104 protein-coding genes, 1 pseudogene and 3 riboswitches (2 of these 108 only partly in view) are annotated in these 113,906 nt (G+C 65.2%); of the genes and pseudogenes, 27 read left to right on the top strand and 78 right to left on the bottom strand.

Annotated features, from left to right (window positions below; genetic code table 11):
• The 8 genes from IVB07_RS24850 to hydA all read right to left on the bottom strand — a co-directional run.
• On the bottom strand, positions 1-1,427 hold the 5' portion of the coding sequence (locus IVB07_RS24850; RefSeq protein ID WP_018458690.1) for an ABC transporter ATP-binding protein. The gene continues 244 nt to the left of window position 1, outside the view; 1,427 of the gene's 1,671 nt are visible here — the first part of the coding sequence; it begins with the start codon at positions 1,425-1,427; the stop codon falls past the left edge of the window.
• Positions 1,424-2,272 (bottom strand): ABC transporter permease, encoded by an 849-nt coding sequence (locus IVB07_RS24855; RefSeq protein WP_018458689.1) that lies wholly within the window; start codon positions 2,270-2,272, stop codon positions 1,424-1,426. The genes IVB07_RS24850 and IVB07_RS24855 overlap by 4 nt, the downstream gene beginning before the upstream one ends.
• Positions 2,269-3,303, bottom strand: coding sequence for an ABC transporter permease (locus IVB07_RS24860; protein WP_007593101.1), 1,035 nt, complete (start codon positions 3,301-3,303; stop codon positions 2,269-2,271). The genes IVB07_RS24855 and IVB07_RS24860 overlap by 4 nt, the downstream gene beginning before the upstream one ends.
• A 54-nt stretch (positions 3,304-3,357) precedes the next feature.
• Complete coding sequence (locus IVB07_RS24865) at positions 3,358-4,977, bottom strand: ABC transporter substrate-binding protein (protein ID WP_026233638.1); 1,620 nt, start codon at positions 4,975-4,977, stop codon at positions 3,358-3,360.
• Between the two features lie 119 nt (positions 4,978-5,096).
• Positions 5,097-6,533: an NAD(P)/FAD-dependent oxidoreductase gene (locus tag IVB07_RS24870; protein WP_247766722.1), complete on the bottom strand. Its 1,437-nt coding sequence runs from the start codon at positions 6,531-6,533 to the stop codon at positions 5,097-5,099.
• The gene (locus tag IVB07_RS24875) at positions 6,530-7,279 is read right to left on the bottom strand and encodes an SDR family oxidoreductase (RefSeq protein ID WP_018458685.1); all 750 of its coding nucleotides are present in this window, start codon (positions 7,277-7,279) and stop codon (positions 6,530-6,532) included. The genes IVB07_RS24870 and IVB07_RS24875 overlap by 4 nt, the downstream gene beginning before the upstream one ends.
• A 1-nt stretch (position 7,280) precedes the next feature.
• Positions 7,281-8,255, bottom strand: a complete 975-nt coding sequence (locus IVB07_RS24880; protein ID WP_018458684.1) for an NAD(P)-dependent oxidoreductase — start codon at positions 8,253-8,255, stop codon at positions 7,281-7,283.
• 16 nt (positions 8,256-8,271) lie between these two features.
• Positions 8,272-9,741: a dihydropyrimidinase gene (hydA, locus tag IVB07_RS24885; RefSeq protein ID WP_026233637.1), complete on the bottom strand. Its 1,470-nt coding sequence runs from the start codon at positions 9,739-9,741 to the stop codon at positions 8,272-8,274.
• A gap of 56 nt (positions 9,742-9,797) precedes the next feature.
• On the opposite strand from hydA, the gene IVB07_RS24890 reads away from it, so the two are divergent.
• On the top strand, positions 9,798-10,460 hold the full coding sequence (locus tag IVB07_RS24890; RefSeq protein ID WP_094183570.1) for an aspartate/glutamate racemase family protein: 663 nt from the start codon (positions 9,798-9,800) through the stop codon (positions 10,458-10,460).
• Here the strand turns inward: IVB07_RS24890 and IVB07_RS24895 are convergent.
• The 7 genes and pseudogenes from IVB07_RS24895 to IVB07_RS24930 all read right to left on the bottom strand — a co-directional run bounded on the left by IVB07_RS24895 (position 10,457) and on the right by IVB07_RS24930 (position 21,366).
• On the bottom strand, positions 10,457-11,125 hold the full coding sequence (locus tag IVB07_RS24895; RefSeq protein WP_026233636.1) for a flavin reductase family protein: 669 nt from the start codon (positions 11,123-11,125) through the stop codon (positions 10,457-10,459). The two genes, IVB07_RS24890 and IVB07_RS24895, sit on opposite strands and share 4 nt — an antisense overlap.
• Positions 11,126-11,130: 5 nt before the next feature.
• The gene (locus tag IVB07_RS24900) at positions 11,131-12,063 is read right to left on the bottom strand and encodes an N-carbamoyl-D-amino-acid hydrolase (protein ID WP_018458680.1); all 933 of its coding nucleotides are present in this window, start codon (positions 12,061-12,063) and stop codon (positions 11,131-11,133) included.
• Positions 12,064-12,200: 137 nt separating this feature from the next.
• A complete protein-coding gene (locus IVB07_RS24905) occupies positions 12,201-13,496 on the bottom strand; it encodes an aminotransferase class III-fold pyridoxal phosphate-dependent enzyme (RefSeq protein WP_018458679.1) in 1,296 nt (431 codons plus the stop codon).
• A 10-nt stretch (positions 13,497-13,506) separates the two neighbouring features.
• Positions 13,507-15,087, bottom strand: a complete 1,581-nt coding sequence (locus IVB07_RS24910) for a hydantoinase B/oxoprolinase family protein (protein ID WP_018458678.1) — start codon at positions 15,085-15,087, stop codon at positions 13,507-13,509.
• A pseudogene (locus IVB07_RS24915) lies at positions 15,084-17,092 on the bottom strand (hydantoinase/oxoprolinase family protein). Before IVB07_RS24915 ends, IVB07_RS24910 begins: the two are co-directional and overlap by 4 nt.
• 468 nt (positions 17,093-17,560) lie before the next feature.
• On the bottom strand, positions 17,561-18,997 hold the full coding sequence (locus tag IVB07_RS24925) for a PepSY domain-containing protein (protein ID WP_018458676.1): 1,437 nt from the start codon (positions 18,995-18,997) through the stop codon (positions 17,561-17,563).
• Between the two features lie 11 nt (positions 18,998-19,008).
• Positions 19,009-21,366: a TonB-dependent receptor gene (locus tag IVB07_RS24930; protein WP_026233635.1), complete on the bottom strand. Its 2,358-nt coding sequence runs from the start codon at positions 21,364-21,366 to the stop codon at positions 19,009-19,011.
• Positions 21,367-21,481: 115 nt separating this feature from the next.
• Positions 21,482-21,684: riboswitch (cobalamin riboswitch) on the bottom strand.
• Positions 21,685-21,756: 72 nt separating this feature from the next.
• On the opposite strand from IVB07_RS24930, the gene IVB07_RS24935 reads away from it, so the two are divergent.
• On the top strand, positions 21,757-22,329 hold the full coding sequence (locus tag IVB07_RS24935; protein WP_247363398.1) for a histidine phosphatase family protein: 573 nt from the start codon (positions 21,757-21,759) through the stop codon (positions 22,327-22,329).
• Here IVB07_RS24935 and cobT read toward each other — a convergent pair whose 3' ends face one another.
• The 8 genes from cobT to IVB07_RS24975 all read right to left on the bottom strand — a co-directional run bounded on the left by cobT (position 22,330) and on the right by IVB07_RS24975 (position 29,536).
• Positions 22,330-23,382 (bottom strand): nicotinate-nucleotide--dimethylbenzimidazole phosphoribosyltransferase, encoded by a 1,053-nt coding sequence (gene cobT, locus IVB07_RS24940; RefSeq protein ID WP_247300151.1) that lies wholly within the window; start codon positions 23,380-23,382, stop codon positions 22,330-22,332.
• 15 nt (positions 23,383-23,397) lie between these two features.
• Positions 23,398-24,147, bottom strand: coding sequence for a precorrin-6A synthase (deacetylating) (cobF, locus tag IVB07_RS24945; RefSeq protein WP_018458672.1), 750 nt, complete (start codon positions 24,145-24,147; stop codon positions 23,398-23,400).
• 45 nt (positions 24,148-24,192) lie between these two features.
• Positions 24,193-24,870, bottom strand: coding sequence for an energy-coupling factor ABC transporter permease (locus tag IVB07_RS24950; RefSeq protein ID WP_018458671.1), 678 nt, complete (start codon positions 24,868-24,870; stop codon positions 24,193-24,195).
• A gap of 36 nt (positions 24,871-24,906) precedes the next feature.
• A riboswitch (cobalamin riboswitch) is annotated at positions 24,907-25,127 on the bottom strand.
• Between the two features lie 45 nt (positions 25,128-25,172).
• On the bottom strand, positions 25,173-25,904 hold the full coding sequence (cobA, locus tag IVB07_RS24955) for a uroporphyrinogen-III C-methyltransferase (RefSeq protein ID WP_018458670.1): 732 nt from the start codon (positions 25,902-25,904) through the stop codon (positions 25,173-25,175).
• Positions 25,901-27,211, bottom strand: a complete 1,311-nt coding sequence (locus IVB07_RS24960) for a cobyrinate a,c-diamide synthase (RefSeq protein ID WP_018458669.1) — start codon at positions 27,209-27,211, stop codon at positions 25,901-25,903. The genes cobA and IVB07_RS24960 overlap by 4 nt, the downstream gene beginning before the upstream one ends.
• Positions 27,211-27,993 carry a precorrin-4 C(11)-methyltransferase gene (gene cobM, locus IVB07_RS24965; RefSeq protein ID WP_018458668.1) on the bottom strand — a complete coding sequence of 261 codons (783 nt, stop codon included), beginning with the start codon at positions 27,991-27,993 and terminating at the stop codon, positions 27,211-27,213. Before cobM ends, IVB07_RS24960 begins: the two co-directional genes overlap by 1 nt.
• Positions 27,990-28,358 (bottom strand): cobalamin biosynthesis protein, encoded by a 369-nt coding sequence (locus IVB07_RS24970; RefSeq protein WP_018458667.1) that lies wholly within the window; start codon positions 28,356-28,358, stop codon positions 27,990-27,992. Before IVB07_RS24970 ends, cobM begins: the two co-directional genes overlap by 4 nt.
• Positions 28,355-29,536: a bifunctional cobalt-precorrin-7 (C(5))-methyltransferase/cobalt-precorrin-6B (C(15))-methyltransferase gene (locus IVB07_RS24975; RefSeq protein WP_018458666.1), complete on the bottom strand. Its 1,182-nt coding sequence runs from the start codon at positions 29,534-29,536 to the stop codon at positions 28,355-28,357. Before IVB07_RS24975 ends, IVB07_RS24970 begins: the two co-directional genes overlap by 4 nt.
• On the opposite strand from IVB07_RS24975, the gene IVB07_RS24980 reads away from it, so the two are divergent.
• The gene (locus IVB07_RS24980; protein WP_018458665.1) at positions 29,535-30,281 is read left to right on the top strand and encodes a cobalt-precorrin-6A reductase; all 747 of its coding nucleotides are present in this window, start codon (positions 29,535-29,537) and stop codon (positions 30,279-30,281) included. The genes IVB07_RS24975 and IVB07_RS24980 overlap by 2 nt on opposite strands.
• Here IVB07_RS24980 and cobJ read toward each other — a convergent pair.
• Genes cobJ through IVB07_RS25015 form a run of 7 tightly spaced genes read right to left on the bottom strand, consistent with a single transcriptional unit; the run spans position 30,257 to position 38,188 of the window.
• Complete coding sequence (gene cobJ / locus IVB07_RS24985) at positions 30,257-30,991, bottom strand: precorrin-3B C(17)-methyltransferase (RefSeq protein ID WP_018458664.1); 735 nt, start codon at positions 30,989-30,991, stop codon at positions 30,257-30,259. The two genes, IVB07_RS24980 and cobJ, sit on opposite strands and share 25 nt — an antisense overlap.
• Complete coding sequence (locus IVB07_RS24990) at positions 30,988-31,719, bottom strand: precorrin-2 C(20)-methyltransferase (protein WP_026233633.1); 732 nt, start codon at positions 31,717-31,719, stop codon at positions 30,988-30,990. Before IVB07_RS24990 ends, cobJ begins: the two co-directional genes overlap by 4 nt.
• Before the next feature lie 2 nt (positions 31,720-31,721).
• Positions 31,722-32,351 (bottom strand): precorrin-8X methylmutase, encoded by a 630-nt coding sequence (locus IVB07_RS24995; protein WP_018458662.1) that lies wholly within the window; start codon positions 32,349-32,351, stop codon positions 31,722-31,724.
• Positions 32,351-33,514, bottom strand: a complete 1,164-nt coding sequence (cobG, locus tag IVB07_RS25000; RefSeq protein WP_018458661.1) for a precorrin-3B synthase — start codon at positions 33,512-33,514, stop codon at positions 32,351-32,353. The genes IVB07_RS24995 and cobG overlap by 1 nt, the downstream gene beginning before the upstream one ends.
• The gene (gene cobN / locus IVB07_RS25005; protein WP_018458660.1) at positions 33,511-36,759 is read right to left on the bottom strand and encodes a cobaltochelatase subunit CobN; all 3,249 of its coding nucleotides are present in this window, start codon (positions 36,757-36,759) and stop codon (positions 33,511-33,513) included. The genes cobG and cobN overlap by 4 nt, the downstream gene beginning before the upstream one ends.
• Positions 36,759-37,808 (bottom strand): cobalamin biosynthesis protein CobW, encoded by a 1,050-nt coding sequence (gene cobW, locus IVB07_RS25010; protein ID WP_018458659.1) that lies wholly within the window; start codon positions 37,806-37,808, stop codon positions 36,759-36,761. Before cobW ends, cobN begins: the two co-directional genes overlap by 1 nt.
• Positions 37,805-38,188 carry a DUF1636 domain-containing protein gene (locus IVB07_RS25015; RefSeq protein ID WP_018458658.1) on the bottom strand — a complete coding sequence of 128 codons (384 nt, stop codon included), beginning with the start codon at positions 38,186-38,188 and terminating at the stop codon, positions 37,805-37,807. The genes cobW and IVB07_RS25015 overlap by 4 nt, the downstream gene beginning before the upstream one ends.
• Before the next feature lie 94 nt (positions 38,189-38,282).
• Positions 38,283-38,501: riboswitch (cobalamin riboswitch) on the bottom strand.
• 40 nt (positions 38,502-38,541) lie between these two features.
• On the opposite strand from IVB07_RS25015, the gene cobO reads away from it, so the two are divergent.
• Positions 38,542-39,177 carry a cob(I)yrinic acid a,c-diamide adenosyltransferase gene (gene cobO, locus IVB07_RS25020; protein ID WP_026233632.1) on the top strand — a complete coding sequence of 212 codons (636 nt, stop codon included), beginning with the start codon at positions 38,542-38,544 and terminating at the stop codon, positions 39,175-39,177.
• Between the two features lie 10 nt (positions 39,178-39,187).
• Entirely contained in the window at positions 39,188-40,636 is a 1,449-nt protein-coding gene (locus IVB07_RS25025) for a cobyric acid synthase (RefSeq protein ID WP_018458656.1), read from the top strand.
• Here IVB07_RS25025 and cobD read toward each other — a convergent pair.
• Positions 40,625-41,587, bottom strand: a complete 963-nt coding sequence (cobD, locus tag IVB07_RS25030; protein WP_018458655.1) for a threonine-phosphate decarboxylase CobD — start codon at positions 41,585-41,587, stop codon at positions 40,625-40,627. The two genes, IVB07_RS25025 and cobD, sit on opposite strands and share 12 nt — an antisense overlap.
• Before the next feature lie 11 nt (positions 41,588-41,598).
• Positions 41,599-42,540: an adenosylcobinamide-phosphate synthase CbiB gene (gene cbiB / locus IVB07_RS25035; RefSeq protein WP_026233631.1), complete on the bottom strand. Its 942-nt coding sequence runs from the start codon at positions 42,538-42,540 to the stop codon at positions 41,599-41,601.
• 121 nt (positions 42,541-42,661) lie between these two features.
• On the opposite strand from cbiB, the gene cobU reads away from it, so the two are divergent.
• From cobU to IVB07_RS25065, 6 genes are all read left to right on the top strand, one after another.
• Positions 42,662-43,165 carry a bifunctional adenosylcobinamide kinase/adenosylcobinamide-phosphate guanylyltransferase gene (gene cobU / locus IVB07_RS25040; protein WP_018458653.1) on the top strand — a complete coding sequence of 168 codons (504 nt, stop codon included), beginning with the start codon at positions 42,662-42,664 and terminating at the stop codon, positions 43,163-43,165.
• On the top strand, positions 43,162-43,944 hold the full coding sequence (gene cobS, locus IVB07_RS25045; protein WP_018458652.1) for an adenosylcobinamide-GDP ribazoletransferase: 783 nt from the start codon (positions 43,162-43,164) through the stop codon (positions 43,942-43,944). The genes cobU and cobS overlap by 4 nt, the downstream gene beginning before the upstream one ends.
• Before the next feature lie 4 nt (positions 43,945-43,948).
• Positions 43,949-44,581 carry a 5,6-dimethylbenzimidazole synthase gene (bluB, locus tag IVB07_RS25050; protein ID WP_026233630.1) on the top strand — a complete coding sequence of 211 codons (633 nt, stop codon included), beginning with the start codon at positions 43,949-43,951 and terminating at the stop codon, positions 44,579-44,581.
• Positions 44,582-44,758: 177 nt separating this feature from the next.
• A complete protein-coding gene (locus IVB07_RS25055; protein ID WP_018458650.1) occupies positions 44,759-45,790 on the top strand; it encodes an ABC transporter substrate-binding protein in 1,032 nt (343 codons plus the stop codon).
• On the top strand, positions 45,787-48,462 hold the full coding sequence (locus IVB07_RS25060) for a hybrid sensor histidine kinase/response regulator (protein WP_018458649.1): 2,676 nt from the start codon (positions 45,787-45,789) through the stop codon (positions 48,460-48,462). The genes IVB07_RS25055 and IVB07_RS25060 overlap by 4 nt, the downstream gene beginning before the upstream one ends.
• 46 nt (positions 48,463-48,508) lie before the next feature.
• Positions 48,509-49,420 carry an alpha/beta hydrolase gene (locus IVB07_RS25065; RefSeq protein ID WP_245288510.1) on the top strand — a complete coding sequence of 304 codons (912 nt, stop codon included), beginning with the start codon at positions 48,509-48,511 and terminating at the stop codon, positions 49,418-49,420.
• Positions 49,421-49,472: 52 nt separating this feature from the next.
• Here the strand turns inward: IVB07_RS25065 and IVB07_RS25070 are convergent, their stop codons facing one another.
• On the bottom strand, positions 49,473-50,384 hold the full coding sequence (locus IVB07_RS25070) for a LysR family transcriptional regulator (RefSeq protein ID WP_018458647.1): 912 nt from the start codon (positions 50,382-50,384) through the stop codon (positions 49,473-49,475).
• A 130-nt stretch (positions 50,385-50,514) separates the two neighbouring features.
• Between IVB07_RS25070 and IVB07_RS25075 the strand changes: the two genes are divergently transcribed.
• The gene (locus tag IVB07_RS25075) at positions 50,515-51,453 is read left to right on the top strand and encodes a ring-cleaving dioxygenase (protein WP_018458646.1); all 939 of its coding nucleotides are present in this window, start codon (positions 50,515-50,517) and stop codon (positions 51,451-51,453) included.
• The gene (locus IVB07_RS25080) at positions 51,450-52,076 is read left to right on the top strand and encodes an alpha/beta hydrolase (RefSeq protein WP_018458645.1); all 627 of its coding nucleotides are present in this window, start codon (positions 51,450-51,452) and stop codon (positions 52,074-52,076) included. The genes IVB07_RS25075 and IVB07_RS25080 overlap by 4 nt, the downstream gene beginning before the upstream one ends.
• 42 nt (positions 52,077-52,118) lie before the next feature.
• Here IVB07_RS25080 and IVB07_RS25085 read toward each other — a convergent pair whose 3' ends face one another.
• The 7 genes from IVB07_RS25085 to IVB07_RS25115 all read right to left on the bottom strand — a co-directional run bounded on the left by IVB07_RS25085 (position 52,119) and on the right by IVB07_RS25115 (position 60,378).
• On the bottom strand, positions 52,119-53,093 hold the full coding sequence (locus tag IVB07_RS25085) for a magnesium transporter CorA family protein (RefSeq protein WP_018458644.1): 975 nt from the start codon (positions 53,091-53,093) through the stop codon (positions 52,119-52,121).
• A 354-nt stretch (positions 53,094-53,447) separates the two neighbouring features.
• The gene (locus IVB07_RS25090) at positions 53,448-54,944 is read right to left on the bottom strand and encodes an ABC transporter substrate-binding protein (RefSeq protein WP_018458643.1); all 1,497 of its coding nucleotides are present in this window, start codon (positions 54,942-54,944) and stop codon (positions 53,448-53,450) included.
• Between the two features lie 55 nt (positions 54,945-54,999).
• The gene (locus IVB07_RS25095) at positions 55,000-56,004 is read right to left on the bottom strand and encodes an oligopeptide/dipeptide ABC transporter ATP-binding protein (RefSeq protein ID WP_018458642.1); all 1,005 of its coding nucleotides are present in this window, start codon (positions 56,002-56,004) and stop codon (positions 55,000-55,002) included.
• The gene (locus tag IVB07_RS25100; RefSeq protein ID WP_026233629.1) at positions 56,001-57,014 is read right to left on the bottom strand and encodes an ABC transporter ATP-binding protein; all 1,014 of its coding nucleotides are present in this window, start codon (positions 57,012-57,014) and stop codon (positions 56,001-56,003) included. The genes IVB07_RS25095 and IVB07_RS25100 overlap by 4 nt, the downstream gene beginning before the upstream one ends.
• A 2-nt stretch (positions 57,015-57,016) precedes the next feature.
• Positions 57,017-57,910 (bottom strand): ABC transporter permease, encoded by an 894-nt coding sequence (locus IVB07_RS25105; protein ID WP_018458640.1) that lies wholly within the window; start codon positions 57,908-57,910, stop codon positions 57,017-57,019.
• Positions 57,907-58,857, bottom strand: a complete 951-nt coding sequence (locus IVB07_RS25110; RefSeq protein WP_026233628.1) for an ABC transporter permease — start codon at positions 58,855-58,857, stop codon at positions 57,907-57,909. The genes IVB07_RS25105 and IVB07_RS25110 overlap by 4 nt, the downstream gene beginning before the upstream one ends.
• A 99-nt stretch (positions 58,858-58,956) precedes the next feature.
• Complete coding sequence (locus tag IVB07_RS25115; protein ID WP_026233627.1) at positions 58,957-60,378, bottom strand: amidase; 1,422 nt, start codon at positions 60,376-60,378, stop codon at positions 58,957-58,959.
• Positions 60,379-60,499: 121 nt separating this feature from the next.
• Between IVB07_RS25115 and IVB07_RS25120 the strand changes: the two genes are divergently transcribed.
• Entirely contained in the window at positions 60,500-61,387 is an 888-nt protein-coding gene (locus IVB07_RS25120; protein WP_018458637.1) for a LysR substrate-binding domain-containing protein, read from the top strand.
• A 7-nt stretch (positions 61,388-61,394) separates the two neighbouring features.
• Here the strand turns inward: IVB07_RS25120 and IVB07_RS25125 are convergent, their stop codons facing one another.
• From IVB07_RS25125 to IVB07_RS25245, 25 genes are all read right to left on the bottom strand, one after another.
• On the bottom strand, positions 61,395-62,330 hold the full coding sequence (locus IVB07_RS25125) for a carbohydrate kinase (protein ID WP_018458636.1): 936 nt from the start codon (positions 62,328-62,330) through the stop codon (positions 61,395-61,397).
• Positions 62,331-62,335: 5 nt separating this feature from the next.
• Entirely contained in the window at positions 62,336-63,982 is a 1,647-nt protein-coding gene (locus tag IVB07_RS25130) for an FGGY-family carbohydrate kinase (RefSeq protein WP_026233626.1), read from the bottom strand.
• 38 nt (positions 63,983-64,020) lie between these two features.
• A complete protein-coding gene (locus IVB07_RS25135; protein ID WP_018458634.1) occupies positions 64,021-64,794 on the bottom strand; it encodes an SDR family oxidoreductase in 774 nt (257 codons plus the stop codon).
• 30 nt (positions 64,795-64,824) lie between these two features.
• Positions 64,825-65,832, bottom strand: coding sequence for an ABC transporter ATP-binding protein (locus IVB07_RS25140; protein WP_018458633.1), 1,008 nt, complete (start codon positions 65,830-65,832; stop codon positions 64,825-64,827).
• A 16-nt stretch (positions 65,833-65,848) separates the two neighbouring features.
• The gene (locus tag IVB07_RS25145; RefSeq protein ID WP_026233625.1) at positions 65,849-66,679 is read right to left on the bottom strand and encodes a carbohydrate ABC transporter permease; all 831 of its coding nucleotides are present in this window, start codon (positions 66,677-66,679) and stop codon (positions 65,849-65,851) included.
• Between the two features lie 3 nt (positions 66,680-66,682).
• Positions 66,683-67,555 (bottom strand): sugar ABC transporter permease, encoded by an 873-nt coding sequence (locus IVB07_RS25150; protein WP_026233624.1) that lies wholly within the window; start codon positions 67,553-67,555, stop codon positions 66,683-66,685.
• 90 nt (positions 67,556-67,645) lie between these two features.
• Positions 67,646-68,956, bottom strand: coding sequence for a sugar ABC transporter substrate-binding protein (locus IVB07_RS25155; protein WP_026233623.1), 1,311 nt, complete (start codon positions 68,954-68,956; stop codon positions 67,646-67,648).
• Between the two features lie 371 nt (positions 68,957-69,327).
• Complete coding sequence (locus IVB07_RS25160) at positions 69,328-70,278, bottom strand: sugar-binding domain-containing protein (RefSeq protein WP_247300158.1); 951 nt, start codon at positions 70,276-70,278, stop codon at positions 69,328-69,330.
• 8 nt (positions 70,279-70,286) lie between these two features.
• Positions 70,287-70,946: an HAD family hydrolase gene (locus IVB07_RS25165; protein WP_018458628.1), complete on the bottom strand. Its 660-nt coding sequence runs from the start codon at positions 70,944-70,946 to the stop codon at positions 70,287-70,289.
• Positions 70,947-71,013: 67 nt separating this feature from the next.
• Positions 71,014-72,204: a multiple monosaccharide ABC transporter permease gene (gene mmsB, locus IVB07_RS25170; RefSeq protein WP_018458627.1), complete on the bottom strand. Its 1,191-nt coding sequence runs from the start codon at positions 72,202-72,204 to the stop codon at positions 71,014-71,016.
• Positions 72,201-73,778, bottom strand: coding sequence for a multiple monosaccharide ABC transporter ATP-binding protein (gene mmsA, locus IVB07_RS25175; RefSeq protein ID WP_018458626.1), 1,578 nt, complete (start codon positions 73,776-73,778; stop codon positions 72,201-72,203). Before mmsA ends, mmsB begins: the two co-directional genes overlap by 4 nt.
• Positions 73,779-73,963: 185 nt before the next feature.
• Positions 73,964-75,037, bottom strand: a complete 1,074-nt coding sequence (chvE, locus tag IVB07_RS25180) for a multiple monosaccharide ABC transporter substrate-binding protein (protein WP_018458625.1) — start codon at positions 75,035-75,037, stop codon at positions 73,964-73,966.
• A 70-nt stretch (positions 75,038-75,107) separates the two neighbouring features.
• The gene (locus IVB07_RS25185) at positions 75,108-75,986 is read right to left on the bottom strand and encodes an SMP-30/gluconolactonase/LRE family protein (RefSeq protein WP_018458624.1); all 879 of its coding nucleotides are present in this window, start codon (positions 75,984-75,986) and stop codon (positions 75,108-75,110) included.
• Positions 75,986-77,062: an aldose epimerase family protein gene (locus tag IVB07_RS25190; RefSeq protein ID WP_026233622.1), complete on the bottom strand. Its 1,077-nt coding sequence runs from the start codon at positions 77,060-77,062 to the stop codon at positions 75,986-75,988. The genes IVB07_RS25185 and IVB07_RS25190 overlap by 1 nt, the downstream gene beginning before the upstream one ends.
• Positions 77,063-77,064: 2 nt before the next feature.
• The gene (locus tag IVB07_RS25195) at positions 77,065-77,991 is read right to left on the bottom strand and encodes a Gfo/Idh/MocA family oxidoreductase (protein ID WP_018458622.1); all 927 of its coding nucleotides are present in this window, start codon (positions 77,989-77,991) and stop codon (positions 77,065-77,067) included.
• Positions 77,988-78,767, bottom strand: coding sequence for a FadR/GntR family transcriptional regulator (locus IVB07_RS25200; protein WP_018458621.1), 780 nt, complete (start codon positions 78,765-78,767; stop codon positions 77,988-77,990). Before IVB07_RS25200 ends, IVB07_RS25195 begins: the two co-directional genes overlap by 4 nt.
• Positions 78,764-79,744 carry a galactofuranose ABC transporter, permease protein YjfF gene (yjfF, locus tag IVB07_RS25205; protein WP_247300160.1) on the bottom strand — a complete coding sequence of 327 codons (981 nt, stop codon included), beginning with the start codon at positions 79,742-79,744 and terminating at the stop codon, positions 78,764-78,766. Before yjfF ends, IVB07_RS25200 begins: the two co-directional genes overlap by 4 nt.
• On the bottom strand, positions 79,741-80,733 hold the full coding sequence (locus IVB07_RS25210; RefSeq protein ID WP_247766724.1) for an ABC transporter permease: 993 nt from the start codon (positions 80,731-80,733) through the stop codon (positions 79,741-79,743). Before IVB07_RS25210 ends, yjfF begins: the two co-directional genes overlap by 4 nt.
• Positions 80,730-82,274, bottom strand: coding sequence for a sugar ABC transporter ATP-binding protein (locus IVB07_RS25215; protein WP_018458618.1), 1,545 nt, complete (start codon positions 82,272-82,274; stop codon positions 80,730-80,732). The genes IVB07_RS25210 and IVB07_RS25215 overlap by 4 nt, the downstream gene beginning before the upstream one ends.
• 119 nt (positions 82,275-82,393) lie before the next feature.
• On the bottom strand, positions 82,394-83,359 hold the full coding sequence (gene ytfQ, locus IVB07_RS25220; protein ID WP_018458617.1) for a galactofuranose ABC transporter, galactofuranose-binding protein YtfQ: 966 nt from the start codon (positions 83,357-83,359) through the stop codon (positions 82,394-82,396).
• A 445-nt stretch (positions 83,360-83,804) separates the two neighbouring features.
• On the bottom strand, positions 83,805-84,977 hold the full coding sequence (locus IVB07_RS25225; RefSeq protein WP_026233621.1) for a fumarylacetoacetate hydrolase family protein: 1,173 nt from the start codon (positions 84,975-84,977) through the stop codon (positions 83,805-83,807).
• Between the two features lie 111 nt (positions 84,978-85,088).
• A complete protein-coding gene (locus IVB07_RS25230) occupies positions 85,089-86,066 on the bottom strand; it encodes a HEAT repeat domain-containing protein (RefSeq protein WP_085352336.1) in 978 nt (325 codons plus the stop codon).
• A 2-nt stretch (positions 86,067-86,068) separates the two neighbouring features.
• Entirely contained in the window at positions 86,069-86,302 is a 234-nt protein-coding gene (locus IVB07_RS25235; protein ID WP_007593252.1) for a ferredoxin family protein, read from the bottom strand.
• Positions 86,303-86,330: 28 nt separating this feature from the next.
• Positions 86,331-88,073, bottom strand: coding sequence for a fumarate reductase/succinate dehydrogenase flavoprotein subunit (locus IVB07_RS25240; RefSeq protein ID WP_247766725.1), 1,743 nt, complete (start codon positions 88,071-88,073; stop codon positions 86,331-86,333).
• 104 nt (positions 88,074-88,177) lie between these two features.
• Positions 88,178-88,951 carry a ferredoxin--NADP reductase gene (locus IVB07_RS25245; protein ID WP_018458612.1) on the bottom strand — a complete coding sequence of 258 codons (774 nt, stop codon included), beginning with the start codon at positions 88,949-88,951 and terminating at the stop codon, positions 88,178-88,180.
• A 209-nt stretch (positions 88,952-89,160) separates the two neighbouring features.
• On the opposite strand from IVB07_RS25245, the gene IVB07_RS25250 reads away from it, so the two are divergent.
• The 5 genes from IVB07_RS25250 to IVB07_RS25270 all read left to right on the top strand — a co-directional run bounded on the left by IVB07_RS25250 (position 89,161) and on the right by IVB07_RS25270 (position 93,806).
• Positions 89,161-89,457 carry a gamma-butyrobetaine hydroxylase-like domain-containing protein gene (locus IVB07_RS25250; protein WP_018458611.1) on the top strand — a complete coding sequence of 99 codons (297 nt, stop codon included), beginning with the start codon at positions 89,161-89,163 and terminating at the stop codon, positions 89,455-89,457.
• Positions 89,458-89,652: 195 nt separating this feature from the next.
• A complete protein-coding gene (locus tag IVB07_RS25255) occupies positions 89,653-90,429 on the top strand; it encodes a Crp/Fnr family transcriptional regulator (RefSeq protein WP_198293387.1) in 777 nt (258 codons plus the stop codon).
• A gap of 181 nt (positions 90,430-90,610) precedes the next feature.
• Positions 90,611-92,032, top strand: coding sequence for an ABC transporter substrate-binding protein (locus IVB07_RS25260; protein WP_018458609.1), 1,422 nt, complete (start codon positions 90,611-90,613; stop codon positions 92,030-92,032).
• Positions 92,033-92,100: 68 nt separating this feature from the next.
• On the top strand, positions 92,101-92,937 hold the full coding sequence (locus IVB07_RS25265; protein ID WP_039800458.1) for an ABC transporter permease: 837 nt from the start codon (positions 92,101-92,103) through the stop codon (positions 92,935-92,937).
• Complete coding sequence (locus tag IVB07_RS25270) at positions 92,934-93,806, top strand: ABC transporter ATP-binding protein (RefSeq protein ID WP_026233618.1); 873 nt, start codon at positions 92,934-92,936, stop codon at positions 93,804-93,806. Before IVB07_RS25265 ends, IVB07_RS25270 begins: the two co-directional genes overlap by 4 nt.
• A 74-nt stretch (positions 93,807-93,880) precedes the next feature.
• On the opposite strand, the gene IVB07_RS25275 is transcribed toward IVB07_RS25270, so the two are convergent.
• Positions 93,881-94,939 carry a putative sulfate exporter family transporter gene (locus IVB07_RS25275; protein ID WP_018458606.1) on the bottom strand — a complete coding sequence of 353 codons (1,059 nt, stop codon included), beginning with the start codon at positions 94,937-94,939 and terminating at the stop codon, positions 93,881-93,883.
• A gap of 149 nt (positions 94,940-95,088) precedes the next feature.
• Positions 95,089-95,307, bottom strand: a complete 219-nt coding sequence (locus IVB07_RS25280; protein WP_007593267.1) for a hypothetical protein — start codon at positions 95,305-95,307, stop codon at positions 95,089-95,091.
• A gap of 201 nt (positions 95,308-95,508) precedes the next feature.
• Here IVB07_RS25280 and IVB07_RS25285 point away from each other — a divergent pair, with 201 nt between their 5' ends.
• The gene (locus IVB07_RS25285) at positions 95,509-96,144 is read left to right on the top strand and encodes a DsbA family protein (RefSeq protein ID WP_018458605.1); all 636 of its coding nucleotides are present in this window, start codon (positions 95,509-95,511) and stop codon (positions 96,142-96,144) included.
• A 9-nt stretch (positions 96,145-96,153) separates the two neighbouring features.
• Here the strand turns inward: IVB07_RS25285 and ald are convergent, their stop codons facing one another.
• Positions 96,154-97,269, bottom strand: a complete 1,116-nt coding sequence (gene ald, locus IVB07_RS25290; protein WP_018458604.1) for an alanine dehydrogenase — start codon at positions 97,267-97,269, stop codon at positions 96,154-96,156.
• 134 nt (positions 97,270-97,403) lie between these two features.
• Between ald and IVB07_RS25295 the strand changes: the two genes are divergently transcribed.
• From IVB07_RS25295 to IVB07_RS25310, 4 genes are all read left to right on the top strand, one after another.
• Positions 97,404-97,883, top strand: coding sequence for an Lrp/AsnC family transcriptional regulator (locus IVB07_RS25295; protein ID WP_018458603.1), 480 nt, complete (start codon positions 97,404-97,406; stop codon positions 97,881-97,883).
• Positions 97,884-98,022: 139 nt separating this feature from the next.
• Positions 98,023-98,514, top strand: coding sequence for a (2Fe-2S)-binding protein (locus IVB07_RS25300; protein WP_018458602.1), 492 nt, complete (start codon positions 98,023-98,025; stop codon positions 98,512-98,514).
• Positions 98,511-99,527, top strand: coding sequence for a xanthine dehydrogenase family protein subunit M (locus IVB07_RS25305; protein WP_247766726.1), 1,017 nt, complete (start codon positions 98,511-98,513; stop codon positions 99,525-99,527). The genes IVB07_RS25300 and IVB07_RS25305 overlap by 4 nt, the downstream gene beginning before the upstream one ends.
• A gap of 7 nt (positions 99,528-99,534) precedes the next feature.
• On the top strand, positions 99,535-101,739 hold the full coding sequence (locus IVB07_RS25310; protein ID WP_018458600.1) for a xanthine dehydrogenase family protein molybdopterin-binding subunit: 2,205 nt from the start codon (positions 99,535-99,537) through the stop codon (positions 101,737-101,739).
• A gap of 60 nt (positions 101,740-101,799) precedes the next feature.
• On the opposite strand, the gene IVB07_RS25315 is transcribed toward IVB07_RS25310, so the two are convergent.
• Both IVB07_RS25315 and IVB07_RS25320 read right to left on the bottom strand, forming a co-directional pair.
• Positions 101,800-102,012 (bottom strand): hypothetical protein, encoded by a 213-nt coding sequence (locus IVB07_RS25315; RefSeq protein ID WP_007608382.1) that lies wholly within the window; start codon positions 102,010-102,012, stop codon positions 101,800-101,802.
• 185 nt (positions 102,013-102,197) lie between these two features.
• A complete protein-coding gene (locus IVB07_RS25320) occupies positions 102,198-103,247 on the bottom strand; it encodes a hydroxyacid dehydrogenase (RefSeq protein ID WP_018458598.1) in 1,050 nt (349 codons plus the stop codon).
• A 278-nt stretch (positions 103,248-103,525) separates the two neighbouring features.
• Between IVB07_RS25320 and IVB07_RS25325 the strand changes: the two genes are divergently transcribed.
• From IVB07_RS25325 to IVB07_RS25335, 3 genes are all read left to right on the top strand, one after another.
• Positions 103,526-104,092: a thiamine pyrophosphate-binding protein gene (locus IVB07_RS25325; protein ID WP_026233617.1), complete on the top strand. Its 567-nt coding sequence runs from the start codon at positions 103,526-103,528 to the stop codon at positions 104,090-104,092.
• Positions 104,093-104,103: 11 nt separating this feature from the next.
• Positions 104,104-104,706 carry a thiamine pyrophosphate-dependent enzyme gene (locus tag IVB07_RS25330; protein ID WP_247766728.1) on the top strand — a complete coding sequence of 201 codons (603 nt, stop codon included), beginning with the start codon at positions 104,104-104,106 and terminating at the stop codon, positions 104,704-104,706.
• Between the two features lie 76 nt (positions 104,707-104,782).
• The gene (locus IVB07_RS25335; protein WP_018458595.1) at positions 104,783-105,160 is read left to right on the top strand and encodes an antibiotic resistance protein VanZ; all 378 of its coding nucleotides are present in this window, start codon (positions 104,783-104,785) and stop codon (positions 105,158-105,160) included.
• Between the two features lie 43 nt (positions 105,161-105,203).
• On the opposite strand, the gene IVB07_RS25340 is transcribed toward IVB07_RS25335, so the two are convergent.
• The 8 genes from IVB07_RS25340 to IVB07_RS25375 form a co-directional block, all read right to left on the bottom strand.
• Positions 105,204-105,587, bottom strand: coding sequence for a DUF1236 domain-containing protein (locus IVB07_RS25340; RefSeq protein WP_018458594.1), 384 nt, complete (start codon positions 105,585-105,587; stop codon positions 105,204-105,206).
• A 115-nt stretch (positions 105,588-105,702) separates the two neighbouring features.
• Entirely contained in the window at positions 105,703-106,590 is an 888-nt protein-coding gene (locus IVB07_RS25345; protein WP_018458593.1) for a 2-hydroxy-3-oxopropionate reductase, read from the bottom strand.
• A gap of 12 nt (positions 106,591-106,602) precedes the next feature.
• The gene (hyi, locus tag IVB07_RS25350) at positions 106,603-107,388 is read right to left on the bottom strand and encodes a hydroxypyruvate isomerase (protein ID WP_018458592.1); all 786 of its coding nucleotides are present in this window, start codon (positions 107,386-107,388) and stop codon (positions 106,603-106,605) included.
• Between the two features lie 12 nt (positions 107,389-107,400).
• On the bottom strand, positions 107,401-109,191 hold the full coding sequence (gcl, locus tag IVB07_RS25355) for a glyoxylate carboligase (RefSeq protein ID WP_018458591.1): 1,791 nt from the start codon (positions 109,189-109,191) through the stop codon (positions 107,401-107,403).
• Positions 109,192-109,344: 153 nt separating this feature from the next.
• Positions 109,345-111,147, bottom strand: a complete 1,803-nt coding sequence (locus IVB07_RS25360; RefSeq protein ID WP_018458590.1) for an adenine deaminase C-terminal domain-containing protein — start codon at positions 111,145-111,147, stop codon at positions 109,345-109,347.
• Between the two features lie 85 nt (positions 111,148-111,232).
• The gene (locus IVB07_RS25365) at positions 111,233-112,033 is read right to left on the bottom strand and encodes an NYN domain-containing protein (RefSeq protein WP_018458589.1); all 801 of its coding nucleotides are present in this window, start codon (positions 112,031-112,033) and stop codon (positions 111,233-111,235) included.
• Between the two features lie 52 nt (positions 112,034-112,085).
• Positions 112,086-113,585: a tripartite tricarboxylate transporter permease gene (locus IVB07_RS25370; RefSeq protein ID WP_018458588.1), complete on the bottom strand. Its 1,500-nt coding sequence runs from the start codon at positions 113,583-113,585 to the stop codon at positions 112,086-112,088.
• Positions 113,585-113,906, bottom strand: the 3' portion of a protein-coding gene (locus tag IVB07_RS25375; protein WP_018458587.1) for a tripartite tricarboxylate transporter TctB family protein. It continues 164 nt past the right edge of the window; the window shows 322 of its 486 coding nt (coding positions 165-486); the start codon falls outside the window, past its right edge; its stop codon occupies positions 113,585-113,587. Before IVB07_RS25375 ends, IVB07_RS25370 begins: the two co-directional genes overlap by 1 nt.

The raw sequence follows: 113,906 nt of genomic DNA on the forward strand, positions 1-113,906 counted from the left end.
GCCTGAACGGAGACGTCGAGCGCAGCGGTCGGCTCGTCCAGCACCAGAAGGCGCGGCCGGCAGGCGATGGCACGGGCGATGCCGACGCGCGCCTTCTGGCCGCCGGAGAGCTGATGCGGAAAGCGCGGCAACAGATCCAGCGGCAGCCCCACGCGATCGGCGCAGTCTTCCACCCGCTTGCGCAGCGCATCGCCCCCACGCATACGATCGAGCCGCATCAGGGGATGGGCGATGCAGTCGAAGGCGGTGAAGCGCGGATTGAGGCTCTCGTTCGGGTCCTGGAACACCATCTGGATATCTTTGCGGAACTGCGAGCGGTGAAAGTCGCGCGACGCCACATGGCCGATCGCCTGGCCGTCGAACACGATCTCGCCCTCGCTCGGGTCGATCAGGCGGCAGATCATGCGCGACGTCGTGCTCTTGCCGGAGCCGGATTCACCGACGAGGCCGACGCTCTCGCCGCCCGCCATCGTCATCGAGAAGTCCGCCACCGCCGCAGCGCCCTCGTCGAAGCGTTTTGCGAGCTTGCGCACCTCCAGCAGCGGCGGAGTCCCGTGGACGGGCTCCCGTCTGGGCCTGCCGATGACAGCCGCGTAGCCTTCCCGCTCCTCTTCCGTCACGAGGTCCGCGATCCCGGAGGTCGCGGTTGGCGACGCCGCCACCAGCCGCCTGGTATAGGCGTGCTGCGGCGCGCCGAAGAGCGTCCTGGGGCTTGCCTCTTCGACGATGCGGCCGCGTTCCATCACCGCGATACGGCGGCAATATCGCGCCGCTAACCCGAGATCGTGCGTGATCAGGATCGTCGCCATGCCGCGCGCGGCGGCAATCTCCGCCAGGAGGTCCATCACCACCTTCTGCGTGGTGACATCGAGTCCGGTCGTTGGCTCATCGGCGATCAAGAGCGCGGGATTGCAGGAAATCGCGATCGCGATCATGACGCGCTGGCACATGCCGCCGGAAAGTTCGTGCGGATAGGCGTTCATCCGCGTCTCGGGGTCGCGGATCTGGACGGCGCGCAACAGCTCCAGCGCTTCGGCGCGGGCGGCATCCTTCGATATCCGCTTGTGCGTGAGGATCGCGTCCGCGATCTGCAAACCGATCGCGCGGATCGGATTGAGCGCCGCCCGCGGGTTCTGGAAGATCATCGACATCGCGGCGCCCTGGAGCTGCCGGAGATCGTCACCCCTGAGTTTTGTGACGTCCTGCCCGCGAAACAGTATCTTGCCTGCGGTGACGCGGCCGGCCGCATCGAGCAGCCGCGTCGTGGCAAAACCGGTGACCGACTTACCAGAGCCGCTTTCGCCGACGAGGCCAAGCATCTCGCCGGCTTCGACCGTGAGCGTCACACCGCGCACGGCCTCGACCATCCCTCGTCGCGTCGAGAATTCGACGTGGAGGTCGTCGATCCTGAGCAATTCCTCGCTCATGTGCGCATGCGCGGATCGAGAATGTCCCGCATCCCGTCACCGAGGAGGTTGAAGCACAGCACGGCCATCATCAACGCGAGGCCCGGAAAGGCCACCAGCCACCACCGCCCCGTCGAAATGAAGCGCGCGCCCTCCGCGACCATGATGCCCCATTCCGGCGTCGGCGGCTTGATGCCAAGGCCGATGAAGGACAGGCCGGCGGCGTTCAGGATCGCCCAGCCGAGGTTGAGCGAGATCTGCACCGCCATCGCCGGCAGGATGTTCGGCAACAGGAAGCGCAGCACCACCGAGAAATGGCTCTCGCCGCAGGAACGCGCCGCCTCCACCCAGCCGACATTGCGCCGGACGTTGACCTCGGCACGGGCGAAGCGGATGTAGAAGGGCAGATTGATGATCGCGGTCGCAATCACGATGTTCTCGATCCGGTTGCCGAGCGCCGCAACCATCGCCATCGCCAGCACAAACAGCGGAAAGGCCATCATGACATCGACGAAGCGGCCGACCGAGCGGTCGAGCCTGCCGCCGGCATAGCCGCAGAACGAGCCCACGACGGCGCCGATGACGAAGGAGATGCCGACCGCCGAGACCGCGATGGCGAGGTCGAGCCGTGCCGCAACGACGAGGCGGCTGAACACGTCGCGCCCGAGCTGGTCGGTGCCGGCAAGGTGCGCCGCGCTCGGCGGCTGCAAGGCCTCCGAGACATTGGAGACGATGGGATCATAGGGCACGAGCCACGGTCCGAAGATCGCGACCAGGACGAACAGCAGGACACCGGCCGCGGCGACGCCGGTCAGCGGGTTGCCGCGCAAAATCCAGACCGAATGGCGGAGGGTTGCGCTGATCATCCGATCGACACCCTGGGATCGGCGATGCCGTAGCAGATATCGACGACCAGATTGACCAGCACGAAGATGCCAGCCATCAGCAGCACAAAACCCTGCACCGGCGCATAGTCGGACGACAGCAGCGCATCGAGCGCGTAGGAGGCGACGCCCGGCCAGGAGAACACCTTCTCCACCAGGACATTCGCGCCAAGCATGGTCGAGAACACGATGCCTGCAATGGTGATGACGGGAAGGATCGCATTGCGCAGCGCATAGGTGACGACGACCTTCTGCCAGGACAATCCGACGGAGCGCGCGGTGCGCACGAAATCGCTACCGAGCGAGACCAGCATCGAGGCACGTGTGATCCGCGCCAGCGGCGCGATGACGAACAGGGCCATGCTCAGCGCCGGCAGGATCAACTGCTTGCAGGCCGCCCACCAGCCTTCGATGTCCCCCGCGAGCAGGAAATCGATCGACAGGAACCCAGTGCGCTGCGGCGGCAGTGAGGTGAAGACGTCGATCCGCCCGGTCGGATCAGGCGCAAGACCGAGCAGATAGTAGAACACATAGATCAGCAGCAGGCCCGAGACGAAGGTCGGCACGCAGACGCCGAGCGCACAGAACAGCCGCACGCCGTGATCGACCAGCGATCCCGGTTTCAAGGCTGCGACCACGCCGAGCGGGACCGCCGCGATCAGCGCGATCAGCAGCGCCGTGAAGGTGAGCTCCAGCGAGGCCGGCAGCCGTTCGCGAAGGTCCTTCAGGACCGGCTGGCCGGTCATCATGGAGCGGCCGAGATTGCCGCGCCCGATATCGGACAGATAGAACACGAGCTGCTCCGGTACCGACTTGTCGAGCCCCATCTGCTTGCGGATCTGCTCGATCTCTTCCTTGCCGGCATTGGGCCCCGAGGCGAAGAACACCGCGGGATCTCCGGGGAGGACCCGCATCAGTAGAAAGGTGAAGACCAGCACGCCGAACAACGCCGGCAGCGACGACAGAAGCCGCCTCCCCGCCCGCGCCACCGTCGCACCAAGACCTGTCATCACCTTCAGAGCCTCTGGTTTGCAGACATGATTTCTTGCTCAAGTTACTTTTTGAAGTCACTTGCGGCTGACGTCGCGATAGTCGACCTGACGATGGAATTCATAGGTGTAGCCCTCGATCGACGAGGCCATCACGGCGTCCTGGTTGGGCTGCCACAGCGGGATCTGCGGCATCTCGCTGAAATGGATCGCGTTGAGCTTGCGGCCGGCTTCCTCGTACTTGGCCTTGTCGGGCTCGAAGCGCGCTTCCTGCGCGATCGTCGCCAGCTCCGGATTGTTGATCGAGCTGTAGTTCCAGCGCTGATTGCCGGTGTAGAAATTGCGGTAGAAGTAATCGGTCGAGGGCAGCCAGGCGACGATGCCTTCCGTGAACAAGGGCAGCTTCTTCTCGTTGATTTGCGTGGACATCTGCGCATCCGGCAGCTTCTGGATGTCGACCTTGATCCCGATCTTGGCAAGCGATTCCTTCACGAGGGCCGCCATCGGCTCGGCGGTCGAGGCCTGGCCGACGTTGAAGCTGAAGGTGGTCGAAAAACCCTCCGGGAGTCCAGCAGCTTTCAGATACTCCCTCGCCTTGTCGAGATCGGTCTTCACCGGCGCCTGGAACGGATAGATGCCGTTCAACGGCTTGCCATCCGGCCAAGTCGCACCGAACAGCGGGGCTCCGCGACCGAACAGGGCAGCCTTGAACATGTCCTCATAGGGCAGCGCGAAGGCGACGGCGCGGCGGACGTTGACGTTGTCGAAAGGCGGGATCTGGTTGTTCATCGAGACGAAGGTGATCGAATTGTATTGCGGCGTCGAGATCACCTTGAGCTTGCCCTTGACTTCGAGCGACTGCACGTCGCTGGCCTGGAGATCAACGACGAGATCGGCATCGCCACGCTCGACCAGATTGGCCCGGGTCGCGGGCTCCGGCACGGACTGCACGATCACGCGCTTGAAAAAGGCTGGCTTGTCGGGCGAGCCGCGGTTCCAGGCCTCGTTGCGCTTGATGATCACCTGCTCGCCGGGCTTGAAGCTCTCGATCACATAAGCACCGCTGCCGGCGGTGTGCTCCTTCAGCCAGGCCGTGGCCCATGGATCCTCTGGTGTCGCATGCTCCTTTGCGACTTTCGAGTTGATGATCAGCGGGTAGACGGTCGCGAGATTCGGCAGCGCGAGCTTGTCGGGTTTCGGCAGCGTCACTTCGATTGTGAGGGGATCGATCACCTTGAACTGGTCGGCCGACGTCAGCGATCCCGTCAGCAATTGCGCCTTGCCGAGGATCGGCGCGGTGACGCAGCGATCGAGCGACCATTTCACATCTTCGGCGGTCACGGGCGAGCCGTCCTGGAACTTGGCGTCCTTGCGCAGACGGAATGTCAGCTTCAGTCCGTCCGGACTGACGTCGTAGGATTCGGCGAGCTCGCCGGCGATCTTGTCGAGATCGAACACCCATTTGCCGTTGAGCTGCTTGCGGCCGAACGCCACAAGGCGGTCGTAAGTGCTCATGCTCAGTGCGAAGGATTCCCGCGTCGAGCCCGGGATGTTGGGATCGAGCGTGTTGACCGATGCACCGGTGACATAGCGCAGCGTCTCCACCCTGGTTTGCGCTTGCGCAGGCGCAGCGGCGACAAGCAGAAGCGCAGTGGTGGCGAGCACGGAGGATGCCATCCTGAAAGACACAAAACGCATTCGTTTTCCCCAAAATTTTCGACAAGAACGCCGACAGGACAGGTTAAGAAAGAAGCAAGTTGCGCGCCAGTCTCTTGATGCGCTCTTGTGGACGCTTTGTCGCGGCGGCGCATGGACGATCATCGCGATTCCTCCAAGTTTCGCGCTGCCCGCGTCACCACGGCCTGCGGCACGTCATAGGCGCGAAGCGAGGCCCAATGCCGTTCGACATCGGCACGAAACAGGCCGCGCGTCAGGCCATTCACCAGCTTCGGCGCCGCGGTCGTCATCGCGTTGATCGACGATCCCGACGGACCGAAACTCATGGTGGAGGCGATGGCGAAGAGATGGATATTCGAGATCCACGGCGTATCGCCCGCGACACGCTCGGTGAAGGCATAATCGTCTGCGAGATAGGGAAAGCGACCGAGCCGCGCGCTGCGCTCGCTCTCCGGGGGCTGGTAGCGGTCGGCCCAGGTTGCGATATTGCCGGCAAATGCGCGCAACTCGCCCCGGCCGGAAAAATCCATGTCGATGCCGGTGCCGCAGATGACGAAATCCGCAGGTATGGCGCCGCGCGGCGTCTGCAATTCCACACCACGATCGGTCTCGCGGGCCGCCTTGATCGGCGCGCCCTCGTGCAATGTGAAATTGGCGTGATTTGCGCAGCGATCGTAAGTTGCCTGCGGAAAGCCCTCGCGCATCTCGAGGATGGTGCGCATGAAGCGCCAGCGCCAGGCATCGTCGAGATCGCTGAAATGGCGCAGGAAGCCGCGGAAGGTCAGCCAGCGATAGGGCTGGATCAGCTGGATCTGCGCACGACGACACAGCAGGTGCACCTCCGCCGCGCCAGCCTCCAGCGCGGTTGCCGCATTGTCGAAGGCGGATGCGCCGGCGCCGATCACGGCGACGCGCTTGCCGCGAAGGTTTTCGAAGTCGATGTCGTCGGCGACGGTTGCGACCGAGCTCATGGGCAGATGGCTCAGCGGCTCGGGGATCATCCAGTTCCCCATCCCCTCCTGCCCCGTCGCAAGCACGATCTTGCGCGCATGGAGTGTCTCGACGCCATCGCCACGTTTCACGCGTGCGGCCAGCAAACCATCCCGCGCCGGCCGGATTTCCAGAAGCTCGCTCCCGTTGCGCACCGGCAAGCCGACTGTGCGCCGCAGCCAGAGCAGATACTCAGCCCAGTGGCAGCGCGGGATCAGGTCGAGTGTCTGCCAGCTCTCCGTGCCGAAGCGGGCCTCATGCCAGGATTGATAGGTCAGGCTGGGGATGTCGAGGTCAGGTCCCGTATAGTCCTTCGGGCTGCGCAGCGTCGGCATGCGGGCATAGGCGAGCCATGGCCCCTCCTTCCCCTCCTCGGCCTTGTCCAGCAGCAGGATGTTGCTGACGCGGGAGCGCAGCAGGCCGAAGCCGATGGCGATGCCGGATTGGCCGGCGCCGATCACGAGCACATCCAGCGCCGGCTTGCCATCCGGTCCCGTCTTCGGTTCGAGCCAGGCGGCACCGGGATGCGCGATCCGCGCGAGATCGGCGCGAACGTTCGCTTCCAGTTCTGTCAGCGCATCACTCATGCCGCGAGCCAGCCTCCGTCGACCACCATCACGGTGCCGGTCGTAAACGAGGAGGCATCGCTTGCGAGGTGGAGCGCGGCCTGCGCGATCTCATCGGCCTGGCCGAACCGCTTCATGGCATGGCGGTCGCGGGAGGCTTCGCGCACCTCGTCCGCATTGGCGTGGCGCGCAAAGCTGCGGCGAAGCATCGGCGTGTCGATCGCACCGGGCGCGATGGCGTTGACGCGAATGCCGTCCGCCGCGAAATCCACCGCCATCGTCCGGGTCAGGCTGACAATCGCGCCCTTGGCGGCGATATAGGCACTGTTGCCCTTGCCGCCGGCAATCGCAAGCTGCGACGCCAGCGTGATGATCGAACCGCTGTTCTGCCGCTGCATCTGCGGCACGGCTGCCCTCGCCCACAGCCAGGTGCCGCCGACATTGGTGCGGAACACCGCATCCCAATCGGCGGGGTCCGTTGTCAACACGGTGCCGCCACAGGAGAAGCCAGCGGCAGTCATCAGGATATCGAGCTGGCCGTGCCGTGCTACCACATCATTTGCCACCGCCTCGGCGAAATCGGCATCGCCGACGTCGCCAATATGCGTCATGGCCTCGCCGACCAAGCTCAACGTTTCCTGAAGTCCGGCTGGATCGCGATCGACCAGAGCAAGACGTGCGCCCTCTTCCGCGAACAGCTTTGCACTGGCGCGGCCGATGCCGGAGCCTGCGCCCGTGATGATGGCCGTGCGCCCCTGCAGCCGCATCTCAGATCCACTCCTTATGCTGCGTCAACCAGGCGCTCATCGCGGCCGCCGACTCGGCGCAGCCGAACTGCGCGCGCCAGCCGAATTCATCCGCCATCCGGTTCACCGACAGCGGCGCGCGATAGGGCCCATGCAGCTTGATGACGGTTTTCTCGCCGGGCGCCGCGACCCGGCACTCCAGGCCGGGATGCAACGCCGCAAAGGCCTCGCCCCATTGCAGCGCAGGCCAAAGTTCTCCGCGGGAGATGTTGTAGAGCCGGTGGCGCGGCCGCTCGGCTTCGATCAGCAGTGCGACGGCCTCGGCCGCATCCGGCGCGTAGATCCAGTCCCGCATGCCCGCTTCAGGCATGATCGCCGGCTCGCCGCGCGCGAACGCGGCCAAGATCTGGAACTGGAGGCTTGGCGTGTCGCGCACGGAACTCGGTCGCTCCCACGGTCCGAATAGCGCGCTCAGCCGCACATTTAGGAAATCACCGCCGAAGAGCTCGGCGTGACGCGCAACCGATCGCTCCGATGTGAACTTGCTGATCGCGTAGAACGAGACCGGATCGCAAGGCGTGTCCTCGTCCAGAATCTCGACCCGCGCGCCCGCGGCGCCATAGGCCGATGCCGAGGAGAGATTGACGACCCGGCGCACGCCATGCCGGATCGCGGAGAGCAGGATCGGGATCTGCGCCATCACGTTGATCTCGAGAACGCGCGCGGTCGATGCCCTCTCCAGTTCATCACCGGCGGTGATGGCCGCGCCGAGCACGATCGCATCAACTCCTTCGGCGATGAGGGCATCGATGGCATCTGCGTCGGTGATATCGCCCTGCACCGCTTTGAGCCGTGCGCCGTAGTCGGCAAGAGACCGCCGCGCGGATGGCGGCAACTCTGCACGGTCGTACAGCGTCACGTCATGGCCGCGCGCGAGCAGCGCCTCCGCAACATTGAGCCCGACAAAGCCGGTGCCGCCGAAGATGACGATCTTCATCGCGCGCGATCCACCGTCACAGTAGCTTCGCTCCGAAATTGCGCTCGGGATCCATGTCGGCCACGAGCCGCCCCGTCGGCATGGCCGCCTCGCCGCCGCTGCGTGCCAGGAACTGGCCGCTGCCTGCGCTCGCGAGGCACTTGTTGCCATCGATGATCACTCGGCCACGCGACAGCACCGACACCGGCCAGCCCTTCAGCTTGCGGCCTGCAAACGGCGTGTAGCCGGCAAGGTCGTGCATCATCTCATCGGCGATCTCGACCTCGCGATTAGGATCCCAGATTGCAATATCGGCATCGGCGCCGACCGCGATCGAGCCCTTGCGCGGATGCAGATTGTAAATCTTGGCCGGCGCCGTCGACGTCAGTTCGACGAACTTTTCCAGGCCCAGCCGCCCGTTCGACACCATCGCGTCGAACAGCAGCGGCAGGCGCAGCTCCAATCCCGGCAGGCCATTCGCGACCTGCTTGAAGTTCGGATTGGGGCCGGCGCGCAGCTTGCCGGTCTCGTCATAGCGATACGGCGCGTGATCCGACGAGATGGTCTGGAGATCGCCGAGCGACAGCGCCTGCCACAGCGCCTCCTGGTCTGAATGCGTCCGCGGCGGCGGGCTGCACATCCACTTGGCTCCTTCCACCTCGGGCTTGTCGAGATCGGCTGCGGTGAAGAACAGGTATTGCGGACAGGTCTCGGCAAACACCTTCAACCCCTGCCCGCGCGAATCGCGGATCACCTTGGCGCCTTCGGCGGTGGAGACGTGGAAGATCATGATGGGCTGGTCGATCAGCGCAGCCATGCCGATCAACCGGGTAAAGGCTTCCGCCTCCGACACGCGGGCGTGGCTGACGGCGTGATATTTCGGCATTGTGTAGCCGCGCGCGAGCAGGCGCTTCACCATCCAGGCGATGATGCCGTGGTTTTCGGCATGGGCGCACAACATCGCGCCGGACTGGCGCGCGGCAAGAAGGATGTCCAGCAGCGGCTCATCATCCACCTTGAGCCGGTCGTAGGTCATGAAAATCTTGATCGAGGCGTGGCCCTGCTTCACCAGCGCCGGAATGTGCTCCTCGACCGTTTCCCGGGTCGCATCCGCAATGATCATGTGAAAGGCGTAGTCGATCACTGCGCCCTTCTTGGCGAGGGCGTGATAATCCTCCACCACCTGCGGCAGCTTCATGCCGACATGCTGGGCCGCAAACGGGATCACCGTGGTCGTGCCGCCGAAGGCCGCCGAGACGGTCGCGCTCTCGAAGGTGTCGGCGTTCATGATGCCGGCAGCGGACAATTGCTCGATATGGGCGTGGCTGTCGACGCCGCCGGGTAGAACGAGTTTCCCGCGCGCGTCGATCTCGCGCTTCGCAGCCGGAAGCCCGCGGCCGATAGCGGCGATGGTCTCACCGGAGATGGCGACATCGGCTTCAAAGACGTCGGTCGTCGTCGCGACGCGCCCACCGCGAATGATCAGGTCGTAAGCGGGTTCAGTCATGAGGCACTCCATGATAGGCTCAAGTTAAGTGATCGAAATTTTGCAGGAAGACCAGCATGTCCCGACCGCGCATTCTCGTCATCAATCCAAATTCCAACCCTGCGGTCACGCGAGGGCTGGAGGACGCGCTGAAGCCGCTCGGTTTCGAGGGCGGGCCGGAACTGGTCTGCCAGACGCTGGCCGAGGGTCCCTTCGGCATCGAAAGCCAGGCCGATGTCGATGGCGTCGCCATGCCGCTGCGCCGGCTGGTCGAGGGCGACAACAGCTCGGCGGCCTTTGTCATCGCCTGCTACAGCGATCCCGGGCTTCAGGTCTGTCGCGAAGGCACCGACCGGCCCGTGTTCGGCATTGCCGAGTGCGGCGTGCTGACCGCGATGGCCCGCGCCGAGACCTTTGGCGTCATCGCGATCGCCCAGCGCTCGATCCCGCGTCACATGCGCTATCTCAGGCAGATGGGACTGACCGAACGTCTTGCCGGCGAGCGGCCGCTCAACATGAGCGTCGCGGAAACCGCCTCGGGCGAAGGCACGCTGGCCAAAATGATCGAAATCGGCCGCGCGCTGCGCGACGAGGACGGCGCCCGTGCCATCGTGATGGGCTGCGCCGGCATGGCACGGCACCGCCGCCCGCTGGAAGAGGCGCTCGGCATTGCCGTGATCGACCCGACACAGGCGGCCGTCACCATGGCGCTGGGTACGGTGCAGTTCTCGAACCACTAGGCGTCCTTCAGCTCTTTGGCGTCCTGCCGCGCGAGCCATTGCGCGTGGCTCTCCCGGACAAGCGCGAACGTATCCCGCTGCGTCGTGTAGAGATTGCCGAACATGCGGCCGATCGGCCGGTAGGCGTCGAGATCGACATACATGTTGGCCTCGTCGACGAGGCCCTCGCGGGCGTGAACCCGGAGCACCTCGCCGACCAGCAGTTCGCGATCGGGCGAAAAATTTAGGGCGACATGGCGCCGGCATTCGAGCGCAAAGGGTGCCGCGGCGAGGCGCGGCACCTTCACGTCTACAGAGGGAAGCGTCGCCAGCCCTGCCGCGGCGACCTCGCTGTCACCGGACGGGAAATCGACCGCGCAGTCATTCATCGCCGCGGAGAGCGCCTCATCAACCATGTGAACGACGAACTCGCCGTCGCGATGGATGTTGCGGGTGGTGTCCTTCGGGCTGTGATCCGGCTTGTGCTGAAGCCCGAGCACGATCAGCGCCGGAGTCTCCGAAAACACGTTGAAGAAGCTGAACGGCGCGGCGTTGACCGCCCCGTTGGCATCGAGCGTCGTCACCAGCGCAATCGGCCGCGGCACCACCACGCCGCAGAGCAGCTTGTAGCGGTCGCGCGGATCGAGCTCGCGCAAGGATATGCCGGATGTGCTCTGGCCAGTCATCGACGTCACGTCTCCGGCGGCGGCACCGCGCCGGTACGGCTGGTGATCAGGCCGTAATGCTCGATGCGGCGGTGCTGCGCGAAATTGAAGATCGTGGTCTTGCCGAAGGTGGTGGCATCGAGGTCGCAAGGATGGACCAGCAGTTCGTCCTCCTCCGTCTTCGCTTCGGCGACGATCTCGCCGTTGGGATCGACGATCAGGCTGCCGCCGAACAGCGGGTGTCCGTCCTCGTTACCGGCCTTGGCCACCGCGACAACCCAGGTCGCGTTCTGATAGGCGCCGGCCTGCGCCGAGAGGCGGTTATGGAACAACCGTTTCTCGACGCCTTCATCGCTCCTCTCCGCATTCACCGACGGCGTGTTGTAGCCGATCAGCACCATCTCGACGCCCTGCAGGCCCATCACGCGATAGGTCTCGGGCCAGCGCCGGTCGTTGCAGATGGCCATGCCGATGATGCCGCCCAGCTCGCGCCAGACATTGAAGCCGAGATCGCCCGGCTCGAAATAGCGCTTCTCCAGATGCTGGTGCGAGCGCTTGGTGTCGTATTCCACATGGCCCGGCAGATGGATCTTGCGATATTTGCCGACGATCTTGCCGGATTTGTCGGTGAGAACAGCAGTGTTGAAATGATGCCCGTCCGGCGTCAGCTCCGCATAGCCGAAATTCATCGCCATCTGGTGCTGCGCCGCGCGCTCGAACAACGGTTTCGTCGCCGCGTTCGGCATCTCGCGCTCGAACCAATTGTCGAACTCGGCCCGGTCCTCCACGTACCAACGCGGAAAGAAGGTCGTGAGCGCCAGTTCCGGATAGACGATTAGGTCGGCGCCCTTGCTCTTGGCCTCATCCATCAGCGCGATCATGCGCTTGACCACGGCCTCGCGGCTGTCCGCTTTCTGGATCGGGCCCATCTGGGCGGCGGCAACATTGACGATACGCATCAGCGATTTCCTGGTGATGTCTTTGAGCTAAGCTACAGTTTCAAGCACGTGCCGGCGCGCGCAGCATAACGCAGCATCGCCCGGACTTGCCAGCCGGCGCCTGCACATCGGCATCGTGTGCGCTGCACGCTCCATCCTCATGTCTGCTCCTCATCCGCAATATCGAGACCGTGGTCCAGCGCGTCCAGAAGCTGCCCGGCCTCATGCTCGGAAATCACGAGTGGCGGCGCGAGGAACAGGGAAGTCTGCTCGCCGCTGGTCCCGATCACGGCGCCCGCCTCCAGCGCCCGCTCCGCGACGCGCGAGGCAATCGGCACCTCGGTGGTGTCGGCATGCCAGGAGCGCCAGTCCGGCCCGTGCAACTCCACGGTCCAGTGCAGCCCCTGCCCCGCCAGGCGCTGCACGCTTGGATGTTTCTGCGCGATGGCCAGAAGGCGGCGGGTGAACAGCTTTTCGAGACCCCTGACGTGCTCCAAAATCTCGTCATCGCTGATGACTTTCAGATAGGCGCTGACGGCAGCCATGCTGATGGGATGCCCGCGCAACGTGCCGTAATTCTGCCAGCTCGTGCCCTTGAGCCGCTCGACGATGTCTTTCGACACCACGACCGCGGCAACCGCCGCCGCGCCACCGCCGAGCGATTTTCCGAGCGTCACGATATCGGGACGACTTTCGGCTCCCTGGAACGCGAACCAGCGCCCGGCACGGCCCGCACCAGTCACCACTTCGTCGGCGATCCAGTAGGAGCCGGCCTGCCGCGCGCACCGCGCCACCTCGTCCTGATAGGCGCCATCGTAGTAGATGCCGCCTTGCGTGTAGTCGATGATCGTCGCTGCCGTATCCGAAAGCAGGCGCGTGGCATCGGCCAGATATTCGCTGGGGGGAACATTGTTGGCCGGCGCGCCGTAGATCGCGCCCTGCGGCGCCGGCAATATCCGCACCGGCGCCATCGGCGCCGGCAGCTTCGAGCCGCCTGAGTGCACCGCGAGGCCGCCATGCCATTGCGGCTGCACGGTCATGCTGCGCGACAGGCCCGTAATGCCGTGATAGGCGCGTTCGCGCGTCGCCAGCGCGGACCGCTGCGTCAGGGCCTGACAGAGCGACAGCGCCATGTCATTGGCCTCGCTGCCGCTGATGCAGAAGCGCACCGCACCGACCCAATCGTCTTCGCCCTTGAACGCGGTGGCCATCAAGTCGTCAGCCGCCTGCTCGCGGCCGACCCAGGTCCAGCCCTCGTTCACGACGGGCGTATCCGCGGCGCGGCGGATCGCCTCCACCATCGCGGGATGACGATGTCCGAGACCGCCGCCGGTGTTGCTGCCGTCGATGAGCTTGCGACCATCCGAGAGATGAAAATAGACGCCCTCGCCGCCGACCACGTCCATGGGCGCGCTGTCGCCGGCATTCAGCCCGGTTCGCAACAATCTGCTCATTGCAATCCCCTCATTCCGCAGCCTCGGCGCCGTAGCCACCGCCACCACAGGTCTCGATCGTGACGAGATCGCCTTGCTGCAGCACCAGGTTCGACTTGCCGTCGATCGCGACGTTCGCGCCCTGCCGGATCAGCGAGATGCGGCAGGCCTTGCCGGGCTTACCGCCCTGCATGCCGAACGGCGCCATCACCATGCGCTCGATGCAGGTGGTCAGATGGATTGAGGGTGCCAGGATGCGATAGCTACGAATGACGCCGTCCCCGCCGCGATGGGCGCCCGCGCCGCCGGACTGCCAGCGAATGGCCTGCTGCTCGATTTGGATCGCGTAATTCGCCTCGATCACCTCGACCGGCGTGTTTGAGGTGTTGGACAGATGCACCCGCGTCGCCGAGATGCCGTCGCGATCATGCCGCGCGCCCTCGCCACCGCCGTGCACCTCGTAAAGCATCTTCCACGAACCGTTCTGCCGCGGTTCGGCGAAGAAGAGGACGCCCGCCGTGGTCGCCCCGCCCGCAGACAGGCGCTCCGGAATAGTGTCCTGCATTGCCCGAAAAATCGCATCGACGATGCGCATCGAGGTCTCATGATTGCCGGCAGCAACCGAGGCATTCCAGCCCGGCTCCAGGATCGAGCCAGGGCGCGTGATGATGGTCAGCGGCCGCAACGCGCCCGCGTTCTGGTTCATGTCGCGCCCGCTCATGATGCGCGCGGCATAGGCCACCGCCGAGCGCGCCATGAACGGCGTCGTGTTGCAGAAATTCGAGACGCGGTCGCAGCTTCCTGAAAGATCGAAGGTCGCTTCGTCGCCGGCGATGGTGATCTTGACATGAATGCGCGCGGGCGCGTCGTCGACGCCGCCGTCGTCCAGATAGTCCTCACCCTCGTAGACGCCATCAGGCAGATCGCGCAACGCCTCGCGCATCTCGATTTCGGAGAGATCGTGCAGGCGCGACTGCGCCGCCGTGAAGACCGCCTTGCCGTGCTCGCGGCAGAGCTCGACGATGCGCTTCTCGCCGGCTTTCGTTGCGGCGATCTGTGCGAGAAGATCGCCCTCGCAGGATTCGGGATCGCGAACATTGGCCTTGAGCAGCTGCACGATCGACGTATTGACGCCGCTTGCCGTGGCGATCAGAACCGGCGGAATGCGCATCGCCTCCTGGAAGGTGTCGATGGCTTTCGCAAAATAGCTGCCGGGCCAGGTGCCGCCGATATCGGGCCAGTGTGCGAGGCTGACCGCGAACGCGACGATCTCGCCATCGACGAAGACGGGCCGCACGACCTTGACGTCGTTGAGATGATTGCCGCCGAGCGGGCCGACATTGTAGATCAATGCGTCGCCGTCGTTCAGGCTGTCGCGCGGCACCACTTTCAGCAATTCGAGGACCGTGTAGGCCATCGCGCCGAGATGGATCGGGATGTCGCGGCCCTGCCCGACCAGGTCGCCGCGGGCGTCCGTGATCGCCGACGACAGGTCGCCGGCCTCGCGCAGCAGCGGCGAGCGCGCCGAGCGCGTCATCACCAGGCTCATTTCCTCGGCGGCGGCCGAAAGCCCGTGCCGGATGACTTCGACGACGAACGGATCGAGCTTCATGCGGCCCCCCGCGTCAGGAACAGATTGCCTGAAACATCAGGCCTCGCCTGCCAGCCGGGCGGGACCACCACGGTCGACCATGCGTCTTCAATGATGGCCGGGCCGCTGACGATTTCGGTCAGCGAGGCACGGTTGATGATGCTTGTGGCGATGTCGTGAAAGCCATCGAACGAGCAGATGCGCTCGCCTTTGGAGACCGTTCTGACCGCGATGGCCGGCCGGCTCACGACGGTCGTCGATGGACGGCGCGCCTGCACCCGCACGGACTCGATGACGCAGCTCTCGCCCGTCGCATAGCCGAACAGCTCGTGGTGCCGGGCCAGAAAATCCTTCTTCAGCGTGATGACGTCGAGCGGTCGCGCGAACGGCACCGGAATGGCGTCGTTCTGCGCCGCGTAGCGCATCAAGGCCACCAGCTCGATCTGAATCTCGGTCGCGGCAACCCCGTTGGCGATCAGCGGCGCCGAGGCATCGTCGATCAGCACCCCGATCCGCTCCGACACACGGGCGAGGTCGATGCCATCGAGCGCAGCGCGCAGAGTTTGCTGCTGGAGGAAGCTGAAATCGGCAGTGAGACAGCCCAGTGCCGAAAACGCACTCGACGCGCTGGGAACGACGACCTCGGCAATCCCGTAGAGATCTGCAAGGCCCGCGGCATGCATCGGGCCACCACCGCCAAAGGCGAGCAGCGTGCAGTCGCGCCCGTCGATGCCGCGCTCGACGGTGACGCGGCGGAGCGCGCGCGCCATTGTCGCGTTCGCGACCTTGATGATGCCGAGCGCGGTTTCGGTCAGGCTCAGCCCCAGAGTGCGCGCGATCGGCGCGATGACATCACTGGCTGCCTTGATGTCAATTCCGATCCGGTCGCCGAGTTTGGCGTCCGGATTGAGATAGCCGAGCACGGCGTTGGCATCGGTGATGGTCGGCTCGGTACCGCCGCGGCCGTAGCAGGCCGGTCCAGGCTCGGAGCCGGCGCTTTCCGGTCCGACCGTCAGGCCACCGGAGCCGTTGCGCACGATCGAGCCGCCGCCCGCCCCGATCGAGTGCACCGCGAGCATCGGCTGGCGCAGCGGCTTGTCGCCGAGCATGCGGCCGTCGGTCATCTCGGCCTGACCGTCGACGATCAGGCACACGTCGGTCGTGGTGCCGCCCATATCGAACGTCAGCATCCGGGACGTGCCGAGCTGGCGCGCGATGCTGACCGATGCGGAGACGCCGGCCGCGGGGCCCGACATCGCCATCACCAGCGGCCGCCGCTTCACGGCCGAGATCGGCACCATGGCGCCGGCCGAATGAAACACCTGCAGGCCGGGACCGATCGGCAGCCGCAGCTCCAGTTCGCTGAGATATTCCACCGCAATCGGCATCGCCGCGGCGTTGAACACGGTCGCCGAAGTCCGCTCGTATTCGCGCGCCTCGGGATTGACCTCGTGCGACAGCGAGACGTGGGCAACGACGCCCTTGAGCCGCTCGCCGAGCATCTTCTCGTGCACCGGATTGGCATAGGCATGCAGCAGCGCGACCGCGACACTCTGCACGCCGGTCCCCTTCAGCCAGGCCACCAGACGCTCGATCTCCGCGTCATCCAGCGCCTTCAGCACCCGGCCCTCGTGATCGAGGCGCTCAGCAAGCCCGAAGCATCGTTCCGGCGGCACCAGCGGCAGCGATTTTGGCGGGACGTCGAGACGATAGAGATCGCGGCGGCGATAGCGCGCGATCTCCAGCACGTCGGCAAAGCCTTCGGTCGCCACCAGTGCCACTTTCGGCAGCCGTCCTTCGACGATGGCGTTGGTCACGCGCGTGGTGCCGTGGACGAAGCGCTTGACCTCGCTCTTGCGCAGGCCGACCGCCTCGTCGCCTCCAGCATCGCCTGAACCGGAGCTTGAGGTCGCGACGGCACCTTCGCGATCCGTGCCTCCGCGGGGGAGTGTCGGATCGCGATGATGTCGGTGAAGGTGCCGCCGATATCGGTGCCAACTTCCCAGTGATTTTCGTCAGTGCTCATGTGTGGGTCAGCTGCGGACGACATTCGAACCGGACGCCGGGTGGTTCCCGTCCTTCGCGAGGTTCAATCGCAAACCGAGAGCGCTCATCATCATCCCCTGTCATGCCACCGCTTGCGAGCGTGGGACAGAGCGATGGCCTCGGGATAGGGCCAGAGTTGTCGCAATGCACTGGACCAGCCCGCGACCGGCGCGGCGCGGCGAGGCACATTTTAGTGCAGCCCTGCCCGCATGGAGAGCACGTCGGTGTGGATCGTTCGACGCGACATAAGTGCGGCGCACCACGAATTTTCCCGGACGAAACACCACATCCGCTGCAGCGCAATCCACGCGCCCCGCACGCCTGTCTAATTTGCAGGCGATCGACCGGCCCTACGGACCATGCGATTGCTTATGAGCTATGCATGGCAGTCGGCTCAGCCTCTCTTTATTGTACGATCAGTAAGCGGTGGTTTTGCCCGCTCCGGCTCTCAGGCCGCGAAGGACGGACGCAGGCGGCGCCAGCCGATGATGATGCCCGTGATGGAGAACAGAAAGCCAAGGGAGCAGAGCCCGACGACCAAGCCGTCGCGCAGCAACGGATGCGCGACGAGAACCGGAAAATCCAACGTATGCAGCGCGCCGTAGAACCAGCGATAAGCTCGCCGCGATGAATCCAGCCTTTGCAGCAAATTGCCGTCGGCGCCGTCGATGTCGAACCAGAGGTCACCGCAATACGAGCGGTAGACCGGGGCGCCCGGGACAGTGGACCGCGCGGGATAGTTGTCGTCCTCGGCAAGTACAGACGGACCGCCGCAGCCGGCCGCGAGGCGCGCGGTCAGCCCCTGGACCTCGTGCACATCCAGAGATCTCGTTGGTCCATCGCGGGGCGCATCCCCTGCCTCGATCAAGGTCTGACCGGCAAGGGCGATCCGATCCCGCCGATAGAGATTGCCGTTGAAGGCAAACCATTCGATCTCACGGGCCGACGGCGATACAGGCTGCCGATCGAACGATGGAGCCGTCGTCCAGTTCGGTGAGGCGTTCATCACGCGTGATTCAGCGGAGATCAATTGCCCACGCGAGAACAGCCGCCCGTGATCCATGGAGAGCCAGCCGCTGAAAATCCAGGTCAGCACGAACACCATCGCCGCGAGGCCGATGAGATGATGCAGCGCATGCCAGCCGCGACAGGGCGAGCCGATCAGACCGCTTCGAGGTTTGATCCGCGCAAGGCCGAGCACAGCGCCCAGCAAGGCCGCGATCAGGGCCAGCAGCGACAAGGTCCAGACCACGCGATCCCACAGCGACCAATTGCTTCGCAGGATCGTTGGATAGATCCAGTGCAGCACGCTGCCGACGAGATTCCAGGTCCGCTCGCTGCGCGTCGTATCCAGGACGATCTCGCCGGTGAGCGAGGAGACATAGACCTCCGTTCCAGCGGCGTCGCCCAGGGCAACCCGAAACAAGGGCCGGTGGCGGTCAAAGCCGTTCGGCACGCTCCATTGGTCATAGTCCGCGCGCGCAAGGATTGCGGCCCGCGCGGCATCCAGCCCGCGGCTGCGCGCGTGGTCTCGCGCGATGGCCAGCGCGACGTCGGAAGATGCGACCGAGGCGCCGGCTCCGTCGGAGGCACGCACTGCGCCCGCGCGCGACGGCCCCGAGACGACATAGACCGGTCCGTCACTGCGCTGGATCAGGCGAACGCGAGTCGCATCAGCAATGCCGCTCGCGGCCACGGCATCGGCGACCGCAAGCTGCCTCGTCTCGGCGCCATCCAGCGGCCCAAGCCCGGCGAAGCGTTCCGCTTCCGTCAGAGACGGAAACGGAACGAAGTGCATCACGATTCCCGTCGCGAACCACATCGCGAACAGCAGGCAGAACGCGATCCCGAGCCATCGATGCAGCAGGACGATCGCGCGCATCATCGATCAGCATCCTACCATTTGAATGCGGCCGAGAGTTCATAGGTGCGCGGTGCACCCAAGAGGATCTGGTCGGGATAGAACGGATCGCCCCAGATCGCATAGCGCTTGTCGGCGATGTTGCGCACCCGGAAAGTCAGGCGAGCCTGGTCGACCGCGTTGAACACCGTCTTCGGGATGTCGACGAAGGCATAGACGTCCGCGACAGTGTAGGCCTTCATCGTCACGACATTCGCATCGGTGTTGTAGCGGTCGCCGACGTGACGGCCGGTGACGCCGACTTCCACGGGCCACGGCGTGAAGAACCGATACGACGCTCCGGCATTCGCCACGACGCGCGGCACGTTCGGCGGCGTGTTGCCGGAGAACGAGCCGCCGACAAAATTAAAGTCGGCGTAGCGCGCATCGACATAGGCGATGTTGCCCCAGAGACGCAGGGGACCGATCGGACGCACGGACGCGGCAAGCTCGACGCCCTTCGATTCCTGCCGTCCGGCAAGGTTGAGCTGCATGCCGCCGGCCGCGGCATAGACGTTCTTGCGCAGGATGTCGTAGGCCGAGAACGACCACTCCGCCCGGTTGTCCCAGAACAGGTGCTTGACGCCGGTCTCGTAGGTGCGCGCGGTGGTCAGGTTCAGCGGATCGGTCGGATTGAGCAGGAAGATGTTGTTGGCCGAGATGTCTGCGCCGGTGGCGTATTGGCTGAAAAAGGTCAGGCCCGGTACGGCTTCCCAGGTGTAGCCGATACGGCCCGTGGTCGGGACCCAGGATTGCGAGAACGGGAAGTTCGCCTTCTCCAGACCGAACTTGTCGGTCGAATTGCGGTCGAGCCCGATATGCTCGACGCGCAGGCCGCCGACCAGCGCAAAGGTCCGTGTCAACTTCAACCGGTCCTCGAACGACAGCGCCTCATTGTCGATGCGCGCGGTCTGCTGCTGAATGGTGAGCAGGCCGTAATAGCCGCGAGGCGGATCGACCAGCGGAACGGAATCGCCGGGGAAATTTGCGGCGCCCGGCCTCACGAAATCAAGGTAGCTTGAGGAAAGCGTCGTGACCAAACGGTTGTCAAAGCCGGCGATATTCGCATCCCAGATCAAATCGGTGACGTTGCCGACCAAGCGTTGGCTGTGCGCGACATAGAAGCGCTCACGATCGACCATGTTGGTCCCGGAATTGAACGCCTCTATCTCATTGTTGAACCATGTGCGCTCAGCTCCGTAAGCATAGGCTTGACTTTTCAGCGTCAGGTCGGGCGCCAGATTCAGCTCGAAACCGCCGCGCAGCCACACCTCCTTCGCTACGTTCCTGTTGTCGAGGACGTTGTAGTTAGTATTGAAGGTGCGGTCGTCGATCGTGACGGCACCGAGATCGGTTTTGTTGTAGTTCGAGACGTAATTGCCGGAAACGATCCCCGTCGTCGCATGCGAGCCGCTGAAGGCAATCGGCACCAGCGGCGCACCCCAATAGGCTTTCGAGCGATCTTCCCGATACTCGATCGCGCCCCAGACCTTGAGGCTGTCGGAGATGCGGTAGTTGAGCTGGCCGGAGACATTGAGCGTCTTGGTGTTGGTGTCGTCGGCAAAGCCGTTGAGCGAGGAACGGCTGACGTCGAAGCGGTAGTCCAGCCCCTGCACATTGGTGCTGCCGCCCGAGCCGTAATGCGCCCGGAACGAGTTCAGCGAGTCCCAGGAGAAATCCGCCTCGTTCCGGATCGGACCGGTGTGCGGCTGCTTGGTGACGAAGTTGATCGCGCCGCCGGCGGCGCCCTCGCCTGACATCAGTGATGCCGGACCCTTCAGGAATTCGACAGCCTCCAGATTGGCCGTGTCCATGATCCGCGAGGTCATGTTCTGCGGACCGATCTTGATGCCGTTGTAGAGCGTGTTGATCTGGCTGTTGGTGAAGCCGCGCATGGAGAAAGCCGAAGGCTCGGCCGGATTGTCGCCGGCTGTGACGCCCACCGCTCCGTGCGCGACGTCGGAGACTGTGCGGTAGCCCTGCTCGCGCATGGTTGCGGCCGAGATCACCTCCACGGTCGCGGGTGTTTCTCGCACGGTCAGGCCGAGGCGCGAAGCGCTTTCGGCGACGGCATTGGTGTTGAGCGGCGTCTGTGCCGCCGTGGTCGGCACGACGGGCTTGGGCACTGCGGATGCAGTCCCCGGCCGGCGCGCTGCTGCGCGGCGTGAGCTCTGCGCGTCCCGTCCGGCCGGGCTGGACTGCCTGCGGGATTGTGGCGCCGACACCTCGACGGGCGGCAGTGGCTCGCGGGCCTGCTGCGCCAAGGCCGCTGGCATGTCGATGGCGACGAAAGATGTGAGAGCGGCGGATGCCAGTAGGAAACGGCGTGGTCGTACGATACGAAGGGAATACACGGTCTTGGACCTCGGAGTGACGTCAGTGGCACGTCACCGCGAACCAGGGTCCCATCGTCCGGCTTGCAGCCTTCCGATGAAGCCGAATGTCTGTACTCCCCGACCGACATCTTCGCGTGTGACCACGGCTGACGGCAGGTCTCCTGGCTCGCGGGTCAGTACCTTGCATCGCCTTCCCGGGACCGAGATACCCAGTGGCTCGTGACGCAAGATTCGCCGCTTACAGTTGCGGGGGCAGCCACGGCATTGGGGACAAACTCCCCGCACCGCATTCCCTTTTCATCCCCTCTCGGGGAAACCGTCGCGAGCATCTAGGATTACGATCCAGACAGAGTCAATGTGCCAGTTGCGGCGTTATTGCCACAACGACCAGTTTCCTTGGAGATAAGCATGGGAGGCGAGACCTTCCTCTGGCTGATACGGCACGCGCCCGTCGATGGCGTCGCGGGGACGATCCATGCGGCCGACGCACCGGCCGATCTCGGCGCTCGGGCGCAGCTGGAGGCACTGCGGCAGCGCCTGCCACAGGACGCCGCGAGCTATGCGAGCCCGTCGCGGCGCACCGTCGAAACGGCCCGCGCGCTGGGGCTCGAGCCGCTGCAGCTGGACGAATTCAGCGAGCAAGACTTTGGCGACTGGACCGGCCGTCGGCATGACGAACTCGCCGCGACCGGTGGCGAGGCCTATGCACGGTTCTGGAGCGATCCGGCGCGCGGACGGCCGTCCGGCGGCGAAAGCTTTGAGGAACAGGTCGCGCGGGTCCGCCTGGGTTTGTCGAAGATCGGCACCGGGGCCGCAACGCTCGTCGTGCATTCCGGCACGATCCGGGCGGCGCTGTGCATCGCGCTCGACCTGACGCCACAAGCGGCCCTGCGCTTCGTGATCGATCCGCTGTCGCTGACCAGGATTGACCGGCTCGCGACCGGCTGGCGCGTCGTCTCCGTCAATCAGCGGACGATTTGATCAGGCCGGACGATCAGGCACATTGGCCTGCGCAAAGGTCGCCATGCCGTTGTGGAGCGCGCAGGCCGACCGCACAAGCGGCAGCGCGATGGCCGCGCCCGATCCTTCGCCGAGCCTGAGATCCAGGCTGATCAGCGGCTGCACGTTCAGCGCGCGGAGCACCAGCCGATGCCCCTGCTCCGCCGACTGGTGCGAGGCCAGCAGGAACAGCTGGCACGAAGGGTTGAGCCGCACCGCCGCCAGCGCCGCGACCGACACGATGAAGCCGTCGATCAACACGGGGATGCGGTGCTGTGCAGCCGCGATAACGGCACCGCAGATGGCGGCGATCTCGAGACCGCCGACGGCGCACAGGATCTTTTCGGGCGCAGCGCCCGCAATGTCATGGCGTGCGATTGCAGCGTCGATCACCCGCGCCTTGTGCGCACGGCCGGCCGCGTCGATGCCGGTACCGCTGCCCGCGATCTCCGCGGCGCTCACGCCGAGCAAGCCGGCCGCGATCGCCGCCGATGTCGTGGTGTTGCCGATGCCCATCTCGCCGAAGATCAGAAGATCGGGCTGCCCGGCCTGTGCGCGCGTCACCGCACGTCGGCCGGCTTCGAACGCAAATGCCAGCTCCGTGGGGGTGAGCGCAGCTTCGACGCTGAAATCGCGCGTACCGCTGCGCGGCTTGTCGGTCACGATTCCAGCCATCTCCTCCTGCGCCAGCGTGCCGGCGTCGACGACCTCCAGGCTGGAGCCCAGCTCACGCGCCAGCACCGAGATTGCGGCACCGCCGGAGGCGAAGTTCGCCAGCATCGCGATCGTCACTTCCTGCGGATAGGCCGAGACGCCCTGCGCGACGATGCCGTGATCGCCGGCGAAGATGATGATCGGCACCCGCGCCGCGCGCGGCTGCTCGGTTGCTTGCAGGCCCGCAAGCTCGATCGCGAGCTGCTCGAGCCGGCCGAGCGCGCCGGTCGGTTTCGTCAGTTGCGCCTGCCGCGCCACCGCCGCCCCGCGATGGACTGCGGAGATATCGGGGCATTGTTGGGTGACCCATTCGGGGAGCATGCTGCCTCGCTTGCCTCACAGCCTGCGCTTGAGGATGTAACTGTCCATGATCCAGCCGTGCCGTTCGCGCGCCTCTTGCCGCACGGCGACGATGCGCGGGCCGATCTCGGCCAGCGCGCCGGACATCACGATCTGATCGGGCATGCCGAGATAGGCCCCCCACCAGATGTGCAGGCCCGCCGGATCAAGCGACTGGAACGCCGTGCCGCCGTCGAGCATCACCACCACGGTATCGACACCTGCCGGCCAACCGCCATCGCGCAAGCGGCGTCCGGTCGAAACTAGAAAGGGCTCGCCGATGTCGTTGAGCGGCAACGCATGCGCCGCACACAGCGCCTGGATCGAGGTGATGCCGGGCACGACCTCGATCTTTGGCGAGGGATTGAGCCGCCGCGCAATGCGCAGCGAGGAATCATAAAGCGAGGGATCGCCCCAGATCAGCAGCGCGACCTTGCCCTCTCCTTCGAGATGATCCCCGATCGTCTGCGACCAGACGGCGGCCACGGCATCATGCCAATCGTCCACGCCCTTGCGATAGTCCGCTTCAGCGGCGTCCCGCACGGGCAGATCGAACTCGGCAATGCGGGTCGTGTCGCTGGTGAGCAGATCGGCGCAGATCGTCCGCCTGAGATCGGCGAGGTCGGACTTGGCCGTCCCCTTGCGGGGGATCAGGACGAGATCGGCCGCGTTGATGGCAGTAATCGCGGCACGCGTGAGCTGCTCGGGATCGCCGCAACCGATGCCTATCAGAGAGAGCGTGAGCATGGTGGCTGCGAAGGGCGGCCATCATGGCCGCCCGTTCGCTTGTCTCTAGGCCGCGCTGTGCAAACGCGGCGTGACGAGGCCGGGCGCGGTGACGCCGCGCAGCGACTTTGCCAGCGCGAGCACGCCGAGATCGGCGAGCGGCTCAATCACGATGACCAGCGCATAGGACGCCGCGAAGGTCGCGATGTTGGCGAGGTTGGTCGCGCCGAAGCCGGAGCCATAAATCGCCCAGAACGCCACCCAGGCGATGACGCCCGCCTGATAGGTCGTCGAAAGCGCCAGCGCCTGGCGGTACTTCAGATCGACATAGGCCGTGTTGCTCGAAATGATCCGCGTGGCGATCGCCTGGATTCCGAACAGCGGCACCAATAGCGTGGTGACGTTCATGCCATATTGCGGCAAGTCGGGCGGCTCGAAGAAGATGCCCTGGAACAGCAGGCCAAACGCGAGGCCGAAGGCCGCAGGCGCCGCGCCAAACAGCAGGAACAAGGTCGAGCCGAGGATGAAGTGCACTTCGGAGACGCCGACCGGGAAGTGCGGCAGGATCTCGAAGAAGATAAACACAAGTCCCGTGGTGGCGAGCGTCCGCGCCGCGAACGACGTGATGCCCTGCTCGCGCACGGTCTCAACCGCGAGCTTCAAGGCAACGCCGCCGACGGCAATGCCGGTTGCATAACTCAGCACGAGCTTGGCGTCCGAGACTAGTCCGGGTTCGATATGCATGGCTCAGATCCTTCTTGCCGTCACACCCGACGGCCTTGGCCTCAAAACATGCACGGCCGGTCTCCTGGCTCGCGGTTCACTGGGAGTCTCCGGCCTTCCCGGGCCTCGCGGCCCAGTGGCTGATCGAAGTCCCTCACCGCTTACAGTCGCGGGGGCGGCTGGGGTTTTGGGCGCCGCAACTGGGTCCGCCCATCCCCATTCCCGATTATGCTCCGGCGCTTTGCGCCGCATCGAGCACCATGCGTCTCCTGTGTGCCTCTTTCGCCGGCCGGGCGTCAAGGGGCGACGGGCGGACGAGGCGGTCATGACGGATAATTCCCCGCCAGCGCGCCGAACAGGATGACGGCCGCCGTGGAGGCCGCTCCGCCCCGCGCAAGCTGCTCTGCAAGTTCCGAAATGGTGGTGCGGACCAGCCGCTCATCGGGACGGCCGAGCGATTCGGCAAACAACGCCGGCGTGGTTGGGGCGAGCCCGTGCTCGATCAATTTGACGACCAACGCCGGAAACGTCCGCCGGCCCATATAGACCACGGTCGTCGCCTCCGGATCGGCCAGCGCCGCCCAATTGAGATCTGGCGGCAGCTCGCCGGTGACGTCCGCCCCGGTCACGAACTGCACGCGGCGCGAGGTGTGACGCCGGGTCAGCGGAATGCCGGCTTGCGCGGCGGCGACACAGGCCGAGGTGACGCCGGGAATGATCTCGTAGCCGATGCCCGCTTCACGCAGCGTCTCGAGCTCCTCCTCGAGCCGGCCAAAGATGCCGGCATCGCCCGACTTCAACCGGACCACGCGCGCGCCTGTCACGGCATAGTCGACCAGCAGGCGGTTGACATGGTGCTGCTTGGTCGAGGCCCGCCCTGCCCGCTTTCCCACCGCGACGAGATTGGCGCCGGGCCGGGCCAGATCGAGGATCGCGCCTGAAGCAAGATCGTCATAGAGCACAACGTCGGCCTCGCGCAGCCGCGCTGCACCCTTGAGCGTGAGCAGCTCGGGATCGCCGGGCCCGGCGGAGACAAAGGAGACAAAACCGCTCACCGGTCCTCCGCGATCAGATGGAAGAACGTGCCGGTGGCTTGTCCCCGCCGCGAGCCGGTCTCGGCAATGACCGCACCTGTCGCGTCGTGCACGACCGCCAGCGCCGTGTCGGGCTGCGCGACTATGGTCGAATAGTGGAATTCATGGCCACGCAGGCGTGCACCCGCCTGATGACCCGGCATCGGCGCGGCGAGCTCGGCCAGACGATAGCCCAGATGCATGCGGCGCTTGGCAAAGCTCGTCTCCAGGCCGAGCAGGCCCGTCATCTCGTGGCTGATGCCATCGGCGTCGGTCAAAGCGGTGCCCAGCACCATATAGCCCCCGCATTCGCCGTGCACCGGGCGCGTCTCGGCGAAGGCGCGCAATCCGCTGCGGAAGCGCGCATTGGCAGCGATCCTGCCGGCCTGCAGCTCGGGATAGCCGCCAGGCAGCCAGCACACATCGGCGACCGGATCAGGGGCTTCATCGGCGAGCGGCGAGAATGTCGAGATCTCCGCACCCGCCGCGCGCCACGCTTCCAGCATGTGCGGATAGACGAAGGAGAACGCGGCATCACGGGCAAGCGCAATGCGCTGGCCGGGCGGCGTCACGTTGACGCCGCTTGCGGCAGGTTGCGGCGACCAGGTGGCCGCCGAACGCAGCACCGCGTCGAGATCGACATGCTCGGCAACGAAGCGCGCGGCCTCGTCGATCAGCTTGCCGATTTCCGCCTGCTCCTCGGCCTGCACCAGTCCGAGATGCCGCTTCGGCAGGCTGATCTCGGCATGGCGCGGCAGCGCGCCGAATACGGCGATGCCGGCATCCAGCAGCGCGCGCCGCACGAGGGCTTCGTGGCGCGGGCTGGCAACGCGATTGAGCACGACGCCTGCAAGGCGCACACCGGGGCGGTAGTCGCGAAGGCCCGCCGCGATCGCGGCCGCCGTTTGTGCCTGTCCTGAGGGATCGATCACCAGCAGCACCGGCCAGTCCAGCATCTCCGCGATGTCGGCGGTCGCCCCGGTGCCGCAGACGCCACGCGCGGCGACGCCGTCGAACAGACCCATCGAGCCTTCGGCCAGCACGACATCGGCGTCAATGCCGCGACTGACGAGATGCGAGATTGTCCCGCGATCCATCGCCCAACTGTCGACATTGACCGAGGCGCGTCCCGTCGCGGCGGCATGAAACGCGGGATCGATGTAATCGGGGCCGCTCTTGAAGCACTGCACCCGCAATCCGCTGTTGCGCCAGGCGCGAGCAAGCGCCAGCGTCAGTGTGGTCTTGCCGACGCCGGAGGCCGGCGCGGAGATAACGAGCCCTGCCGCCATCACGACACCTCCGGAAAGCGCGGCTCGGCGCCGACCGGCCGATAGCGGCGGTCATAGTCGGCAGCATAGAGACGGCTCTCGGAAAAATCCGCCGAGCCCAGCGTCTTGCCGACCAGGATCAACGCGGTGCGCTCCATCTCGCCCCCGACCGCAGCGTCGAGTGTTGCGAGTGTGGCGCGGATGATGCGCTGCTCGGGCCAGCTCGCACGCCAGACGATCGCGACCGGGCAATCCGCGCCATAATGCGGCGTCAGCTCAGCGACGACCTTGTCGAGCAGATGAATCGACAGATGGATCGCGAGCACCGCGCCGGTGGCGGCGAAGGCGGCAAGCTTCTCGCCTTCGGGCATCGCGCTGGCGCGGCCCGGCGTGCGCGTCAGCACCACGGTCTGGGCAAGGCCGGGCAGCGTCAGCTCGGCCTCCAGCGCAGCCGCGGCGGCCGAGAAAGAGGGAACGCCGGGCGTGACCGTGTAGGGAATGTCGAGCGTGCGCAGGCGGCGGAGCTGTTCGCCCATCGCCGACCAGATCGAGAGATCACCGGAATGCAGCCGCGCAACGTCCTTGCCATCGGCATGGGCGGCGGCGATCTCCGCGACGATCTCATCGAGCGACAGCGGCGCGGTGTTGACGATCCGCGCCCCGGGCGGGCAATGCGCCAAGACGCCCTCGGGCACAAGTGAGCCAGCATAGAGGCAGACCGGACAGGCGGCGATGAGATCGCGGCCGCGCAACGTCAGCAAGTCAGGAGCGCCTGGCCCTGCCCCGATGAAATGCACCGTCATGCGCCGTCTCCTTCCGCGATCGCCGCGGTCGCGGTGCGATCCTGCGAGACCACCCGCGTCGCAATCAATCGCGCGCGAGGTCCGGCCGCTGCGAGCGCCGCCGCCTCGGCAACCGATCCCGTCCCGAACTTTTCCACGACGAGCTTTGACTGCGTCGGCGTGTCGATGCCAACAAGCATTTCGGCGGCAACCGCCTTGATCGGCAAGCCGCATTCGCGCGCGAGCTGCTTCAACACCTCCTCGTCGGCCTTATCGCTGACCGTCGCCACTGCTGCGAGGCCTTCGGGACCACCGGCCGCCAGAAGCGCCTCACGCAGCGAGGCCAGCGTGACGTCCCGCTTGAATCCGAGCCCGGCGACCTTCATCGGACCGCGCTCCATTGCACCACGGGCCGCACGGCCTCCCAGGACCGGTAGCGGCCGAGCGAAGCGGCATGCGCAATCTCGACCCGCATCAATTCGCCGCCCTGGCGCTGGTGCAGCTCACCGAGCAACGCTTCCGTCTCCAACGTTACTGAATGCGCGACCAGCCGCGTACCGGGCGAGAGCCGCGGCCAGATGGCGTCGAACATCGCGATGTCGAGACCGCCGCCGATGAACACGGCGTCAGGCCCGTCCAGCGTAGCAAGGGTTTCAGGCGCTTTTCCCGCGATGACTGTGATCCGATGTGCCAACCCGAACGCCGTCGCATTGCTGCGAATGTTCGCTGCGCGATCCTCGCGCGCCTCGACGGCGATCGCGGTGCCCCCGCACAGCGTCCACTCGACCGAGATCGAGCCCGAGCCCGCACCGATGTCCCATAGCCGTTCACCGGGACGCGGCGCCAGCGCCGAAAGCGCGAGCGCACGGACCGGACGCTTGGTGATCTGGCCGTCATGGACGAAGAGTTCGTCCGATAGTCCCGAGCTGTGGGGGATGCCCTGCGCGCCCGCCGCCTCAACGGCTACCGCGACCAGATTTCCGGCAAGATCGCCTGCGAAGCTGTCGGCGCGATGCGCGTTGATCCTTTCGCGCGGCCCGCCAAGCGCAGCGAGTGTCCAGAATGCCGAGGCACCCCATCCGCGCGCCGTCAGCCATTTCGCGAGATCGCCTGCCGCCTTTGCGTCGCGCACGAGACAAATGATGCGTGCCCCTCGCGCCAGGTGTGGCACGAGACGCTCGAATGGCGCGGCGTGGAGACCGAGACAGGCAACGGATTCCAGACGCCAGCCAAGCCGCGCAGCAACGAGCGAGAATGTCGAGGGAGCCGCATACGCGATCCATTCGTCGCCATGGAGCTTCTCGGCGAGGCTCGCGCCGGCCCCGTGCCAGAACGGATCGCCGGAGGCGAGCACCGCCGTCGGGCGACCACGGCAGCTCAACACGATTTCTGCATCGAACGGCACCGGCCATGGACGGCCGCGCCCGGTTATGCCGGCGAGTGCAAGATGCCGTTCACCGCCAAAGACAGTTTCGGCATCATCGAGCGCCTTTCGGCTTGCCTCGGACAGCCCGGCAAGGCCATCTTCGCCGATACCGATGATGGTCAGCCAGGGATCAGCCATGACGCGCGCCCTCATTCTGGGCGGAACGGCCGACGCGAGCCTGCTCGCGGCGGAGATCGCGCGCGCCGGCGTCGATGCCGTGTATTCCTATGGCGGCCGCACCCGCGCGCCCGCCGGTCAGCCGTTGCCGACGCGGATCGGCGGTTTTGGCGGCGCAAGCGGACTTGTCGATTACATTGGTCGGGAACACATCACGCATGTAATCGACGCGACGCATCCCTTTGCCGCCGAGATGAGCCGCAATGCGGTCGCGGCATGTGCGGAAACCGGCACGCCGCTGATCGCTCTCGAGCGAGCGCCGTGGACCAAAGCGCCCGGCGACAACTGGATCGAAATACCTGATGTCGACGCCGCGGTCACCGCACTGCCTGAAGTGCCGGCAAATGTGTTCCTCGCCATCGGCCGCCAGCACATCGCGCCGTTCGCGACCAAGCCGCAGCACGCCTACACGCTGAGATTCGTCGATCCGCCCGATGCGCCGCTGCCCTTCGCCGCGGACGTCATCGTGTCGCGTGGGCCGTTTACGCTTGAGGGCGAACTGGAGATGCTGCGCGCGCGAGGCATCACCCGGATCGTCGCCCGCAATTCCGGCGGCGACGGCGCGCGCGCCAAGATCGACGCCGCCCGCAGGCTCGGCCTGCCCGTGATCATGATCTCGCGGCCGCAACTGCCGGAACGCTTGCGGGTCGAGAGCGTGGCCGAGATCATGCAGTGGCTCGGTCATCGGGCCTGCCTCGGCGCATAGACCCAGCGGCCGACGCGGCGTGTCTGCGAGTTGCCGACGATCACCAGCGTGCGCATGTCGGCCATCTCGGGCCGGGCTTCGTTCAGCCTGACGGTCTCGATCTTTTCGTCGGCGGCGCTGATCGCGCGCGCGAAAATCACAAGACGGTCGCCACAGCCGGCCTCGTTCAGCACCGCGAGCGCACGGCCAAATCCTTCCGGCCGGCTCGCCGAGCGCGGATTGTACATCGCGATGGCAAAATCGGCTTCCGCGGCGAGCCGCAGGCGCTTCTCGATCACCGCCCACGGCTTGAGATTATCGGAGAGATTGATCGCGCAGAAATCATGGCCGAGCGGTGCGCCGGCGCGCGCGGCAGCCGCCAGCATCGCAGTGACGCCGGGCAGCACGCGGATCGGCAGCTCCTGCCATTGCGGCGCCTGTTCGAGCGCCTCGAACACGGCGGACGCCATCGCGAAGACGCCGGGGTCGCCGGAGGACACGATGACGACTTGGCCGCCTTCGGCGGCGAGCCGCAGCGCCTCGCTCGCGCGCTGCAGCTCTTCGCGATTGTCGGAAGGATGCAAAGTGAGCCCTGCCCGCGCTGGCACGCGCGCGACATAGGGCGCGTAGCCCAGAATGTCGGTCGCGGCGGCAAGCGCGGCGGAGACCTCGGGCGTCACCAGCGCAGCGCTGCCCGGGCCGAGGCCAGCGATGGTCAGCGTGCCCGTCATTCGGCGGCGTCCGGATGCCGGCCCTTGCCGTGCACGAGCACGATCGCAAAATAGGGGCAGTCGGCGGCGTCGATCTCCGCAAGCCGCACCACGCGCTCGCCCGGCATGGTGCCGCGCTCGACCAGCCACGCATCGTCCAGCCGTCCGGCGGCAGCGAGCGCGCGGCGCACTTTCGCGAGATTGCGCCCAGTCTTCATGATCACGAGCGCATCGGAATCGCGCATGCGGCGTTCGAGCTCGTCCTCGGCGAGCGTGCCCATGAGCACCGTCGTCACGTCGTCGCCGAGCGCAATCGGCTGTCCCACGCCATTCCAGCAGCCGACCATGCCGGGAATGCCGGCGATCACCTCGATCTCGACGCGGCCCTGCAGGCGCATGTGCAGATGCATGAAGGAGCCGTAGAAGTAAGGATCGCCCTCGCAGAGCACGACGACGTCGACCGCGCGCGCCAGCCGCGCCAGTCGCTCCGCCCATTCGTCGTAGAAGCCGGCAAGCAACTGGACATATTCAGGCGTGTCGAAGGCGATCTCGGTCGTAACAGGATATTCCATCGGATATTCGGTGACGTCGGCAGCCAGCATGCCCTCGACGATGCGGCGCGCCTGGCCGGGCCGGCCCTTTTTGCGGAAATAGGCGACATGCCTCGCGCCGCGCACCGTGCGATCGGCGCGCACGCTCATCATATCAGGGTCACCGGGGCCGAGACCGCAGCAGATGATGCGTCCCATCGCTATTCGCTCCGGCTCGCCAGCGCGTTCACGGCGGCGACCGTGATCGCGGAACCGCCAAGGCGGCCCTCGACCGTCAGCGCCGGCACCGGGGAAACGGCCATCAGCGCAGCCTTGGATTCGGCCGCGCCGACGAAGCCGACCGGACAGCCGATGATTGCCGCGGGCCGTGGGCAGTCCCGGTCCTCCAGCATGTTGAGGAGATGGAACAGCGCGGTCGGCGCATTGCCGATCGCCACGATCGCGCCGTCGAGATGCGGCCGCCACAGCTCCAGGGCCGCGGCCGAACGGGTGTTGCGCATGGACTGCGCGAGCGCGGGAACGGTCTCGTCGCCCAGCGTGCAGATGACGGCGTTGGCGGCGGGAAGCCGCGCCCGCGTAATTCCTTCAGAGACCATGCGCGCGTCGCACAGGATCGGTGCGCCCTTCTGCAAGGCCGCGCGTGCGGCGACCGCCATGCCTGATGTGAAGCGGATATGCGCTTCGAGGCCCACCATGCCGGCGGCATGGATCATCCGCACCACCACCTGCTCCTCGTCCGGCGTGAAGCGCGCAAGATCGGCTTCGGCCCGGATGGTGGCAAAGGACTGCCGGTAGATCGCAGCGCCGTCGGTCTCGTACGTGTGCGGCATCAGTGCCCTCCCATCAGGATGGAGGGATCTTTGACGATGTCGTCGCGATTCAGCCCGCGCAGGATGGGCTCATCGCGCGTCGACCCGGCGCGCACGAGATCGAAGCCTGCGCCGGTCGCGACCAGAGTGATGGCGGCGGGACCAGAATGGGCGCAGCCCTTGGCACAGCCGGAGACGTGTAGCCGTGCGGCCGCGCCGATGTTCGGCGCCAGGGCCGCGGCAAGGCCACGGGTATCGGCATGCGCCTCGCGACAGCGTGGCGCACCGCTACAGGCGATGACGCGCAGCGCAGGGTCGTAGGCCTCGGTGATCAGGCCGGTCGCGTTCGGCATCACGCGCTTGGCTTCGCTCAAAACCATCCGCCACGGCGTCATGCGCAGCGCATGTCCGCAACCGGCGAACTGGTTGAGCGTTGCATGCGCCATCTGTCCGAAGGCGACCCCGACCATCGCACCTTGCGCATAGAGGCCGGGACGCGCCGCGGCCATGATCGGCGCCGGCTCGGCCTCGCCGCGCAATGCCGCCGGCAAGATTGCACCGGCTGCAAGATGCGCCGCCATCCGCCCTCGCCCGCCTCTCGCGCCGCCGGAGGTCACGAACCAGCCGGCGAATGCGAGCGCGGTGGTCACGGCCTCGCCACGTGGGACCGAGCGGCCGAGTTTGTCGCCATCAGCCCGTACCAGCAGTCCGCCGGAACCATCGCGCTCGATCCGCACGTCGGCGGAATCGCCCGCAAGCACGCGTGAGGTGCCGTCGTCGATGGCGAAGCCGAACTTGGTTGGAAGTTCGAGCTGGCTGTCGGCGAGCGCCTCCTCGAGCTCGGCGGCGAGCGATTGGGTCTCGTCCCCGCTACGCCAGAACGGCGTCACAAGAATGTTGCGACGGGATTCGGTCTCCGCATCCGGGTCGAGCAGCGCCAGTTGGGAAAGGCCATCGAGCAGCAGCCTGTGGCTGGTCTCGTTGACGCCCCTGATCTGGAGATTGGCCCGGCTGGTCACGTCGATCAGGCCATTGCCATGGCGTTCGGCGAGATGAGCCAGTCCGGAGATCTGCGCCGCGTCGAGCCGTCCGCCGAACGGACGCACGCGGGCCACCAGCCCGTCGCCCGATTGCATCGGGCGCAGCGCGCCGGGACACCAGCCCTTGACCACGGAAGCACTCATGAGGCCTCCCGCAGCGCAGCCGCAATCGAGTTGCGGCGCGTTCGCCAGAGCGAGGCTTCATGCAGGCGCGTGAAACACGTTTCCATCGCGGCGAGTGCCGCCGGATTTTCGCGGGCCATGAAGGCGTGGACGTCGTCATGGCCGAGCGTCGCATCGTAGTAGAGGTCGAACAGATGCGGCGGCACGGCGCCGGCCAGATGCGCGAAGGCGGCCATGTGCTCGAGCGTCGCGGTGATCTCGGCCGCCCCGCGAAAACCGTGGCGCATCATGCCCGCGATCCAGGCCGGGTTGGCCGCGCGCGCGCGGACGACACGGGAGATTTCCTCGGTCAGCGTACGCGCATGCGGCTGCTCGGGGCGCGTCGCATCGAGATGATAGAGCGATGGTCCCGCCGCGCCGAGATGGGCCGCGGCAGCCGCAATGCCGGCCTCATGCGCGGCATAGTCGGCCGCGAGCAGAAGATCGGTTTCCGGCAAATCCTGCATGTGAACAAAAGCATCGGCCGATACGATCCGCTTCTCGATACCGGCACGATCGAGCTTGATTTCGCCATCGGCCGAGAACGCCCATGACGATGCCGAGAGCCACGCTTCGCCGGCGGCTTCGCGCGTCTCGGGCGTGAAGGCGTCCGGGATTGCCGAGAGACCCACGCCGTATTGTCCGGGACGCGGCGCGAACACGCGCGATGTGCGATGGCGATATGGATTTTCGTCGCCCTCGTCCTCGCGGACCGACAGCGCCGCGGCTGCCGCCTCGAACAATTGCGCAAGGCCTGAGAAGACGTCGCGGAACAGGCCCGAGACGCGCAGCGTGACGTCGATGCGGGGCCGGCCAAGCTCCGCAGGCGCGATGATGTCGTAGCCGGTCACACGGCCGGAAGCATGATCCCAGCGCGGTGCGAGGCCAGCCAGATGCAGCGCCATGGCAAACTCTTCGCCCGCGGTGCGCATCGTCGCCGAGCCCCAGAGATCGACGACAAGGCCCTTTGGCCAGTCGCCATGATCCTGCAAATGACGACGTAGCAGTTCTTCGGCGAGCTTGATGCCTTGCACGTGCGCCGACGGCGTCGGCACCGCGCGTGGATCGACGGCAAAGAGATTGCGACCCGTCGGCAGCACGTCCTGACGGCCGCGATAGGGTGAGCCTGACGGCCCCGGCGCGACGCGCCGGCCCGCAAGCGCGGCCCGCAAAGCGTCGCGTTCCGCGTCGCCGCAGGCGCCGCGGCCGAACACGTGCAGGCCGTCGCCGAACTGGCTTTCCTTGAGATCGCAAACGAAACGGTCGATCCGCGGGATCGCTTCGGCCGGCGCGGCCGCTGCATCGAGGCCAAGATCGTCTTCGAGGCCGGCCGCGCGTGCCTCATCGCGGATCGCGGCGATCAGACGCTGGCGGCGGGCGGGATCGAGGCCATCGGCCGTCGAGTACTCGTCGAGGAGCTGTTCGAGCCTGCGCAGCCCGTCCGGCACCGCTGATGCGGCGAGTTGCGGCGGCAGATGGCCGATCGTGACGGCACCCAGGCGCCGCTTGGCCTGCGCGGCCTCGCCGGGATCGTTGACGATGAAGGGATAGATGACGGGCAAATCGCCGACCAGGGCTTCCGGCCAGCACGCCTGCGACAGCGCCACGGATTTTCCGGGCAGCCATTCCAGCGTGCCGTGCGCGCCCATGTGCACGACGGCATCACAGCCCTGCTCGCGGAGCCAGAGATAGAACGCGACATAGGCATGGCGCGGCGTGCGGGCGAGATCGTGATAGTCGGCATCGCGCGCGGTCGCATCGCCACGCTCCGGCTGAACCGCGATGATCGACCGGCCGCATTGAATCGCAGCGAAATGGAACGCGCCGTCGCGACAACCCGGATCGGTCTCCAGCGCGCCCCAGGCTTGCGCGAGATCATCCTGCAACACTTGCGGAAGGCGCGACAGTGCAGCACGGTAATCGGCGACGCTCCAGCTCAAGGTCTGCTTGAGCAGCGTCTCACCGAGCGCATGGACCGGATCGAGATCGAAGCCGGCCTCCGCGAGATCGGACACCAGGGCCTCGACCGACGCCAGCGCATCGAGACCCACCGCGTGCGCGATCTGATGCGGACGGCCCGGATAGTTGGAGAGCACGAGTGCCATCCGCTTGTCAGCGGCCGGCGTCTCCGCAAGACGCCGCCAGGCCGCAACGCGCGCGGCCACGGCCTTCACGCGCTCCTCGTCGGGCTTGTGTGCCAGATGCGAAAATTGCAAATCGGGATCGCGCATCGCGGCAGACTTGAAGCTCACCACGCCCGCGAACAGGCGGCCGTCGACCTCGGGCAGCACCACATGCATCGCGAGGTCGCCGGGCGACAGGCCGCGGAGCGAGCTCGCCCAGTCCTCGCGGCGGGCCGTGGAGAGCGCGACCTGGAACACGGGGCAGGATGCGGCATCGAACGGCGTCGTGCCGTCGTCGCCCATCGCCGAGAACGCCGTCGCATTGACGATCGCGGCCGGAGGATTTTGCGCAAGATGCACCCGCAACCAATCCGCGACCCCCGCGGCTTTCAGCGAGGTGACGAACACACCAAACACGTCGAATCCCTTCTCGCGCAATGCGGCGATCAGGGCATCGACCGGGCCGGTGTCGGCAGCGGTGAGATAGGAGCGATAGAAGGTCACGAGCGCGCGCGGCCTGCCCTCACCCGACGTCGGCGCGGCGACGACGCCGCGCGCGGGGTCGTAAAAGCCCATCTCGGGCACTGTCATCTCGCCGATAACTGGCCCCGCATAGAGTCCGGAGGCCAGCGCAAGCTGCGCGATCGCGGCTTGCGCCGCGACGGGGCCGCCGGTGTCGCAGAGCACCTTGAGCCGCCGCAACGTCGAGACCGGCAGGGTCGAATACGCGTCCAGCCGCGTATCGTCGCGGCCGTCGGCCGGCAGCACGGCCAGCACGATGCCGCGCTCCTTCGCCAGCTGCTGCAGGGCCGCGAGCCCATACGGCCAATAGGATTCCCCGCCGATCAAACGCACGAGAATGCCGCGCGCGTGCGCAAGCGTGCGTTCGACATAGGTGTCGACCGAGAGCGGATGACGAAGTTCTGCGAGATTGACGAGCCGCAGCGACGGCAGGCTGTCGCGGCCACGGCGCCAGCCGGCCGCGAACGCGGCAAGATCGGAATCCGAATACGAGAGCACCACGAGATCGGCCGGGTCCTGGCCAATGTCCCTTGGTATCGCGGTCTCCTCGAGACCGCGGCTCTCGCGGAAGACGACGTGCATCAGATACCGGATCCTGAAAGACCGAGTCCCGCCTTGATCGCGGCCTCGTCGATATCGCCGTGCTCGCCGATCACGACCAGCTTTGACTGCCTCGCGCCCGCGCCCCAGGGCTTGTCGAACTGGTGGCGCACGCGCTCGCCCACCGCTTGCAGCAAGAGGCGCATCGGCTTGCCTTGCACCGCGATGTAACCCTTGACGCGCAGCACATTCTGCTCGCGCGCCAGACGCTGAACGGATGCAACCAGCGCTTCGATATCGGTGACCTCAGGAAGATCGATCACGACGGACGCAAAATCGTCGTGCTCGTGATCCTCTTCGCCGTCGTGATGCGAGGGACGCGCGGCGAGATCGTTCTCGGCGGCAGCACCGAGGCCGAGGATGAGGCGCGCGTCGATCGCGCCGTCGGTGATCGCCAGCATCGGCACGCGGCGCGACATCTCGGCGGTGATCGCCGCCTTGGCTGCTTCGAGGCCTGCCGCGCCCGCAAGATCGGCCTTGGTCAGCAGCACGATGTCGGCGCAGGCGATCTGGTCTTCGAACACTTCGGACAGCGGCGTCTCATGGTCGAGATTGCCGTCCGCCGCGCGCTGCGCTTCGACGGCGTCAGGGTCGGGCGCAAAACGGCCGGCGGCGACAGCTTCGGCGTCGGCCAGCGCGATCACGCCGTCGACCGTGATGCGCGAACGGATCTCCGGCCAATCGAACGCCTTGAGCAACGGCTTGGGCAGCGCCAGGCCCGAGGTCTCGATCAGGATGTGATCGGGCTTGACGGCCCGCGACAGCAGCTTCTCCATGGTCGGAATAAAATCGTCGGCGACGGTGCAGCAGATGCAGCCATTGGCGAGCTCGATGATGTTCTCTTCCGGGCAATTCGCATCGGCGCAGGATTTCAGAATCTCGCCATCGACGCCCTCGCTGCCGAACTCGTTGACGAGCACCGCGAGCTTCTTGCCATTGGCATTGGCAAGCAGATGCTGGATCAGCGTGGTCTTGCCGGAGCCGAGAAAGCCCGTGACGACCGTGACCGGGACTTTTGCGAGCGAATTCATTCGGCGGCCTCCGGCACGACGGCCAAGGGGGAAATGGGGGGAATGCGGGCAAGCGATTGCTTGCGGAATATCTCCGGGCGGCTGCGCCAGGGCACGAGGCCGTCGGGCGCGGCCGCATAGGCCGCGGCGCCCGCGACCACATCGCTCGCATTCGCATCCGACAGACGGCCATAGACATAGGACCAGCGGCCGGGCGCGCTGAGCGCGACGGAGCAACCCTGGTTGCATGCAGACAGGCATTCGACGGGAACCACGCTGACGCCGTCGGGCACGCCGGCCTCGAGGATCGCGCCATGCAGGCGCTTGCCGGGCGTCGTCTCGCCTTCGCCAAGTGTCTCGCCGGCGCGGCAGGTAATGCAGACATGAAGTGTGACGGTCATCGCTTCTTCCAGAATAAACAGCGGGAAGCGATGAGGCCCACGAACCGTTCTTGCGAAGGCCCGTTTCCCCGTCGCGGAACACCCCGTCCGCCGGTCCAAAATCGTCCGCGTTGGCAGGTCTCCCGGCTTGCGGAGCAGGGTTTCCCCTTCGATCCCCGCCTTCCCGATCCCCAGGGGATCAGTGGCTTCGGGCATCTCTCCGGTCACGGTCGCGGGGGCGGCTGCATTTTGGAACCAAATCTTGCCGATTCGGACCCTATCGCATTCCCTCTTCGCCTGTCGTAGGACAGGAACCAACGCCGGGCCACCATTTGCCCCCGACCGCCTCTTGTCAAGCCGAAGGACCCCGTCCGATGACGTCAGAACCGGATACCCAGACGGCCGACGAAACCGACGCCCGCCACGCCTCAAAAATGGCGAAGAAGAAGGTCGCCCGCGACAAGATCATGGCGACCAAGAGCGGCGAAAAGGGCCTGATCATCATCCACACCGGGGCCGGCAAGGGCAAGTCCTCTTCGGCCTTCGGCATGATCGTCCGCTGCGTCGCCCATGGCTTCCCCTGCGCGGTCGTGCAGTTCATCAAGGGCGCCTGGGACACCGGCGAGCGCCGCATGCTGACCGGCCATTTCGGCGACCTCTGCCAATTCCACGCCATGGGCGAGGGTTTTACCTGGGAGACGCAGGACCGCGCCCGCGACATCGCCGCCGCGCGCGCCGGCTGGGAGAAGGCCAAGGAGCTGATCCTCGACCAGAATCTCCGCATGGTCGTGCTCGACGAGATCAACATCGCGCTGCGCTACGACTATCTTGACATCGCGGAGGTCGTCGAATTCCTCACGACGCAGAAGCCGCCGATGACGCATGTCGTGCTCACCGGCCGCAACGCCAAGGACGAGCTGATCGAGATCGCCGATCTCGTCACCGAGATGACGCTGGTCAAGCATCCCTTCCGCTCGGGCATCAAGGCGCAAGCCGGCGTCGAGTTCTAAGAAACTCGCGATGGCGCGCGCATTGATGATCCAGGGAGCCGGCTCGGACGTGGGCAAGTCGCTCATCGTTGCCGGCCTCGCACGCGCCTTTGTGCGACGCGGCCTGCGCGTGGTCCCGTTCAAGCCGCAGAACATGTCGAACAATGCAGCCGTCACCGTTGACGGCGGCGAGATCGGCCGCGCCCAGGCACTCCAGGCGCTCGCCGCCGGCGTCGAGCCGCACACCGACATGAACCCGGTGCTGCTCAAGCCCGAGACCGATGTCGGCGCGCAGGTGATCGTGCAAGGAAAACGCATCGCGACCGCGCGCGCGCGTGAATATGCGGCGATGAAACCGTCATTGATGGGCGCCGTGCTGGAGAGCTTCGAGCGGCTGAAGGCGCGCGCCGATCTCGTTCTGGTGGAGGGTGCCGGCAGTCCGGCCGAAGTGAACCTGCGCAAGGCCGACATCGCCAATATGGGTTTTGCGCGCAAGGCCGATGTGCCGGTCGTGCTGGTTGGCGACATCGACCGCGGCGGGGTCATCGCGCAACTCGTCGGCATCAAGACGGTGATCGACCCGGACGATGCCGCGATGATCCAGGGATTTGTCATCAACAAGTTCCGCGGCGATCCCACATTGTTCGACGACGGCTACAGACTGATCGAAGAAAAGACCGCCTGGCGCGGCCTCGGCGTGCTGCCCTGGTTCGCGCGCGCCGGCGAGCTGCCGGCCGAGGATGCGCTGGGCCTGAGCGATGCGCGCAAACCGGGCCAATGCAAGATCGCCTGTCTCGCGCTGTCGCGAATCGCCAATTTCGACGATCTCGATCCGCTCAAGCTCGAGCCTGGCGTCGATCTCGTGATGGTGCGGCCGGGCGAGGCCATTCCCGGCGACGTGCGCCTCGTCATCATTCCCGGCTCGAAATCCACCCGCGGCGACCTCGCCTTTCTGCGCGCGCAGGGCTGGGACATCGATCTCCTGGCGCATTACCGCAGAGGCGGCCATGTGCTCGGCCTCTGCGGCGGCTATCAGATGCTCGGACGCAGCGTCGCTGATCCCGAGGGGATCGAGGGCCCCGCCGGCGACACACCGGGTCTCGGACTTCTGGATGTGGAAACGGTGATGAGCTCGGAGAAGACGTTGACACGCGTCGCGGCGCTGCATGCCGCCACCAATCAGCCGATCGAGGCTTATGAAATCCACATCGGCCGCACTGATGGGCCGGATCGCGCGCGGCCATTCGCAAGGCTGAATGGCGAACCGGAAGGCGCGATCTCGCGCGACGGACGCGTGCAGGGCAGCTATCTGCACGGCCTGTTCACGTCGGATGATTTCCGCAAGGCCTTTTTGGCGAAGCTCGACATTCCCGCCGGCGACGAGCCCTATCACGCCAGGGTCGAGAGTGCGCTCGACGCGCTCGCCGATCACATCGAGCGACATCTCGACGTCGGCGGCCTGCTCGCGCTAGCGCGCTAGAGCCTCGGCCAGGCGCGACCATTCGGGTTCGCCGCCCGGAAGCCCGAGGCGCAGCCATGTCGGCTCCCGCGCGAATACGCGCGACCAGATATGGCGACGCGCCAGCTTCTCCTGCGCGGCAAGGGCGTCGGGCGTCTCGTAGAGACGAAACAGCTGCGTCCCGCCAACGAGCGTCCAGCCTTGCGACTGAACAATGCGATCGAGGCGACCGCAGTCTCGCGCGAGCCGCGCGGAGGTGGCCTCGGCCCAGGCATCGTCACCCAAAGCGCGGCAACCGATCGCGATTGCCGCTCCCGAGACGGGCCAAGGTCCCGACATCGCCGCAAGCCTAGCGATATCGGACGAATTGCCGAGCGCGAAACCGAGCCGCAGGCCGGCAAGGCCGTAAAACTTTCCGAAGGAGCGCAGGATCAGCAGCCCCGGCCGATCCTCGGATGCAAGCGATAGCTGCGGGGCCACATCGGCAAAACTCTCGTCGACGACGAGACGGCCGACGCGCGGCAGCAGCGCCAGCAAATCCTTTGGCGTATGACATCGGCCGTCGGGATTGTTGGGATTGACGACAATGGCGAGGTCGGCGCCCGCGAGCGCGTCGAGCGCGCTGACCTCTTCCACCTCCCAGCCCGCGGCCGAGAGCACACCCGCATATTCGTTGTAGGTCGGCGCGAGGATGCGCGCGCGGCCGGGCGGCGCAAGTTGCGGCAGCAGTTGAATCGCCGCCTGTGCGCCGCCAAGCGCGACAACCGCCGCGCTCGTGCGGTAAGCGTGCCGCGCCGCCTGATGCAGCGCCTCGATCTCGGCGCGCGACGGCAACGCGCTCCACGCGCGCGAACTCACCTCGCCCACGGGATAAGGCAGGCGGTTGATACCGGTCGACAGATCGATCCAGTCCTCCGCGCGACCGCCGAAGCGCTGCTGGGCCTGATCGAGATTTCCACCGTGCTCGCGCATGCGCTGTTCTTTCACGCGAAGGCCAGGATCGCAAGGATGCCGGCGAGCAGCAGCATGGTGCGGCGGTAAACCGTCAAGCCTCGATCGATGTCGGCGGCAAGCGGATCGCGCGCAGCTTCATTCAGCCATGGCTCGTTCGTGATGCTGCCGTGATAGATCCGCGGACCGCTGAGCCGCACACTAAGCGCGCCCGCCATGGCCGCTTCCGGCCAGCCGGCATTGGGCGAACGGTGACGGCGTGCATCCCGCGTCATGCACGACAGCGCCTCTGATCGCCGTGGCGCCAGCAGCACGAACAGAAGTCCGGTCAGCCGCGCCGGAATGAAATTGGCGACATCGTCGATGCGCGCCGCGGCCCAGCCGAAGGCTTCGTGGCGTTCAGAGCGATGGCCGATCATGGAGTCCAGCGTGTTGATCGCCTTGTAGCCCAAAATGCCGGGCAGACCGAACAGCGCGCCCCAGAACACCGGTGCGACGATGCCGTCGGACGCATTCTCGGCGAGGCTCTCGATCGCAGCGCGCGCGATCCCGGCCTCGTCAAGCGCGGCGGGATCGCGGCCGACGATGCGCGAGACCGCCTCGCGTGCGGCGGCGATATCACCGGCCCGCATGGGATTTGCGACGGCAGCAACGTGGTCGTGCAACGAGCGCAAGGCGATCAGCGGCCAGGCCAGAACCCCGACCAGCACGAGCTGGATCAATCCCAAGGGAAGCAGAGACTGCAGCACCCAGCCGAGCGCGACAGCGAGCGCGATCACGACGAGTGCTCCGGCAAGACCCGCGGCGCGGCGAAATGCCGGCGGATCGGACGGTCGATTCCACGAGGTGTCGATGGCAGAGATCAGCCCGCCCAGCCAGGTGACGGGATGGCCGATCCGCGCGAACAACCACAACGGCCAGCCCAACAGGGCATCCACCACCATCGCCACCGCCATCGCACCCGCAAAACCCACACCCGCCTCCTGTCCCGCCCCTGTTGCGCAAACGACGGCCGGAGCGCAAGCCCCCGGCTGGCGGATTTCGGCTTTGTTTTTGGCCGCGTTTGGTGATTAGTCAGACCCACAGGAGATTTTTATGGCCGTCATCTTGATCACGGGCGGAGCGCGATCGGGCAAGAGCGCCCATGCGGAAAAACGCGCACGCAGCTTTCCGGGCCGACCCGTCTACATCGCTACGGCCGAGGCGCTCGACGCGGAAATGGAAGCACGCATCGAAAAGCATCGCAGACGCCGCTCAACCGATTGGATCGAGCGGGAGGTACCGCTCGATCTTCTGCAGGCGCTGATCGAGACCGATGGCGGCGGGCCTAGACTGGTGGACTGCCTGACCCTGTGGCTCTCCAACATGATGCTTGCGCAGCGCAACTGGGATCACGAAGTCATGAAGCTCGCTCTCTTCCTGCGCGGCCAGAAGAGCCCCGTCGTCTTCGTCACCAACGAAGTCGGCCTCGGCATCGTCCCCGACAATGCGCTGGCGCGGAGCTTCCGCGACGCCGCCGGCTTCATGAACCAGGCCATCGCCGCCGTTGCGGACGAGGCCGAGTTCGTCGTCGCCGGCCTGCCGATGAAACTGAAATGATGCCGCGCGACCAATTTTTGCGAGACGTCATCGCCGATCTCAGGATGGCGGCATCGTTCGTGACAATCCTCCCCGTCGCATTGTCGAAGCCCGCAGCTGACGGCGCCGTCGCACGCGCGACCTGGGCTCTTCCAGTCGCGGGACTGCTGGTCGGCCTTGCCGGCGCCTTGGTCTACAAGGTCGCGAGCCTGTTGGGTCTGTCGCCGAACCTTGCCGCCCTGCTCGCGCTGGCCGCGACCGCCCTCGTCACCGGCGCGCTGCACGAGGACGGCCTTGCCGATACCGCCGACGGGCTCGGCGGCGGCCGCACCCGCGAGCGCAAGCTCGAGATCATGCGCGACAGCCGGATCGGCACCTATGGCGTCTGCGCGCTGATCCTGTCGTTCGGCCTGCGCTGGAGCGCGCTCGCGACGATCGCCAATCCGTGGGCCGTCGCGCTCGCACTGTGCGCTGCGCACACTGCGGCCCGCGCGGGCTTGCCGGCCTTCATGTCGCAGGTCGCGCCTGCGCGACCTGACGGCCTGTCGGCGAGCGCCGGATCACCGCCGAGTCGAAGCGTTGCGATCGCATTCGCTGTTGGAATCCTCGCGCTCGTGCTCGCGCTTGGGCCGGGCAAGGCGCTGGTGAGCCTGATCCTGCTCGCCCTCTCCGGCCTGATGCTGGCGCGACTTGCCATCCGCCAGATCGGCGGGCAGACCGGCGACATCCTTGGCGCGTTCGAGCAGACCGGCGAGATCCTGATCCTGCTGGTTGCCGCAGCTGTCCAGATCGGAGGCTGACGTGATGGTCGAGTTCGACGACACCTTTCGCCAGCACTTGCGCGAGCTGTTCGTGTGGCGCCGCGACGTGCGCCGCTTTCGCGCCGATCCGTTGCCGGACGGCGCCATCGATCGCCTGATCGAGACGGCCTGTCTCTCGCCCTCGGTCGGCCTCAGCCAGCCCTGGCGCTTCGTCATCGTCGATGACGCCGCACGGCGTCGCGCCGTGATCGACGACTTCAAAGCGTGCAACGCGGACGCGCTGAATTCCTATGCCGGTGAGCGCGCAGCACGCTATGCCACGCTGAAACTGTCGGGTCTCGAACAGGCCCCCGGCCACCTCGCCGTGTTCGCGGACAAGGCCAGCGACACCGGTCACGGCCTCGGCCGCGCGACGATGCCGGAGACGACGGAATATTCCGTGGTTGCGGCGATCACCGCGATGTGGCTGGCCGCGCGCGCCGAGGGCATCGGGCTTGGCTGGGTATCGATCCTCCATCCGGATCGCATCCACGCCATTCTCGACGTGCCCGACACCTGGAAATTCATCGCCTATCTCTGTATCGGCTATCCGGAAGTCGAATGCGACCGGCCCGAGCTGGAACAGGCGAAGTGGGAGCAGCGGCGGGGGGCAGAGGAATTCACGCTGCAGCGTTAATCAGGCCACGCCGGAGATCCATCTTCTGTGTTGCGAGCGACTGCCGACGTAGGAATACGGTATCGGACTGCCAAACGCTGCGAATGAGCAGTCACAAACGCATTTTTTCGTCAATTGTGGATGCCGGCCGTTCGCGCTAAGCATGCGCCTGGGGCTAGCCACCATGCAAAGAATGTCATGACCGAACGGCCTTCCGCTCTCGCGGTCGATCGCCGCGGGTTCATTCGCCTTGCCAGCACGACCGCCGCGGGGTGGCTGGCGCTCGGCGCAACATCTGATCGCGTACGGGTCGTGGGATCGCTGACGGCATTGCCGCTCGACGACGAACTGACCAGAAGGAGCATGATCGACAGCCCGACCTCCCGCCTGGGTGGCCTCATCGTGGGCTTGAGGCAGCGAGGCTGGGTCGAAGGCGTCAATTTCCGCCTTGAGCTCCGTTCGACCTTCGGCGCGCCGGATAGACTGAAGACCGCGGTTCAGGAATTGCTGGCGCTCAAGCCGGATGTGATCCTGACCGGCTCGACGATAGAAACCGCAGCAGTCCTGGAAGCCACCAAAACCATTCCGATCGTATTCGCGACGGCCAACGATCCCGTCGGCAATGGCTTCGTCGAAAGCCTCGCCCATCCCGGCGGCAACGTGACCGGCTTCACCAACAGCAGCGCCGAGATGGGCGGCAAATGGCTTCAGCTCATCCGCGAGGCCGTGCCGGATCTTGCGCGCGTCGGTATCCTGTACAACCCGGCGACCACTCCTCGCGGCGGCCGTTTCTTCCTCGATTCCATCGAGCAAGAGGCAGCACTGGCCGGCGTGTCCGTGATCCCCGCCCCCGTCAGCGCGCCAACGGAGATCGACGAAGCCGTCAGGCCCTTTTCCGCTCCCCCCAAGGCGGCAATGATTGCGCTGGTCGACAGCTTCCTGGTGGTCCACCGGCAGGCGGCGGTGGCGGCGGCGGCCAAATATCGCGTCCCTGCGATTTACCCGTTCTATTATTTCATGGATGCGGGCGGGCTGATGAGCTACGGGCCGACGCTCGAAGTGCGCTCGGCCGACTATGTCGATCTCATCCTGCGCGGCACCAAGGCCGGCGATCTGCCGGTGCAATCGCCACGGAAATACGAACTCCTGATCAACCGCACGGTCGCCCGCACGCTGGATTTGACGATACCATTCACGCTGCTGGCGCGCGCCGACGAGATCCGCGAGTGAACGAGACGATCGACCAGGGAGATTTGCGGCCACCTCCCGGCCGGCTGTTCCGCAAATACCTCTACTCGATCGTCGCGCTCGCTTTCGCCGCGCTCGCCATCAACACCGGCTTCGACGTCTGGTTCTCCTATCGCGAGCAGAAGCAACTCCTGGCGGCGACCCAGCGCGAGCAGGCAGCAAGCGCCGCCGTCCAGATCGGCCAGTTCATTGGCCAGATCGAAAACCAGATCAGATGGCTCTCGCGCCTGCCCCCGGAGCTGTCCACGAACGAGGACCAGCGCCTGAACGCCATCCGCCTCCTGCGCCTCTCGCCTGCGATTGCGGACATCGCCGAGCTCGACGCCCAAGGCCGCGAGCAGGTGCGCGTGTCGCGCCGTGTCGCGGACAGGATCGGCAGCAAGACCGACCTCTCCGCCTCGCAGGCCTTCCGCGGCGCCAACGAAAGCCGCGCATATTACGGGCCGGTCTACTTCCTCGGCGACACCGAGCCGTTCATGACACTCGCCACGCGCGGAACGGGCCTGGCGCCGGATGTGATTGTCGCCGAGGTCAATCTTCGCTTCATCTGGGACCTCGTCGCCGGAATCAGGGTCGGCAACACCGGGAAGGCCTATGTGGTCGATCGCATGGGTATCCTGATCGCGCATCCCGATTTGTGGCGGGCGCTGCGCCGCAGCGATCTCTCCGGCCATCCCGACGTCCGGGCCGCGCTCGATGGCATCGGGCCGCCCTCCGGCGGCCTGGTCAAGGAGGATCTGTCCGGTCAACGCGTGCTGTCGACCTATGCGACGGTCCCCTCGTTGGGCTGGCTGGTGTTCGTCGAGCTGCCGCTCACCGAGGCCTATGCGCCGATCTATGCGTCGATCGGGCGCTCGACTTTTCTCCTGGTCATCCTGCTGGCATGTGCGGTGCTGGTCTCTCTCTTTCTGAGCCGGCGCATGACCGTGCCGATCCAGATCCTGACGCAGGGCGCGCGGCGGATCGGCAGCGGCGACCTCAGCCTGCGGCTCGCGATCAAGACCGGCGACGAGCTGGAGGCGCTCGGCGATCAATTCAACCGGATGGCCGCTCACTTGCGCGAATCCTATGCGACGCTCGAGCGCAAGGTGATCGAGCGCACCTCCGAACTGGAAAAGACCCGCGACCAGACCCTTGCCGAGCACGATGCCGCCGAGCGTGCGCGCAGCGCGGCGGTCGCGGCCAACGAGACCAAATCGCGCTTTCTCGCGGTCGTCAGCCACGAGCTGCGCACGCCGCTGAACGGCGTCATGGGCGTGCTGCAACTGCTCGACGACGGCAGTCTCGGCGAAGCGCAGCGGCGCCACCTCACGACCGCGGCCGCGTCGGGCGAAACGCTGATCGCGCTGGTCGACGGCATCCTCGAATATGCGCGCCTGGAGGCCAGCGCCGAGACTCTGGAGACCCGCGATTTCCGCCTCGACCAGCTCATCGAGACGGCCGCCGATCTGATGCGTCCGCAGGCCTCTGACAAGGGCCTGACTTTCGATCTCGCCTGCGATGCGACGGTCAATACCTCCGTGCACGGCGATCCGGTGCGGCTCAATCGCATCCTGCTCAATCTGATCGGCAACGCGATCAAGTTCACCCCGCGCGGCGGCATCGGCTTGAGCGCGGCCGCCGAGAGACATGACGATCATGTCCTGCTGCGCATCACCGTGCGCGATACCGGCATCGGCATCGCGCCCGACATGCACGAGCGGATTTTCGAGGATTTCGTCCAGGCTGACGACAGTATCGCGCGGCGGTTCGGCGGCACCGGCCTTGGACTGGCGATCGCGCGGCGCCTCACCCGCCTGATGCGCGGCGAGCTGACGGTGGCGAGCACGCCGGGTACGGGCAGCTCCTTCATGCTTGAGGTACCGCTTGGCCTCGCCACCACCGACATCGCGCAAGGCGCGGTTCAGCCGCCATCGCGGCAGCTTCGCGTGCTGCTGGTCGACGACGACCCCGTCAATTGCGAGGTCGGTGAAGCGATGTTGAAGAGGCTCGGCCACCGCGCCACCATCGCCACGAACGGCGCGTCGGCCGTCGCGCTCCCCCGCGATCAGGCGTTCGACATCATCCTGATGGATCTGCACATGCCCGACATGGACGGCGTCGAGGCGGCATCGCGGATCCGCAAGCTCGGTCTGCCGACCATGCCGCGCATCATCGCGGTAACCGCGGACATGTCGGGCCGCGCCCGCGAGCGGCTCGCGGGGGCAGGCATTGCCAGGATCGTCAGCAAGCCGATCCTGATCAATGCGCTGCGCGAGGCGATCGAGGACGATGCCCAGAACCAGCCGGCCGCGCCGCAACTCGCCGCAGGCGCATTGATCGACCGGCATTTCCTTGATGACCAGAAGGAGCTGCTGGGCGCGGCGCAGATCGCAAAACTCCACGACCTGCTGGAACTGACGAGCGAAAAGCTGGTCGAGGAGATTGCCAAGGCTGCGGCGACTGACGATCCCGCGCAGCTCGCGCGCTGCGCGCACCAGCTCGGCAGCGGCGCGAGTGCGCTCGGCCTCGTCCGCCTTTTCGAATTCTGCCGTGAGGTCGAGCTGGCGGCAGTCACGATGTCCCGGCCCGAATGCGAGAGAGCCGCCCGCGAACTCGCCGCGCTTCGAGAGGCCTCGATGAGCGCGCTGGACGATCTGCTCCGGCCGGCCTAACAGCGTTCGGTCACTGGACTGAAATACAAGATGATCGGAGGCGCCGGTGCGCGCAAGATGTCTCGCCATTCTTCTCATGCTGCTCGCCCCTGCCGCGCGCGCCGAGGTCGAACAGTTTCCGTCCGGCTTCAAGACCAAAACCATCGCGGCCAACGGCACGCAGATTCATGTTCGCGTCGGCGGTCAGGGGCCTGTCGTGATCCTGATCCACGGTTTTGGTGATACCGGCGACATGTGGGTCAAGCTCGCCGCTGATATCGCGCGCGACCACACCGTTGTCGTGCCCGATCTTCGCGGTATGGGCCTCTCGAGCAAGCCCGACAATGGCTACGACAAATGGACCCAGGCTGCCGACATGCGGGCCGTTCTCGCAGCGCTCGGCATCGAAAAGGCCGTCGTCGTCGGCCACGACATCGGAACCATGGTGGCCTATGCCTACGCGGCCCGTTATCGCGACCTGGCCGAGAAGCTGATCGTGATGGATGCCCCGGTGCCTGGGGTGCCGCCATGGGACGAGGTGGTTCGCAGCCCGCAGCTTTGGCATTTTGATCTCGGAGGCCCGGACATGGAGCGGCTGGTCAAGGGCCGCGAGCGCATCTACCTCGACCGCTTCTGGAATGACTTCGCGGGGACGCCTTCCAGGATCGCGGACGCAACACGCCGTCATTACGCAGCGCTCTATGCGCGGCCGGGCGCCATGCGTGCTGCGTTCGCCCAGTTCAGGTCGATCCGAACCGACGCCGAGGACAACAAGAAGGCGATCGCGACCAAGTTGACCATTCCCGTGCTGGCTGTCGGGGGCGAAAAATCCTTCGGTGCGACAGAGGCCGTCGTGATGCGAAACGCCGCGACTGACGTCACCGAATTGGTCATTCCGGACGCCGGTCATTGGCTGATGGAAGAGCAACCGGCGGTGACCGTGAAGGCGTTACGCCAATTCCTCGATACCAAAAAATAGAGCAGCGAGCCGCGCGGAGCCGACATATCTCGGCTCAGCCCTTCCGCGCGGGTCATTTTGATCGGGTTGACGCCTCGCCCTCCCGGCCAAAGCGCTCGACTAGGAAATCAATGAACAGCCGCACTTTCACCGACAGATGTCGGGTCGGCGGATACACCGCATAGAGCGCAAGCGGCGGCGCAGAATACTTGTCCAGCACCGTCCGCAGCTCGCCTGTCCTCAAGGCGTCGGCGGCGATGAACTCCGGGAGCAGCGCGAGCCCCCTGCCCTTGATCGCGACATCGCGCAGCACCTCGGCATTGTTGACGCAGAGCGACCAGGCCGGCTGGATCCAGTGGTCGCCGCCCGCTCCCGTGAGCTTCCACTGATTGCCAGTGAGCAGGAAGCCGTAGGTCAGCGAGACATGTTCGCGCAGATCCTGCGGATGTTTTGGGGTGCCGTGACGCGCCAGATAATCGGGCGAAGCGCAGATCATGCGCGCCACCGGGATGATCTTTCGCGCGATCAAACTCGACGATTCCAATTCCGCGATGCGCAAGGTCACGTCAAAACCGTCCTGCACGGGATCGAGCAGGTCGTCGCTGAGCACGAGCTGGAGCTGCAGCTCCGGATATCGCGCCATGAAATCGGCAAGCACCGGCCCGAGCCGCAGGGTGCCGAACGACATCGGCGCGTTGACGCGCAACAGGCCGCGCGGCGCCGATTGCGCTTGCGCCACGGCCTGGTCGGCCGCCTCGATCTCCGACAGGATCACGACCGCGCGCTCGAAATAGCGCTGGCCGTTCTCGGTCGGGCTCGCATGGCGCGTGGTCCGGTTCAGGAGCTGCACGCCGAGGCTTTCTTCGAGGTCGGCGATGTATTTGCTGATCGCCGAGCGTGACAGCCGCAACTGCCGGCCCGCCTCGGCAAAACTGCCGCTTTCGACCACCTTTACGAAGGCTCGCAGGCTGGCGACCTTATCCACGGGCTGGCGCCGGCGATTGTTTCCAAATCGTAGACATAGCCGTCATATTTGCATGGATTGTCTCCAATCCAAAGCGGAACGATATTTCCCTGCAGAGCAAGACCGCTCCCCGAGCTTTGGAGGACCGACAATGTCTGGACTGCACCATGTGACCGCGATCGCGGGCGACCCCATCAGGAATTTCGGCTTTTACACCCGTGATCTCGGTCTGCGCTTCGTCAAGAAGACGGTCAATTTCGACGATCCCGGCACCTATCACTTCTATTATGGCGACGAGACCGGCCGCCCCGGCACCATCCTGACGTTCTTTCCTTGGGCCGGCGTGCCGGCCGGGCGCCGCGGCGTCGGCGAGACGCACCAGACCGCCTTCCGCGTGCCGCAAAGCTCGCTCGGCTATTGGACGCAACGCTTCGTCGAGAAGGGCATCGCTTATGAGGCGCTGGAGAAGCGTTTTGGCGAGTCCGTGCTGCCGTTCACAGACCCTGATGGCATGGCGCTCGCGCTCGTCGGTATCCCCGGCGCCGAGAGCGAGCCCGGCTGGAGCAATGGCGAGGTGCCGGCCGAGCATGCGATCCGCGGCTTCCATGGCGTGACCTTGCTGCTCGACAGCGCGGCAAAAACGGCTGCCGTCCTCACCGACGTGTTCGGCTTCAAGGAGACGGCGCGCGAAGGCTCGGTGATCCGCTTCAAGGCACCGGGCGATGCCGAAGGCAGCGTCGTCGACATCTACGAAGCCAAGGGCTTCCTGCGCGGACACCAAGGTGGCGGCTCCGTGCATCACATCGCCTTCCGCGCGGCCGATGACGCCGAGCAGGGCAAGATGGCGCAAAGGCTCGTGAGCAATCACGGCCTGCACCCGACCGAACAGCGCGACCGCAACTACTTCCGCTCGATCTACTTCCGCGAGCCCGGCGGCGTGCTGTTCGAGATCGCGACCGACATCCCAGGCTTCGCCGTCGACGAGCCCGTGGCAACGCTGGGACACGACCTGAAGCTGCCGAGCTTCCTCGAAGCACAGCGCAAGCAGATCGAGGGCGTGTTGCCGAACCTGGAAGAGAGGGTGTCGTGACCGAGAGTTCATTCATCCATCGTTTCGAGCCCGCGCGTGACGCGGGCTCTCCTCCTCTCCTGCTGCTGCACGGCACCGGCGGCGACGAGAACGACCTGCTCGGGCTCGGCAAGATGATCTCGCCCGGCTCGGCCCTGCTATCGCCGCGCGGCCGCGTGCTCGAACACGGCATGCCGCGCTTCTTCCGCCGCCTCACTGAGGGCGTGTTCGACGAGGACGACGTGCGCCGCCGCGCCCTTGAGCTCGGCGACTTCGTTGCGGAAGCGCGGCAGCGATATGGCCTCGCCGCGCCGGTCGCGGTCGGCTTCTCCAACGGCGCCAACATCGCAGCCGCGCTGTTGTTGCTGAAGCCGGACGCGCTTGCTGGTGCGATCCTGCTCCGCGCCATGGTGCCGCTGTCGGATCCGCCCAAGGTCAACCTCGCAGGCAAGCCGATCCTGCTGTTGTCCGGGCAGGCTGATCCGATCGTGCCGGCGAGCAATTCGGCCCGGCTCGCATCACTGCTTTCCGAAGCGGGCGCGCAGGTCGGTCACAAGGTCCTGCCGGCGGGCCATCAATTATCGCAGGCCGATTTGACGCTTGCCCGCGACTGGATCGGCAAATTCGCCGCCGAAGTCGCCTGACAGAAGAAGCGGCGCATCGATTTCGAACGGTGCGCCGCGGCTTCATTCGAACCAGCCGCGCCGCTTGAACCAGATCAGCGGCAGCACGCCGCTGGCAATGATGGCGAGCCACGCCAGCGGATAGCCGAAGGTCCAGTCCAGCTCCGGCATGTGCTTGAAGTTCATGCCCCAGATGCCGACCAGAATCGTGGGCGGCACGCCGACGACCGAGACGATCGTCAAGATCTTGAACAGCTCGTTCTGCTGGATGTTGATGAAGCCGAGCACGGCATCGAGCAGAAGCTGGATCTTGTCCGACAATCGCGTCTCGTAATCGCCGAGCGAAGCGACATCCTTGGAGACGGCTTCGAGCCGCTTCTTCGACGCGGCGGTGATCCATTCACCCCCGACATCGCCGGCGAATGAAGCGATGCGGCCAACGCCAAGCAGGACATCGCGCGCCTTGGCGAGCCGATCCGCCAACTCGCCGATGTTTTCCAGCGCCTCGCGCATCCGCCGGCTGGAGCGGACCGGCCGCTTGCTGCGAACGAGCCCGCCCTTGAAGACGTCCCGCGAGAGCCTGTCGACCTTCGCGCCGAGATGCTCAAGGACATCGGCGCCGCGGTCGACCATGGCCTCGATCAGGCTGGTGAACACGCACATGCCGTTCTCCAGGCTGTCATCGGAACCGATGCGCTTGCCGATGTGCTCGAAGATCGGCAGCTGCGCGAAACGCACCGTCACCAGCACGTGCGGTCCGATGACGAATCCCACCGGCGTGATCTCGGCCTCGTTGTTCTCGTTGAGCCGGACCGCCGGCGAGCTGAGATAGAGCGTGCCGTTGTCGAGGATCAGGCGGCTCGACGCTTCGATCTCGCTGAGCGAATCCTCGGACGGAACGCGTATCCCGAGCAATCGTTCGACGAACTGCTTTTCCTCCGCGGTTGCGTCCAATAGATCAGCCCAGATGATCTCGGAGGGCATCTCCGCGCCGATCTTCTGCCAGTCGTCGGATGGCCACCTGTATAGTTTGAGCAAGAACCGAACTCCGCATACCCTCGCGCCGGATCGCACGGCCTGCGGCCATCCTGCGCCGAGCTAACGCATGAGGGTTCCGAACGTTCAAAGTCGGGGGAGCATCGAGCGGCCCAATCAAACCAAGCGGGCGCGGCCTTCTTCGATGATGCCATCATGCCAGTGTTTTGCCCGACGCGTCAACGGCATCGCGCGACGCGCAACTCATCAATCGCGTCGCGCGCAAGTCATTGAAATCACTACCCTCGGCTACTGTGCATGGGGTTGTTCTTCAGGTTTTTTGTTTGGACCGGTCTCGTGACGATCTCTTCCGTTGGGAGAGATCGTCACCGACATCGCGCAATCGACATGCGCGCCCTACTCCCACGCCCATGTCGAGAAATCGTTCTCGTATTGGGGTACGTCCTTCCAGACGCCCTTCAGCTTCTTGTTGGTGATGGTGATCAGCTGCGGCTGGTACAAATAGCCCGAGACTGCATCGGTGGCCAGCATGCGCTGGGCGTCGCCGAGAAGCTTGGCACGGGCGGCTTCATCCGGCGTCGACACGATCTGCTTGTAGAGCGCATTGAAGGCGTCGTTGTTGTAGCCGAGATAGTAGTCCGGCTCGGTGATCTTGACGAGATCGAACGGCTCGACATGGCTGACGATGGTGAGGTCGAAATTATGCGGACCATTGCCGGCAAACACCTGCGACAGCCATTGCGCCCATTCGACGTTCTCGATCTTGGCGATGATGCCGACCTTGGCAAGCTGGGCCGCGAGGACCTCGCCGCCCTGGCGCGCATAGGACGGCGGCGGCAGCTTCAACGACAGCTCGAGCGGGGTGGTAACGCCGGCTTCGGCCAGCAGCTTCTTGGCCTTCTCGGGATCGTAGGGGTTGATGCCTGTCGTGTCGACATAGCCGAGCGCGCCCGGCACGTAGAAGCTTCCGATCGGCGTGCCGAAACCGTCGACCGCACCGTCGATCATCGCCTTGCGATCGATCGCGGCGAGGATGGCACGGCGCACGCGAACATCGTCGAGCGGCTTTTTGCGATGGTTGATACCGACGATGGTCTTGGCCCTGGAGCCGCCGACCATAACGTTGAAGCGCGGATCCGCCTTGAACTGCGCGATGGTGCGCTGGGCCGACACCCGGGGAAACGCGTCGACGTCGCCCGACAGCAGCGCCGCCGTCTGTGCGGACGGATCGGAGATGAAGCGGATCGTCACCTTCGCGAGCTTGATCGCGGCGGCGTTGCGATAGTCAGCCCATTTGGTCAGGGTCATCGAGGAGCCCTTGGCCCAGGCGCCCAGCTGATAGGGCCCGGTCCCGACCGGCTGCGTGATATTGGTGGCAGCGCTCTTCGGCTCGACGATCGAGCCGCTCGCCTGCCCCAGCAGGAACGGCAGGTTCGGCTCGGAATTTTTCAGGCTGATCACGACCGTGTCGGCGTCGGGCGCATCGACCTTCTCGAAGCTCTGGAACAGGCTCTTGTCCTTGTTGGTGCTGGTGGGGACCGCGTTGCGCTCGAACGAGAACTTCACGGCTGCGGAGTCAAACGGCTCGCCGTTGTGGAACTTGACGCCCTTGCGCAGCTTGAACGTATAGGTCTTCAGATCGGGCGCTGCAGTCCAGCTCTCCGCCAGCAGGGGCGAGGTGGTGCCGTCCTCGTTGATCTTGGTCAGGGTCTCATAGATGTTGTAGAGCGTGACCTCGGCGATCGCGGCGGCGGCGGCGTTGGTGGGATCGAGCCCCGGCGGTTCCAGCGCCATCGCCATGACGACGCTGTCCTTCTTGCTCTGAGCCAGCACCGGCAACGGAGCAGCGGCAAGTGCGGCGGCGAATGCGACGATCGATAGTTTCCTGAACATGCGTAACTCCCCGGCCTTGTCTTGTCTCAAGCCTACGCCAATCCTGCCGCGGACGCTAACCTTCCACGGGCAATTGCGGCAACGCCATCACGGCTTCCGCCTTGTGGCAAGCGGCCAGATGCGTCTCGCCCACCTTGCGTAGCTCAGGCAGAACCTCGCGGCAATGCTGGTCGGCTAGCGCGCACCGCGAGACATAGGGGCAGCCGGTCGCGGCCGCCGATTGCGAGGCGATCGCCTGGGCTCCGCGCCGCCGCCGGCCTCCGCCGGCGCGCACCCGCGGCACGGCCTCCAGCAGCGCTCGCGTATAGGGATGGGCGCAACGCTCGAACAAATCCTCAGGCCTGCCCTGTTCGACGATCCGGCCCAGATACATCACCGCGACCTCGTCGCAGAGATAGTCGACGACGGCCAGGTCGTGGCTGATCAGGACGTAACTGAGGCCGAACTGCTCCTGGAGGTCCTGCATCAGGTTCAAGACTTGCGCCTGCACGGAAACGTCGAGCGCGGAGACCGGCTCGTCGGCGACGATCAGCTTCGGCTGGGTGATCAGCGCGCGCGCAATGGCGATGCGCTGGCGCTGGCCGCCGGAGAACTCGTGTGGATATTTCTCCATGTCGGCATCGCGCAGACCCACCTGCCGTAGCACTGCGGAGACGCGGGCACGTAGCGTCGTGCGATCAATCCCCTCCAGCACGGTGAGCGGTTCGGCGACGATGCGCGCGATGGTCTGGCGCGGGTCGAGCGATCCGTAGGGATCCTGGAACACCATCTGGAAATCGCGGCGGGCGCGGCGCAACTCGTCGGCGGAGATGCGGTTGAGGTCGCGGCCGAGCAGCGCGACCTGCCCCGATGTCGGCCGCTCCAGCGCCATCACCACCCGCGCGAATGTCGACTTCCCGGAGCCGGATTCGCCGACGATGCCGAGGCTCTTGCCGGCGTCGACCCGCACGCTGACACCGTTGAGCGCGCGCACCTGCCCGGGCGGGCGGAACACGCTTTCGCGCGGCAACGTGTAGCGCTGCTCGAGATCCTTCACGTCGAGAAGAGGCGCCGTGCTCATACGGTCAGCGCTCCGACGCGTTCGGCCATCGACACGTCCGTCCGGATGCAGCGCACGAAATGGCCCGGTCCGACGTCCACCATTGCTGGAAGCGCAGCCCGGCACTGCTCGATCACGAGCGGACACCGATCGGCGAAGGTGCAACCGGAAGGCAGATCGGCGAGCTCCGGCACCGTGCCCGATATCGTCGTCAGCCGCGTCCCCTTGCGTGCGCCGAGTTTCGGTCGGGCGCGGAACAGGCCCTGCGTGTAGGGATGGCCCATCCGGCGGAACACCTCGTCGGTCGGTCCGCTCTCGATGATCGTGCCGCCGTACATCACCATCATGCGCTGCACGTTCTCGGCGATGACGCCGAGATCGTGCGAGATCAGGATCATCGACATGCCGCGCTCCTCGACGAGATCGGCGATGAGGTCGAGGATCTGGCCCTGGATGGTGACGTCGAGCGCCGTGGTCGGCTCGTCCGCGATCAGAAGGTCGGGCTCGCAGGCGAGCGCCATCGCGATCGTGACGCGCTGACGCTGGCCGCCGGAAAACTGGTGCGGATAAGCGTCGACGCGCCTGGCCGGATCAGGCAACCCGACGCGGTCGAGCAAGGCGATCGCCTCTCGCCGCGCCTGCGATGCCGAAAATTTCCTGTGACGCCGCAGCGGCTCGGCGACCTGGTTGCCGATCGTGTGCATCGGATTGAGCGCGGTCATCGGCTCCTGGAAGATCATGCTGATGCGATTGCCGCGCAGCCGACAATATTCCGCGTCCGACAAACCAGCGAGTTCGCCGCCATCCAGCTTGATGCTGCCGGTGACGGACGCGCTATCCGGCAGCAGCCCCATCAGCGACAACGCGGTGACCGACTTGCCGCAGCCGGATTCGCCGACGAGCCCGAGCGTCTCGCCGCGCTTCAGCGCAAAGCTGACGCCGCGCACGGCCTGCGCCGGCCCGCGGCTGGTGTTGAGGCGCACGCCGAGATTGACAACCTCGATCAACGGCATGGACGAGCGCTCGCTCATCATCATCGCTCCCGCGCCAGTCGAGGGTCGAGCAGATCGCGCAGTCCGTCGCCGAGCAGATTGAGGCCGAGCACCGCGATTGCAATCGCAGCACCCGGGTAGACGGCGAGCATCGGCGACTGGAACAGCAGCGACTGCGCGTCGTTCAGCATCCGTCCCCAGGACGGCTGCGGCGGCTGCGTGCCGAGACCGAGATACGACAAGGCGGCTTCGGCAAGGATCGCGAGCGCAAACTGGATCGTCGCCTGTACGATCAGAATCGACATGATGTTGGGCAGCACGTGCTCGATGGTGATGCGAAAGCGCCCTTTCCCCGCGGCGCGCGCGGCCAGCACGAATTCGCGCGCCCAGATCGCGTTGGCCGAGCCGCGCGTCAGCCGGATCAGCGTCGGGATCTGGAAGATGCCGATGGCGACGATCGAGGTCACCATGCCGGGCCCGACGACCGCGGCGAGCATGATCGCCGAGAGCACGGCCGGAAAGGCGAAGGTGAAATCGGAGAAGCGCATGATGATCTCTTCGGTCCAGCCGCGCCTGGCCGACGCGATGAGGCCGAGACAGACGCCGAAGGTGAGGCCGATGCTGACCGCGATGATGCCGACCATGATGGTGGAGCGGGCGCCGGCGAGCAGCAGCGAAACGATGTCGCGGCCGAAGACGTCGGTGCCGAGCCAGTGCGCGGCCGAGGGCGGCCGGAGCTTTGACGCGATGTCGATCTCATAGGGCGACCAGGGCGTCCACACCAGCGACAGCAGCGCCGAGGCGAGAACCAGCAGGCTCAGCGCGCCGCCGAGCACGAAGCTGCGATGACGCAGCGCGCGGCGCCAGAAGGTCCGGGCCGGCAGAGGGCGCGCTACGGCCGGCGCGTCGACGAGGGTGGTCAACGGCGCGCTCACAGATCGTGGACCTTGATGCGGGGATCGACGAAGGCATAGAGCACGTCGACCACGAAATTGACGATGACCACCATGGTCGCGAGCAGCATCACGCAGTTGCGCACCACGATGAGGTCGCGGTTGGCGATCGACTGAAAGATCAGGCGGCCGAGCCCCGGCAGATAGAACACGTTCTCGATCACGATGGTGCCGGCGAGCAGATTGGCGAATTGCAGGCCCATGACCGTCATCACAGGGATCATGGCGTTGCGCAGCACATGACTCCACAGTACCTCGCGCTTGCCGAGGCCCTTCGCGCGCGCCGTGCGGACGAAGTCTTCGCGCAGCACTTCCAGCACAGCCGAGCGCGTGACGCGTGCGAGGATCGCGGCCTGCACGACCGCAAGCGACACCGCCGGCAGCAGCAGCGACTTGATGCCGAGCCAGACGCCGTCCTCCCAACCGGGAAAGCCGCCCGCGGAGAGCCATTGCAGCCGTACCGAGAACAGTAGCACCAGCAGGATTGCGAACCAGAAATTCGGCAGCGCGATGCCGATCTGCGTCAGCGACATCACGCCGACGTCGCCGAGCTTGTTGTGGTTGGCGGCGGTGTAGATGCCGGCCGAGAGCGCCAGCGTCACCGTGATCAGCATGGACATCATCGCGAGCGGAATGGTCAACACCAGCCGCTCCACGATCAGGCTGGCGACCGGTGTGCCGTAGACATAGGAGTTGCCGAGATCGCCGACGAGCAGCCCTTTGATCCAATGCAGATAGCGAACCGCCAGCGGCTGGTCGAGCCCGAGCTTGACGGTGAGCGCGCGGACCGCATCTGGCGAGGCGTCGGCGCCCATCAGCATCTGCGCGGCGTTGCCCGGAAGCGCATCCAGCACCAGGAAAATGATCACGGACGCGCCGACCAGCGTCGCCAGCAGGGTCAGCACACGTCGGAGGACAAATACGCTCATGCGCGCTCGGATTCAGGGCTCATCCGCAGCACGATCAACATGTCCGAGCATCGGAGGCAAGTGCTTTGCAAACAAGTCCCTTGCGGCATGTGCCTCACCTCAGCCGGGCCAGCGGGACAGGAGGTCATGCGACGCCTCGAACAGCGCGCTCACGCGCAGCAAGTCCGCATCAGCGCGGAAGCGGCCGACGAGTTGCAAGCCGATCGGCAGGCCGTCGCGGCCGAAGCCGCAGGGCAGACTGAGCGCGGGGTGTCCGGTCATGTTGAACGGCATGGTCCAGGGGAACCAGTGCGGCCGGACGCTGTCAAACTGCTTGCCGTCGATCTCGATGGTGCCGAACAGGTCCTGATCGATCGGCAGGGCGGTGCGGGTGAGGGTCGGCATCGCCAGCAGATGCCCATGCGCAAGCAGGGACTGCACCCGGCGGAACAGCGCCGTGCGCGCGAACATCGCCTCCTGATAGGCAACGCCACTGAAGTCGGTGGCGAGCGCAAGCTGCCTGAGGAAGGCCTCGCTCAGCGCGTCCCCATGCTCGGCCGCGAATTTTGCAAAGCGCGTCCGCCAGACCGTGTGATTGATGGCGCGCCAGATCGGCTCGATGTCGAACCCCTCGCCCGAAAACTCCTCGAGCTCGGCACCTAGGCCCGCAAGTCGATCGAGGCTCGCCTTGAAGCCGGCCTCGACGTCGACAGATACCGGGCGTCCGGGTGGCGACAGGCAATACAGGATTTTCTGCCCACGCAGATCGCCACGCGGGGCGGCCGTGCCGATGAAGTCGGGCACGGGAACGCCGATCGACCAGGGATCGCAAGAATCCTCGCCGGCCATCGCCTGCATCATCAGCGCGGTGTCGGGGACGGACCGCGTCATCGGCGTGACATAGGTCTGGTTGCCGAACACGTCCAGCGCCTGGCTATGCGGGATGACGCCATTGCTCTGCTTCAGCCCGACCACGCCGTTGCAAGCGGCGGGAATCCGCGTCGAGCCGCCGCCATCGGTTGCGATCGCAAGCGGCGCGATGCCGCTCGCCACCGCCACCGCCGCGCCGCCACTGGAGCCGCCCGACGAGCGCTCGGCGCTCCACGCATTGCGGGTGCGGCCGAACAGCGGCGAGTCGGTCAGGCATTTGCTGCCGAATTCGGGCGTCGTGGTCTTGCCGATCAGAATGGCGCCTTCCGCACGCAGCCTTGCAACCGCGACGGCATCCTCGTTCGGAACATTATCCTTGTAGGGAATGGCGCCGAAACTGGTCGTGACACCCCTGGTGTTGACGATGTCCTTGACGGTTGCGGGGATGCCGTGCAGCAGGCCGAGCGGCTCGCCCGCCATCAGCTTGCGCTCGGCTTCGCGCGCGGCGGCAAGCGCCTCGTCGCCGCAGATCGTGATGAAGCAGTTCAGCTCAGGCTGGAGCGCTTCGGCGCGGGCGAGCACCGCGCGGGTGAGCTCGACGGGCGAGATCTGCTTTGTCGCGATGAGACCGCGCAGCACGGTTGCGGATAGCAGGCAAGGATCGCCGTTCATCGTCACATCGCTCCGAAGCGGGCCGCCGTTGGCCGATAGCATTGACAGCCAGGATGACAGTTTTGTTAACTCGCCGTCCAATACGATTTTGAGCACCAACCCATACGATTTCGGTATGCCAATGGATCTTCGCCGGCTCCGCTATTTCGTTGCCGTCGCCGAGGCGCGCAGCGTCGGCAAGGCGGCCGAGCGGCTGCGGATGGCGCAGCCGCCGCTCTCGGTCCAAATCCGCAAGCTGGAGGCCGAGGTCGGCGCGCCGCTGTTCCGCCGCGGCACGCGCGGCATGGATTTGACCGAAGCGGGCCAGGCGCTGCTGGCGCGCGCCGGCGAGGCGCTGGCGCTGGCGGCCGACGGCATCGAGGCCGCGCGCGCGGTCGCGGCCGGCAGCCGTGGTCGGCTGTCCGTCGGCTACATGTTCGTACTGGCGAACGCGATGCTGCCGCGTCTCATCCCCGAGTTGCGGCGATCCGTTCCCGGCGTCGATCTCGATTTCGCCGAGCTCAGTGCCACGACGCGCGAGCCGCGTCTGCTCGACCGTAGCGTCACGGTCGCGCTGTGCATGCCGGCGATCCACCATCCCGAGATCCAGGTGGCCCGAATCGGCGCGCAGCCGTTCGTGCTGGCGGTGCGAAACCGTTCGCCGCTTGCGCGCCTGAGCGCGGTGTCAATGACACGACTACAAGGCCGTCCGCTGATCGCGTTGCCGCCGCCGGAGCGCGACCCCTCCTCCTCCGCGGTCGCGGCCCTGCTGCGGCGGCATCAGATCGTGATGCCGATTGCGAGCCGGGTAGAGACAGTGCATTCGGCGATGAACCTGGTTCTCGCCGGTGAAGGCCTCGCCATCCTGCCCGCCTGCGCCCAGCTCGGGGCGCCGCGCGGCATCGTGTTCCGGCCGTTGCGGGATGCGACCGATTCCATCGACATCGCGGTCTGCTGGCGGCGGGATTCTCACAGCCCGCTGATCCGGACCTTCCTCAAATGCGCCGAGAAGGTCGTGGCACCGCTGTGACGCGACGCTACAAGCTCCAGATAATCTCGTGACTCCACGGCGGATCGGCACCGGGACGGGTGCAGGTGAGACCGGCGCAATTGGCAGCAAAGGATAGTGCACCGCGAAGCTCGTCCGCGCCGATATCCTTCAGTTGCTGTCGGGCGAGGCGTCCCTGCTTGTGCAGGGCGAACAACAACGCCGCCTGAAAACTGTCACCCGCGCCGATGGTGTCGGCGACCACGACCTTGGGGGCGGCGACCTCGATCTGTCCTGCCCCCGCATGCCACGCGATCGCACCGTTGTCGCCACGGGTGATGACGACGAGGCTCGCGCCGCGTGCAAGCAGCGTGCTCGCACGCTGGTGATACGGCTCGTCGGCGAACAGATAGGTAAAATCGACGTCTGACATCTTGATGAGATCGGCACAGCCGGCAAACTCGGCCATGCGGGCGAGATAAGCCGGCTTGTCCTTCACGAGGTTGGGCCGGCAGTTCGGATCAAAGGAGATTGTCGAGGACGCTCGTGCGTCCACGATCAGGGCCATGGTCTCGCTCGCGCCCTGGTCATTGACCAGCGTGGTCGAGCCGACATGGAGAACTTCGACCGTATCGAAGGGAATAGAGCCGCGCCGGTAGGTCCAATTCCGCGTCGCGGTCTCGGCGTCGTAGAAAGCATAATGCGACTCTCCCGCAACGATACGCACGAAGGCGAGCGTGGTCTGGTGATCGCTGCTTGTGGCGAGACCGAGCTCGACATTGGATACAGCGGCGTGGTCGGCGATCATGCGCCCGAACATGTCCGTCGAGATCCCGCCGACAAAGCCGGTCGGCGCGCCGAGCCGCGCCATGCCGATTGCGACGTTGAGGCAGGAGCCGCCGACCGCCGGCATCACCGCTTCGCGCCCGTCGGTATTTCGCGTCGGGACAAAATCGATCAGCGCGTCGCCGCAGGAAATCAACATCCGTTTCAACCTCCGGCCATTCCACGCATCGCCGCGCGGCTGCCGCGATCGACCTCGCGCAGCAACTTGTAGACCTCGCGCTTGCGGGCGTGAAAGGCGGCAATGTCGGGCGTAGTGGGCTCGCTCTTCCGTCCCAACGCCGACATCTTGGCCATGGTTTCGCCGATCGAGGCATAGGCGCCGCCGGCGACTGCGCCGAGCATCGCGGCGCCGAGCAGCACGGGCTCCCTGGTCTGCGGCAGCGCCACGGTGAGGCCAGTCGTATCCGCCATGATCTGCCGCACCAGCGGACTGCGGCTGGCGCCGCCGCCCATGATCATGATGCTGGAATGGACGCCATGCGCGGTAAAGGCCTCGATCACCTCGGCAAGCCCATAGGCGAGCCCGCACAGACCGGCGACGAACAGCCGTTCCATCGAGGCGATGTCGGTGTCGAGATCGAGGCCCGCGATCACCGCGCGCGTGTCAGGGTCGGCATAGGGCGAGCGGTTGCCGATGAACTCAGGAAGCACATGGACGTTGCGGGCCAGCAGCACGGCGCGGCTGGCGCCGCCTGCGCGCGCGATGATGCGGCGCTCGAGAAACTCGATGAGGTCGAGGCCCTCGCTGCGCGCCGCCACGCTCGCCTCGGCGTGGCCGGGATGCGACTTGAGAAGATGGTCGATCGCAGCGCCCGCAGCCGACTGCCCGCCCTCGTTGAGCCAGAAATTTGGTACCATGCCCGAATAGTAAGGACCCCACACGCCCGGTACGAAGCACGGTTCTTTCGTCGTCGCCATGATGCAGGCCGACGTTCCCATGATGTAGGCGAGGCGGTCGCAGACATCTGTCGCGCCCTCCGATTCATCGCGGCCGCCGATGGCGCCGATGCCGCCGGCATGGGCATCGATCAGGGACGCTCCGACCGGCGTGCCCGGTGACAAGCCGAGATCGGCAGCTGCCGTACCGGTTAGACCGGCGCCGAGCCGCGTGCCAGGCGCGACGATCTCGGTGCCGATGCGGGCGTATTTCTCGTTGACGAAGTCCGACAGGCCGATGCGCTTGAAGAATGGCGCGCTCCAGCCACCGCCGTCATGCGCGAGGTAGTTCCATTTGCAAGTGACCGTGCAGGTCGAGCGTTGCAACGAGCCGGTGGCGCGCCAGGTCAGGTAATCCGCCAGATCGAAGAAGTGCCCTGCGGCGTCGAAGCTCGTGCGCATGTGCCGCTTCAGCCACAGCAGTTTCGGCATCTCCATCTCGGGCGAGATCGAGCCGCCGACATAGCGCAGCACGGCATCACCGGTTTCGTTGATCAGCCGCGCCTCGGCCGTGGCGCGGTGATCCATCCAGACGATGACGTTGCGCTGCCGGTCGCCGGAGGCGCTGATGGTGAGCGGCTCGCCTTGCCGGTCGAGCACCACGAGGGAGCAGGTGGCGTCGAAACCGATACCGCCGACGCTGTCGGGCGCGATTGCAGCTTCCGCCATCACGGCCCGCACCGACGCCGTGCAAGCGTCCCAGATATCCTGGGACGACTGTTCGACGATGTCACCGGCCTCGGGCCATATCCTGATCGGATGCCGTGCGATAGCCAGCAAGGTGCCCGCCTCGTCGAACACCCCTGCCCGCGTGCTTGTGGTCCCTACATCGACGCCGATATACGCTCGCGGCATTGTCGCCCCCGGAAGCTCTCGTCAGTTTTGACGCAAGCCTACCAGCAAGTGTAGCCGCCATCCACCAGCACGATGCTGCCGGTCATCAGGCTCGCGGCCTCGGACGAGAGAAAGAGCACCACGGAGGCGATCTCCTCGACCTGCCCCATCCGCGCCATCGGGGTTCCACCGATCCAGGCGTCGTACATTCTCGGATTGCTCTTCACGAAGGCGTTGAGCGGCGTCTCGATATAGGTCGGCGCCACCGCGTTGACGCGGATGCCGCGCGCGCCCCATTCGGCGGCGAGCGATTTCGTCAGATGGTGCACGCCGGCCTTGGACGCATTGTAGAAGCACTGCTCCTGCGGCTTGTTGACGATGAAGCCGGACATCGAGCCGACATTGACGATGGCGCCGCTCTTCGCCTTGAGCATGTGCTTGCCGAACTCGCGGCAGCACCAGAAGGTGCCGTTGAGATTGACGTCGATCACATTGAGCCAGTGCTCGTCGGTCACGGTCTCCGCCGGCGTCTCGCTGCGGGCGATGCCGGCGTTGTTGACGAGGATGTCCACCTTGCCGTGCCGGGCAACGACGTCGTTGGCCACTTCCGCCACGCGCTTGGTATCGGTGACGTCCATGATCGCCGTCTCGGCGTCATACCCCTTCGCCTTCAGGCTGGCTTTTGCACTGTCGGCGACCTTACTGTCGCGATCGCCGATGACGACCCTGGCGCCGGCTTCAGCCAGCGCTTCGGCGCAGGCGAAGCCGATGCCTTGCCCGCCGCCGGTGATGAAAGCGGTCTTGCCGTTCAGCTTGAATTTTTCCAGGTACATGTTGCTTTTTCCGATTCTTGCCGTTTCTTGTCAGCCCCGGATGGCGCTGCCGCTTGCGTCGAAGCGATGGATGCGCGCGGGCTCCGGCAGCAGCGATACATGGTCGCCGGCGTGCAGGCTCAACTCACCGATGTAGCGCGCCGTCAGCATGCCGAGCTGACCGGCATCGACATAAAGGAAGGTGTCGCTGCCGAGGTGCTCGGCCACCGCGATCGTTCCCTGCCAGCCGCCGGCACCGTCGCGCTCGATCTTGAGATGCTCAGGCCGTACGCCGATCGTTGCTGCGCTCTTCTGCAAGGCGTGCTCGCCGGTCACGAAGTTCATCTTGGGCGAGCCGATGAAGCCGGCGACGAAGAGGTTGGCCGGCTTCTCGTAGAGCTCCAGCGGCGAGCCGTATTGCTCGATCTTGCCGCCGTTGAGCACCACGATCTTGTCGGCCATGGTCATGGCCTCGACCTGGTCGTGGGTGACATAGATCGCGGTGGTGCCGAGCTGCTTCTGGAGCCGCGTCACCTCGATCCGCATCTGCACGCGCAGCGCCGCGTCGAGGTTGGAGAGCGGCTCGTCGAACAAAAACGCCTTGGGCTCGCGGACGATGGCACGCCCGATCGCGACGCGCTGGCGCTGGCCGCCGGAGAGCTCGCGCGGCTTGCGATCGAGATAGGGCGTGAGGTTCAGCGTTGCGGCGGCGGCCTCGACCTTACGGTTGATCTCGTCCTTGGCCAGCCCCGCCATCTTCAGGCCGAAGCCGATGTTGCCGCGCACGCTCATATGCGGATAGAGCGCATAGGACTGGAACACCATCGAGAGCCCGCGCTTGGCCGGCGGCGTGTCGACCACGTTCTTGCCGTCGATCAGGATCTTGCCGCCGGAGACGTCCTCGAGCCCCGCGATCAGCCGCAAGAGCGTGGTCTTGCCGCAGCCCGACGGCCCCACGAACACCACGAACGACCCATCGGCGATCTCCAGGTCCGCGCCCTTGATGATGTGCACGGGGCCGAAGGATTTCTGCACGTCCTGAAGTGTGATCTGACCCATGATCCGGCAGCCCTTCCTACTTTACCGCGCCAAAGGTGAGCCCGCGCACGAGCTGCTTCTGGCTGAACCAACCGAGGACGAGAATGGGCGCGATCGCCAACGTGGAAGCCGCCGACAGCTTTGCCCAGAACAGCCCTTCCGGGCTCGAATAGGACGCGATGAACGTGGTGAGCGGCGCAGCGTTCGAGGTCGACAGATTGAGCGTCCAGAACGCCTCGTTCCAGGCCAGGATCAGGTTCAGCAGCATGGTCGATGCGAGCCCCGGGATCGCCATCGGCGTCAGCACGTAGATCAGCTCGCGGCCGATGGTGGCGCCGTCCATGCGCGCGGCTTCCAGGATGTCGCGCGGAATCTCCTTGAAATATGTGAACAGCATCCAGATCACGATCGGCAAGTTTCCGAGACACAGGATGAAGACGAGGCCGATGCGGGAATCGAGCAGGCCGAATGACTTGTAGATCAGGTAGATCGGCACCAGCACGCCGACCGGCGGCATCATCTTGGTCGAGAGCATCCAGAGCAGGATGTCCTTGGTGCGCTTGGTCGGCGAGAACGCCATCGACCAGGCCGCGGGGATCGCGATCAAAAGCGCGATCAAGGTCGAGCCGCCGGCGATGATGATCGAGTTCATCGCGTGGAGGACATAATCGCTGCGCTCCTGCACCGTCGCGTAGTTTTCCGTGGTCCAGTGGAAGAACAGGAAGGACGGCGGGATCGCGAAAGCCTCGAGCTCGGTCTTGAAGCTCGCCAATACCATCCAGAGGATCGGGAAGAAGATCAGGAAGCCGAAGAACCACGCCCCGATGGTCGAGACCACCACCCGCTGCCTCGTCGCCGTACGCGCCATGTCTTATGCCTCCAGGTTGCGACCGACGATACGGACGAGGAAAAAGGCAACAACGTTGGCGATCACGACAGCGACGAGGCCGCCTGCCGAGGCAGTACCGACATCGTACTGGATCAGTGCCTGCGAATAGATCAGGAAGGCGATGTTGGTGGTCGAGAGTCCCGGGCCGCCGCCCGTGGTGACGTAGATCTCGGCAAAGACGGTGAGCAGGAAGATCGTCTCGATCAGGATCACCACCGTGATGGGGCGCGCGAGGTGCGGCAGCGTGATGTAGATGAAGGTCGAGACCGCGCTGGCACCGTCCATTTCAGCGGCTTCCTTCTGCTCCTCGTCGAGCGACTGCATCGCGGTGAGCAAAATCAGGGTCGCGAACGGCAGCCATTGCCAGGACACGATCAGGATCACGGCGAGCAGCGGCGCGTCGGTAAACCAGTCAATCGGCGTCAACCCGAACAGCGAGGCGATCCAGGCAAACAGCCCGGACACAGGATGCATCAGCAGGTTCTTCCAGACCAGCGCGCTCACCGTCGGCATCACGAAGAACGGCGCGATCACCATCAACCGCACGATGTTGAGGCCGATCACCGGCTGGTCGAGCAATAGCGCCAGCGGAATTCCGAGCAGGACGGTCAGCGCCAGCACCGAGCCGACCAGCACCAGCGTGTTCTGTAGCGAGGCGAGGAACGCGGGGTCGGTGAGGAAGTAGCGGAAGTTTTCCAGCCCGACGAACGCTTCCGAGCCGGGATCGAGTAAGCTGTAATGCAGCGTCGAGAAATAGATCGTCAACGCGAGCGGGACGATCATCCAGATGAACAGCAGCCCGACGGCCGGCGTCAGGAGCGTCCGTGCGAGAAGCTGCGTCTGCCGGGTTGCCATTCTTGGCTTCTCCGCTTGCGGGAAGAAGGCGGCCATCCACCTGGAGCGGTGGATGGCCGCAAGTCTGAGCTCAGGAGGGAGAGCTCGAGCTCACTTGATGTAACCCGCGCGCTTCATCTCGCGCTCGGTTGAAGATTGCGCCGCGGTGAGCGCGGCATCGACCGTCATCGATCCCGCAAGCGCGGCCGAGAATTGCTGGCCCACCTGCGTACCGATGCCCTGGAATTCGGGGATGGCCGCATATTGCACGCCGACGTAGGGCACCGGCTTCACCGTCGGCTTGTTCGGATCGGCGGCATCGATCGAGGCCAGCGTCAGCTTGGCGAACGGGGCGACCTTCAGATAATCAGGGTTTTGGTAGAGCGAGGTTCGGGTGCCCGGCGGCACGTTCGCCCAGCCCTCCTTCGCAGCCACGACCTTGGTGTAATCCTTGCTGGTGGCCCAGGCGATGAACTTCTCGGCGGCTTCGGCCTTCTTCGAGCCGGCGGGAATTGCGAGGCTCCAGGCCCACAGCCAGTTGGCGTTCTTGCCGAGCCCGGTGTTGGGCGCCAGCGCGAAGCCGACCTTGTCGGCGACCTTGGAGTCCTTCGGGTTGGTGACGAACGACGCCGCGACGGTGGCATCGATCCACATTGCGCACTTGCCGGCATTGAACAGCGCGAGGTTCTCGTTGAAGCCGTTCGAGCTCGCACCGGGAGGGCCGGCCTGCTTCATCAGGTCGACATAGGTCGTGAGCGTCGCCTTCCATTCCGGCGTGTTGAACTGCGGCTGCCACTTCTCGTCGAACCAGCGCGCGCCGTAGGAATTGGCCATGGCGGAGAGGAACGCCATGTTCTCGCCCCAGCCGGCCTTGCCGCGCAGGCAGATGCCGTAGACGCCGGCGCTCTTGTCGGTGAGCTTCTTGGCGGCGTCGACGACGAAATCCCAGGTGGGGCTTTCCGGCATCTTGAGGCCGGCCTTGTCGAACAGGTCGGTGCGGTACATCACCATCGAGCTCTCGCCGTAGAATGGCGCGGCGTAGAGCTTGCCGTCGACCGAGACCGCATCCTTGATCTTGGGCAGGAGGTCGGCGACGTCGTAGTCGGCGCCGAGATTGGCGAGCGGCACCAGCCAACCCTTCTTGGCCCAGATCGGCACCTCGTAGGTGCCGATGGTGAGGACGTCGAACTGGCCGCCCTTGGTGGCGATGTCGGTTGTGACGCGCTGGCGCAGCACGTTCTCTTCCAGCGTCACCCATTTGACGCTGATATCGGGGTTCTTCTTGGTGAATTCACCCGTCAGCCCCTGCATGCGGATCATGTCGCCGTTGTTCACGGTGGCAATCGTCAGGGTCGTTTCGGCCATCGCGGGGACAGCCAGCAGGACAGACGCGCCACAGACGGCGCCGAGGACGTGTTTCACGGTGACCTCCCTAAGCTCGCGCTTTTGAGCATATGCCCACGCGTTGGGCGTATGTTCGGCTGAGGGCGGGCCGTTGTCAAGCAGGCGCGCGGACGTTTCGGCAACTTATGAGTGCTGCGACGCGGGGGAGCTCGTGCGTCGCCCTCCCCGTCATGCCCCGCGAAGGGGCATCCAGTACTCCGTGCCGTCTGTCGGTTTGCCTCAGCGGCGCTGCGGCGTCCTGGATCGTCCGCCTGCCGCCTTCGCTAAACCTTCGGCGCCCCCAGACCTCAACCCCGGCGAAGCCTTGGCGTAGCCGGGTCGCGGACGACGACAGCGGCGTGGGTGGCGAAATCCCTGCCTCGCGCCCCGCGCGGAAACGACGAACCGCCTCAGCGCTCCAGAATCGCCCTTGCGGTCGCCTCGTCCGTAATCAGACCGTTGATCAGCCGCCCATTCAGCGCCGCCGCGATCGCCGGCACCTTGGCTGCGCCGACGGCGGCGCCGATCGTCGTGGTCTTCGCCGGGACCTCCGGCGGAATGCTGGTCAACCGTTTGTTGGTGCCGGCCTTCAGCAGGCGGCCCTTGGAATCATAGGCCCAGCCCGTGATCTCGCCGATCGCCCCTTGCCGCATCATCTCGAACAATTCGTCGCGGGTGACGAAGCCGTCGACATGGACCTGCGCCTTCTGGTCCATCTGGCCGATGCCGACGAGGCGCAAATCCGCCTTGGCCGCGACGGCCTTCACCTTCGCGATCGGCTCGATCCGGACCATCTTGTTGCGCTCGTCCTCGGACGACATCAGGAACGGTAGCGGCATCGGGTAATGCCGTGCGCCGGTGCGATCGGCGAGCCGGCCGACGGTATCGTAGAAGCTCGCAGAACCGTCGGCGGAGATGTTGCCGACGAGCGAGACGATCTGGTGATTGGGCCGGTCGATCGGCGTGACGCGCTCGACCGCGGCGCGCACGGCGCGTCCCGTCCCGAGCGCGACGATGACGGGGGTTTCCGAACGCAGAGTGGAATCGAGCAGGTTGGCGCAGCGTTCGGCTATGCCCGCTGTGGCCTGCGGCGCGGCGGGATCAGCCGGCACCACCTCGCAATAGGTAAGCTCGAAACGCTCCTTCAGACGCGCCGCCAATTCCATGCACGCGGCGATGGGGTGTTCGAGCCGGAAGGTGATGAGCCGTTCGGCGAGACATAGCGACACCAGCCGCTGCGCCGACGCGCGCGACACCTGGAGCATCTTCGCGATCTCGTCCTGGGTGTGACCGGCAATGAAATAGAGCCAGCCGGCACGCGCGGCGTCGTCGAGCCTGGACTTTTCGTTCTCGGCGGCCATGGCAGGCGTCAGTCATCCTTCCAGAAATCGATCATGCGCGCGAAGACCCGGTCGGCCCCCGCACCCGACAATATAGCCTGCCCGTCGCGTCCGCGATAATGGCTGCCGCCGGCAAATCCCCAGACCGTCATGCCGGCCGCCTTGCCCGCCTGCACGCCGCTCGCACTATCCTCGATCACCAGCGTGCGCGCAGGTTTCGCGCCCATCTGCTCGGCCGCGTAGAGAAAGAGATCGGGCGCCGGCTTGCCGTGCCTGACCATCTGCGCGGTGTAGATCCGGTCGCCGAAATGCGCCCGCAGGCCGGTGACGTCAAGGGAGAGCGCGACACGGTCGATGTCGCTGGAGGAAGCCACGCAGAATGGTGCCCGCAGGCCCGACAAGATCATATCGACATCAGAAACCGGATGAAGCGCCTTTTCGAACGCCATCAACACGCGCGACTTCAGCCGGGACGGAAAATCGACCGGCATTGCGTGGCCGAGCTCGCGATAATGCCGAGTAATTGCGCTCGTGCTTCGTCCAAGGAACAGCTCCAGCGCTTGTGCAAGTGTCAGCGATATCCCGGATTCGGACAGCTCGTCCGACAGGCATTGACAGCTCAACAGCTCGCTGTCGACGAGCACACCGTCGCAATCGAAGATAATGAGATCGAACTGACCAGGATCCATCCGGCCATTCGATCATATGCTCACCTGTTGAGCAATAGCTCACTGAAGCCGATCGTAGTCGGCGGCCTCATCTCCGCTGATTATAAACGTCGATGCACACCGCCCCGAGCAGGACCAGGCCCTTGATGACCTGCTGATAGTCGATGCCGATGCCGAGGATGGACATGCCGTTGTTCATCACGCCCATGATCATGGCGCCGACCACGGCGCCACCGACGCGGCCGACACCGCCATAGGCCGAGGCGCCGCCGATGAAGCAGGCCGCGATGACGTCGAGCTCGAAGCCGAGGCCCGCCTTCGGCGTTGCTGTGTTGAGGCGCGCGGCGAAAACGAGGCCGGCGAGCGCAGCGAGCACGCCCATGTTGACGAAGGTGAGGAAGGTCAACCGTTCCGTCTTGATGCCCGACAGGCTTGCCGCTTTCGCATTGCCGCCAACCGCGTAGACCTGCCGACCGATGACGGTGCGGCGGGTGACGAAACCGTACAGCGCGATCAGCGCGGTCATGATGACCAGCACGTTCGGCAGACCGCGATGCGAGGCGATCAGATAGGTGAAATAGAGCACAGCGCAAGCCAGGAGAATGCTCTTGCCGAGGAAGAACGCGTAAGGCTCGACCTCGATGCCGTGCAGCTGCTCGCGCGAGCGCCCCTTGGAGCTGGCGTAGACGAGGCCGAGCGCGAGCACCGCACCGACCAGCATCGACGTCGGATGCAGCGTGCCGGCCTCGGGCAGCATCTCCGGAATGAAGCCGGAGGACAGCTTCTGGAAGGTGGCCGGGAACGGTCCTAGTGACTGGCCTTGCAATACCGCAAGCGCGAGGCCCTTGAACACCAGCATGCCGGCCAGCGTCACGATGAAGGACGGTATCTTGAAATAGGCCACCCAATAGCCCTGCGCGGCGCCGATTGCCGCGCCCAGCAGCAGGCAGGCGATAAAGGCGAGCGTGTAGTCGACCTTGTAGGTCACCATGAGCACGGCAGCCACCGCGCCGACGAAGCCCGCGACCGAGCCGACCGAGAGGTCGATATGGCCGGTGACGATGACGAGCAGCATGCCGAGCGCCATGATAACGATGTAGCTGTTCTGGAGCACCAGATTGGTCAGGTTGAGCGGCTGCAGTAGCGTGCCGCCAGTCATGACCTGAAAGAACAGCATGATCGCGATCAGCGACATCAGCATGCCGTAATTGCGCAGATTGTTCTTGATGAAGCTGCCGTGCCGACCCTCCTCGGGCAGCGAAACCGTCTTGTCGGTCATGGCTGTGATCCTCCCATCTCCGCACCCGCAAGGGCGCTGCTTCCATAATTTCTGTCGTTGCGCATGATGGCGCGCATGATCTTTTCCTGCGTCGCATCACGTCCCTTGAACTCGCCGACGAAGGCGCCGTCGTTCATGACACAGATGCGGTCGCAGATGCCGAGTAGCTCGGGCATCTCCGAGGAGATCACCACCACGCCACGGCCGGCTTCTGCAAGCTCGTTGATGATACAGTAGATCTCGTATTTGGCACCGACGTCGATGCCCCGGGTCGGCTCGTCCAGGATCAAGACCTTGGGGTCGGTCATCAGCCATTTCGACAGCACGACCTTTTGCTGGTTGCCGCCGGAGAGCTGGCTGGTCTCCTGATAGACGTCGGAGCAGCGGATGCGCATCCGGTTGCGGTAGTCGCTGGCGACCTTCAGCTCGGCGATGTCGTCGATGACGTGGCGAGGAGCGACCTGGTCGAGGCTTGCGAGCGTGATGTTCTTGCGGACGTCGTCGGCGAGGATCAGTCCCAGCTGCTTGCGGTCCTCCGTGACATAGGCAAGGCCGGCGTCGATCGCGGCCGCCACGTTGGGCAGCACGATCTCATGATCCTCGAGCCGGATGCGACCGCTGATCGTGGTGCCCCACGACCGGCCAAACAGGCTCATGGCGAATTCGGTGCGGCCGGCGCCCATCAATCCGGCAATACCGACGACTTCGCCGCGCTTCACGCTGAAATCGACGTTCTTGATCACCTGCCGCTCGGGATGGATGGGATGGTAGACCGACCAGCTCTCGACGGTGAGAACGGGCTCGCCGATCTTTGCGCTGCGCTCCGGAAAGCGGTGGGCGAGATCGCGGTTGACCATGCTGCGGATGATGCGGTCTTCCTGGATCGGCTCGGCGTGGCAATCGATGCTGTCGACGGTGCGGCCGTCGCGCAGCACCGTGATGTGGTCAGCGACCTTGGCGACCTCGTTGAGCTTGTGCGAGATCAGGATCGAGCCGATACCCTGCGCGCGGAACGCCATCAGCCGCTCCAGCAGTGCGGCGCTGTCGGCCTCGTTGAGGCTCGCGGTCGGCTCGTCCAGGATCAGCATCCGCACCCGCTTGGACAGCGCCTTGGCGATCTCGACCAGCTGTTGCTTGCCGACGCCGAGATCGGTGATCAGCGTATCCGGCGATTCCTTGAGGCCGACCTGCGCGAGCAGGTCGCGCGTGCGCCGATACACCTCGTCGCGGTCGATGACGCCAAGCTTTGACGGCGGATGCGACAGGAAGATGTTTTCGGCAATCGACATCAGCGGGATCAGCGCGAGCTCCTGATGAATGATGATGATGCCGAGCGCCTCGGAATCGTTGATGTCGCGGAAGCGGCGCTCCTCGCCATCGAAGATGATGGTGCCCTCGTAGCTGCCGGCCGGGTAGACGCCGCTGAGGACCTTCATCAGCGTGGACTTGCCGGCACCGTTCTCGCCGACGAGGGCGTGGATCTGCCCGGCTTCAACCGAGAAGTTGACATCACGCAGCGCCTGCACACCGGAAAAGCTCTTGCTGACGTTACGCATCTCCAGCATTGCGGTCATGATTTCACGTCCCTCAATCAGTGTTAGATCACCTCTCCCCGCTCGCGGCGAGAGGTCGGATCGCATCGTTCGATGCGATCCGGTGAGGGGGAGTCTCCGCGAGACGCACTGCGTCCTTCCTCGCGGAGGCTTCCCCTCACCCTAACCCTCTCCCCGCAAGCGGGGAGAGGGAAAAGAAAAGAAGCCTACTGGAACTGCGACTTCTTGTAGTAGCCGCTGTCGACCAGGACCTTCTCCCAATTGTCCTTGTAGACCACGACCGGCTTGAGCAGATAGGACGGCACGGTCTTGGCGCCGTTCTCGTAGGTCTTGGTGTCGTTCACGGTGACCTGCTTGCCGGCAAGCGCAGCGTCGACCATGTCGGCGGTCACCTTGGCGAGATCGCGGGTGTCCTTGAAGATGGTCGAATACTGGTCGCCGCGCAGCATCGCCTTGATCGAGGGCACCTCGGCATCCTGGCCCGAGATGATAGGCATCGGCTGGCCGGCGCTGCCATAACCGACGCCCTTCAGTGAGGAGATGATGCCGATCGACAGGCCGTCATACGGCGACAGCACCGCGTTGACCTTCTTGTTGCCGTAGTAGGCACTGAGCAGATTGTCCATGCGGGCCTGCGCGGTGGCGCCGTCCCAGCGCAAGGTCGCGACCTTATCCATGCCCGTCTGGCCGGAGACGACGACGAGCTTGCCGCTGTCGATGTACGGCTTCAGCACGCTCATCGCGCCGTTGTAGAAGAAGTAGGCGTTGTTGTCGTCGGGCGAGCCGCCGAACAGCTCGATGTTGAACGGGCCCTTGCCGTCCTTAAGACCGAGGCCCTGCACGATCGATTCGGCCTGGAGCACGCCAACCTGGAAATTGTCGAAGGTGGCGTAATAGTCGACGTTCGGCGTGCCGCGGATCAGGCGGTCATAGGCGATCACGGTGATGCCTTTTGCTTTCGCCTGCTTGAGCACGTCGGAGAGCGTGGTGCCGTCGATCGCGGCGATTACCAGCGCTTTCGCGCCTTTGGTCACCATGTTCTCGACCTGCGAGAGCTGGTTCGGAATGTCGTCCTCGGCATATTGCAGGTCGGTGTTGTAGCCGCGCTCCTTCAGCACCTTCACCATATTGTTGCCATCGTCGATCCAGCGCGCCGACGATTTGGTCGGCATGGCGATGCCGACTGTTGCTTTGTCCTGGGCCGAGGCGGTGACGCCCGCGGCCATCGTCGCAGCGCCGGCCAGCGCCAGCGCGAGGAAGGTGGTCTTCAGTTTCAACATGTTTCACTCCCTTGGATGTCAGACTGTTTTTTCGTGTCGTCGAGAAATTTGGTGTGCGGCTTCTAGCCTCCTATGCGAGCTTGACGTCAGGCTCCGCGCGACCGCGCGCGGTGGCCTCCAACAGGAAGGTGTAGCCGGCTTGCGGATCGGCGGCACGCGCCGCCGCATCCATGTCCTGCCAGGCCGAGGTGACGAGGAGACGCGACAGACCAGGACCGACAAAAGCGGGGCAGCTCGCCTGCTTTGCCGGCACGCTCAGCGAACGCAGGCGTTCGCCTTGCGGAGAGTAGACGTCGATGCGGCTCGCGCCCCAGCACGCGTTCCAAATCTGCCCGTCGGCATCGCACACCGAACCGTCGAGGCCGCCAACGCCGGTGTGGCGCAGCAGCACCTCCGGCTCGCCGCGCGGCAGGCCGGTGACGGGATTGAGCGGCACCGCGTAGAGCACCGCGCGCGCCGTGTCGGCGAAGTAGCCCGTGGCGCCATCGGGCGAGAAGCAGATCGAGTTGGGAATGCTGATGCGCGGAAACAGCATCGATATCTCGCCGTGATGGAACGCGTAGATCGCGCCTGCCCCTGCTTCCGCCTTCCGGCCCATAGTGCCGATCCAGAACGTGCCGGAGGGATGCACGCGGGCATCGTTGGAGCGGGTCGCGGGATTGTCGGCTTCAAGCGGACAGAGCAGCCTCATCGCGCCGTCGGCAATTTTGCGGATATAGAGGCCGTCTTCCGCGACGATCAACTGCCTTTCGGCATCGATCCGCCCAAGCGCGCTCGCCATCCGGCCCAGCGCATGAACGCGAATGCTGCCGCTGCCGAGCTGCGCCTCGAACAGTCGCCCCTCCCGGATATCGAACCACCAGGCGGTGTCCGTGGTCACGTCATAGGTCGGCCCCTCGCCGAGATGGCAAGGATCGTCCGAAAGAACCGAGGTCGGCACCTGTTCCATCAGGACGTCCTCACCGCAAAGCGATAGACCGTATGATGGCGATAGACCTCGCCGGGCGCTAGGCGCGGGCTCGGGAAATCCGGCCGGTTCGGTGCGTCCGGCCAGATATGCGGCTCCAGGCACATCGCGTCCGACTGCCGGTAGAGCTTGCCGCCCTTGCCCGAAATCGTGCCGTCGAGATAATTGCCCGAATAGACCTGCAGACCGGGCTGATCGGTGAACAGCTCCATGATGCGCCCCGAGCGCGGCGCCTCCAGTCGCGCCGCGAGACTGAGCTTACCGTCGCGCGCGAGACAGTAGGTATGGTCGTAGCCCCTGCCGTTGCGCAATTGCTGGTCGCTCTCGCGGACGCGCTCGCCGATCGGCCGAGGCTCCCGGAAATCGAACGGCGTGCCGGCAACGCTGCGCGGCGGCTCCGGCAACGGAATGGCCGTGGGGTCGATCGCGAGGAAATGCCCGGCCGCGACCGTCAGCTTGTGATCGAGTATGGGCGTGCCTGATGTCGCGCCCTCCAGATTGAAGAAGCTGTGGTTGGTCAGGTTGACGATGGTCGGCCGGTCGGTCCGCGCCTCCATGATCAGGGATAGCTCAGCCGGGCCGGTAACACGATAGGTCAGGCGCACATCGAGCCGACCGGGATAGTTTTCCTCGCCATGCGAGCTCGTGTAGGTCAGCGTGACCGCGGGCTCGGCGCCATCGTCGACCTCCGCAATGTCCCAGAGCTTGCGGTCGAAGCCGTCGAGGCCGCCATGCAGCGCATTCGGACCGTTGTTGACGGGAAGCTGCACCGTCTCGCCGTCCAGCGAAAATTGTCCGTTGGCGATGCGATTGGCGTAGCGGCCGACGGTGGCGCCGAAGAACTTTCGTTCGGCGAGATAGCCGGCAAACCCATCATGGCCGAGCACGACGTCGTCGTGGCCGCCCTTGCCGTCCGGCGCGATCAAGGCCTGCAAGACTGCACCATGGGTGATGATGCGCGCCTCGAACCCGCCCTCGCCGCGCAGCACGATGCGGTCCACCTTGCGGCCGTCCGGCAGCGTTCCGAACACGTCTCTTTCTGTTTTCGATCCAGCCATGATCAACCCACAAACGGTTCGACGATCGTGCGCCTGCCGAGCAGGAAGGCGTCCGCGACGAGACGAAGCGGCGCCAAATCGACGTCGCTCGCGCCTGTCGCGGCGAGCGCGACGAAGTGCCGGTAAAGCTCCCGATATTCCTCATCGGGCGCCTCGGCAACGGTCTTGCCGTCGATCGCCATGATCCGGCCGCCGCGTGATAGCGTCATCCGGCCCTGGTCGGTTTCGACGAGGATATCCCAGCTCTGCGGCCCGGTCTGGCGGAAGTCGAACTCGGCGGTCACAGGTAGGCCGTCGATGTCGGTCAGCGTCAGCTTCGCGGCGATCGGCGCCTGGCAATTGGCGGGGAAGGCGAGCTCGGCCGCGTTGACGAACACGGGCTTCGGCAGGATCCTGGTCAGGATCGACAGCGCATTGATGCCGGGATCGAACACCCCGAGCCCGCCCGGCTCCCAGATCCATGCCTGCCCGGGATGCCAGACGCGGACGTCCTCTTTCCAGTTGACGTGCACGGAACGGATGCGGCGCGCGGCGAGCCACTCGCGCGCCGGCTCGACTGCCGGCGCATGGCGCGAATGCCAGGTCGCAAACAGCGTTCGCTTGGTCTCACCCGCCATCGCGATCAGCGGATCGAGCTCGGCAACGCCGGCGCCGGGCGGCTTCTCCAGCATGACGTGCTTGCCGGCCCTCAGCGCTGCGACCGCCTGGGCGCGGCGCACTTGAGGCGGCGTGCAGAGCGACACCGCGTCGATCGGCGGACCTTTTTCCAGCAGCTCCTCGATGGTCGCGAAATGCGGCAGATCCGGCAACGAGGCATTGCGGCTGGCGACGGCGGCCAGCGTCGCGCCGGGAACCGCTGCAATGGCGCCGACATGCTGGTCGCGCGCGATCTTGCCGAAGCCGACGATGGCGATGCGAAGTTCAGTCACGATGTTTCTCCAGCTTCCGCGGACGGCAGCGCTTCGGCCGGTACAGTCTCGATCACTGTACCCTCGTGGCGGCGCATGCCGTTGTGAATGACGTAGACCATCGCCTCCGACGCAGTCGTGGCATCACCGGCGGCGATGGCATCGACGATCTTCTGATGCCAGAGCAGAACGGTGTCGCGGTCCTCCGGTTCGACCGGTGCGCTGAGCAGGAATGAGGCGCGCAACGCAGCCTCGATGACGTGCCCGATCGAGCGCATGAACAGATTTCCGGAGGCGCGCGCTACGGCGACGTGGAGCGCGAGGTCGGCATCGGCGAAGCCAACGGAGTCGGAGGCTTCAAGTCGCATCCGCTCCATGCAGCGCCGAAGCTCGGATAGATCCTGCTCCGACCGCTGCGCCGCCGCCAACATCGCCGCGCGCGGCTCGACCGCGAGGCGGATCTCGGCCAGGTCGTTGAGGAAACGCTTGTCGATCCCGGCGTCCAGGTGCCAGGCCAGCACGTCGGCGTCGAACATATTCCAGGCGACGCGTTCGCGCACGACGGTGCCGACGCGGGCCTTGGTGGTGAGCAGGCCCTTGGCGACCAGCGTCTTGACGCTCTCCCGTAGTACCGGCCGCGACACCCCGAACATCGCGATCATTTCGGCATCGCCAGGCAGGCGCGTTCCCTCCGCGTAGCGACCGGCGATGATGTCAACGCCGATCGAGCGGGCCACCTCCGCGTGATTGGAGTGCGCCCGGCGCGTCGGGATGACGAGGATGCGCGAGGTGGTCATGAGACTGCTCCCAGGCGCTTTGCCACGGGTCGGCGCGCGAGCGCGACCAACCCCTGTTGCAAGGCGATGAAGGCGAACAGCAGCACGCCGGTCGCGATCTTGGTCCACCAGCTCGACAGTGTTCCGTCGAAATTGATATAGGTCTGAATCATGCCCTGGATCAGCACGCCCAGGAAGGTGCCGATCACCGAGCCCTGCCCGCCCGTGAGCAGCGTGCCGCCGATCACGACGGCCGCGATGCTGTCAAGCTCGACGCCGACGGCGGACAGCGAATAGCCGGCGCTGGTGTAGAAGGAGAAGACGATGCCGGCGATGCCGGCGAGCAGGCTCGACAGCATGTAGATCTTCACCGTCATCTTGCCGACGGCGACCCCCATCAGGCTAGCGGTCGCCCGGCTGCCGCCGAGCGCATAGACATTGGCGCCGAACCGGGTGAGCTGCAGCAGCAATGCGCCGCCGATCACGATCGCAAGCATGATGATCGCGACCGCCGTCAGCCGTCCACCGCCGGGTAGTCGCAGTGCGAAGTCCGACACGGTGGAATAGACAGGTGCTGTGATCGGCACCGATTCCGTCGAGAGCAGGAAGCTGGCACCCCGGGCCAAGAACATGCCGGCGAGCGTCACGATGAAAGGCGGCAAATCGAAGACATGGATCACCGCGCCCATCGCCGCTCCGAAGGCGGCCGAGAGCGCGAGAATGGCGACGAAGGCGACCAGGGGCGGCATTCCCCAGCGCTCGATCGCCAGCGCGACGAACACCGTGGTGAAGCCGATTACCGAGCCGACGGAGAGATCGATGCCACCGGAAATGATGACGAAGGTCATACCGGTCGCGACGATGCCGAGGAAGGCATTGTCGGTCAGGAGATTGCCGACCACGCGAGTGGAAGCGATGTTGGGAAACTGCATCGCGCAGAGCGCAAATCCCGCGACGAGCACGACCGCGGTAATGAGGACGGGCGGCAGGCCTTTCATGCCTTGGTCCTCCGCAGCCGCGTCACGACGCCGGCAAAGCCGGACAGCTTCGGCGATTGCAGCAGCAGCACGGCGAGCACCACCACCGCCTTGACCAGCAAATTGAACTCCGGCGGATAGCCCGACAGCAGAATGCCGGTGTTCATGGTCTGGATGATCAGCGCGCCAAGTACGGCCAGCACGAGACTGAAGCGGCCGCCGAACAGCGAGGTGCCGCCGATCACCACCGCGAGGATGGCGTCGAGCTCGAGCCAGAGGCCGGCATTGTTGGCATCCGCCCCCATGATGTCGGCCGCCGCGATGACGCCGGCAAGCGCAGCGCAAACGCCGCACCAGACATAGACCGCCAAAATCATCGCGCGCGTGCCGACGCCGGCGAGTTCGCTTGCCCGCGCATTGCCGCCCGTGGCCTCGATCAGCAATCCGAGTGCCGAGCCGCGCACCACCGCGCCGGTGAGGATCAGCATGCCCAGCGCAATCGCGACCGGCACCGGCACGCCGAGGATGGAGCCGTTGCCGAGCCAGACCAGATCGGGCGAGGAGAAGGTCACGATGCGGCCCTCGGTAATGAGCTGGGCGATGCCGCGCCCCGCAACCATCAGGATAAGGGTCGCCACGATCGGCTGCATGCCGAGCACCGCGACGAGAAATCCGTTCCACAACCCGCAGATCAGGCCGGTGCCGAGCGCAGCCGCCAGCACCACGACCAGACTGTGGTTGTCGGCGAGGCTCGCCGCGATCGCGCCCGAGATCGCCATCACAGCGCCAACTGACAGATCGATGCCGCGCGTCGCGATCACCAGGACCATGCCGAGCGAGAGCAGCGCCACCGGCGTGCCGCGGTTGAGCACGTCGATCAGGCTGCCGAACAGCCGGCCGTCCTGGAGGCGCAGATCGAAGAATTGCGGCGATACCACGCGATCGACCGCCAGGACGACGATCAACGCGAGGATCTGGGCAAGGCCGCGGCGCGGCAACAGCGCGGTCATGCCCTGCCCTCATGCGCGACACTGGCCCCATCGGCGGCGATCGCGGCGAGAATGCTGCCGACGTCGATGGCCTCGCCGGCGAGCTCCTCGACATGAGCGCGGTCGCGCAGCACCACCACGCGGTCGGAATAGGTCACGATCTCGTCGAGCTCGGAGGAAATCACGAGCAGCGCAAGTCCGTCGTCGCAGAGCTCGCGTATCAGGCGGATGATCTCGGCATGCGCGCCGACGTCGATGCCGCGGGTCGGCTCGTCCAGCACGAGCAGCCGTGGCGAGGTCGCAAGCCATCGTGCCAGCAGGACCTTCTGCTGATTGCCGCCGGACAGCAGGCCAACGGGACGCTCCGGATCGGGCGGGCGAACGTCGAGCATCTTGACGTAACGGCTTGCGATCTCGTCCTGCTCGCGTCGCGACAGCGGCCGATGTAGACCGCGCTTGGCCTGGAGCGCGAGCACGATGTTCTCGCGCACGGTGAGCTCGGCGACGATGCCGTCGGTCTTGCGCTCCTCAGGGCAATAGCCAAAGCCGTGGCGCACGCCGTCGCGCGGCGAGTGAAGCCGGACAGGCGCGCCTTCCACCCTCGCCTGCCCGCCATCGGCGCGCTCGGCGCCGAACACCAGCCGCGCCGTCTCGGTCCGGCCCGAACCGAGCAGGCCGGCGAGGCCGACGACCTCGCCATGGCGCAGCTGGAGATTGAACGGCGCGACATAGCCTGATTTGCCATAATTCTCGAAGCTTGCGCAGACTTCGCGGGCCTGATGGTCGCGCGTCGCGGCCCGCGCGCTGGTGGTCTCGGCCAGTTCGCGGCCGAGCATCATCCGGATCAGCTCGAGCCGCGACAGCGACGCGGTCTCGCGCTCGCCGACAAGGCGACCATTTCGCAAAACGGTGATTCGATCGGAGATCTCGTAGACCTGGTCGAGGAAATGGCTGACGAAGACGATGCCAATGCCGCGCTTGGCAAGCTGACGCATGATGCGAAAGAGGATCTCGACCTCATGGCGGTCGAGGCTCGCGGTCGGCTCGTCCAGGATCAGCACGCGCGCGGAGAGATCGACGGCGCGCGCGATCGCGGTGACATGCTGGATCGCCACCGAGTAATTGCCAAGCGGCGCTGATACGTCGATGTCGAGACCGAAATCCGCGAGCAGCGACTTCGCGCGCCGTCGCATCTCGCCCTCGAGCACGACGCCGAAGCGCGTCGGCTGCCGGTCCAGGAACAGGTTCTGCGCCACCGAGAGATTCGGCAGCAAATTGACTTCCTGGTAGACCGTCGCAATGCCGGCCTGAACCGCCGCCTTGGCCGAGCGCGGCGCGACCTCTTCGCCGCCCAGTCTGACGATGCCGGCATCGCGCGGAAATACGCCCGTCACGACCTTGATCAGCGTGGACTTGCCCGCGCCGTTCTCACCAAGCAGCGCATGGATCTCGCCGGCGCGAAGCGTGAAGTCGACCTCCTGCAACGCACGCACGGCGCCAAAGCTCTTGCTGATCCCACGCACCTCCAGCAGGGAAGCAGCGGAATCCTGGCTGTTCTCCATGACATTCACTCCCAAGGGCGCCCGCTGACAATGCGGACACGGAGCCTGTTCGTTCGCGCAGCGGTTTCGAGCGGGATCGCCGGACTGCCGAAGCACGGCCGTCCGGCGACACTCTCGCCTCAGTAACCGAGGCCCTTCTTGCTGTCGTAGATCTTCTGCGGATCATCGGTGGCGGTGTAGAGCTTGGATTCCGTCTGGATCCATTTCGGCGGAACGGTACCCTTGTCCTTGAAGGCCGCGATGGCATCGAGAGCGGGGCCTGCCATGTTCGGCGTCAGCTCGACCGTGGCATTGGCTTCGCCGGCGACCATCGCCTTGAAGATGTCGGGGACTGCATCGATCGAGACGGTGAGAATCTCCTTGCCCGGCTTGAGCCCAGCTTCCTTCATCGCCTGGATCGCGCCGACCATCATGTCGTCGTTGTGCGCATAGACCGCGCAGATCGACTTGCCGCCACCTTCGGCCTTGATGAAGCTTTCCATCACTTCCTTGCCCTTGGCGCGGGTGAAGTCGCCGGTCTGGCTGCGCACCACTTTCAGGTTCGCATGCTTGGCGATAGCGGTGTCAAACCCCTTCTTGCGGTTGGCGGCGACGCTCGCGCCGACCGTGCCCTGCAATTCGACGATGTTGCAGGCCTTGGCGCCGACGGTCTTCGCCAGCCAGTCACCCGCGACCTCGCCTTCGTGAACGCTGTCGGAGGTCACGGCGGTGAGATAGAGCTCCTTGCCGGAGGGATCGATGTCGCGGTCGAGCAGCACGACCGGGATCTTGGCCTCCTTGGCTTCCTTCAGCACCGAGTCCCAGCCGGTTGAGACGACGGGCGCGAGGAAGATCGCATCGACATTCTGCGCGATGAAGGAGCGGATCGCCTTGATCTGGTTCTCCTGCTTCTGCTGCGCGTCGGCGATCTTGAGATTGACCTTGCGCTTGGTGGCCTCCTGCTTGGAGACCGAGGTCTCGGCCGCGCGCCAGCCGGATTCCGATCCGATCTGCGAGAAGCCAATGGTGAGCTCGGCGGCATTCGCCGGCAGCGCGAGCAGCAACGCGGCCGTCGCGCTGGCCGCAAAGAGGGCTTTGACGATCATCAGGCGTGTCTCCCAAAATGTTATCCGGGGGCGCCGATTGGTAGCATCGCACCCACAGGCCGACCTTTGAGGTGGCGGGAGGGACTATTTCACGGAAGTTTGGTTCCGACTAGTCATATTATTTGACTATTGAGGGGGAAAGCGCGCGCGAGCGGATGAGCGACTTCTATGTCACGCGCAGCGCGATTTTATTCCACGGATGCAACGCGGAGATGAACGAAATGATGCGGCAGTTGGGGCGAAGACACTGTCTAGGAGGATGGTGAAAGGCGAACCCGCAACCCCTCCCCCCATCACCGCGAGCGCAGCGAAGCAATCCTGAGTCTTTCCGGGGAGGGATTCTGGATTGCTTCGCTGCGCTCGCAATGACGGTGGGGAGAGAGTTTCTGCGTCGATCGAGGCAAAGCGACTCGTGGAGAGTCCCCCACATCCGGCGTGCAGTGAGCTAGATCAGCTTGCGCTGCGCGAGATTCTTCATCAGCGCGCCGATGCCGAACGTCCAGGGCTCGCATTCGTCGCTGGCCCGCATGCGGTTGACGAGTTTGCCGAGCTGGGGCGCCGAGATCGTGACGATGTCGTCGCGTTTGTGGGTGAACCCCTGTCCCGGCGCGTCGCGATCCTTAACCGGCGCGAACATGGTCCCGAGGAACAGCACGAAGCCATCGGGATATTGGTGCACCTTGCCGATGGTCTGCTCGACCAGATCGGTCGGATCGCGGCTGATCATGCTGATCGAGGAATGGCCGTCGAGGACGAAACCGTCCTGCCCCTTGACGTTCAGGCTGATGTCGAGCTTGCGGGCGTCGTCGAGGGTAAAGCTGTCGTCGAACAGGCGCAGCAGCGGGCCGATGGAGCACGAGGCGTTGTTGTCTTTGGCCTTCGACAACAGCAGTGCCGAACGGCCCTCGAAGTCGCGCAGATTGACGTCGTTGCCGAGGGCGCCACCGACGATCGTGCCGCGGCTCGAGACGAACAGCACCAGCTCCGGCTCGGGGTTGTTCCAGGTCGACTTCGGATGCAGCCCCGCATCCATGCCGGTGCCGACCGACGACAAGGTCGGCGCCTTGGTGAAGACCTCGGCATCGGGGCCAATGCCGACCTCGAGATATTGGCTCCAGGCGTTCTGGTCGATCAGCACCTGCTTCAGGTGCATCGCCTTGTCCGAGCCCGGCTTGAGCTTCGACAGATCGTCGCCGATCAGCCGGGTCACTTCCTTCCGGATCGCTTCGGCCGAGGCCGGATTGCCCTTTGCCCGCTCCTCGATCACGCGCTCCAGCATCGAGATGGCAAAGGTGACGCCGGCCGCCTTCAGCGTCTGGAGATCGACGGGCGCAAGCAACCACGGTTTTTTCGGATCGCGCTGATCGGGAGGCGTGTTGGCGACGATGGCCTCGAGATCGCCGATGCGCTCGCCCTTGGTCGCGGCAAGCGCCTTCGCCGGATTGTCTTCCTCGCAGAGTGCGCTGACGGTCGGGAATTTTGCGGTGACGTCGAACACACCATCGCCGCGCACGGCGACCACGGCCGGGCCATTCGCCTGCGGCAGCCAGACGCGGCCGACGAGCGTTCCCCGCGTGCCGTCCTCGGGAAGAAGGTCCTTTACCGTCAATGTCGTCATGGGCGTATCCTCGCTCTTTTCGGATCGGCCTCGCTCGCGGAGGCCTATCACATTGGCGAAGACCAATAAACGTCTGGGACGGGAAGTCCAGCGCGGCAGCCCGCCGCGCTTCTATGCCCCCGCCCGCGCTTTTCGGGCCGCAATCTGCTGAAGCGCCCAGCGCGCGTTCTTGCGCACCTCGGGATCGGGATCGTCGGCGATGACGGCAAGGAACGCTTCGCCGTCGTGGTGGGCGATCTCGCCAAGCGCCGCCGCCGCCTCTTTCCGCAGATTGGCCTGCTCATGGTTCACGCAGTTGCCGATCGGGCGCACCGCGCGCTCGATTTTCATCCGGCCAAGGCTGCGGATTGCCTTCAGCCGCACCTGCCAGAACTCGTCACTGAGCGAAGCGATGAGCTGGTCGGCGGCAATCGATCCGTTGACGTTGAGGCCCAGCGTTTCCGCGGCCATCTCCCGCACCATCCAGTCCGAATCCTTCAACGCGCGCGTGATCATCTCGGCCGCGGGCTTCATCTGCGAGAAGGCGAGCGCGCTGACGGCGGCACGGCGCACATGCGCGTCGGGATCGTTGATCAGCGCGGTCAGCGCCGGAATTGATTCCTCCAGCTTGAGGAACCCGATCACGCCGATCGCCTGCACCCGCACGGCGGCATCGGAATCCTGGAGCGCTTCCAGCGCCGGTTTCAGTGTGTCCTTGCAGCGCAGCTCCTTCAGCGCACGCAACGCGCCCATGCGGACGAAGGCGTGGGCATGCTTGACCAGCGGCAGGATGATCTCGGCGCAAGCCGGATCCTTGAACTCCGCCATGCTGTCGGCCGCGGCGGACGCAACGATTCGTTCAGGATCGACGAGCAGCTTCACCAGCGCAGCCGCGGCCTCCGGCCCGTCGAACTCGCCGAGCGCCATCGCGACCTGCTGGCGGACGCCGGCATCAGGATCGGCGACCATTTTGGCGAGATGGCCGACGGCGGCGGGATCGCCGGAATGGCCGAGCGCGATGATCGCGACGCGGCGCTCCCCTGGATCGGCAGCCTGGAGCCGCTCGTCGGCGTCTTCGAGATCGTCGTAGGATTCGAACGGGCTCGACATGGCTACCTCAGGAGATAAGGAATGTTGACGGTGACGGCGCCGGTCGGGCAATCCGCCTCGCAGGGCATGCAGTACCAGCATTCGTCATAGGCCATGTAGGCCTTGTTGGTCATATCGCTGATACGCAGTACGTCGAGCGGACAGACGTCGACGCACACCGTGCAGCCCTTGTCCGCGATGCATTTGGCGTCATCGACGACCACCGGAACCGATGTCTGATAGGAAGCGAGAGGCATCGTATGTCTCCTGTATTTGTGCGGCGGGTCAGGCTGTCGCGCGGATGCGCTGCTTGTCGTAGAGATCCTTCTCATCGTCGGCGATCGGTACGATATAGGGCTCCACGGCACGCTTCTCGCTGGTCATCTTGCCATCCTGCTTGCTGAGCAACGTGTGGCAGAACCAGTTCTCGTTGTCCTTCTCCGGGAAATCCGTCCGCCAGTGATAGAGGCCCCAACGGCTTTCTTCGCGGTAGAGCGAGGCATGCACAGCCATGTCCGCGCAATCCATGATCGACTGGACTTCGAGCGCGCGGAGCAGTTCGTGCGCATTGCGCGCGATCATGCGCTCCTGCATGTCTCCCCTCGCTTCAGCGAGCCGGCGCATGCCGAGCTCGTATTTGCGCGTGACTTTCGGCGGCTGGAGATAGTCATTGACGAGACGCCGCGTCTTGTACTCGATCTGGTTCGGCGGAATACCGTCCTCGCGTTTGGTCGGCGCCATGACGCGGTCACGTTCGCGGGCGACCTCAGCCGCGTCGAATTCCGCGAAGTCGTGATTGTCCGCAAACTCCATCGCGTCGACGCCGGCGACCGAACCGTTGGTGAAGGCGCCGAGCATGTAGTTGTGCGGCACGCTCGCCATGTCGCCGGCGGCATAGAGGCCCGGGACGGTGGTGCGCGCGTTGTCGTCGACGAACACGCCCGACGCGCTGTGACCGGAGCAGAAGCCGATCTCGGAGATGTGCATCTCGATCGACTCGCTGCGGTAGTCGACCCCGCGCCCCTGCTGGAACAGGCCGCGCGTGGGACGTTCGACCTTGTGCAGCGTCGATTCGATCTCCGAGATGGTGTCGGGGTGAAGATGCTTGAGCTGGAGAAACACCGGGCCCTTCCCGGACAACAGCTCGTTGTAGAACTCCAGCATCATCTGGCCGGACCAGTAATCGCATTCGATGAAGCGCGATCCCTCGTTGTTGGCGGTGAAGGCGCCGAAGGGACCGGCGACGTAGGCGCAGGCCGGGCCGTTATAGTCCTTGATTAGCGGATTGATCTGATAGCATTCGAGGTTCGCCAGTGCTGCACCGGCGTGATAGGCCATGGAATAGCCGTCGCCGGAATTGGCCGCGTTCTCGTAGGTGCCGAACATGTAGCCCGAGGTCGGCAGGCCGAGACGGCCGGCGGCGCCCATGCACAGGATGACGGCCTTGGCCTTGATCACCAGCATCTCGGCGGTGCGGGTGTTGACGCTGATCGCGCCGGCGATGCGGCCATCGGCGGATTTGAGCAGCCGCGTCGCCATATAGCGGTTGGAGATCAGGATGCGGGCACGCCGGAGCTGGCGATACAGCGCCTTCTTCACGGTCTCGCCGTTCGGCATCGGCAGCACGTAGGTGCCGATGTGGTGCACCTTCTTGACGGCGTAGTCGCCGTTCTCGTTCTTCAGGAAGCGGATGCCGAAACTGTCGAGTTCCTCGATGATCGAGTAGCAGTTCTGCGCGTATTTGTAGACCGCCTTCTGATCGACGATGCCGTCATTGGCGATGGTGATTTCCTTGGTGTACTGCTCCGGCGTCGCGTAGCCGGGAATGACGGCATTGTTTAAGCCGTCCATGCCCATCGAGATCGCTCCGGAGCGCTTGACGTTCGCCTTTTCGAGCAGGACGACGTTGGCCTTCGGATTCTTCAGCTTCGCCTTCAACGCCGCCATCGGGCCGGCAGTGCCGCCGCCGATAACGAGCACGTCGCAGGAAACCTCCGAAAGTCCGTCGACGATCTGATCTAGTGACATCGCTTGCTCCTGGTCCGCCGGCAGATCCGGCGCCTTTGCATCAGATTTGTTCAGCAGGCGTCCCGGCGATAGCAATTAGTTGTCGCCGGGCTGCGATTTGCGCCTCAGCGCTCGACAAAGGCCTTTTCGATCACGAAATGGCCGGGCCGGCTGTGATTGCCCTCGACAAAGCCGCGCGCAGAAAGCATCGCGGGAAGTTCCTCCAACATCGCCGGGCTGCCGCACAGCATGATGCGGTCGGTCTCGATGTCGAGTCCCGACTGCCCGATATCGTCGAAGAGCTGGTTCGACGCGATCAGGTCGGAGATGCGGCCGCGATTCCTGAACGGCTCGCGGGTGACGGTCGGGTAGTAGACGAGCTTGTCACGGATAAGCGGCCCGAAGAACTCGTGATCTCGCAGGCCTTCCACGAGGTGCTCGCCATAGGAGAGCTCGGAGACCTGGCGGCAGCCATGGGCGAGCACGATGGTTTCATAATTCTCGTAGACGTCGGGGTCCTTGATCAGGCTGGCGAACGGCGCGAGTCCCGTTCCGGTCGAGAGCAGCAACAGGCGTTTGCCGGGAATGAGATTGCCCGTGATCAGCGTGCCCGTGGCCTTGCGGCCGACCAGGATGACGTCTCCCTCCCTGATCTTCTGAAGGCGTGAGGTCAGCGGACCGTCCTGTACCTTGATCGAGAAGAACTCGAGCGCCTCCTCGTGATTGGCGCTCGCCATGCTGTAGGCCCGCAGCAACGGCTTGCCCTCGACTTCCAACCCGATCATCGCGAACTGGCCGTTCTGGAAGCGGAAGCCCGGATCGCGCGTCGCGGTGAAGCTGAACAGGCTATCGGTCCAGTGCCTGACCGACAGGACCGTTTCCCTCTGAAATGCACTCATTGTCTCTCCTGATCTCGATTGCGCACAAGGTTTCGGAGAGACAGGAATCCGGCAACGCCGAACTGAAATTGCCGGTCGATTAGTTTCACATTTCGTGGGCGATGATCGAACAGCAGGCAGCGACGATCAGCGCCGCGCACCCTGCGCCTGGCAATTAGTTGCTATCGCGGCAGTGCTGCGGCAAGGTAGAGAAGGGTCGGAGACACGTCATGACCTTGGTGGGACCGACCGTGGCAGATTACGAAGCAAGCGCCGACCTCGCGACGCTCCGCGTCCGCACCGCTCAGGACGACACGCTGGACTTGGCGGCGGAAACGCTCCGCCTCTCCTGCAAATGCGCCCACTGCACCCGCGCCCGCTTCGACGGCCGCTTTCCCGAGCGGTTTCCAGGCATCGCGATCACCGAGATCGGCGATCTCGGTTACGGGCTGAACATCTCGTTTTCGGATGGGCACAATCGGGGGATTTACCCGAAGCCGTATTTGCTGAGCCTGGTGGGGCGGTAGACGCCACAGGTCGTCTTCCAAGCTTCGCTGTCATTCCCCGCGAAGGTGGGAATCCAGTACGCCGCGGCTTCTCGATAGCCCATTGACGTCTCTGGAATACTGGATCGCCCGGTCAAGCCGGGCGATGACAGCGGAGTGAATCTGGCACGGACATTGCTCCTCTTTAGAACGGTTTGAACGTTCCGGAGGCAGATGATGTTGCAGGCGGCGGCCAATGTGGTTCGCGGGACGGTTCCCGCAACGGTCCGGCCTACCGGCGGTTCCTCGCTGCTGCTCACCGAGAACCAGCAATGGATCGGCGGACCGCCGCCCTTGATGGACAAGCTCAGCCAGCGCGAGCGGGAGCTGGTGCTGAAGCAGGGCCGCCGAAAAGTGCTCAACCGTGGCCAGACGCTGTTCAGCCAGGGTGGCAAGCATGACGGTATCTGGCTGATCGAGAGCGGCCGGATCCGGGTGTTCTACACCTCTCCGCTCGGCCGCGAGATCACGCTGGCCTATTGGCATGTCGGCAATTTCGTCGGCGGGCCGGAAGTGTTCGAAGGCACCGTGCATCAATGGTCCGGCGTTGCATCCAGCAATTGCAGCGTGGTGCATCTGCCCGGAAAGGAGCTACGATCCCTTGCGGTCGAGATCCCGAACCTCGCGATCGGCCTGATCGAAGGCCTGACCTTCAAGGGCAAGTGCTATTCGGCGCTGGCCCAGATGTTGGGAACGCGCTCGATCACACAGCGCCTTGCGCATCTGTTGCTGCATCTCGTCGACCTCTATGGCGTCGATGACGCCGACGGCCGGGTGATCGCGGCCGCCTTCACCCATGCCGATATCGCCCACATGGTCGGTGCCACCAGGCAATGGGTCACGATCAGCCTGAAGCGCATGCAGGAAAAGGGAATCGTGCTGACCAAGCGCTCGCAGATCGTGGTCTGCCGGTCCGACGTGCTGGAAGAAATGCGAGGGCAGGCGGCCGACTGACCGAGCTTGCGACCAGGGCCGGTGCCCATGCAAGCGGCTTAATAGTGCAGGACTGCCCAAGGAGTATGCAATCAACTTTTCCCGGCAACTAATCGACTGTGGCGCTCATTCCGGATTTGCCCTGCCCACGCCCTCACCCAATCATGGCAACCACAGCACATCCAACCGAATGAGGATGAGAATGGTCCGCCATCTTCCCACGCTCTCGATCGCGATGTCGGTGACGTCGCTGGCGCTTCTCCTCGCGCAGCCGGCCGCGGCGGAAACCGTCACGCTGGGCATCGGAACGCAGGACACCACGACCAACACGGTGACCGCCGGCGTCGTCATCCGCCAGCTCCATCTCCTCGAAAAATATCTGCCGAAGGACGGCAAATACGCCAACATCAAGTTCGAGCTGGAGTGGCAGAACTTCACCTCCGGCCCGCCCGTCACCAACGCGATGATGGCCAACAAGCTGCAGATCGGCATGATGGGCGACTATCCGCTGATCGTGAACGGCTTCACTTTCGACAGCAATCCCGAGAGCAAGAGCCGGCTGATCGGTATCGCCGCCTACAGCCTGTCGGGCTCCGGCAACGGCATCGTCGTTCACAAGGATTCGCCCTACTACGATCTCGCCGATCTCAAGGGCAAGCTCGTGAGCGTGCCGTTCGGCTCTGCCGCGCACGGCATGGTGTTGAAGGCGATGCAGGACCGCGGCTATGCATCTGATTTCTTCCAGCTGGTCAGCCAAAGCCCGGAGGTCGGCTCGACCAATCTCCAGGAGAAGAAGATCGACGCGCATGCCGACTTCGTTCCGTTCGCCGAGTTGCTGCCGTTCCGCGGTTTCGCGCGAAAGATCTTTGACGGCGTCGAGACCAATCTCCCGACTTTCCACGGCATCGTCGTGCGAACCGATTTCGCCGAGAAATACCCGGAAGTCGTCGTCGCCTACTTCAAGGCGGTGATCGCCGCCAATCAATGGCTGCGGGACGATCCCAAGCTCGCCGCCGAGAAGATCCAGGAATGGACCGGCATCAGCAAGGAGGTCGTCTACATCTTCCTCGGCCCCAGCGGCAACATGACCACCGATCCCTCGATCAAGCCGGCGCTGATCGACGCCGCCGCGGCTGACGTCAAGGTGCTGCAGAACCTCGGCCGGATGAAGGAGTTCGAGCCGAAGAAATGGGTCGACGACAGCTACATCCGTAAAGCTTATTCCGAGATGAAGCTCGACTACGACGCGCAGCTTGCGAGCACCAAGAATTACGAGATCTCCGGCGACGATTCCTTCTGCAAGAAGCCGATCGCCGATCCGCGCAAGGCCGGCGAGGTCTGGGTCGACGATTCAGGCATCGTGCCCTTCTCGTCAGCCAGCTGCACGCTCGGCGCCTATGCCGACTACAAGGCCAAGGGCAGGAAGATCAACGTCGCCTACGTCTTCGATACCACCCGCGGCATCAAGCTGTTCGCAGACCAGGCTTTCTTCGCGGTCGGCAATGGTGAGGTTGCGCCGTTCCTGCTGAAGAAGGACGCCGAAGCCTATGCCGCCAAGATCAGCGGCAAGGTGCTCGGCTTCGACGACGCGGTGAAGGCGGCGGTCGGCGGGGGCAAGACGTGAGCAGTCCCGCCCTCCTCAGACATTCCGAGGACAGCATGCCGGCAAGTGCAATCGCGGAGGCAAGCGCCATGCCCGCCTCCACGCCACCCGCGTCTCCACCCTCCTTCGGCACGCTCGCACTGCGCTGGTACCGGCTCAACCGGGGCGGGCTGCGCGCGACCGCGATCGGCATCATCTCGCTGCTCGCCTTCCTGCTGGTCTGGCATCTGCTGACAACCTATCGCGTCGTGTTTTTCGTGCGCTTCACCAACGTGCCCTCGCCGCTCGCGGTCTATGCGAGCTTCACCAAGGCGATCCACGATCCAAAATTCCTGCTGCACGTCCTCTTGAGCTGCCGCCGCATCTTCTTCGGTTTCTCGCTCGCGGCGATCGTCGCGGTGCCGCTCGGCCTGATCATGGGCCGCTTCAAGCCCGTCCACGAGATCATCTTTCCCGTGGCGGAGGTGCTGCGGCCGATCCCGGCGATCGCCTGGGTGCCGATGGCGATCATGCTGTGGCCGACCAACGAGCAGAGCATCGTCTACATCACGTTCCTCGGATCGTTCTTCCCGATCCTGGTCAACACGCTGCACGGCATGTCGCTGGTCGATCCCGTGCTGGTGCGTGCCGCGCAATGTCTCGGCGCGCGGGAGCGCTCGATCTTCCGCGATGTGTATTTTCCGGCCTCGCTCCCGCACATCTTCACCGGCCTCACCGTCGGCATGGGCGTGGCCTGGGTGTCGCTGATCGCTGCCGAGATGATCTCCGGACAGTACGGCATCGGCTATTTCACCTGGGAGGCCTATTCGCTGGTCCAGTATGCCGACATCGCGCTCGGCATGATCGCGATCGGCGTGCTTGGCCTCGGATCGAGCATGTTGATCCGAGGCGCCGGACAATTGGTGATGCCGTGGAGGTCAAGATGAGTGAGATCGTTGTCAAGGCACCGCAGGGCCATATCGAGGTCAAGAACTTCTCCCTCAGCTACGACAGCATCGAGGGGCCGGTCGAAGCCGTCGCCGATACGCAGATTCATGTGAAGCCTGGCGAGTTCGTCTCGATCGTCGGGCCCTCCGGCTGCGGAAAGTCGACGCTGCTCAACGCGGTTGCCGGCTTCCTCAAGCCGACCACGGGCATCGTCACCGTCGACGGCGAGAAGGTGAACGGCCCCAGCGCGGAGCGCGGCATGGTGTTTCAGCAATATTCGCTGTTTCCCTGGAAGACCGTGCGGGAGAACGTCGAGTTCGGCCTGAAGATGCGCGGCATGCCGCGCTCGCAGCGCGAGCGCGCCGCCCGCACGCTGCTGGGACTCGCGGGCCTCGAAGCCTTCGAAAAGCATTACCCCGAGAAACTCTCAGGTGGCATGAAGCAGCGCGTTGGCATCGTCCGCGCGCTCGCGACGGGACCCAAAGTGTTGCTGCTCGACGAACCCTTCGGCGCGCTCGACGCGCAGACCCGGGTCATCATGCAGCAGATCCTCACCAACATGTGGCAGCGGCTGAAGATCTCGGTGCTATTCGTCACCCACGACATCGACGAGGCGATCTTCCTGTCCGACCGTGTCTACTGCATGACCGCACGCCCCGGCTCGATCAAGGCGGAGATTCCGATCCCGCTGGAGCGGCCGCGGCAGCAGTCGATGATGATGTCGTCGGAATTCCTGGCATTGCGCCGCGGACTGATGTCGCTGATCCGCGAGGAGAGCATCAAGGCGATGGGCGGCGAGCTCAACGACATGGGCATGCAGGGGCTGAACATCGAGCTGCACGGGCATTCGCTCGCGGATGTGATTTAGGGATCTTCGACTTGCGCGCTGACTTCCTTCTCCCCTTGTGGGAGAAGGAAGTGGAGTATGCGCAGCAGCTTGCCTTACTTGAACCAGTGCACCAGCGCGATGCTAATGCCGAGCAGCAGCAGTAGCGACAAGGTCACGGCCGCCGTCACCCGTCCCCCGACATTGGCAAGCACCTTCACATCGACGCCGAGGCCAAGCGCGGCCATCGATACCACCGTGAGAAAACCCGTGATCCGCGTGATCGGGGCAATCACCGTGGACGGCACGATCTCGAGCGAGCGCAAGGTCGCCAGCGCAAGGAAGCCGAGGATGAACCACGGGACCAGGCGGAAGAAGCCGACATTGGTCTTCTTGGCATCGCTGTGCCAGCGCGACGCCGTCAGCGAGAGGCCGACGACCACCGGCCCGAGCATCAGCACGCGCATCAGCTTGACGAGCGTGCCGATCTGCGTCGAGACGAGTCCCGCCGGCACCGTCGCAGCCAGCACCTGCGGCACGGCATAGACAGTGAGGCCTGCAAGGATGCCGTATTGCGTAGCCGATAGCTGCAGCAGCGGAATCAGCAGCGGCAGCCCGAGCACCATCATCACGCCGAGGATCGCGGTGAAGGAGATGGAGGATGCGATCTCGTCATTGTTGGCGCCGATGATCGGCGCCACCGCTGCAATCGCCGAATTGCCGCAGATCGAGTTTCCGCAGGCGATCAGGATCGAGAGCCGCGTCGAGAGACCAAGCAGCCGGCTGATGCCGAAGGAAACGCAGAGCGCGACCACAACGACGGCCGCGATCGAGGCCAACAGCGCGACGCCGGACGCCGCGATAGCAGCGAAGCTGATCGAGGCCCCCAGCAGCATGACGGCGACTTCGAGCAGCTGCTTGGCGCTGAAGGCGATGCCGGACTGCCAGCGCGGCGCGGGCTTCCAAAAGCTGCGCACAGCCATGCCGAGCAAGATCGCCATCACCAGCGCCTCGACATAGGGATGTTGGAAGATGCCCAATTCCGCCCGTTCGAGCAGGGCCGAAACGCCGGCCACGGCGATGCAGAGGAGGATCCCGGGAATCAGCGCGACGATGCGGCTGATGGCCGTGGTCCGCTTGGCGTCGGCCGGGCTGGATGCTTGATTCTGCGACACAAATCTCTCCCCAAGGAGAAGGATTTATACGCAGCGCCATCCGATTGGGGAATAAGTTTTCGACATATCAGGGCCGAGGGAAGTTCTATCCTCAATCCGGAATAATCTGGCTCGGAAGATCAGGCGCCCGTTGGAAGATCAGGCGCGCCTTAGAAGATCAGGCTCTTGGCCAGCGAGGCGACGCGGCTGAAGCCGTCATAGACGCCGGGCTCGAAGAAGGCCGCGCGCGCCAGCACGATACCGGCGACCAGCGACCAGAACAGCCCGGTGCCGACCCGCAGCAGCAGCTTTGACCCGCGCGAGCGCGGCTGGGTGTCCGTTGCGGACACCAATTGCTCGCCGAAAGGTTCAAACCTGGTGCGTTCCATGGCAGTCAATCCATCAATTTCTCACGGAAATGTCGTCGTTTCGGCCCCAAACAGCAATGGAAGCGATTGGCTTTTTTGCCTCCCGAAGAGGAAACTCCTTCCGCCGGACGGACCCGGGGCAATAGTTTTCTTCTTCCGGCCTATTTGAGCACCGGCGCCACGGCGAGCAGGTAGCGCCGCGCGTATGAAAGGAATCTGCCAATGCCAAACCCCCGCGTGCGCGTCTACACCGACTACAAGAGCTCCTACGCGTTCGTGGCCAACAAGCGCCTATTCGAACTGCAGGAGACGCACGGCGTCGAGCTCGAATGGCTGCCCTATACGCTGCGCGTTGCCGAATTCATGGGGACCGTGGAAGAGCGCACGCCGCATTTCTGGCGCAAGGTGCGCTACGCCTATATGGACGCCCGGCGCTATGCCAATGCGCAAGGGCTCGTCATGAAAGGGCCTAGGCGGATCTACGACGCGTTCTATTCCAGCGTCGGCATGCTGTTCGCCCAACAGCACCGCTTCTTCCGTCCGTATCACGACACGGTGTTTCGTCGGTTCTGGAGGCATGAGCTCGAGATCGACGATCTCGCCGCAATCACGGACGTCATCACGTCCTGCGGTGGCTCGGCCAGCGAGTTCGAAGCCTACGTCCATGGCCCCGCACGCGCCGAGCATGACCGCATCATCGACGAGGCCGAAGTGCTCGGCGTGTTCGGCGTGCCGACCATGGTGTTCAACGGCGAGCTGTTTTGGGGCGGCGACCGCATCGACATGTTGATCGAACGCATCGAGAAGCCCGGGACGATCGAGGCAGCTCTCGGCAGCCGCCATCGCAAGCCGGCATGAGCAGCAACGCTACGCCGCTAGCCCGCTCTCCACCGGAGCAAACTCCAGCCCGAGGCTCTCCGCCACCGCCTTGTTGGTGATACGGCCGCGATGCACATTCAGCCCGTTGCGCAGGTGTGGATTTTCCAAGATCGCAGCAAAACCCTTGTTCGCGAGCATCAAGCCGAACGGCAGCGTCGCGTTGTTCAGCGCCTGGCTCGACGTCACCGGCACCGCGCCGGGCATATTGGCCACGCAATAATGCACGATGCCGTCGACAAGATAGGTCGGATCGGCATGCGTGGTCGGGTGCGAGGTCTCGAAGCAGCCGCCCTGATCGATCGCGACGTCGACCAGCACGGCGCCTGGGCGCATCGATGTCAGCATCGCACGCGTGACGAGCTTGGGCGCACTCGCGCCCGGCACCAGTACCGCGCCGATCACGACGTCGGCGGCGAACACCTCCTCCTCGACCGACTCGATGGTGGAGAAGCGGGTGCGCACGCGTCCGACAAAGAGATCATCAAGCTCCCGCAACCTTGGAATGGAGCGGTCGATCACGGTGACTTCGGCGCCAAGGCCCGCGGCCATGCGCGCGGCTTGCGTTCCCACCACGCCGCCGCCGAGCACGACGACCCGCGCCGGCTGCACGCCAGGGACACCGCCCAGCAGCAGCCCGCGACCGCCAGCGGAGCGCTTGAGCGCGGCGCCGGCGGCCTCGATAGCGAGGCGGCCGGCGACTTCGCTCATCGGCGCAAGCAGGGGGAGGTGACCGGCCGCGTCGGTGACGGTTTCATAGGCGATCGCAGTACAGCCGGAGGCGAGCAAACCCCTGGCCTGTTCGGGATCCGGCGCAAGATGAAGGTAAGTAAACAGGATCTGGCCTTCGCGGAGCTGGGGCCACTCGCTTGTCTGCGGCTCCTTCACCTTCACGATCATGTCGGACTTCGCGAAGATGTCGCGCGCGCTCTCGGCAATGGTGGCCCCTGCCCGCCGGTAGTCTTCGTCGGAGGCGCCGATGCCGCCGCCCGCACCGGTCTCGACCGTCACCTCGTGCCCCGCGGCGACATATTCGCGGACCGCACCCGGGGTGAGCCCGACGCGATATTCCTGCACTTTGATTTCCTTGGGCACACCGACGCGCATCCCGGGCCTCCTTGTGATTCACCTCATGATCGTAGCGACGTGCCCTGTTTGGTTTCGTGCAAATATCCGCTAGCTTTGGCCTCCCTGCGCCGGTTTCCGGCGCGCAAACGCCCTTTCACGCTGGAAACGAAACCTTGGCCCTCGACAGGAAAGATCTCGCCATCCTCGCGGAGCTCACGACCAACGCGCGGGCCAGTCACACCGAGCTCGCGCACAAGGTCGGGCTATCAAGCACCGCGCTCGCGCGGCGGCAGAAGGCGCTGCAAGACGACGGCTATATCCAGGGCTATCAGGCCACGCTCGACCTCGCGCAGTTCGGCCTCACCACCACGGTGCTGGTCCGTATCGCGCTGGAAAGCCAGAGCGATGAGGCGCTGAAGGCGTTCGAGGCGGAGGTGGTGAAATGCCCGTCCGTCGTGCGCTGCTTCCTGATGTCGGGGACCGACGACTACATCCTGATCGTGCTCGCCCGCGATATCCAGGATTTCGAGCGCATCCACCGCATGGAGCTGTCGCGCCTGCCGCGCGTCGCGAGGGTACAATCGAGCTTCGCGCTGCGCGAAGTTGTCGACCGCGCCGTGCCGAATGTGGTGTTCGGCGAAGCAAAGCGCTGACCGCAACCTCTCGGAAAGGCGAACTGCTGGCAAGGAACCAACCGGTCGGTGGTCCGTTGGGCGCTATTGGCCGGCGGAGGCGTGCCCCCGCGTCAACACGGCTGACGTCCGGCACGGTCGCCGTCGCAGGGAGCAGGACATGGGCGATGTCACGCATCAGATTTCCGAACGCATTCCGATCCATCTTGTCGTCAACGGCGTCAGTCACACGCTCGATCTCGTGCCATGGACCACATTGCTCGATGCCTTGCGGGACCATCTTGCACTGAGCGGCACCAAGAAGGGCTGCGACCATGGTCAGTGCGGCGCCTGCACGGTGCTGGTGGACGGCCGGCGCGTCAATTCCTGTCTCACGCTCGCCGTCATGAAGGACGGCGCGGAGATCACGACTGTCGAAGGTCTTGCCAAGGATGGCGCGCTGCATCCCCTGCAACAGGCGTTCATCGACCATGACGCCTTCCAGTGCGGCTATTGCACGCCGGGACAGATATGCTCGGCGGCCGGACTGCTCGCCGAAGGCCGTGCCAAAGATACCGACGAGATCCGGGAGCTGATGAGCGGAAACCTTTGCCGCTGCGGCGCCTATCCAAACATCGTCGCCGCCATCCAGCAGGCAATGGGCCAGCCATGAACAACTTCCAGTACGCTCGAGCCACTGATGTCGCCGACGCCATCCGCTTGCTCGCCGCCGGTCCCGGCGCCAAACTGATTGCCGGCGGCACCAATCTGATCGACCTGATGAAAGAGAATGTCGAGCGCCCCTCCCGGCTGATCGACATTTCCCGCCTGCCGCTCCGCAAGGTCGAAGAGACGCCCGACGGGTCCTTGCGCATCGGCGCCTTGGTGCCGAACTCGGACCTCGCCTATCATCCATTGATCGAGCAGCGCTATCCCCTGCTCGCCAGCGCCATCCTGGCCGGCGCCTCGGCGCAACTGCGCAACATGGCATCGGTCGGCGGCAATCTGATGCAACGAACGCGCTGCGCTTATTTCTATGACACGGCCACGCCGTGCAACAAGCGACATCCCGGCAGCGGCTGCTCGGCAATGGACGGGCTGAACCGCAACCATGGGATCCTGGGCACGAGCGCCGCCTGCATCGCGACCAATCCATCCGACATGAGCGTGGCGCTCGCCGCGCTCGATGCGCTCGTGCACATCGCGGGTCCCTCCGGCGAACGCACCATCGCGCTGACCGATCTCCATCGGCTGCCCGGCGACAAGCCTCATGTCGATACCAATCTCGGCACCGGCGAGATCATCACCGGGATTGAGCTTCCGCCGCGCGGCTTTGCTCAAAACTACAGCTATCTAAAAATTCGCGACCGGATGTCTTATGCTTTTGCTTTGGTCTCGGTTGCCGCCGCGCTCGAATTGGAGGGCAAAGCGATCAGCGGGGCACGCGTGGCGGTCGGCGGCGTGGCTCACAAGCCTTGGCGCAGCCTCGAGGCCGAAGCTACGTTGCGCGGCCAGGCCGCAACGCCCGATCACTTCTCGCACGCCGCGGATCTCTTGCTCCAGGGAGCAACAGCCCGCTCACATAACGGCTTCAAGGTCGAGCTCGCACGCCGCGCCATCGTGCGGACGCTGACACAGGCGGCGAACGCCACGCCGCAATCTCAGGCGCACAAGAAGATCGCGTGAGGACCCCATGAACGCTTATGTCGGAACGCCAACGTCGCGTGTCGACGGCCGGGCCAAGGTCACCGGCGCCGCCAAATACGCCGGCGAATTTCCAGCCGACAAGCTCCTCCATGGCTTCGTGGTCGAGGCCATCATTCCATGCGGGCGCATTGCCCGCCTCGACGCGAGCGAGGCGTTGAAGGTCGAGGGCGTACTCAACGTGCTCACGCATGCGAACCGTCCGCCGCTGGCCGACAAGGACGAGGCGTGGAAGGACGAGGTGGCGCCCGAGGAAGGCTCGCCTTTCCGTCCGCTTTATGATGACAAGATCAAGTTCAATGGCCAGCCGATCGCACTTGTCGTCGCAGAGGACTGGGAAACCGCGAAATTCGCCGCGACGCTCGTGCGGGTCGAATATGAGCAGCATGGTTTTGCAACCGACCTCGAAGGCGAACGCAGCAACGCCGCCGAGAAGAACGAGCCGCATAAACCGCGGGGCGACGCCGCAGCCGCCCTTGCGGGAGCTGATGTGCGCCACGAGGCGGACTACGTGATACCGACCGAGCATCACAACCCGATGGAGCTCTATGCGACCACGGCGGTCTGGGACAGCAATGGCAAGCTCACGATCTACGACAAGACCCAAGGCGTCCAGAACGTCCACAAATTTCTCTGCAGCGTGTTCGACAAGAAGCCGGACGACATTCGCGTGGTCTCGCCGTACGTCGGCGGCGCCTTCGGCTCCGGCTTGCGGCCGCAATATCAGGTGGTGTTGGCAACACTCGGCGCGCTCGCGCTGAAGCGGTCCGTTCGCGTCGTACTGACGCGGCAGCAGATGTACGGGCTCGGCTACCGGCCGATGACCATCGAGCGCGTCGGGCTCGGCGCAAGATCCGATGGCGCCCTCGACGCGGTCACGCACGAGGCGATTGCCGTCACCTCGCGCTATGAGGATTTTGCCCGCAACGATACCGGCTGGGCCGAACAGCTCTACAAGAGCCCGAACAGCCGCTTCTCCCACAAGCTGGTGCACCTTGACGTCTCCACCCCCTGCGACATGCGCGCACCGGGCGCTGCGTCGGGCGTCTGCGCGCTGGAATGCGCGATGGACGAGCTCGCCGTCGCACTCAAGCTCGACCCGATCGAATTGCGGCTGAAGTGCTACTCGGATCGCGACCAGAGCGAAAACCTGCCCTACACCAGCAAGCAGTTGCGCGAATGCTACGCGCGCGGCGCGGACGCCTTCGGCTGGAGCAGACGCGATCCTGCGCCGCGCTCGATGCGCGACGGCAAGGATCTGATCGGCTGGGGCATGGCGACGGGTGTGTGGGAAGCACTGCAGATGCCGGTCGCCGTCCGTATCGTGCTGACGTCGAACGGACATGCCGAGGTGTCCTGCGCCGCATCCGACATCGGCACCGGCACCTACACCATTGTGGCTCAGGTCGCAGCCGATGCGCTCGGCCTGCCGATTGAGAACATCAGCGTCCGGCTCGCAGATTCCAGTCTGCCGCAGGCGCCTGTGGAGGGCGGCTCCTGGATGGCCGCTTCGAGCGCGCATGCGGTGCTCGCAGCCGCCGAGGAAGTGCGCAAGGAACTGTTACGCCTGGCCGGGAAGATGCCAGGCTCGCCGCTCGCCGGCGCCGAGCTAGCCGATACGGTGCTGACCGACGGCAGCATTGCCAGCTCCAGCAACAACAGCCGCGCGGTCTCGATCGCCGACGCGATGCGTCACGGCGGCGTCGAACGCATCGAGAAGGAAAAGCTCAATCAATTCGGCGAGGACAAGAAGCACGCGCGTAACACCCACTCGGCCGTCTTCGCCGAGGTCAAGGTGGACGAAGAGCTAAACGTCATTCGCGTGACGCGGGTCGTGAGCGCCGTCGCGGCCGGGCGGATTCTCAACACCAAGACAGGCCGCAGCCAGATCATGGGCGGCGTGGTCTGGGGGATTGGGATGGCCCTGCACGAGGAGACGGTGATGGATCACCGCTTCGGGCGGATCATGAACGCGAACATCGCCGAGTACCACATTCCCGTGAATGCCGATGTTCACGACATCGACGTGATCTTCGTCGACGAGCCGGACGCGCACATCAACGCGCTCGGCATCAAGGGGCTGGGAGAGATCGGCATCGTCGGCGTTCCCGCCGCGATCGCGAACGCCGTCTATCACGCCACCGGCAAACGCATCCGTCGATTTCCGATCACACTGGACAAGCTGCTCGACTGAGACGGTGCAGCAGTCCCCTCTCGGCGCCGGCGTCACCTCACGGCGCCCGGCCGCCAGGCCTCACGAGGGAAAGTCAGCCGGTCTGACTTGGATGCGGTCGGCATGCAGCGACCAGTGGTGCAACGCCTGATCCTCGCAAAACCTCGCCTTCGCCCGCTCTCTGGCTTCGTCCTCGTCGGAAGCGTCGATCTCGAGCGTGCCCTGGCACACCTCGATCTGCCGGCCGTACTGGCCGAGCACGTCCTTCATGAACCTGACCACATAAGTTGACATGGGACCTCCTGCCTGCCCCGGCGGCGCTCACTCTTATCCCATTTAGGCGGAATCCGGGAGGGAGATTTTGACACGGATCAAAGTCGGGCGCGGTTCCCCCCGCCGATCGTTCCGTGGCGCGTAGCGCTAACCGGGACATTGGGCAGCAGGAGCATCGCACCCCGGAAGGACAGAGCGACTGTCAACTACGCCGGCGTCACACCAAACGCCTGCTTGAATCGCTCCACATAGCGTGGCCAGACCTCCGGATTGATGATGCGCGGCGGCCGCTTGCCATCGAGCGTATCCAGCACCTGCTCGGCCGCGATGCGGCCCATGTTCTGCCGCGCCTCGATCGTGACGCCCGCGGTATGCGGGCTCGCCAGCACGTTGTCGAGCTGGAGCAGCGGATGCTCCGGCGGCGGCGGCTCCTTGGACCAGACGTCGAGACCGGCGCCCGCAATGCGCTTCTCGCGCAAGGCCTGGAGCAGCGCATCCTCATCGTGGATGAAGCCGCGCGCCGTGGTGATAAAGTACGCATGCGGCTGCATCAACGCAAATTCGCGCACGCTGATCATGTTGCGGCTGCGCTTGTCGAGCGGGCAGGAGATGGAGACGAAATCGGCGCGGCGCAGCAGCTCGTCGAGCTCGACCTTCTCGCCGCCCCGCTCGGCCATCACCTCGGCCGTGAGGTAAGGATCGTAGGCCAGCACCTTCATGCCGAACAGGCCCTTGCACAGCGCGGCGATGCGGCGACCGACATTGCCGAGGCCGACGATGCCGACGGTCTTGTGCTCGATCTCGTTGCCGACGAGTTCGTTGCGGTTGACGTTGGACTCCCTGCGGAGCTTGCGGTCGGACTGGATGATGCGCTTGGACAGCGTCAACATCATCGCCAGCGCATGCTCGGCGACCGAGTGGGCGTTGCCGCCGGACTGGTTGACGACCAGCACGCCGGCATCGGTGCAAGCCTCGACATCGACAGGATCGAATCCCGCGCCGTTGCTGGAGACGAGCAGCAGGTTCGGCGCGCGCCTCAGGAAGGCAGCATCGACATGGAAGTGCGGGGCCAGTTCGTCACGGGCGGCGCCGATCTGGTAGACATGAGCCGCCTCGATGATCGGCGCGAAATATTCCTCGGGGCTCTCGTTCTCGATGCGATCGAGCCGGACGTCGGGCCGCGCCTTCAGGATGTCGATATAGATCGGATTGGCCAGATATTTGACGTAGAAGACGCGCTTGCTGTTGACGGACATCAGGACCCTTCCGGCTTTCTCCAGGAGATCCGCAGGGCCAGCGCTTCGCGCGCTCCTGTCATGCGTTCCTCCGTTCTCTTGTTGTTGCCGCTTATGACACGGCGGCACCGGCTGCGGCAGGCCGTCTGGCGCAGATCACGGTGCAGTCCGGACATGTTGACAATCCCGCTGCCTGCGTCAAGTTCGGCAGACCGCCGCGACGGCCAAGACAAGGGCTAAGACGACGCCTAAGACAATGGCAAAGACCAAGAAGCATGCGCGGCCGAAGGGAGAACGCAATGCCGATTGCGGAGCAACAAACCTCGTCCGAGGCGGCGCAGACCTCCAGTGACAAGAGCTGGCACGGCATCATCCTGCAAACCTTAAAGCGGAATGAGATCAGCCTCGTCCCTTACGTGCCCGACCGCGTGCTGACGCCGCTGATCAAGAACCTGCACGCCGATCAGTTCTTCACCACCTTTGCCACCGCCCGCGAGGAGGAGGCCGTCGGCATCGTCTCGGGCGCCTGGATGGGCGGACGGCGCGGTGCGGTGCTGATGCAGACCTCAGGCTTTGCGACGCTCGCCAACGTGCTGGCCTCGCTCGCGGTGCCCTACCAGATTCCGCTTATCATGTTCGTGTCCGAGCGCGGCACGCTCGGCGAGTTCAACTACGGCCAGTCACTGGTCTGCCGCACCATGCGTCCGGTGCTGGATTCGCTGGCGCTGGAGCATCACACCATCACCCGGCTCGACGAGCTCGAATTCATTGCCGATCGTTCGATCAAGCAGGCCGTCACGACGCAGGCGCCAGTCGCGCTGATCCTCAACCCGCTGCTCACGGGCGGCAAGGTGTTCGACAAGTGAGTCCGGCCCAAATGAATACAGACGTGCGCAACACCAAAGTGATGAACCGCTTCGACGTCACCTCGCGCCTGATCGCGAAACTCGAGCACGAGGAAGCCGTGATCGGCGGCATCGGCAACACCAATTTCGACCTCTGGGCCGCCGGCCACCGTGCGCAAAATTTCTACATGCTCGGCAGCATGGGGCTCGCCTTCCCGATCGCGCTGGGCGTGGCGCTGGCGCAGCCGGACCGGCGCGTCTTTGCGCTCGAAGGCGACGGCTCGCTGCTGATGCAGCTCGGCGCACTCTCGACGATCGCGGCGTTGAAGCCGAAGAACCTCATCATGATCGTGATGGACAACGGCATCTACCAGATCACGGGCGCGCAGCCGACACCGGCCGCGAACGTGGCTGACATCGTCGCCATCGCAACCGGCTTCGGGCTTGCCAACAGCGCCTGGGCCGCGGACGAGGCGGATTTCGAGCGTCTGGTCGAGGAAGCCATGTCGGCCGGCGAGCCCAGCCTGATCGCCGTCCGCATCGATGACAAGCCCGGCGTCGGCGCCACCCGACGCGATCCCGTACAAATCCGGGAACGCTTCATGCACGGCCTTGGCGTGCGCGAGCCACTTTAACGGTTCGTCATTAACTACACGGCGATCTGATCCTGGCGCCTCGGCAGGCTGCTGCAATCCGTGCTAAGCGGTGCGGATGTCCATTTTGCTTCGCTCCTCTGCCTGGCTGCTTGCCGCCGCCGTCGCCTTTGCAACCCTCGGCCCGCCAGGCCTACGGCCCCATTCCGACCTTGGCCAGGACGGCGAACATGCCCTTGCCTTCGTCCTGGTGGGACTAGCCTTCGGCCTCGCCTATCCGCGCCGCCGCCTGTCGGCCACAGCGATCGCCGTGGTGCTGATCGGCCTGCTGGAACTGATGCAATTCTGGGCACCGGGACGGCATGCGCGGCTGGAGGACTTTCTGGTCGATGCCGGCACCACCTGCATCGGTTTCGCGCTGGCGGCCATCGCCGATTGGGCCATGACGCGGTTTCGCGCAAATCCGGCCCTGACGAGTCAAGGCCCCGCGGAGTGACGCTCCGCAGGGCCCGTCTCTTCAAAGCTCACGCTCCGGTCGATCAGTCGATGATCTTAACGACGCGGCGCGTGCGCGGCTCCACGATCACGCGGCGATCGTTCACGACCGCATAGCGATATTCGGTGTAGTTCGGCACGGGCCGCAGCACCACGGTCGGCGGCAGTGGCTCGCCGACCACGACGCGCTCGTGGACCACGACGGAATCATCGCGCGGAATTCCGCCGAGGATCGCATTCGGGATTTCCAGACCAGCGCCGACCGCCGCACCGACGGTACCACCGACCATCGCTCCGACCGGGCCGCCGATGTCGCCGCCCGCGCGAGCGCCGTCCCTGGCGCCCTGTTCGGTCGTCGACTGGGCAAAGGCTGCACTCGACGCCAGCAGCGACGCGGCAGCGAACGTAATCGCAAGACGGGTCTTCATGTGCTTATGTCTCCAGTGATTGTTGTGCGCCTTCAACCGCGGGGCCGGATCATTGTTCCGGTTCCCCGCCGGATCTAGGCAGAACTACAAGTGGAGACTGTTACCTGGTAACAGTTCAGGCTGCGGCGATCTCGTGCCGCGCCATCAGTTCCAGCGCACGCACCATTGCCGAGTGATCCCAACCCTTGCCGCCATGTGCGGTGCAAGACGAGAACAATTGCTGCGCCACTGCCGTGCTTGGCAGTGACAGGCCGAGCGCGCGGGCGCCTTCAAGCGCGAGGTTGAGATCCTTCTGATGCAGCTCGATGCGGAAGCCGGGATCGAAATTGCGCTTCACCATGCGCTCGCCATGCACTTCGAGAATCCGCGACGACGCAAAGCCGCCCATCAGGGCCTGCCGCACCAGCGCCGGATCCGCACCGGCTTTCGACGCGAACAGCAGCGCTTCGCTGACCGCCTCGATCGTCAACGCGACGATGATCTGGTTGGCGACCTTCGTCGTCTGGCCGTCGCCATTGGCGCCGACCCGGGTGACGTTCTTCCCCATCCGGTCGAAGATCGGCTTCATGGTGTTGAAGGCGCGCTCGGGGCCACCCACCATGATGGTGAGGCTTGCCGCCTTGGCACCGACCTCCCCGCCTGACACCGGTGCGTCGAGATAATCCGCGCCGAGCGCCTCGATCTTCTTCGCAAACTCCTTGGTCGCCAGCGGCGAGATTGAGCTCATGTCGACCACGATCTTCCCCTTGGAAATGCCGCCCGCGACGCCGTCCTTGCCGAACAGCACGGCCTCCACATGCGGCGTATCCGGCACCATGATGATGACCGCATCCGCCTCCTCCGCGACCTCCTTGCTTGACTTGCAGCCAACGCCGCCGGCCGCGATCAGCCCGGGCGCGACCGGCCCGACATCGTGCAGGAGAACGCGATGGCCTGCGGTCAGAAGATGGCCGGCCATCGGCCGTCCCATGGTGCCAAGTCCGATAAAGCCGATGTCGATCATGTCAACGTTTCCTCAGGTCTCGAACGTCTGCGCCGCGTGCCAGGACAGGCCTTCCAGCGTCGTGGTGCGCGGCTTGTATTCGCAGCCGACCCAGCCGCGGTAACCGATCGCGTCGAGATGGCGGAACAGGAAGGGATAGTTGATCTCGCCGGTGCCAGGCTCGTGACGGCCGGGGTTGTCGGCGAGCTGGATGTGCGCGATCTGCGGCAGGTATTCCTGCATAGTACGGGCGAGGTCGCCCTCCATGATCTGCATGTGGTAGATGTCGTACTGGACGAACAGATTGTTCGAGCGCACCTCGGAGATCAGCTGCACGGCCTGCTCGGTGCCGTTCAGAAAGAAGCCGGGGATGTCGAGCGTGTTGATCGGCTCGATCAGCAGCTTGATGTTTTCCCGCGCCAGCGTCGACGCCGCAAAGCGCAGATTCCCGACCAGCGTTTCGTTGAGCTCACGCGGATCGGCATCCGCAGGCGCGATGCCGACGAGACAGTTGAGCTGCTCGCAATCGAGCGCCTTGGCATAGTCGATGGCGCGAAACACGCCGTCCCTGAACTCGCTGATACGATCAGGCAGGATCGCGATGCCGCGCTCGCCCGCCGCCCAATTGCCGGCCGGCAGATTGTGCAGCACCTGCGTCAGCCCATGGCCGTCGAGTTGCTCGCGCAGCTGCGCCTTGTCGAATTCGTAGGGGAAGAGGTACTCGACCCCGCCGAAGCCCGCTGCTTTGGCCGCTGCGAAGCGGTCCACGAACGGCATTTCGTTGAAGAGCATGGTGAGGTTGGCGGCGAATTTCGGCATGATGCTATCTCCCTATTCCGCCGGCTGCAGCACGCCGGGCCGCGCGGTCGCGACCTCGTCGAGCGGCAGATCCAGCACCTCCTCGAATTCGACGATGTTGTCGATTTCCGTGCCCATCGCGATGTTGGTGACGCGTTCGAGGATGAACTCGACCATCACGGGCACGCGATGCTTGGCCATCCATTCGCGCGCGGTCGCGAACGCCGCCTGCGAGTCCTTCGGGTCGGTGACGCGGATCGCCTTGCAGCCGAGCCCTTCGGCGACAGCGACGTGATCGACACCGTAGCCGCCGAGCTCGGGCGCGTTGATGTTCTCGAACGAGAGCTGGACGTGATAGTCCATGTCGAAGCCGCGCTGGGCTTGGCGGATCAGGCCGAGATAGGAATTGTTCACGACGACGTGGATGTAGGGCAGATTGAATTGCGCCCCGACTGCGAGCTCCTCGATCAGGAATTGGAAATCGTAGTCGCCTGAGAGCGCGACGATATCACGATCCGGACACGCCGCGCGCACGCCGAGCGCCGCGGGTAGCGTCCAGCCGAGCGGGCCCGCCTGCCCGGCATTGATCCAGTTGCGCGGCTTGTAGACGCCCAGGAACTGCGCGCCGGCGATCTGCGACAGGCCGATCACGGAGACGTAGCAGGTGTCACGGCCAAACGCCTTGGTCATCTCCTCGTAGACGCGCTGGGGCTTGATCGGGACGTTATCGAAATGGCTCTTGCGCAACATTGTCTTCTTCCGGTCGCGGCAGGCAGCGGGCCACGCCTGGCGCTCGCGCAACCTGCCGGACCGGCGCCACTCCCTGGCGACGGTGACGAAGAGTTCGAGAGCGGCCTTCGCGTCCGAGACGATGCCGAGATCGGGATTGAACACGCGCCCGATCTGCGTCGGCTCGATGTCGACATGCACGAAGGTGCGCCCCTTGGTGTAGGTCTCGACCGAGCCGGTGTGGCGGTTGGCCCAGCGATTGCCGATGCCGAGCACGAAATCGGATTCGAGCATGGTGGCATTGCCGTAACGGTGGCTGGTCTGAAGACCGACCATGCCGGCCATCAGCACGTGGTCGTCGGGGATGGCCCCCCAGCCCATCAGCGTCGGCACGACCGGCACGTTGGCAATCTCGGCGAATTCCACCAGCAGATCCGAGGCGTCGGCATTGATCACGCCGCCGCCCGCGACGATCAGCGGCCGTTCGGCCGCATTGAGCATCTCCAGCGCCTTCTCGACCTGCTTGCGGGTCGCGGTCGGCTTGTAGACCGGCAATGGCTCATAGGTCTCGTCGTCGAACTCGATCTCGGCGAGCTGCACGTCGAGCGGCATGTCGATCAGCACCGGGCCGGGCCTTCCCGAGCGCATCACGTGAAACGCCTGGCTGAACACGCGGGGCACCAGCGCCGGCTCGCGCACCGTCACCGCCCATTTGGTCACGGGCTTTGCGATCGACTCGATGTCGACGGCCTGGAAATCCTCCTTGTAGAGCCGCGCGCGCGGCGCCTGCCCGGTGATGCAGAGGATCGGGATGGAATCAGCGATCGCGGAATAGAGCCCGGTGATCATGTCGGTCCCGGCCGGCCCCGAGGTGCCGATGCAGACGCCGATATTGCCGGCCTTGGCCCGCGTATAGCCCTCGGCCATGTGCGAGGCACCCTCGACATGGCGCGCCAGGATATGGCGGATCGAGCCGCGCTTCTTCAGCGCCGAGTAAAGCGGATTGATCGCGGCCCCGGGAACGCCGAAGGCAGTCGAGATGCCCTCCTTCTCCAGAATTCGCACGGCAGCATCGATGGCTCGCATCTTCGCCATATCGGACCTCGCTTGAGTTGCATTGGCTTGAGCGAGATCATCGGGCCCGCGAGGGCTTCACTCAACGAGATCGATTTTATTTTCCACGATGCGGCAGCCGCGGAAAAAACGTGGCGGTCTCAATCGGTTAGATCGAGATATCCGTGAAAGCGATCACTCGAACAGCGGCGCCAGCTGCATCTGCGGCACCAGCACGAGGCCCTTGTCGGTGATACGAATTTCCGGAATGACCGATAGCGGAATCAGATTGAAACCCATGTAGGGGATGGTGCAGCCGGCCTCCGCCCATTCCTTCTTCAGCGCCTTGACTTCTTCCGCCACCTCCGTGACGCGCTTGTCGGACAAGAGCCCAGCGATCGGCAGCGGCACTAGCGCCCTCACCTTGCCCTCGGCGACGAGGCAGACGGCGCCCTGTTGCTCCTTGATGGCGGCGACCGCGACCTGCATATCGGCCTCGTTGGTGCCGGCAACGATGATGTTGTGGCTGTCGTGCCCGACGCTGGAGGCGACCGCGCCGCGCTTCAGTCCAAAGTCCTTCAACAGGCCGTAGGCGACATTGCCGGCCGACTTGCCGTGGCGTTCGACCACCGTGACGAAGCATAGGCCGTAGCGGGCGAACAGTGAGGGCCAGTCCTTTGCGGGCTCGATCGCGATCTTCTCATGGATCAGCGTGATGCCGGGCAACGCGGTCTTGATCGCGTTGACAGTGCAGGCCTTCGCCGGCAGCTCCGGCGTCAGCTTGACCTTCTCGGGCAGCTTCACCGTCGCATAGGCCGCCTGCGGATATTGATAGCGCTGCGACAGCGCCTGCTCGAGCTTCGGCGTGATCTTTCGGTTTTCGACCACGAGTTCGCCGCCATACCAGGTGCATTGCGGCTTCAGATTGTCGTCCATCAGCACCAGATCGGCGCGGCGCCCGCCGCCGAGCCCGCCGATATCGCTGTCCATGTTGAAGCGCGTCGCGCCATGCAGCGAGCCCATCGACCAGGCCTGCTCCGGCGACATCCCTGCTTTCACGGCTTCGCGCACCACCCAGTCGAGACCGAACAGCAGGAGATCGTCGGCGTCGCGATCGTCGGTGCACACGGCCGTGCGCTTGTGCGAGGCGCCGAGCTCGGTGATGGTCCGGATCGCCTGCGGCAGCGAGTGCCAGGGCGTGGTCGGCGGTCCCCCGCGCAGGAACACCCAGACCCCGGCATCGAGCAGATCGTCGGCGATGTCGCGGTCGATCGCCTCATGGGTGTCGGTGATGCCGCTCGCCGCATAGGCCGCAACGAAGTCGCGGCCATAGATATGGCCGGACACCGGCCGGCCGCGCTTCAGGGCGGCAGCGAGGATGGCGTGGCTTCGCTCATCGCCCATGGTGACAGGCACGAAATCCATCTTCTCGCCGAGCCCGACGGCTTCCGGCCAACGGTCGAACAGGCCGGCGATCTTGTCGGGCGTCAGATCGCCGCCCGCAGTCTCCAGTGCGGCCGAAGTCGCAGGAACCGTCGAGGGCACCGTCAGGAAGATCGAGAGCGGAGCCTCGCGTGCGTCCTCCAGCATCGCCTCGACGCCGACGACGTCCATGACGTTGCCGATCTCGTGGCTGTCGCAGAAGATTGTGGTGGTGCCGTTGAGCAGGGCGGCCTCGGCATAGGCGCAGGCCGTCACCATCGAGGATTCGATGTGGATGTGCGGGTCGACCAGCCCCGGCGCGATGATGCCGCCCGCCGCGTCGTAAACCGGCACGTCGCCGAAGACATTCTTCGCAGCGCCGGCCGGCTTCATCGCAGCAATGCGGCCGCCGGTGATCCAGATTTCGCGGTTCGCAAGGATGCGCTCCGAATAGGTCGAGAGCACCCGCGCGCCGGTGACGACGAGATCCGGCGCGACACGCGCCGAGGCCACATCGGCGAGACGCCGGGTCATCGAATGCAGCGGTGCGACGGCGAAGCGGGTAAGTCTGGTCATCAGAACCCTCGCGTGGCGTTATGGCCCTGCGATGGTTACGCCCTGCGCCCGACCGGGCAAGCGCAAATATAACGGCAGGCTCTGCTTACGCTTTAGGCGGAGAAGCGCCTGCCGCCGCTGGCCTCGCAGGTCTGCGCGAGTTCCGTCGTCGCGGGGCCGGTGCGGCAGCGGGCTTGACCCGAATCCGCATCGACCTCCCGTTCTGCTCGTCAATCTCGAACGCATTCGTCTTGCGCACGAGGTCACTCAGCTTGCGGAAGCCGAACGTTCGCGGATCGAAATCGGACGCGAGATTGGCGAGCTGGCGGCCAACTTCCCCGAGCGTCACCCAGCCGTCCTCGCTTTCCATCTGGGTGATGACCTTCTTGATGATGGGGGTTGCGGCATCGAGCGGCTGAAGCGACGTCGATCTCGAGGCGGCGTCCTGGGTGTTCGCTGGGGCGGCAAGCAAGTTCTCCGTGTAGACGAACCTTCGACAGGCCTGCCGGAAGCTCTCCGGCGTCTTCTGTTCGCCGAACCCAAAGACGTCGATGCCCTGCTCCCGGATGCGGGCGGCCAGACGGGTGAAATCGCTGTCCGACGACACCAGGCAAAAGCCATCGAACCGGCCGCTGTGAAGCAGGTCCATTGCGTCGATGACCAGCGTGATGTCGGAGGCATTCTTCCCCGTCGTATAGGCGAACTGCTGCTGCGGGATGATGGCGTGTTTGGACAGGATGTCGGCCCAGCCCCTCGACCTGGCATTGGAGAAGTCGCCGTAGATGCGGCGAACGCTGGCCTCGCCGATCTTGGCAATCTCGTCGAACAGCCCATCGGCGATTTTTGCCGAAGCATTGTCTGCATCGATCAGGACAGCGAGACGGGGCGAACGGAGCTCTGACGGCATGACTTTTCCCACGAGATGAACGTAACATTAGAAGACGCTCGCGGCGGAATGGCTAGTCCTCGTTCGCCTTGAAGCGTCCCATCCCTTTCAGCACGAAGGGTGCCAGCAGCGCGATGAACGCCAGCGCAAGCAGCGTCGCCGAGATCGGGCTCTGGAGCAACGTCATGGGATCGCCGAGACTGATCGCGAGCGCGCGACGCAGCTGGCTCTCGGCGATCGGGCCGAGGATCAGGCCGACCACGACGGGCGCGATCGGAAAATCGAACCGCCGCATCAGAAAGCCGAGCACGCCGAAGCCGGCCAGCATCGACAGTTCGACCACCGACGGCTTTGCGGCGATGGTGCCCATGGTCGCGAACACGAGGATGCCGGCATAGAGCCACGGCTGCGGGATCGCCAGCAGCCGCACCCACAGGCCAACCAGCGGCAGATTGAGCACCAGCAGCATGCAATTGGCGATGAACAGGCTCGCGATCAGGCCCCACACGAGGTCGGGCCGCTCGGCGAACAGCAGCGGCCCCGGGTTGAGGCCGTATTGCTGGAAGCCCGCCAGCATCATCGCGGCCGTCGCCGAGGTCGGCAATCCCAGCGTCAAGAGCGGCACCAGCGTGCCGGCAGCCGAAGCGTTGTTGGCGGCCTCCGGTCCTGCGACACCTTCGATCGCGCCCTTGCCGAATTCTTCGGGGTATTTGGTCAGTCGCTTCTCGCAGGAATAGGACAGGAAAGTCGGGATCTCCGCGCCGCCGGCAGGCAGCGCACCGATTGGGAAGCCGAACATGGTGCCGCGCAACCACGGCTTCCACGATCGCTTCCAGTCTTCCTTGGTCATCCACAGCGAGCCGCGCACCGGCTCGAGCTTCTCTTCGGTGTGGTGGCGGCGCGATGCGACGTAGAGCGCCTCGCCCACCGCGAACAGGCCGACCGCGAGCGTCGTCACCTCGACGCCGTCGAGCAGCTCGGGCACCCCGAACGCAAGCCGCGCCTGGCCGGTCAGCTTGTCTATACCGACGAGACCTAATGTCAGACCAATAAATAGGCTGGTCAGGCCGCGGATCGGAGAATCGCCGAAGGTCGCCGACACCGTGACGAAGGCGACGCACATCAGCGCGAAATAATCCTCCGGACCAAAGCGCACGGCGAAATCGACCAACCACGGCGCGAGAAAGGCAAGCCCGATGGTGGCAATGGTGCCCGCGACGAAGGAGCCGATCGCGGAGGTCGCGAGCGCCGGTCCGCCGCGGCCGGCCTTGGCCATCTTGTTGCCTTCGAGCGCCGTCGCCATCGAGGCGCTCTCGCCGGGCGTGTTGATCAAGATGGCCGTAGTCGATCCGCCATACATGCCGCCGTAATAGATGCCGGCAAACATGATCAGCGAACCGCCGGGATCGAGCTTGTACGTCACCGGCAGCAGCAGCGCGACCGTCAACGCCGGGCCGATGCCGGGCAGCACGCCCACGGCCGTGCCAAGGAACACGCCGATCAGGGCGTAGAGGAGATTCATCGGCTGGACGGCGACCGCCATGCCGTGGGCCAGCGCCGCGAAAGTTTCCATCACAGCAGTCGCTCCAGGGGGCCGGCCGGAAGGCTCAACGTCAACAGGCGGTCGAACGCGAGGTAAATGAGGGTCGACATCACGAGGGCGATGGCGGAATCGACGAGGACAGCCCGGCGCCCAAATGCCGCCGAGGTCGTGACGAACAGCGCCGACGTCGCCAGGATGAACCCGCCGCCGAAGCCGATGATGCCGATCAGCAGCGCAAGGCCGGCGAGGATGAAGACCACAGGCACGGGATCGGCGCTTTCGCGCTCTGGCAGATTGCCGCGCAGCGCGTCAACGAGATTGCCGATCGCGAGCAGCGCGAGGCCGGAGGCG

The sequence above is a fragment of the Bradyrhizobium sp. 172 genome, assembly GCF_023101065.1.
Lineage (GTDB): Bacteria > Pseudomonadota > Alphaproteobacteria > Rhizobiales > Xanthobacteraceae > Bradyrhizobium > Bradyrhizobium canariense_D.

What these genes read in the sequence shown, in the direction of transcription:
- IVB07_RS24855 (WP_018458689.1), bottom strand. Translation starts at nt 2,272, where the DNA reads ATGATCAGCGCAACCCTCCGCCATTCGGTCTGGATTTTGCGCGGCAAC.
- IVB07_RS24865 (WP_026233638.1), bottom strand. Translation starts at nt 4,977, where the DNA reads ATGCGTTTTGTGTCTTTCAGGATGGCATCCTCCGTGCTCGCCACCACT.
- IVB07_RS24870 (WP_247766722.1), bottom strand. Translation starts at nt 6,533, where the DNA reads ATGAGTGATGCGCTGACAGAACTGGAAGCGAACGTTCGCGCCGATCTC.
- IVB07_RS24875 (WP_018458685.1), bottom strand. Translation starts at nt 7,279, where the DNA reads ATGCGGCTGCAGGGGCGCACGGCCATCATCACGGGCGCAGGCTCCGGC.
- IVB07_RS24880 (WP_018458684.1), bottom strand. Translation starts at nt 8,255, where the DNA reads ATGAAGATCGTCATCTTCGGCGGCACCGGCTTTGTCGGGCTCAATGTT.
- hydA (WP_026233637.1), bottom strand. Translation starts at nt 9,741, where the DNA reads ATGACTGAACCCGCTTACGACCTGATCATTCGCGGTGGGCGCGTCGCG.
- IVB07_RS24890 (WP_094183570.1), top strand. Translation starts at nt 9,798, where the DNA reads ATGTCCCGACCGCGCATTCTCGTCATCAATCCAAATTCCAACCCTGCG.
- IVB07_RS24895 (WP_026233636.1), bottom strand. Translation starts at nt 11,125, where the DNA reads ATGACTGGCCAGAGCACATCCGGCATATCCTTGCGCGAGCTCGATCCG.
- IVB07_RS24900 (WP_018458680.1), bottom strand. Translation starts at nt 12,063, where the DNA reads ATGCGTATCGTCAATGTTGCCGCCGCCCAGATGGGCCCGATCCAGAAA.
- IVB07_RS24905 (WP_018458679.1), bottom strand. Translation starts at nt 13,496, where the DNA reads ATGAGCAGATTGTTGCGAACCGGGCTGAATGCCGGCGACAGCGCGCCC.
- IVB07_RS24910 (WP_018458678.1), bottom strand. Translation starts at nt 15,087, where the DNA reads ATGAAGCTCGATCCGTTCGTCGTCGAAGTCATCCGGCACGGGCTTTCG.
- IVB07_RS24925 (WP_018458676.1), bottom strand. Translation starts at nt 18,997, where the DNA reads ATGATGCGCGCGATCGTCCTGCTGCATCGATGGCTCGGGATCGCGTTC.
- IVB07_RS24935 (WP_247363398.1), top strand. Translation starts at nt 21,757, where the DNA reads ATGGGAGGCGAGACCTTCCTCTGGCTGATACGGCACGCGCCCGTCGAT.
- cobT (WP_247300151.1), bottom strand. Translation starts at nt 23,382, where the DNA reads ATGCTCCCCGAATGGGTCACCCAACAATGCCCCGATATCTCCGCAGTC.
- cobF (WP_018458672.1), bottom strand. Translation starts at nt 24,147, where the DNA reads ATGCTCACGCTCTCTCTGATAGGCATCGGTTGCGGCGATCCCGAGCAG.
- IVB07_RS24950 (WP_018458671.1), bottom strand. Translation starts at nt 24,870, where the DNA reads ATGCATATCGAACCCGGACTAGTCTCGGACGCCAAGCTCGTGCTGAGT.
- IVB07_RS24960 (WP_018458669.1), bottom strand. Translation starts at nt 27,211, where the DNA reads ATGGCGGCAGGGCTCGTTATCTCCGCGCCGGCCTCCGGCGTCGGCAAG.
- cobM (WP_018458668.1), bottom strand. Translation starts at nt 27,993, where the DNA reads ATGACGGTGCATTTCATCGGGGCAGGGCCAGGCGCTCCTGACTTGCTG.
- IVB07_RS24970 (WP_018458667.1), bottom strand. Translation starts at nt 28,358, where the DNA reads ATGAAGGTCGCCGGGCTCGGATTCAAGCGGGACGTCACGCTGGCCTCG.
- IVB07_RS24980 (WP_018458665.1), top strand. Translation starts at nt 29,535, where the DNA reads ATGACGCGCGCCCTCATTCTGGGCGGAACGGCCGACGCGAGCCTGCTC.
- IVB07_RS24975 (WP_018458666.1), bottom strand. Translation starts at nt 29,536, where the DNA reads ATGGCTGATCCCTGGCTGACCATCATCGGTATCGGCGAAGATGGCCTT.
- cobJ (WP_018458664.1), bottom strand. Translation starts at nt 30,991, where the DNA reads ATGACGGGCACGCTGACCATCGCTGGCCTCGGCCCGGGCAGCGCTGCG.
- IVB07_RS24990 (WP_026233633.1), bottom strand. Translation starts at nt 31,719, where the DNA reads ATGGGACGCATCATCTGCTGCGGTCTCGGCCCCGGTGACCCTGATATG.
- IVB07_RS24995 (WP_018458662.1), bottom strand. Translation starts at nt 32,351, where the DNA reads ATGCCGCACACGTACGAGACCGACGGCGCTGCGATCTACCGGCAGTCC.
- cobG (WP_018458661.1), bottom strand. Translation starts at nt 33,514, where the DNA reads ATGAGTGCTTCCGTGGTCAAGGGCTGGTGTCCCGGCGCGCTGCGCCCG.
- cobN (WP_018458660.1), bottom strand. Translation starts at nt 36,759, where the DNA reads ATGCACGTCGTCTTCCGCGAGAGCCGCGGTCTCGAGGAGACCGCGATA.
- cobW (WP_018458659.1), bottom strand. Translation starts at nt 37,808, where the DNA reads ATGAATTCGCTCGCAAAAGTCCCGGTCACGGTCGTCACGGGCTTTCTC.
- IVB07_RS25015 (WP_018458658.1), bottom strand. Translation starts at nt 38,188, where the DNA reads ATGACCGTCACACTTCATGTCTGCATTACCTGCCGCGCCGGCGAGACA.
- cobO (WP_026233632.1), top strand. Translation starts at nt 38,542, where the DNA reads ATGACGTCAGAACCGGATACCCAGACGGCCGACGAAACCGACGCCCGC.
- IVB07_RS25025 (WP_018458656.1), top strand. Translation starts at nt 39,188, where the DNA reads ATGGCGCGCGCATTGATGATCCAGGGAGCCGGCTCGGACGTGGGCAAG.
- cobD (WP_018458655.1), bottom strand. Translation starts at nt 41,587, where the DNA reads ATGCGCGAGCACGGTGGAAATCTCGATCAGGCCCAGCAGCGCTTCGGC.
- cobU (WP_018458653.1), top strand. Translation starts at nt 42,662, where the DNA reads ATGGCCGTCATCTTGATCACGGGCGGAGCGCGATCGGGCAAGAGCGCC.
- cobS (WP_018458652.1), top strand. Translation starts at nt 43,162, where the DNA reads ATGATGCCGCGCGACCAATTTTTGCGAGACGTCATCGCCGATCTCAGG.
- bluB (WP_026233630.1), top strand. Translation starts at nt 43,949, where the DNA reads ATGGTCGAGTTCGACGACACCTTTCGCCAGCACTTGCGCGAGCTGTTC.
- IVB07_RS25055 (WP_018458650.1), top strand. Translation starts at nt 44,759, where the DNA reads ATGACCGAACGGCCTTCCGCTCTCGCGGTCGATCGCCGCGGGTTCATT.
- IVB07_RS25075 (WP_018458646.1), top strand. Translation starts at nt 50,515, where the DNA reads ATGTCTGGACTGCACCATGTGACCGCGATCGCGGGCGACCCCATCAGG.
- IVB07_RS25090 (WP_018458643.1), bottom strand. Translation starts at nt 54,944, where the DNA reads ATGTTCAGGAAACTATCGATCGTCGCATTCGCCGCCGCACTTGCCGCT.
- IVB07_RS25095 (WP_018458642.1), bottom strand. Translation starts at nt 56,004, where the DNA reads ATGAGCACGGCGCCTCTTCTCGACGTGAAGGATCTCGAGCAGCGCTAC.
- IVB07_RS25100 (WP_026233629.1), bottom strand. Translation starts at nt 57,014, where the DNA reads ATGAGCGAGCGCTCGTCCATGCCGTTGATCGAGGTTGTCAATCTCGGC.
- IVB07_RS25110 (WP_026233628.1), bottom strand. Translation starts at nt 58,857, where the DNA reads ATGAGCGTATTTGTCCTCCGACGTGTGCTGACCCTGCTGGCGACGCTG.
- IVB07_RS25115 (WP_026233627.1), bottom strand. Translation starts at nt 60,378, where the DNA reads ATGAACGGCGATCCTTGCCTGCTATCCGCAACCGTGCTGCGCGGTCTC.
- IVB07_RS25120 (WP_018458637.1), top strand. Translation starts at nt 60,500, where the DNA reads ATGGATCTTCGCCGGCTCCGCTATTTCGTTGCCGTCGCCGAGGCGCGC.
- IVB07_RS25125 (WP_018458636.1), bottom strand. Translation starts at nt 62,330, where the DNA reads ATGTTGATTTCCTGCGGCGACGCGCTGATCGATTTTGTCCCGACGCGA.
- IVB07_RS25130 (WP_026233626.1), bottom strand. Translation starts at nt 63,982, where the DNA reads ATGCCGCGAGCGTATATCGGCGTCGATGTAGGGACCACAAGCACGCGG.
- IVB07_RS25135 (WP_018458634.1), bottom strand. Translation starts at nt 64,794, where the DNA reads ATGTACCTGGAAAAATTCAAGCTGAACGGCAAGACCGCTTTCATCACC.
- IVB07_RS25140 (WP_018458633.1), bottom strand. Translation starts at nt 65,832, where the DNA reads ATGGGTCAGATCACACTTCAGGACGTGCAGAAATCCTTCGGCCCCGTG.
- IVB07_RS25145 (WP_026233625.1), bottom strand. Translation starts at nt 66,679, where the DNA reads ATGGCGCGTACGGCGACGAGGCAGCGGGTGGTGGTCTCGACCATCGGG.
- IVB07_RS25150 (WP_026233624.1), bottom strand. Translation starts at nt 67,555, where the DNA reads ATGGCAACCCGGCAGACGCAGCTTCTCGCACGGACGCTCCTGACGCCG.
- IVB07_RS25160 (WP_247300158.1), bottom strand. Translation starts at nt 70,278, where the DNA reads ATGGCCGCCGAGAACGAAAAGTCCAGGCTCGACGACGCCGCGCGTGCC.
- IVB07_RS25165 (WP_018458628.1), bottom strand. Translation starts at nt 70,946, where the DNA reads ATGGATCCTGGTCAGTTCGATCTCATTATCTTCGATTGCGACGGTGTG.
- mmsB (WP_018458627.1), bottom strand. Translation starts at nt 72,204, where the DNA reads ATGACCGACAAGACGGTTTCGCTGCCCGAGGAGGGTCGGCACGGCAGC.
- mmsA (WP_018458626.1), bottom strand. Translation starts at nt 73,778, where the DNA reads ATGACCGCAATGCTGGAGATGCGTAACGTCAGCAAGAGCTTTTCCGGT.
- chvE (WP_018458625.1), bottom strand. Translation starts at nt 75,037, where the DNA reads ATGTTGAAACTGAAGACCACCTTCCTCGCGCTGGCGCTGGCCGGCGCT.
- IVB07_RS25185 (WP_018458624.1), bottom strand. Translation starts at nt 75,986, where the DNA reads ATGGAACAGGTGCCGACCTCGGTTCTTTCGGACGATCCTTGCCATCTC.
- IVB07_RS25190 (WP_026233622.1), bottom strand. Translation starts at nt 77,062, where the DNA reads ATGGCTGGATCGAAAACAGAAAGAGACGTGTTCGGAACGCTGCCGGAC.
- IVB07_RS25200 (WP_018458621.1), bottom strand. Translation starts at nt 78,767, where the DNA reads ATGACCACCTCGCGCATCCTCGTCATCCCGACGCGCCGGGCGCACTCC.
- yjfF (WP_247300160.1), bottom strand. Translation starts at nt 79,744, where the DNA reads ATGAAAGGCCTGCCGCCCGTCCTCATTACCGCGGTCGTGCTCGTCGCG.
- IVB07_RS25210 (WP_247766724.1), bottom strand. Translation starts at nt 80,733, where the DNA reads ATGACCGCGCTGTTGCCGCGCCGCGGCCTTGCCCAGATCCTCGCGTTG.
- IVB07_RS25215 (WP_018458618.1), bottom strand. Translation starts at nt 82,274, where the DNA reads ATGGAGAACAGCCAGGATTCCGCTGCTTCCCTGCTGGAGGTGCGTGGG.
- ytfQ (WP_018458617.1), bottom strand. Translation starts at nt 83,359, where the DNA reads ATGATCGTCAAAGCCCTCTTTGCGGCCAGCGCGACGGCCGCGTTGCTG.
- IVB07_RS25225 (WP_026233621.1), bottom strand. Translation starts at nt 84,977, where the DNA reads ATGACGACATTGACGGTAAAGGACCTTCTTCCCGAGGACGGCACGCGG.
- IVB07_RS25230 (WP_085352336.1), bottom strand. Translation starts at nt 86,066, where the DNA reads ATGTCGAGCCCGTTCGAATCCTACGACGATCTCGAAGACGCCGACGAG.
- IVB07_RS25235 (WP_007593252.1), bottom strand. Translation starts at nt 86,302, where the DNA reads ATGCCTCTCGCTTCCTATCAGACATCGGTTCCGGTGGTCGTCGATGAC.
- IVB07_RS25240 (WP_247766725.1), bottom strand. Translation starts at nt 88,073, where the DNA reads ATGTCACTAGATCAGATCGTCGACGGACTTTCGGAGGTTTCCTGCGAC.
- IVB07_RS25245 (WP_018458612.1), bottom strand. Translation starts at nt 88,951, where the DNA reads ATGAGTGCATTTCAGAGGGAAACGGTCCTGTCGGTCAGGCACTGGACC.
- IVB07_RS25250 (WP_018458611.1), top strand. Translation starts at nt 89,161, where the DNA reads ATGACCTTGGTGGGACCGACCGTGGCAGATTACGAAGCAAGCGCCGAC.
- IVB07_RS25255 (WP_198293387.1), top strand. Translation starts at nt 89,653, where the DNA reads ATGTTGCAGGCGGCGGCCAATGTGGTTCGCGGGACGGTTCCCGCAACG.
- IVB07_RS25260 (WP_018458609.1), top strand. Translation starts at nt 90,611, where the DNA reads ATGGTCCGCCATCTTCCCACGCTCTCGATCGCGATGTCGGTGACGTCG.
- IVB07_RS25265 (WP_039800458.1), top strand. Translation starts at nt 92,101, where the DNA reads ATGCCCGCCTCCACGCCACCCGCGTCTCCACCCTCCTTCGGCACGCTC.
- IVB07_RS25270 (WP_026233618.1), top strand. Translation starts at nt 92,934, where the DNA reads ATGAGTGAGATCGTTGTCAAGGCACCGCAGGGCCATATCGAGGTCAAG.
- IVB07_RS25280 (WP_007593267.1), bottom strand. Translation starts at nt 95,307, where the DNA reads ATGGAACGCACCAGGTTTGAACCTTTCGGCGAGCAATTGGTGTCCGCA.
- IVB07_RS25285 (WP_018458605.1), top strand. Translation starts at nt 95,509, where the DNA reads ATGCCAAACCCCCGCGTGCGCGTCTACACCGACTACAAGAGCTCCTAC.
- ald (WP_018458604.1), bottom strand. Translation starts at nt 97,269, where the DNA reads ATGCGCGTCGGTGTGCCCAAGGAAATCAAAGTGCAGGAATATCGCGTC.
- IVB07_RS25300 (WP_018458602.1), top strand. Translation starts at nt 98,023, where the DNA reads ATGGGCGATGTCACGCATCAGATTTCCGAACGCATTCCGATCCATCTT.
- IVB07_RS25305 (WP_247766726.1), top strand. Translation starts at nt 98,511, where the DNA reads ATGAACAACTTCCAGTACGCTCGAGCCACTGATGTCGCCGACGCCATC.
- IVB07_RS25310 (WP_018458600.1), top strand. Translation starts at nt 99,535, where the DNA reads ATGAACGCTTATGTCGGAACGCCAACGTCGCGTGTCGACGGCCGGGCC.
- IVB07_RS25315 (WP_007608382.1), bottom strand. Translation starts at nt 102,012, where the DNA reads ATGTCAACTTATGTGGTCAGGTTCATGAAGGACGTGCTCGGCCAGTAC.
- IVB07_RS25320 (WP_018458598.1), bottom strand. Translation starts at nt 103,247, where the DNA reads ATGTCCGTCAACAGCAAGCGCGTCTTCTACGTCAAATATCTGGCCAAT.
- IVB07_RS25325 (WP_026233617.1), top strand. Translation starts at nt 103,526, where the DNA reads ATGCCGATTGCGGAGCAACAAACCTCGTCCGAGGCGGCGCAGACCTCC.
- IVB07_RS25330 (WP_247766728.1), top strand. Translation starts at nt 104,104, where the DNA reads ATGAATACAGACGTGCGCAACACCAAAGTGATGAACCGCTTCGACGTC.
- IVB07_RS25335 (WP_018458595.1), top strand. Translation starts at nt 104,783, where the DNA reads ATGTCCATTTTGCTTCGCTCCTCTGCCTGGCTGCTTGCCGCCGCCGTC.
- IVB07_RS25340 (WP_018458594.1), bottom strand. Translation starts at nt 105,587, where the DNA reads ATGAAGACCCGTCTTGCGATTACGTTCGCTGCCGCGTCGCTGCTGGCG.
- IVB07_RS25345 (WP_018458593.1), bottom strand. Translation starts at nt 106,590, where the DNA reads ATGATCGACATCGGCTTTATCGGACTTGGCACCATGGGACGGCCGATG.
- hyi (WP_018458592.1), bottom strand. Translation starts at nt 107,388, where the DNA reads ATGCCGAAATTCGCCGCCAACCTCACCATGCTCTTCAACGAAATGCCG.
- gcl (WP_018458591.1), bottom strand. Translation starts at nt 109,191, where the DNA reads ATGGCGAAGATGCGAGCCATCGATGCTGCCGTGCGAATTCTGGAGAAG.
- IVB07_RS25360 (WP_018458590.1), bottom strand. Translation starts at nt 111,147, where the DNA reads ATGACCAGACTTACCCGCTTCGCCGTCGCACCGCTGCATTCGATGACC.
- IVB07_RS25365 (WP_018458589.1), bottom strand. Translation starts at nt 112,033, where the DNA reads ATGCCGTCAGAGCTCCGTTCGCCCCGTCTCGCTGTCCTGATCGATGCA.
- IVB07_RS25370 (WP_018458588.1), bottom strand. Translation starts at nt 113,585, where the DNA reads ATGGAAACTTTCGCGGCGCTGGCCCACGGCATGGCGGTCGCCGTCCAG.